Source organism: Quadrisphaera sp. INWT6 (genome assembly GCF_015390235.1).
Taxonomy (GTDB): Bacteria; Actinomycetota; Actinomycetes; order Actinomycetales; family Quadrisphaeraceae; genus Quadrisphaera.
Window position 1 is genome coordinate 461,374 of the sequence record NZ_VUOH01000002.1, and the last position, 115,343, is coordinate 576,716.

A 115,343-nucleotide genomic window follows, 5' to 3' on the forward strand; every position below is an offset into this window, starting at 1 on the left:
CATGGCAACCACGGTGTCACAGCACGTCAGTGGGCGACTGTGGAGGAGCACGTGGTTACTTCGAAGCTCAATCGTCGTAGCCCTACCTAGGGGAAAGCTGTCCGTTCTGTGGTCTGGTAGCAACCGGGGCCGGTGCGAATGACGGTGCTTAATTGATGACGGGTGGTTAGCGAGACGCCACGACGCCCGGCGGCGACCACGCTGCTCTACTTTCTGCTCGCGCCGCTTGAGTTGGACTCCCGACTGGCTCCTAGAAAGCAGAACGGGCCGGGACCCTAAGGTCCCGGCCCGTTCTGCTGTCTCCTAGTTGATCAGCTGACAGTGAAGGTGATCGAGCTGGTCCCAAGCGCCGTCCCGTAGGTGTCGACGTAGGCAGCAGCCGCCGTTGCCGAAGCAGGAGCCACGGTGATGGCCGCACCAGCCGTCGTCGCCGTCGTAACGGTCAGAGTCAGGGTGGTGTTGTTGTTCGACCAAGCCGGAGCGGTGCTGGCCAGGGTGGCACCAGTCACAGTCCAGTCGGCGTTCGCCGGGGAGGCATTCGTAACCGGCTTGTTGAAGTTGAGAGTGATGGTGGTCGTGTGTGCGCTGGACGCGGAGCTGATGCTCGGAGCGGCCGAGAACACAGTGGTCGCAAGCGACCATGTCACGACACCGTTGTTGATGCTCACCTGGACCGTGCCCGTGCGAGCGCCGGAGGAGATGCGGCCCACCATGGCGTCAAACTGCGCCAGCGTGCTCGTGGTGCCGTCGATGGTGTAAACGGTGCTGGTACCAGCACCGAAGACACTGGTCGAGTTCGACGCGTTGCTGTACGAAAGGTTCGTAGCCGAGATCTGGTTCCCGTCGGCGTCCTGGATGCTAACGGTGTGAGCCGACGAGCTACCGGCAGCGACCGTACCCGTGAGCGGCTTGCTCGTGAGGGTCAGCGTCGCGGCGGTGTTGGTCGTCACGTCGGCAGCCTGGTAGGTGACCAGATCACCCGGGTTCACAGCGGCCTGGAAGTCGGACGAGGAGGCGATGGTTCCGTCGATGACGAACCGGGTAACGCCCGAGTAGGCGACGTAACCCTGGGCGCTGTTCGTGCCCCACCAAGCGACACCGGACGAGTCGGTGCTGTTCGCCCCGACAGTCTTAGCAACGACTCCGGAGATCTTCGCCGGAGCGGAGTTCACGAGGGCGAACTTCTGCACGCCCCCCGCCTGGGAGTACGTGATCTGGTCGCCGACCGAAACCGGGCTAGCCGTGCTGCTACCCAGGTTGCCGCTACCGATGAAAGCAGCCTGTGCGACAGAAGTGCCGTCAAGGGAGTAGGTGTCGCCAGAGCCGGGCGTGACAGCCTGCGTGAAGGTAGCGCCCGCAGCCGTCTTGATGGTGAAGCTGGTCAGGACACCAGTGCTACCCGAGGTGCTGCTCATCGTGACCGCCGCGATGGTGCCGGTTGCGCTGCCGCTCGTCAGGGCGACAGTGCGGATGTGGCTGAGGTCGGCACCCGTACCCGAGACAGTCACCGTGTCACCGAGGCTCAGCGCACCCTCGAAAATGCCCTTCGAGACACTCTGCCCATCCACGGTGTAGTTGATAAACGACGTGCCGCCACTGGTGTAGTCCCAAGCCGGCGCGCCAGCGGTAGTACCCGCGAAGGGCAGGGGAGTACCCGTGATGGGCTCGACGACCGTCAGTGTGTGGGAAGAGCTAAGGGCAAACGCACCGACCAGACCGGTCATGTAGCCAGAGCTGGCGAGCGAGGTGTACGAGTAGGTCGTGTTGCCGTCAGAACCGGCCACGATCGAGACAGTGCCACCGACCTGCAGAGACGCAACAAAGGCGCCCTGCGTAGCGGAGGAACCGCTAACGACGAACTTGTCGGTGCTCTTGGTGGTGGCCTTCTTAGCGGCCGCAGTCACCGGGTCGGCGTACGAGAAGGTCGTGCTGCTACCAGACGGGATGGCCGTGACGATCATGCCGGTCGCAGCCGCGACGGACTGAGCAGCGGACTGGGCCTTGGCGACCTGGTCGTCGTTCACGGCGGCCTTGCCACCGAAGACGACGCCCTTGCCGGTCAGCTCAGCAGCGTGGTCCTTCAGGTACACGTTGGTGGCGTCCCAGCCCGCGAAGTGCAGGGTGGTCAGGGACTTGCCCAGCACCGCAGAGGCGACCAGGGAGTCAGCCCCGTTGCCGTTGGTGCCACCGACGAGGGCGGCCTGAGCCGGGTTGAAGCCCTCGGACTTCTTGGCCCAGTCAGCGACCAGGTTGGCGGTCACGGCGCGGTCGTCGCCGGCCACGCGGGTGGAGACGCCCAGGTCGGACTTGACCGAGTCGGACACGACGGCGGTGCCGCCGACGAGGATCTTGGTGTCGGCGCCGATCGCCTTGAGCTCGTCCTTGGTGTAGCCCGAGGTGGAGTCCTTCTCGGTCAGCGCGATCGCGTAGCCCTTGGCGTAGGCGACCGGGGAGACGGCGAGGGCGTCGGCGAAGGAGGTGCCCGAGGCCACGAAGACCTTGGAGGGCTGCTTGCCGGAGATCTTGGCGCCAGCCTCAGCGATGAGCTTGGCGGTCTCGTAGCGGTCCGAGCCGTTGATGCGGGTGACCTTGTAGTCGACCTTGATCGCGTCCTCGACGGACTGCGGGATGACGGTGGTGCCACCGACCAGCCAGACGTTCTTGACGCCCAGGCGCTTGATCTCGGCCTGCGTCTTGGCGTCCGCGCCCTTGTCGCTCACGTAGAGGATCGGGGCGTTGGCGACACCGGCGAGGTACGAAGCGGTGAGGCCGTCGACCGTGGCGAAGCCGTTGACGAGAACGACGTTCTCGGTCTTGCCGTCGGTCGGGAAGGCGGCCTTCGACGCGGCGATCGCGGTCTCGTAGCGGTCGTCACCGGCGATGCGGCTGTCGAACTTGAAGTTGGCGTCGGCCTGAGCGGCACCGGCGAGGGCGAGGGCGCCACCACCGAGGCAGACGGCGAGTGCGAGCGTCCCAGCAGCGGTGCGCTTCGCCATGTTGCGAGCAGACATGTGAATGTCCTCCATGGAGTGAACGGTGTGGGGACGCAGGTCCCCGGGTCGGGAGGACCCGGGGTTCCGGGCCTTCCAGATCCGCCGTCCGGCGGATCCGGACATTACGGACTGTGTTTCTTCCTCACCTCTCGGTGACGACATGGAAGAAGTTACCCGGGCCGCTGCCCCGACTGTGGGATTTCCAAACATGGCGCGTGTCGGCGTGTCGCGACAGCTCGCCAGAGCCCGCTGACCAGCGGAAACGTCAGAACAACATCTTTGTGGTTCCGGCGCGTCGTGCATCCGAGGTTCGTGCGTGAGCCCCTCGCGCCGAGCTGGTGGGCGAGCCCCCCCGTTCGGCGTAAAGGAACAGTGCCCGATCGCGACACGCCATGTCGCGCGACACGCCCCAATCGCCACCAGAAACTCTCCCGCTAACGACTGCACCACGAGTCCCAGCAGGGCGAATTCCGTACCAAAGTCGGACAAGGGCGACACGCGAAAGCCCCTGACCTGCGGCGCGCCGATTTCAGGCACCCCGCGACGCGCCGCGCAGCTGTAGCGGATCAGTCGCGCTGCGTGACAACTCGGAGGGGACTCTCAGCCCGCCGCCGTCGTCGTCACGCTCTGCAACACGCGCCGCGCCTCTGGTGCGAGCACCGACGCGCCCCCGTCAGGGAGACACGAGGTGGTCCCTGCCGGTCCGCGAGCACCTCCCCAGACCCCTGACGAGGCGCTGCGGACACAGCCTCCGGCGTTCGTGCTGGTCACGAGCTGGGCGCCCCCGGCAGACACGCCGGCCGGCCAGCCCGGCCCCTCGCGCGTGCGCGAGAGGAGGAGTACGAGCACCCCCGCGTCCGACCCGCGTCACGTCGCGCGACACCACCGCAGGCCGCGTCCGCGCAGAACGCCTCCGCGTGTGCTCGTGCGTCCACAGGCCACCGTCGCCAGGAGGACGCCGTCCGCACTCCCCCGCGATGGCCATCCGCCCCGCCTCGGCGTCGTCCTGCGACCTCGTCTCCCACCACCCCCGGCGGCAGGATGATCAGGAACACACCACCCAGCGCCCCTGGCCCCCGGCTCACGAGCAGGTCCGGGCCGCCGGGTGACCACGCCGGTGACCAGGAGGAGGGCAGTCGGATGACGCGGTCGTCCCCAGACCCGGTCGCCGCCGGTCTGCGGCGGTGGACCGGCACGACCCGCACCTCCCCCACCACCGCGACGGCACCCCGCCCGGTGCTGCTCGCCGCGGCGGGGGCTGCCGCCGCCGTCGTCCTGGGGCCGCTGCTCCCCGGCGAGGCGGGGACCGGCGCCGCGCTGCTCGCGTACCTGGCGCTGCTGCTCTGCACCGGCCTGCTGGTCCGCTGGCGCCTGCGCCGCGCGCGCCGAGCACCAGCTGTGGAGCAAGCTCGGCCTCTCGCTGTGGGTCAGCGCCGGCGCCGTCGTCGTGTACTCGGTCACGACGCTCGCGGGCGTCCCGGAGCCGGTGACCACGGCGCTGACGTGCGCGGCGATGGTCGTAACGGTGACGCTGACCTACCTCGGCATCATCCGCTGGACCCGCCCCGCGGTCGAGGGCAGCGGCCTCGACCCCGACCACGTGCTGAGCACGCTCTGCGGCGTCGTGCTGCTCACCACCGGCGCGCTGGTGGTGATGCGCCTCGGCCCCCACCCCGAGTGGGGCACCTGGGGCCCGGGGTCTCACCTGCTCGTGTCGATGGCGGGGTCCGCCGTCGCCGTGACGGCCCTGCTGGTGACCACGCGGGGCGCCCTGCGCCGCGGCGACCCGCGACCGGCGCTGATGGTCGCCGCCCTCGTGGTCTGCCTGGCCGTCAGCGCCGCGGTGCTGGCGGACGCCGTGCCCCGCATCCCGTGGGGGGCGCTGGTCCGCGCGCCGTGGCTGCTGGCGATCGCCGTCTGCGCCGCCCTCCCAGAGGTCACCCGCCCCGCTGACCGCCAGGACGTCGCGATCAGCAGCATCACCTCGTACGTCCTGGTCGCGCTGGGGCTGCCCGTCGTCGCCGTCGCCCTGGTGCAGGGGATGACGACGGTCGCCGCCCTCGCCGCACTGGCGACGGCGGGGGCCGTGGCGCGGCTACTCCTCGACGTGCGCGAGCTGCTGGCGCTGATCTCCAACCGCAGCGCGTCGCTGGTCGACGAGCTGACCGGCCTGCCCAACCGCCGCGGCACCCTCGCCGCGCTGGAGCGGGCGATCACCGCCGAGCAGCCCCTGGTGGTGGCGGTGGTGGACCTCGACCACTTCAAGGAGGTCAACGACTCCCTCGGCCACGCCGTGGGCGACGCCCTGCTCCAGGCCGCGGCCGCCAGGATCGGCAGCGTCCTGCAGCCCGGCGAGGTGGCCGGGCGCCTCGGCGGCGACGAGTTCGTGGTGGTGGCACCCGCGCCGTCACCGCGCGCGCGGGCGGCGCGCCTGGGGAGCGACCTGGCGCGCGCGCTGGGGCGTCCGGTGTCCCTGCACGGCATCTCGGTGCCGCTCGGCGCGAGCGTGGGCACCTCCACGTGGCAGACCGTGGGCAGGCCCGACGACGGCGACGGCGGCAGCCTCGAGGGCGGCGGGACCTACCCGTCGGCGTCGGAGGCAGCGGCGGACGCGGCGGGCCGGCTCCTCCGGGCCGCGGACACCGCCATGTACGACGCCAAGCGCACGGGCAGCGGCTGGGTCTCGCACGACCCGGTGCACCACGACGACCCCGCCCAGCAGCTCGCCCTCGTGGCCGACCTCCGCGCGGCGCTGGCCGCGCGCCAACTCGTGCTGCACCACCAGCCGCAGGTCTGCGCGGCCACCGGGTACCCGGCCGGGGCCGAGGCGCTGGTGCGCTGGCCGCACCCCTCGCTCGGGCTGCTCGCACCGGCGCGGTTCCTCGACCTGGCCGAGGCCCATGGCCTCATGGGCCCCCTCACCGACGAGGTGCTGCGCGCCGGCGTGGAGCAGCAGGCGGCGTGGCGCGCCCAGGGGCTGCGGGTGCGCCTGGCGCTCAACCTCCCCGCGAGCGCCCTGCACGACGTCGAGCTGCCCAGCCGCGTGCGCGCGCTGCTGGCGGAGCACGGCGTGGGGGCGGACGCCGTGGTGCTGGAGGTGACCGAGTCGGTGCTGCTGAAGGACCCGGAGCGCTCCAGCGCCGTGGTGGGCGCGCTGCGGGCGTCGGGGGTGCGGGTGAGCATCGACGACTTCGGCACCGGGTTCTCGTCGCTGGCCCGGCTGCGGAACCTCGCGGTCGACGAGCTCAAGCTCGACGCCTCCTTCACCGGCGACCTGCTGGTCGACGCCCGGGCGCGCACCATCGTGGCCAGCAGCGTGCAGCTGGCCCACGCGCTGGAGATGACGGTGGTGGCCGAGGGCGTCGAGGACGCCGAGACGCTGGAGCACCTGGTGCGGCTGGGCTGCGACGAGGTGCAGGGGTACGTGTTCGCGGCGCCGATGCCGGCCGACGAGCTGGCCGCGTGGTGGCGGGAGCGGACGTCTGTGGAGCCCCCCGCGGACGCACCCCGGTGGGTCGAGCCGGCCTCCTCGAGAGGCGTCCCGCCGGCCGTCCACAGGGGCGGCGGCGGGGCGAGCGGGTGTCGGTGGTGATCGCTAGGTTCGTACACGTGATCGATGCCGGGGTGCTGGGCGGGGCAGTGCCGACGCACCCCGTGCTGTGCGCTCCCGCGCTGATCGCCGAGGCGGCGGCGTCGCTGCTGGCGAGCAGCGGGGCGTCGCTGTCGCTCGCCGAGCTGCAGGGCGCCTACCTCGCGCTGCACCGGGCCGAGGCGGCTGTCGCAGCGGCGGCGCTGCACGTGGTGCGGATGCTCGTCGAGCACGAGCGGCCCCAGCGCCGCAAGGCGGAGAGCACGCAGACCAAGGCGTGGCTCGAGAGGGCTGCGCTGCTGGGCAGCGGAGACGCCTCCAGGCTGGTGGCCGCTGCACGGGCCACCGACCCCGACCGGGGCGCGCTCCGCGGGCTGGGTGCGGCGCTGGCGGAGGGAGAGGTGTCACGGGCCCACGTCGACGTCGCCGTGAAGCTGCTCCCGCGCGTGCCGCAGCGCGTGCTCGAGGAGCGGCGCGAGGATGTCGACGAGCACCTGACCGAGAAGGCGCGCGAGTTCTGCCCCAGCGACGCCGACACGCTCGCCAAGCACCTGCGGCGCGCACTGACCGGTGGGCCCGGCGGCCTGGACGGTGACGACTGGCCCGAGCCGCCCGCCGCGTCGTTCGAGCGCCGGCAGTGCAGCTGGCACGTCGACGCGTTCGGCATGACGCAGGTCCGCGCGTCCCTGCCCCAGGCCGAGGCGGCTCCGGTGACCGCGCTGCTGGGCGCGCTGTCAGCCCCCACCCGCCCGGACCCCGACGGGCCCGGCGCGGACGCACCCGACGAGCGCACCACCACGCAGCGCCGCGCCGACGCCTTCACCGAGGTGTTCCGCCGCGCGCAGGGCCACGACGGCGGCGCCGAGCACGAGGTGGGGCGGCTCGTGGTGGTCGCCACCGAGGCCCAGCTGGCCGACGAGCCCGGTGCGGGCGGTGCGACCACCACCCACGACGCCACCCCGCTCTCCCCCACGGCCCTGCAGCGGCACGCGTGCGACGCGGTGGTCGACAGGGTCGTGCTCGACCGCCGGGGCGCGGTCGTCCGCATGGAGTCGGTCGGTCGCCTGGCCAACCGCGCGCAGCGGCGGGCGCTGGCCGCTCGCGACGGCGGGTGCGCCTTCCCCGGGTGCGGCGCCCCGGCCACCTGGTGCGAGGCGCACCACGTCGTCTTCTGGAGCCAGGGAGGGGCCACCGAGCTCTCGAACCTGGTGCTGCTGTGCTCCCGGCACCGCACCGAGATCCACCTGGGCCACTGGACGATCACCGTGCGCGACGCCGTGCCGTGGTTCGTGCCGCCGCCCTGGGTCGACCGCGAGCGCACACCGGTGCGCAACTCGCTGCACCAGCGGATCACCGAGACGCGGTCGTTCGCCGCCGACCTGCGCCGCCCAACGCGAGGGAGCCCCGACGACGCGGATGAGGCCGCATGACACCGATCCGGCAGCGGAGCCCGGCGAGCCCGGCTGAGCCCGGCGAGCCCTGCTGCAGCATCCGGGTGCCCCAGGACCGGGCCGGGTCAAGCCCGGCGCCGCCCGCGCCGAGACCAGGAGCATGAGCCTGGACCCGTCCGCTGTGGCCGTGCACGAGCGCACCGCCGGCCCCGCCGCCGACGAGCGCTCGCTCGACCCGGCGCACTGGTGGCACGAGACCTGGGCCGCTGCCACGTCGCCCGCGATCCCGGTGGGCCGGGCGCCCCTGGGTGTGCGCAGCGCCGTGGGCGGCTCGCTGGGCTCGCTGGCCTCCCGGTCGCAGCTGCCCGCGTGGGTGCAGCGCGTCCGCGCCGCCGTGTGGCCGGACGCCTGCTCGCACGCCCGCTGACGGAGCCCGGACTGACGGTCACGAGCTGATGGCTCCGCGCTGATGGCTCCGCGCTGATGGCTCCGCGCTGATGGCTCTGCGCTGATGCCCCCGCGCTGACGAGCCGGAGGCGCACCCCGACGACAGCGGCCCGTCCCCGGGTGGGGGCGGGCCGCCGTCGTCGTCCTGCTCAGCGCGTCAGGGCATCACCGCGTCTGGGCGCGCGCCGCGTACTCGTCCGAGGTGGCAATCTGGTTGCGGAACGCCAGCCGCCCGTCGACCGCGGTGTTGTACCAGTAGTCGACCTCCTGCAGGCTCACCTGCTCGCGACCCAGCAGGTCGTAGTAGGCCGAGCGAACGCGGCGGTCGACAGCCTCACCCGAGTACCAGATCTCCCGCACCGCGGCGAGGGGGCCGACGGCCTTGGCCCGACCGGTCCAGTACTCCTCCTCGCCGGAGTTCGCGGAGTTCGACCCCTGGCGGCCCAGGATGTCGGAGTACCACTCGTCCACGGGGTTCTGGCCGGATCGGCCGGCGTACTCCGCCGACGCGAGGATGTTCTGCTCGACCCACTCCGGCTCCATGTCGGCGCGGACGCCGTTCTTCCAGTAGTCGGCGCCGCGGTCGTTCGCGGGCCTGCCGAGGTACTCCTCGTAGTAGCCGCCCACGGTGTTGTCGGCGAACTCCGCCGAGCTCTCGATCGACTCCAGGATGCGCAGGCGGGTGTCGCCGGCGTTGAGGCGGTCGGTCCAGAACTGCCGGCCCGACTGCGCCTGGGTCTGGTTCGCGGGGCGCTGCAGCACGTCGACGTACCACTGCTCCACGATCCTGTCGTTCTTGTCGCCCTCCGCCGCCTGTGCCGTCGCCGGCAGACCGACCGCGGCGAAGGCCGCCACGGCTGCGGCGGCGAGCAGCCGCCTGGTGCTCCTGGTCCTCATGACACCCACCCTGTGCTCGACGGAGCTCTGTGGAGCTGGGGCGTCACCGTCGACGCCGTGCACCGACCGTAGCCATGCGAGCGCCGCCCGTGAAGGGGGTGCGACGTCCGTGATCAGGGACGGGCCGTGGGACCACCACGGGCGGGAGGTCACGCCGGGCGAGGGGTCACCCAGAGGCGGCGCGGCGGAGGGCGCAGGCGCACCCCGGCCGCCGCAGCAGCCGCAGGGCCACCGCGAGGGCCGCGGCACCGGCGAGCAGCGAGAGCACCGCGGCGGGACCGGCCACCGCCAGGTGCCCCAGCAGCGGCACCACCGCGACGGCGCGGCCCAGGTCGGCGCCGTCGAGGGCGACGGTCCAGGGGTCGTCATGGGCGTTCGCGTCGCCGCGGGTGGTCATCGCCCGTCCCTGCGCGGTGGTGCTCGTGCTCGCGACGCGGTGCATCACCGGCCGGTCGCCGCGGTAGGGCGCCGGGGGCACGAACGCGACGACGTCGCCCACCGCCACCTCGGCCCCGCCCACCGGAGCGGTGAGCACCAGCGAGCCCGCGGGTGCGTAGGGCGTCATCGAGCCGGTGAGCACGGGGACGGCGCGCACGCCCGCCAGGTGCGCCACCACCAGGAGGGCCAGGGCGGTCAGCAGCAGCCCCGTGCGGAGCGCGGCGGCCAGGGGGTGCGCAGCGGTGCGGGCGGAGCGACGAGCGGTCATCCGAGGGTCCTGTCCTTGCCGCCCCCGAGGGGGCTGGCGGTCGCGGTGAGCGAGGTGGCGCCGACGACGGTGACGCCCCGCGTCAGGCGCAGGAACTGGCGCCCCCGGGCGGGCAGGTCCACCGACCAGCTCGCCGACGCTCCGGAGAGCACGGTCAGCGGCGGGGAGGACGCCACCGCCACGGCCCCGCCGGGGGCCGAGCAGGTGGCGGTGCCGGCCGCCCCCGTCCAGGGCACCGCGCAGCTGTGCACGCGCACCTCCGCGCCGAGGACGCCGCCGGTGGTCACCACGAGGGTGGTGCGCGCGGAGACGCTGGAGCTGCTGACGACGTCGACCAGCACCGGTCCTGCCGCGAGCGCCGGCCCGACGGCGTACGGGCTCGCCTGCGCCGCGGTCGTCGCCCCGGAGCCGGAGCCCGAGCCCGAGCCCGAGCCCGAGCCCGAGCCCGACCGGACCTCGAAGCCCACCCCCACGTCGGCGCTCCTCAGCTGGGCGGCGGGGCGGGAGGCCGCCGCGCCCCAGGCCGCGGCGGCGGGTCCCGCTCCGGCCACCGCCCCCGCGAGGGAGCCGGCGGTGGCGCCGACGAGCGCCGCCACCAGCACCAGCACGGAGGCGCGGCGCCCGGGGGTGCGGCGCCCGGGGGTGTGACGCCCGGGGGTGTGACGCCCGGGGGTGTGACGCACAGACCCCCGATGTCCGTGCGGGTCAGCCCGCGGTGCGCTCACGACCGCCGACGAGGGTCGTGCTGGCCGAGACGGTGACCGTCGCCGTGGTCCCCATCAGCGACTGCGGGGCGGTCGAGGCCAGCTCCAGCCGGTAGCGCACGTGCTGCACCCCACCGGCGGGGATGCTGCTGGTGCCGGTGGTCACGGTGCCGGTGAGGGGGCCGCTGCCCAGCGCCGTCGTCGTCCCGCCGCAGGTGCCAACGGTGGTGTCCCAGGCCACCGAGCAGGCGGAGGCGCTCACCAGCAGGCCGGCGCTCAGCGGGCCGGTGGCCGAGGCGGTCAGCGCCGTCGCGGCGGCGCCGGAGCCGCCGTTCCTGACGTCGACGTAGCGGTGCAGCCAGTCACCGGGGAGCAGGTCGGCGACGGCCACCGACAGGCGGCCGCCGCTGGCGTCGATCGCCTCCAGGGAGGTGGTGGCGGCGTCGAGGGAGGCGGTGGACGCCGAGGCCGTGGCCTGCCAGGAGGCGTACGCGCCGGTGCTCAGCAGCCCCACCCCGCCCGCGGCCACCAGCGCCGCCAGCGGCCGGCGCCAGCGGTCGCGGGTCCGGTCGAGGGTCCGGGGGCACGCCCCCCGGTGGGAGCCGCTGGGCTGGCTGCTGGGCTGGCCGGTGCGCGGGCCGCGCCGTCCGGACGGCCAGGGGTCGCGGGCGTGCCTGGGCGGGTGCGGGCCGACGTGCTGAGCTGCTGGACGGACCACGACCGACCACCCCCGGTGAGCGCGAGCGCCGCCCGAGCCCGGGCGGCTCCTCTCCCATCGGCCGGTGGCGCCCCTGCGCGCAGCACGTCGCGGGCGACCGGTCCCCCTCCCACCGGTGACGTCACCATCACCTGCCCATGACACTCCTGTCACGCCGCGTGACCAGGAAGATCCTGGTGGGCCTCGCGCGGTGGGCTCCGTCCCCGATACTGGGGGGGTGCAGACCACGGGGAGTCCTGAGGGCTCCGCGGCGCTCGCCGCCGGCCACGACCTGGCCCAGGCGCGCCTGCAGGTGGCCACCGAGGCCGCGCAGCTGGGCCTGTGGGACTGGGACCTCACCGACGACTCGCTCGTCTGGGACGCCCGCAGCCGGGTCATGTACGGCCAGACCGACATGCCCCTGACCGGCCTCGTCTCCGACATCAACCGCACCATCCACCCCGACGACCAGCCCGCCATCGGCGAGGCGCTGGCACGGGCCATCGACACCCGCGGCAACCTCGAGGCCGAGTTCCGGGTGGTGCACCCCGACGGCACCGAGCGGATCGTCTACGCCCGCGGCCAGGTGCTCGTCGACGCCGCCGGCCGCGCCGTGCGGATGCTGGGCACCAACGCCGACGTCACCGACGTGCGCAGCGCGCAGCGCCAGGCCGTGCAGGACACCGAGCGCACCGCGGCCCTGGTCGACGTGGCGCGGGCCCTGGGAGAGGCCGAGGACGAGGACGCCGTGGCCGCGGTGGTCGACGGCGCGGCCCGCTCCCTGCTCGGCGCGAACGGCGTCGCCTTCGTCATCGCCGCCGACGACCAGCTGCCCCCGCGGCGGGTGCGCGGCCGGGTGACGTTCGAGGCGCCCGCCGAGGTGGTCGCCCAGCTGGCCGACCTCCCCGTCGAGACCGCCGTCCCGGCCGTCGAGACGCTGCTGTCGGGCCGCTCCTACTTCTACGCCGACCGCGCCGCCGGCGCCGCGGAGTTCCCGGCCGGCGAGGCGCTGTGGGCGGCCGCCGGCGTCCAGGCCCTGGCCACCGTCCCGATGACCTCGCCCGACGGCGTCTTCGGCTCCCTGTCCGTCACCGTCGCCGGCCCCCGCGCCTGGCGCCCCGCCGACGAGCGCCTCGTGGAGACCTTCGCGAGCCTCGTCGCTCAGGCCCTGCGGCGGATCTGGGCGCGGGCCGCCGAGGTCTCCGCCCGGCGCAGCGCGCAGCGGTGGGCGGCGCAGCAGGGCACCCTCGTGGCGCTCGCGTCGTCCCTGGAGCTCGCGAACGACGTCGAGGAGGTGCTCGCCGTCGTCACCGGCGGCGGGGTCGGGCTGCTCGGGGCCCGCGGCACGGTGCTGACCCTGCGCGAGGGTGGGGGCCTGCGCTCGTACACGACGTCGTTCTTCGACGCGCAGGTCCGCTCGGAGGTGTCCGACCTCCCCCTCGACTTCCCCCTGCCGATGGTCGACGCCGCCACCACCGGCCGGGAGCACTTCTTCGGCGACGCCGACGACGCCGTCGCGCTCTTCCCGGAGCAGGGCGGCACCACGCGCGCCCTGTACGAGCAGGCCAACACGCGCGCGTCGGCCGCCGTGCCCCTGCGGCGCGGCGCCGACGTCATCGGCTCGCTCTCGGTGGGGCTGGACGAGCCCCACGAGTGGACCCGCCCCGAGCAGCAGCTGCTGGGGGCCTTCGCGGCGCTGACGGCGCAGGCGCTCGAGCGCATCCGCGCCCGCGACGCCGAGGAGGCCGCCAACGCCGCCGTCCGCCGCTTCTCCGAGACGCTGCAGCGCAGCCTCCTCACCAGCCCGCCCGAGCCCGCCGGCCTCGACGTGGCGGTGCGCTACGTGCCGGCCGCCGCGGAGGCCCAGGTCGGTGGCGACTGGTACGACGCCTTCCAGCTGGACGGGGGCGCCACCAGCGTCGTCGTCGGTGACGTCACCGGCCACGACCGCGAGGCCGCCGCCGCGATGGCGCAGATGCGCAACCTGCTGCGGGGCATCGCCTACTCCAGCGGCGCGCACCCCGCCCAGGTGCTCTCCCGCCTCGACGCCGCCGTCGAGGGCCTCGCCGTCGGCGCGATGGCCACGGTGCTGCTGGCGGTCGTCGAGCAGCCCGCGGAGCTCGCCGAGCGCGGGGAGCGGCTGCTGCGCTGGTCGAACGCGGGTCACCCGCCGCCGCTGCTGCTGCACGCCGACGGCACCGCGGAGTTCCTCGAGACCGAGCCCGACCTGCTGATCGGCCTGGCCGCCGGCATCCCCCGGCAGGACCACTCGCTGGTGCTGGAGCCCGGAGCTGTGCTGCTGGTCTACACCGACGGCCTGGTGGAGCGTCGCGACGCGTCGCTGGTGGAGGGCATGCAGTGGCTGGCCTCGCAGGTGCGCGAGCTGCGCCACCTGGCGCCCGGGGCCCTATGCGATGAGCTGCTCGCCCGCGTCGGCGCCGGCTCGGAGGACGACGTCGCGCTGCTGGCGCTGCGCTCGGCTCCGCCGGAGGCCTAGGCCGGGCTCAGCGCGCCGGCCGCGGGCCCGGCAGGAGCACCGGCGGTGGGCTCGCCGTCGAGCCGGGTGGTCAGCAGCAGCGGCAGGGGCAGCGCCGCCGCGGGCGCGGGACGCCCGTGCAGGTACCCCTGCGTCACGTCGCAGCCCATCGAGACCAGCGCGAGCAGCTCGTGCGGGTGCTCGACGCCCTCGGCCACGACCTTCATGTCGAGCCGGTGGGCCAGGTCGATGATCGAGCTGACCAGCACCTCGTCACCGACGGCCTGGGAGGGGCCGTCCTTGACCGAGCCGGCGACCAGCCCGAGGCCGGTGACGAAGGCCCGGTCGAGCTTGACCTCGTCGACGGGCAGGCGCCGCAGGTACGACAGCGAGGAGTAGCCGGTGCCGAAGTCGTCGATGGAGGTGCTGACCCCCATCGAGCGCAGCTCGGTAATGACGCTGGCCGCGGCCTCCGGGTCGGCCACGAGGGCGTCCTCGGTGATCTCGACGCGCAGCAGGTGCGCGGGCAGCGACCGGCGGGCGAGCATCTGGGCCACCGAGGCGACGAAGCCCGGGTGCGTCAGGCAGCGCGGGGAGACGTTGACGGCGACCGGCACGTCGTAGCCGTCCTCGAGCCACGCCCGCGCCTGGTCCAGGCCGAGCTCCAGCACCTTGTCGGTGAAGGCGTGGACGAGGTCGGTGCGCTCCAGCACGGGGATGAACTCGCTGGGGGGCATGAACCCGCGCACCGGGTGCTGCCAGCGCACCAGGGCCTCGACGCCCACCAGGCGCCCGTCGTGCGCGCCGACCTTCGGCTGGAAGTGCAGCAGCAGCTCGTCGTCGCGCTCGACGGCGATCCGCAGGTCGCGGGTGATCTCCAGGCGGGCGGTGCTGTGGTGGTCCAGCGCCGGGTCGAACTCGGTGGCGCCGCCGCCGGACTCCTTGGCCACGTACATGGCGATGTCGGCGTGGCGCAGCAGGTCCTCGGCGACGCGGGCGCGTCCGGCGGCGTCGAGCAGCTCGCCGCCGGGGTGCACCGCGACGCCCGCGGACAGGTCGAGGTCCAGGTCGACCCCGGCCACCTGCGCGCCCTCGCGCAGCTGCTGGCGCAGCAGCTCGGCGATCGCCGTCCCCGACTGGCCGTCGGCGCCCGGGAGCAGCAGCGCGAACTCGTCACCGCCGAGGCGGGCCAGCAGGCCGACCCCGTCGACCACCGACCGCATGGTGGTGGCGACGCTGCGCAGCAGCTGGTCACCGGCGGAGTGGCCGAGGGTGTCGTTGACCTCCTTGAAGCGGTTGAGGTCCATGACGACGACGGCGACCGGCATCGACTCGACGCCCTCCTCGGCGTCGTCGAGGTCGGCGCCGGGTGCCCCCAGCAGCCCGAGGGCGCCCGGGACGCCGGAGGCCGACGCGCCGGAGGGCACGAGCGCCGCCGCTCCCAGCGTGGCCAGCAGGTCGGGGCCGGTGGTCGGGTGGCGCAGCACGAGGTCGAGCCCCTCGGCGAGCCCGGTGCGGTTGGCCAAGCCCGTGAGCTCGTCGCGCCGGGTCTGGCGCTGGAGCTCGCCGACGACGGCCGCGGCCTCGGTGCGGGCGGCCTCGGCGCCCCGCCAGGCGATCATCGAGGCGGCGCAGGCCAGGCCGAACAGGAGCCCGTGCACGGCCGCCGAGTGCCAGACACCGGTGTGCTGGAGCGCCTGCTCGGTCTGCCAGCCGAACACGGCGGCGGGGACCAGCATGCCGACGACCCCGTGCTCGAGCACGACCAGGGCGATGGCGACCAGGAACGGCAGCCACGTCTCGTACAGGGCCACCAGCGGGATGAAGATGAAGAAGAGGAAGTGGGCCTCGGGGGCGCCGCCGAACAGGGCGACCGCCACGGCAGCGACCGCCATCAGGCCGCAGGCGGTGGCGCAGGAGCGCACCCGCCGCGACGTCCGGGGGCTGAGCCCGCCGAGCGGGAGGCTGGCTGCTGCGGCGACCACCGCGAGGACGGCGTAGCCGGCCCCCGCGAGCGCCGGGTCCGCGTACCAGGGGTGCTCCATCGCCGCGGTGAGCACGGCCGTCGCGGCGAGGGAGCCCCACAGCAGGAGCGTCAGCCAGCGGTGGCGCGCCTCCCAGGCGGGCTGCGGGAGGGTCGACCCGGACGGCAGCCACACGGGCTCGCGGGGGGTCGACCGGCTCACAAGATCTACATCGGCCACCGCCCTGGCCGCTTGAGAACGACTGCTGCGCACGGGGCGTCTTCCCCTCGGCAGACACCACCCGTGCGGGTGGTGTCAGGGGGTGGTGTCAGCGTGCGCTGCCCGGTGCGCCGGAGGTGCTGCGGCCAGCGGGCGACCAGCGGCCGCAGGAGGCGCCAGCAGCCTGCCCTGCGCCGCGTCGCAGCCGAGGCGGATGAGCACGGCGAGCTCCCCGGGCCACCGCCGCCCCGGTCGCGGGGGCACCGCGGTGGCGGTGCGTCGCGGCGGTCACGGAGTGCACATCGACCGCGGGCCCGCGCTCCTGAGGGCCTTGCCGCCACCACTGTCCCCAGGACGGGAGACACCCCCGACGCCACCTCGTGGGGTGGCGCCGGGGGTGTCAGCCGCGGTGCGCCGGTGTCAGCGGAGCAGGCCCCGGCGGACCGCCGTCGCGAACGAGGGCTCGAGCGGCAGGCGCGGCACCAGGGTGGCCTGCACCGCGTGGTACAGGTCGGCCTTGCCGGGCCAGACGGTGCCGATGGGACGGTTCTTCGGGTCGAGCTGGTGGTGCCACGAGCCGTTCTCGTGGTCGATGACCACGTCGGCGATGTGGTCCCACCACAGCGCGTACTGCGCGGCGTAGCCCTCGGCGCGCCCGTCCTCGACGTCCGCGGTGCGCAGCGCGAGCGCCGCCGCGACGGCCGTGGCCTCCGCGGGCACCCAGTGCATGCGGTCGCGGACCACGGGGGTGCCCGACCAGTCGGTCGTGTAGACGAAGCCGGGCGCCCCGTCGACGTCCCACCCGTCGGCCACGGCGGTGGCGAACAGCGCCTCGGAGGCCTCCAGCAGCCCCGCGGGGGGCTCCTCTCCGGCGGCGCGCGCGGCGGCCTCGGCGTGCAGCATCAGGCGGGCCCACTCCAGGCCGTGGCCGATCGTCGCGCCGTAGGGCTTGAAGGGGTCGGCCTTCTTGTCGGCGTTGTACTCGAGGTCGGCGGTCCAGGTGGCGTCGAAGTGCTCCGGGATGCGCCAGCCGTTGCCGCGGGCCCACCCGGCGACCCGGGCGAAGATCCCCAGGGCCCGGCCGCGCCACACCGCCGCCGCCGCGGGGTCACCCACGACGTCGGTGAGGACGTCGGCCGCGGCGAGCAGCGCCTCGGTGGAGTGCATCGCGCCGTTGATGCCGCGGTAGCCGTCGAGCTCGGTGAAGTCGGCGTTCCAGGTGTCGACGGGCATGCCCGCCTCCTCGTCCCAGAACCGCTGCTCGTAGACGTCCAGCGCCTGCGCGAACAGCTCGGCCGCGCCGGGGCGCCCCGCCGCCGTCGCGGTCGAGGCGGCCAGCACCACGAACGCGTGGGCGTAGGAGGCCTTGACCCCGTCCGGGGAGCCGTCCTCGTCGACCGCGGCGAACCAGCCGCCGTGCTCGTCGTCGTGCAGCACGCCGCCGGGCAGGAGGCCGGCGAGGGCCTCGTCGGCCAGGGGGCCGGCGCCGGGCACGCCCATGAGGTGGCCCAGCGCGTACACGTGCGCCATGCGCGCGGTGATCCAGCAGTGCACGCCGCGGCTGGTGTCGGGGTCGCCCTCGTCGTCGAGCCACGCCGCTCCCCCGCCCTCGGCGGGGAAGAGCTGCCCGAAGGCGAGCAGGTCGCGGCAGTGCTCGTCGAGCCACGCGCGGTGCGTGGCCTGGCCGAGCCAGCCCGGCAGCTGCTGCGCCCCGGTCGCACCGGTCACAGGGCGCTCCGGGAGAGGCGCAGGGTCACGATCTGGAAGGGCCGCAGGGCCAGCTCGGTCGTCGAGGACACGGCGCCATCCTGTCCCGGTGCCTGCGCCACGAGGGCGCGGGGCTCCTCGACGGCGCGCTCCAGGAGGTCGACCTCGGTGACCGCGCCGTGCGCGAACCCGGCGACGACGCGGGCCGCGGCCCGGCCGCCGAGGGCCTCGTACAGGCGGACCACGACGTCGCCGCTGCGGTCCTCGGCCATCTTCACGGCCTCCACGACGACGCCGGTCGAGGGCGCGCCGTCGGCGTTGAGGACCTCGACGACGGGGGCGAGCTCGCGGGTGGCGCTGCCGGCGGAGGTGGCCACCTCGCGCACCGGCAGGTTCATCCGGTAGCCCTCGCGGACGGCGTCGGCGACGTCGGCCCCCACGACGAGACCGACGCGCAGGCGGTGCGCGCCCTGGTCGGCGTCGGGGTCGGGGTAGACCGGCGCGCGCAGCAGCGACATGCGGACCGTGGTGGTGGTGCCGCCGTCCTCGCGGGTCGCGCGGCCGATGTCGTGGCCGTAGGTGGAGTCGTTGACCACGGCGGTGCCGTAGCCGGCCTCGGCCACGTGCACCCAGCGGTGCGCGCAGGTCTCGAAGCGGGCGGCGTCCCAGCTGGTGTTGGTGTGCGTCGCGCGCATCACGTGGCCGAACTGGATCTCGCTGGCGGCGCGGTCGGCGTGCACGTCGACGGGCCAGGCGAGCTTCAGCATCTTCTGGCGCTCGTGCCAGTCGACGTCGAGCTCGACGCCGACGGTGCGGCTGCCGGCCTCGAGCACGAGCAGCTGGGTGAGGCTGCTGGAGCCGAAGCTGCGGGTGACGCGCACCGCGGCGCGGCCCCCGCCAGTGGCCGCGCCCTCGACGAGCTCGACCGAGCCCGCCTCGAGCAGCTCCGTGGTGTGGCGCTGGTAGTGGACGTCCACGTCCCAGGCGTCCCACTGGGTGGGGGTGTCGCGGTGCAGGGTGAGCAGCGCGCCGCGGGCCCCGGGGGCCAGGACCTCGCGGCCCGCCCCGCCGGCCGCGGTGAGGTCGCGGACCGAGGACAGCGTGCCCTCGGCGTCGACCACCACGCGGACCAGCCCGTTGTCGAGCACGATCCCCTCGGCGGTGCGCTCGGCGGTTACCGGCGCGGCGCCCTGGGCGCCGGCACCGGCGGCCACGACCGCGGCGCCGAGCGCCGGGGCCCCGCCGCGGGTGTGCGGCGCGGCGTTGAAGCGCAGCACCTGCGAGCCCGACCCGTCGGCCTGCGCCGCGGCGCCGTGCGCACCGGCGGTGACCTCGGCGGGGGTGGTGCCGGCCAGCGCCGCGACCGCCTCGGCGACCACGACCTCCAGCTCGACGGCGATGCGCTCGTAGTTCGCCTCGGCCTCGCGGTGCACCCACGCGATGGAGGTGCCCGGGAGGATGTCGTGGAACTGCTGCAGCAGCACGGTGCGCCAGATGCGCTCGAGCTGCTCGTACGGGTAGGCGTAGGCGCCACCGGTCTGCACCGCGGCGGCGGTCGCCCAGAGCTCGGCCTCGCGCAGCAGGTGCTCGCTGCGGCGGTTGCCGCGCTTGGTGCGCGCCTGCGAGGTGTACGTGCCGCGGTGGAACTCGAGGTACATCTCCCCGCTCCACACCGGGGGCTGGGGGTACTCGGCCTCGGCGTCTGCGAAGAACTCGTGCGGGTGGCCGAGCTCGACGCGCGGGGAGCCCTCCAGGCTCCGGGTGCGCGCCGTGGTCTCGATCATCTCGCGGGTGGGGCCGCCACCGCCGTCGCCGTAGCCGAACAGCAGCAGCGAGGTGTTGGCGCGGCCCTTCTCGGCGTACTGCCGCTCGGCGCGGGCCAGGTCCTCCGCCGACACCTCGGAGTTGTAGTTGTCGGCCGGCGGGAAGTGCGTGTACACGCGGGACCCGTCGATGCCCTCCCACCAGAAGGTGTGGTGGGGGATGCGGTTGGTCTCGTTCCAGCTCGGCTTCTGGGTGAGGAAGTACCGGGCCCCGGCCAGGCGCGCGATCTGCGGCATCGCGGCGGTGTAGCCGAAGGAGTCGGGCAGCCACACGTCGGCCGGCTCGACGCCGAACTCCTCGGAGAAGAACCGCTTGCCGGCCACGAACTGGCGGGCCAGGGCCTCGCCGCCGGGCAGGTTGGTGTCGGACTCGACCCACATGCCGCCCACCGGCACGAACCGGCCCTCGGCGACGCGCTTCTTGATCCGCTCGAACAGCTCGGGCTGGTGCTCCTTCACCCACGCGTACTGCTGCGCGGAGGAGCAGGCGAAGGTGAAGTCGTCGTGCTCGTCCATGAGGCTGAGCACGTTGGAGAAGGTGCGGGTGCACTTGCGCGCGGTCTCGCGCGTCGGCCACAGCCACGCCGAGTCGATGTGCGCGTGGCCCACGGCCACGGTGCGGTGCGCGGTCGCGTCGGCCTGGGCGGCCAGCGCCGGGGCCAGCGCGGCGCGGCCCGCGGCGGCGGTGCCGGACACGTCGTCCGGGTCCACCGCGTCGACCATGTCCTCCAGCGCGCGCAGCACGCTCGCGCGGCGGCTCGTGGCCTGCGGCAGCTGCTCCAGCAGCCCGCGCAGCACGGCGACGTCGCGGGTGAGGTCGTACACGTCGAGGTCCAGCTCGACGACGTCGGCCGCGCGCATCCGGTAGACCGGGTCGCTGCCGGCGCCCTCCCTGGTGCCGAGCTGCGTCGGCTCGAAGTACCAGTCGTGCCCGCCGGACGCGCCCGAGACGTCGGGGTTGGAGGAGGCCTCGAGCAGCACGTCGATCGCGTCGGCGCCCCCCACCTGCGCCAGCGGCAGGTAGCGGTTGCGCGGGTGCAGGCCCTTCACCACGGAGCCGTCGGGGCGGTACGCCGTGGCCTCGCACTGGAAGCCGGGCTGCACCGCGAGGTAGCCCAGGTCGACGTCGACCTCCACGCGCACACGGGGGTCCTCGCCGAAGCCGGCCGGCACCGCGCCGGTCAGGCGGAACCAGGTGGTCCCCCACGGCGGGCCCCACGGCGTGCCGTTCGGGCCGATGGCGAACGGGGCGAAGTCCTGGGCCGCGGCGTGCGCGAAGGGCACCGGCTCACCCGGTGCCTCCCAGCGGGTCACCGACAGCGGGTGGCGACGGCGGTGGAGGGCGGGGACGAGGCGCTCGCGGACGAAGCGCTCGACCCGCATCTCCACCAGGTGGGAGTCGTCGTGCACGGTGAGGGCCTTCCTGTGGCTGCGGGGAGGAGTGGGGCGCGCACGGCCGGCAGGGGCGCTGCCGGCCGTGCGCGGCGGGTGGGGCGGTGGGGCTGAGCGTCCGGCGCCTCGGGGGCTCCGAGGGCGCCGGGGCTCCGCGTCAGCCCTTCACACCGCCGGCGAGGGCGAAGCCGCCCGAGACGCGCTGGACGAGGAGGTACAGCGCCAGCACGGGGAGCGTGTAGATCAGGGAGAACGCCGCGAGCTGGCCGTAGGCCACCGCGCCGTTGACGCCGAAGAAGTTGTAGATGCTCACCGCGGCGGGCTGCTTGTCGGGGTCGAGCAGCAGCACGAAGGGCACGAAGAAGTTCCCCCACGTCTGCGTGAACACGAAGATGAAGACCACCGCCAGGCCCGGGCGCATCAGCGGGACCACCACGCGGGCCAGCGCCTGCATGGCGCTCGCGCCGTCGACCCAGGCCGCCTCCTCCAGGGAGATCGGCACGCTGTCGACGAAGTTCTTCATCATCCAGATCGCCATGGGCAGGCTCGTGGCGGCGAGGAAGAAGATCGCGCCGGGCACGTTGTCGAGCAGGCCCAGCGAGACGAACAGGGCGTACACCGGCACCATCACCGCGGTGATCGGCAGGCAGCTCGCGAACAGCACGGTGTAGAGGAACGACTTGTTCCACCGCATCTGGTAGCGGCTCAGCGGGTACGCCGCGAGCGTCGCGACGGCCACCGTCAGCAGGGCCGTGCCGCCCGAGAGCAGCACCGAGTTCCACAGCGGGCGGAACGTGAGGTCCGGCGTGAGCACGGTGGTGAAGTTGTCCAGCGTCAGCGACTCGGGGATGCCGATCGCGACGGTGGCCGACGGGTCGACCGCGGCCAGCAGCAGCCAGGCCAGCGGCACGAAGAACACGACGCCGACGAGCACCAGCGAGGCGCTGGCGGCGGTGGCGGTGCCGCGCTTCTTCGGGGACGCCATCTGCAGCGGCGGCCGGCGGCGCTTGGCGACCACCGGGACGGGCGGCTGCGGCGCGGCGGGCGCGACGGGGACGGTGGCGCTCATGGTCAGTCGACCTCCGGCTTCAGCACGCGGACGTACAGGACGGCGAACAGCGCACCCACCGCGAGGGTCACGACGGCGATGGCGGTGCCGTAGCCGATCTGGGCGAGCTTGAACGCCTCCTGGAAGGCCAGGACGGGCAGCGTGGTGCTGCGGTTGCCCGGGCCGCCGGACGTCATCACGAAGATCAGCGTGAACGTGCCGAGCGTCTGCAGCGTGGTCAGCATCATGTTGGTGGAGATGGCGCGGCGCACCATCGGCAGCGTGATGCGGAAGAAGCGCTGGAGGGCGGTGGCGCCGTCGATCTGGGCGGCCTCGCCGATCTCCGGCGGCACCTCGGCGAGGGCGGCGTTGAACACCAGCATCGAGAACGCGGTGCCGCGCCACACGTTGGCCAGGATCACCGCGAGCATCGGGGTGTCGATCAGCCAGCTGGCCGGGGCCAGCCCGACGGCCTCGAGGCCGGCGTTCAGGGTGCCGTCGCTGGCGAAGAACGCGTACAGCGCGAACGCCGCCACGATCTCCGGCATCACCCACGCGCCGACGACCAGGGCGCCGACGACGTTGGCGACCGGCTTGGGCGCGTGGTTCTGCACCACCGCCAGGAACATGCCCAGCACGTTCTGGCCGACGACCGCGGACAGGCCGACGAACAGCAGCGTCAGCCAGGCGGCGTGCCAGAAGTCGCCGCTGGTGAGCAGCCGGGTGTAGTTGTCGATCCCGACGAACTCGGGGTTCGCCGCCCGGTACCCGGACAGCGCCGCGTTGGTCAGCGACCCGTACAGGGCGTAGCCGATGGGGCCGGCGAGGAAGACGCCCATGAGGGCGATCGCCGGCGTCAGCGGCAGGAGGCGGCCCGCGGTGCGAGCCGCCTCCTTCGCCGTGCCCCGGGGGCGGGTGTCGGGCACCCGCCCCCGGGAGGTCGAGCCGTCGAGCTCGAGCGTGGCCATGGTCAGCTCGCGGCCTGGACGTTGTCCGGGCCGACGATGCCCTCGAGGGCCTCGTCGTAGGTCTTCGCAGCCTCGGCGGGCGTGGCGCTGCCGGTGACGACCGACTCCACCGCGACCTGGATGTTGCTGGAGATCTGCGAGTAGTCCGGCGTGGCCGGGCGGAAGTGCGTGACCGGCACCAGCGAGGAGAAGAACTCGAAGGAGGGGTTGTAGCTCAGGTACTCCGGGTCCGTGGCGACGTCCTTGCGGACGGCGATCTGGCTGGCCTCGGTGCCGTACTTGAGGGCGTTCTCCTTGCTCAGCGCGGTGCTGACGAAGTCGAACGCGGCCTGCTTGTCAGCGGCGTGCTGGCCCACGGAGAGCAGCCAGCCACCGGACATGGAGGTGGAGCCGGGGGCCTGCCCGGTCTGCGTCGGCATGGGGACCATGCCCATGGTCTGCTGCCACTCGGGCCAGGCGTTGTCGCCGCTGAGCCACTGGCCCGGCAGCCAGGAGCCGTCGATCGCGATGGCGATCTTGCCCTGCGGGATGAGGGTGGTGCTGACCTGGCTGCCCAGGGTGGAGTCGAGCGCGAGGTCCTGGCTCGGACCGAGGCCCTCGGAGAACACCGACTGGTAGAAGCCCAGGGAGTCGGAGAAGCCCTTGGTGCCGGTCTCCCACTTCTTGCTGCTCGTGTCGTACAGCTCGTCGTCGGTGCCGTACATCAGCATCTCGAAGCCCTGCATGGAGGTGGCCTCGCCGGACGCCTTCGAGCCGTAGATGTTCAGCGGCGTGACGTCGGGGACCTGCGCCTTGATGGTGCGGGCGGCGGCGAGGACGTCGTCCCAGGTCTTCGGCTGCCAGTCGGTGGGCAGGCCGGCCTGCTGGAACAGGGTCTTGTTGTAGTAGAGGGCGCGGGTGTCCGTGCCGAGGCTCACGCCGTAGGTCTTGCCGTCGTCGCCGAGGCCGGCCTGCTTGGCCGTGTCGTCGAACTGGCTCCAGTCGGACCAGCCGGAGAGCTGGTCGTCCAGGGGGGCCAGGTAGCCGGCGGCGGCGTCGGAGCGCACCTGGAAGCTGTCCTCGTAGATGACGTCGGGAGCGGTGTCCTCCGACTTGTTCATCAGGGCCAGCTTGGTGAAGTACTGGTCGGCCTCGGACTCGACGGGCTTGAGCTCGACGGTCATGCCCGGGTTGGCGGCCTCGTACTCGGACTTCGCCTTGGTGAGGACGTCGTCGAGCTGCGTGAAGCTCGCGGTCTTCTGGTAGACCACGGAGATCGTCTTGGCGTCGTCACCGCCCTCGGAACCGCCGGACGAGCCGCAGCCCGCCAGGGACAGGGTGACGGCTGCTGCTGCTGCGATGCCCGCGAAGCGCGTGCGCTGCATGGGGTGGCCCCTTCGCTCACTCGACGAGTCTCCGGCGACTCGTACTGGGGAGTTTCTACATCAAATGGAGATACCGGTGTCAAGAGCGCCTTGCGCGTCGTGACCCGTTCGTGATCGTCGCCCGCGGTGCACCACCCCTGAACGACCGCCGCGCCGGGAGGTGCCCCCGCTCGGCAGACGGCCCGGTGGAGCTCGACGACCGGACGGCCAGACGCCCGGACGGCCGGACGGCCGGACGGCCGGACCCAGTCTGCGCCGGGACCCCGAGGGCCGTGGCCGCTCCCCGCCTCCCGGGCCGCCTGCCACTCCCCCAGGTGACCGCGGTCACCTGGAGCCCGGGGCTCCTGGGCCGATGACGCGCCACCTGACCGCGGTCACCTGGAGAGCCGGCGCCCTGGGCCGATGGCACGCCACCTGACCGCGGTCACCCCCAGGGCCGGAGCAGCGCTGACCGCGGTCACCTGGAGACCCGGCACCCTGGGCCGATGGCACGCCACCTGACCGCGGTCAGCCCACGGCGTCAGGCCGCCACGGCCTCCCCCAGCTGAGCGCGCAGCGCGGCCAGCACGGCGCCCCGCGAGACCGTGTCCGCCCAGGTGAACCGCACGACCACGAACCCCAGCCCCTGCACGAGGTTCTGGCGACGCCGGTCCCAGACGAAGACGTCCTCGTCCTCGTCGCTGTCGCCCTCGCCGTGGAACCGCCGCCCGTCAGCCTCCCCGAGGAGCGGGCGGTCAGCGTCGACGCGCAGGGGCACGGGCACGCCCAGCGACTGCGAGAGCTGGCGCCAGTCGAAGGCCAGGTCGGCCGTCGCCACCGTGCGTCCCCACCTGTCCACGACGGGGCGCTGCAGCTCGACGGGCCGGACCCCGCCGTCCAGGCACCGGCGCCGGACGCGGCTCTCCAGGGGCGACTCGGGCTCCGGGGCCGCGTCCGCCCACACGGCGGCAGCGACGGGGTGCCCCGCCCGCCGCTGCGCCGCCTCCCCGGCGCGCAGCAGCTCCGCGCGGGAGACGGCGCCCGTGTGCAGGGCCGAGTCGAGCACCGCCTGCGCCTGCAGGCGGTCGAGCTGCGGAACGAGGTCCGTCAGCGTGCGCCCGGGGCTCGTGACCCTCAGCCCGTCGAGGTCGACGACGTCGTCCGGCCGGAAGGTCGCCCGGTGCGGGTGGAGCTGCGGCCGGGCGAGCGCCTTGGCCGCCCTCGAGACGTGCACCACCCCCGCTCGCGGTGCGCCGTGGATCCCCAGCAGCGCGGCGGCCGTGTGGTGCGACACCGCGGACCCCGGGACCAGCAGGGTGCCTGCGCGCGCCCACGACCGGCGCCGCTCCCGCTCGGTGCGCTCGGGCTCCACCAGGTACGTGCCGCGCACGAGGGGCACCCACACCTCGGACCGCACCAGGGTGCGGAGGAGCGCCTCCGAGACGCCCGCCTCCTCGACCTGGCGCGTGGTCAGCACGCCGTCCTGACCGGCCGCGAGGGCGGAGACGGCGCGCAGCGAGGTGGGGCGGTCGGGCACCCGCCGAGCGTGTCTCCCGTCGAGCGGGGGTCGCGTCCTCCGCCGGGGTCCTGTGGACGACGGGGCCCCGGCCGCTCCCTATGGGCGGAGCGCTGCCGGGGCTGACCGCGGTCACCTGGAGACCGGGCGCTCTGGGCCGATGGCACGCCACCTGACCGCGGTCACCTGGCGCACTGACCGCGGTCACCGGGCGCACTGACCGCGGTCACCGGGCGCACTGACCGCGGTCACCTGGCGCACTGACCGCGGTCACCTGGAGACCGCGCGTCCTGGGGCGGTGGCACGCCACCTGACCGCGGTCACCCGGGGGTCCGGAGCAGCGGGGCCCCCGGTCACCCGGGGGCCCCTGGCCCGCAGCAGTGGTGACCGCGGGTCAGTGCTGGAGCAGCAGGGTGGCCGAGCGGGGGCTGAAGGCGTCCTCCAGGACCAGGCAGCCCGCTCCGACCGCGGCGACGTCCTCGCCGACGCGCGTGCCGCGGACCTCCACGGGGTGGATCGCGCTGGCCACGGCCGCCGCCTGCACCAGCGGGGGCACCACGCGCAGGAAGGTCGGCTCCAGCGACGACCACACCGGCCCGCAGAAGACGACCTGCTCGACGTCCAGCATGTCCACCAGCCCCGTCGCCGCCTCGGCCGTGCGCCGGGCGAGGTCGTCCAGGATCCCCGCGGCGCGCTCGTCACCCGCGGCGGCCGCGGCGCAGACGTCGGCGAACGCACCGGCCACGGACGCACCGTGCTCGTCGGGGCCGTCGTCGGTGCCGGCGTCGAGGTCCCACCGGCCCACGCCGAGCCGCTCGGCCTCGCGCACCAGGTGCAGCGGGGCGCTCGTGTCGCCCAGGTGCCAGGCCAGCACCTCCTCCCCCGGGCCGCGCCGCCCGGAGACCACGAGGCCGCCGACCTCCCCGGCGTTGCCGGAGGCTCCCCGGTGCACCTCTCCCCCGAGCACGATCCCGACGCCCACGCCGGTGCCCAGGTAGAGGACGACGGCGCTGCCGGTGCCCCCCACGCCGCCGGCCCACACCTCGGCGACGGCCGCGGCGACGACGTCCTTGTCGAGCACCACGGGCAGCCCCGTGGCGGTGGCCAGCAGGTCGCGCACGGCCACCCGGTCCCACCCGGGCAGGTTCGGGGGGTGCACCACGGCGCCGGCCGCGGCGTCCACGGGTCCGGGCACGGCGACCCCGAGGCCCACCACCCGCTCGCGATCGACCCCGGAGGCCTCGACCAGCGCGTCGACGTCGCGGGCGACGTCGGCGAGCACCTGTCCCGGCCCCGCGCCCGGCCGCAGCGGGTGTCCGCTGCGCGCCACCACCCGGCCCAGCAGGTCGAGGACGACGACGGTCACGGCGGCGGGGTCGAGGTGGACGCCGATGGCGTACCGGCCCTGCGCGTCCAGGCGCAGCAGGGTGCGGGGCTTGCCCGGCCCGCCGCCCTGCTTGCCGGCCTCGACGACGAGACCGGTGTCGAGCAGGCGGCGGCAGATGTTGGAGACCGTCTGCGCCGACAGGCCCGTGAGGCCCGCGAGCTCGACGCGGCTCAGCCCCTCGGGGTGGCTGCGGATGGCCTCGAGCACCACGACCTGGTTGTAGTCGCCGACGCGCGGCAGGTTGGACCCGCGGCGCACTCCGGTCGCCGCTGGCCGCTCCTGCACCGCGTCAGGGTGCCACGCCGCGGGCCGGGGCGGCGGACGCGCTGGTCCGAACGCCAGCGGGGGCGGGCCCGGTCGCCGTACCGTCGGGGGGTGCGCGCCGTCGAGGACACCTGGGTGGTCGTGCCCCTCTACAACGAGGCGGCCGTGGTCGGCGAGGTGGTCACCGGCCTGCGGCGGTCCTTCGCCCACGTGGTCTGCGTCGACGACGCCAGCCGCGACGGCTCCGGCGACGCCGCGGCCCGCGCGGGGGCCGTGGTGGTGCGCCACCCCGTCAACCTCGGGCAGGGCGCCGCGCTGCAGACCGGCGTCGACTGGGCGCTGTCGCAGCCCGGCACCCGCTTCGTGGTGACCTTCGACGCCGACGGCCAGCACCAGGTGGCTGACGCCCTGGCCATGGTGGAGCGCCTGCGCTCCGGCGAGGCCGACGTCGTCATCGGCTCGCGCTTCCTCGACGGGCGCACCCGCGTCAGCCCGCTCAAGCGGGCGGTGCTGCGGGCCGCCGTCGTCCACACGAACGCGACGACCGGGGTGCGCATGACCGACGCGCACAACGGGCTCCGGGCGATGACGCGCGAGGTGGCCGCCTCCCTCGACATCACCCAGAACCGGATGGCGCACGCCAGCGAGATCGTCGAGCAGATCGGCCGCGGCGGATGGCGCTGGGTGGAGCACCCCGTCGAGGTCCTGTACACGGACTACTCCGTGGCCAAGGGCCAGTCGGTGCTGAACTCGGTCAACATCGTCACCGAGCTCATCTTCAAGTGACGCGGCGCGCGCTGCGCCTTCCGGGCGCGGTCGTTGCTCTGCGTCTCGGTTTGCAGCACGCTGGGTGAGGTCTTCGGGCACGATGGCGAGGTGGAGAGCGTGCTGATCAAGGTCCTGCTCATGGCGGGCATCGGCGTCGTGGCGCTGCTCTTCGTCCGCGGCCACAGCACCGCGCGCCACCAGGCGGTGCGCCGCGTCATGGTCGTCGCCTTCGCCGGCCTCGCGACCGCCTCGCTGCTGTTCCCGCAGACGTGGCAGTCGGCCGCCGAGCTGCTGGGCGTCGGCCGCGGCACCGACCTGCTGCTCTACGCGACGATCCTCGTGGTGCTGGGCTTCATGGTCACGTCCTACCTCCGCACCCGCGACCTCCAGCGGCAGGTCACCGTGCTGAGCCGCCGCCTGGCCCTCGACGAGGCCGCCGCCGCCCAGCACCAGGCGGCCCAGGCCGCGCTCGCCGCCCAGGCCGCTGCGGCGCCCGTCGTCGCGCAGGCCCCCGTCGCGCCGGTGGCGCAGGTGCCCCCGACGCCGGTCGTCGTCGACGAGGGCCCCGTCTTCGCCGCACTCCCGGCCCCCCGTCCCGGCCGCTGGACCTGACGCCTCCCACCTCCCGTGGTCAGGGGCTCCGTGCGCACCACCTCGGCCGTGGCGCCGGTGGGGGTCCGCGCCCGTCGCGGCTAGCGTCGGAGACGTGGCGCACCGCAACGACCCCGCCGTCATCGCCCGCCTGCTGACCACCCCCGGCCGCTGGGCCGTGGTGGGCCTGTCGCAGAACACCGCCCGTGCCGCGCACCGGGTGGCGGCCGGGCTGCAGCAGATGGGCCACCCGATCGTCCCGGTGCACCCCCGCGCCGAGGAGGTCCACGGCGCCCGCGGGTACCGCACGCTGGCCGAGGTGCCCGGCCGCGTCGACGTCGTCGACGTCTTCGTCAACAGCCGGCGGGCGGGCGAGGTCGTCGACCAGGCGATCGCCGTCGGCGCCGGTGCCGTGTGGCTGCAGCTCGGGGTGGTCGACGAGGAGGCCGCCGCCCGCGCCCGCGACGCCGGCCTCGACGTCGTCATGGACACGTGCCCGCTCATCGAGGTGGCGCACCTGCGGGCCTGAGCCCCGCTGAGCCCCGCTGAGCCCCGCTGAGCCCCGTTGAGCCCTGCTGAGCCCTGCTGAGCAGTCGCTGAGCATCCGGACCGGCCGCGCCGAAACACCGGCCCGCGCCGCCTCCGCGCGCCTACTCTCGCCAGGTGGCTGACGAACCGCGCTGGGGTCCCTCGACGACCTACCGGTCGTCTCCGTCGCTGCGCCGCGGCGCTCCGGGCCAGCGGGGTCCCTCCGAGTCCGCGCGCCCCTCGCGCACCCAGCAGCAGCGCGGCCAGCGCGCCTACCGCGAGGAGGCCCCTCCGCCGCGGCGTCCCGCGCAGCGTCCTGGGCAGCGCACCGGGCAGCCCCCGCGCCGCCCGGCGGGTCGTCCCGCAGGTCCCCCGCCGAGGACGGCGCGCCGCCGCCGGCCGGTGCGCACCGTGGTCGTCCTGCTGCTGATCGCCCTGGTCGGGTATCCGCTGGCGCTCGGCGCCGTGGCGTACACGTCGGTGCAGCGCATCGGTGAGCTGCCGGCCTCGTCCGTGGCCGCGACGCCCGGCCAGACGATCCTGCTGGTGGGCTCCGACAGCCGCGAGGGCCTGACCCGCGACCAGATGGTGGAGCTCTCCACCGGCACCGACGTGGAGGGCAAGCGCACCGACACGATCATGCTGCTGCACCGCCCCAGCGGCGGCGGCCCGACCGTGCTGCTGAGCCTGCCGCGCGACAGCTACGTCGCCATCCCCGGCCACGGCGAGAACAAGATCAACGCCGCGTACGCCTTCGGTGGGCCGCAGCTGCTGGTCGAGACCGTCGAGGGCGCCACCGGCATCCACGTCGACGGGTACGTCGAGACGGGGCTGGGCGGCTTCGCCAACCTGGTCGACGCCGTGGGCGGCGTCGAGATGTGCCCGGAGAAGGCCATCAAGGACCCCAAGGCCGGCCTCGACATCCAGGCCGGGTGCCAGACCATGGGCGGCGCCACAGCCCTCGGGTACGCCCGCACCCGCGACTTCGACCTCAACGGCGACCTGGGCCGCGCCCAGCGCCAGCGCGCCATCATCGGCGCGGTCGCCAAGGAGGCGGCCTCCCCCGCGGTGCTGCTCAACCCGTTCCGCGCCTTCCCGCTGGCCTCCGCCGGCGGCTCGGCGCTGTCCGTGGACGACGGGTTCGGCCCCGCCGACCTCTTCGGGTTCGTCCAGGGGGTCCGCGCGGTGGCCGGCGGCGGGGCGGTGTCCCTGAACGTGCCGATCGCGAGCACCACCCGGCGCACCAAGGCAGGGCTCGTCGTCGACTGGGACGAGACCAAGGCCCAGGCCGTGTTCCAGGCCATCAAGGACGACGACACCTCCGCCGTCGCGGCGTACGCCGCGGCGGAGGCGACCGGCTCGGCGTCGTCCGCCACCTCCTGACCGTTCCGCTGCCGACGCTTCCGCTCCCCCCGGGTGACCGCGGTCACCTGGCGAGCTGACCGGGGTCACCTGGCGGTGCCTCGGTCCAGGACGCCCCCTCGCTGGGTGACCGCGGTCAGTCGGGGAGCTGACCGCGGTCACCTGGCGGTGCCTCGGCCCGGGACGCCCCCTGGCGAGCTGACCGCGGTCACCTGGCGGTGCCTCGGTCCAGGACGCCCCCGCGCCGAGTGACCGCGGTCAGTCGAGGGGCCGCGGTCACCGGCGAGCCGCGGTCACCCGGCGAGCCGGGGCCCCCAGGGGTCGGCCCCCGCACGACGAGGGGCCCCGCCGGCAGTCACCGGCGGGGCCCCTCGTGGACGGTGTCGTCTCAGGAGGTCTTGATGTCGCCGTTGAGGCCCTTGGGGTAGAAGCCGCCGGAGCTGATGCCGGTGCCGCCCTGCAGGTAGACGATGTTGAGGACCTGCTGCGGGGAGCGGCCGAAGGCGATGCCGTCCGCGTCGGTCGGCACGATGTTGGCGGTGGAGCCGCCGTCGGGGGTGAGGCCCTGGTCGAGGTCACCGGCGCCGTCGACGGCGTCGCGGACGTCGGAGATCTTCTGGGCGATGCCCTGGACGTCGGTGCCGAGCTCGAACAGCGCCGAGCGGACGATGCCCGCGTGGTACGCCTCGACCGAGAGGATGCCGGCGGCGGCCTCGAGGTAGGTCTTGTTGGAGATCAGCGGGGCGGCGCCCTTGTAGGCGGTGACGCCGACGTCCTCGAAGATGAACGCGCCGAGCAGGAAGTTGGTGTCGTTCGCGAACGGGTCGAAGGTCTCGCCCTGCTTGATGACGCCGGCGGCCACCGCGGCGGCGGAGAACGACTCGCGCAGGTTGATCTGCGGGCGGGAGACCTTGGCGCTGCCGAGCGCGGAGCGGAGGAACGCGACGTGCGCGAGCTCGTCCTTGGCGATCTCCTCGGCGTACTGGCGCACGGCGCGGCTCTTGAAGAGCACCTTGCGGCCGCCGGTGACGCCGCCCATGGTGCCGGTCCCGTCCGCCATGGACTGCGTGAGGCCGTGGCCGAAGGCGGCGTAGGAGTAGTACTCCGCCTCGAGGTACTCGAGGTTGAGGGCGAAGTTCAGGACGGTCGCGTCGCTGGGGCCGTCAGCCGCCTGCGCCGCGCCCGCGAGAGCGGTGCCGGCGACGCCCGCGCCCAGGGCGCCGAGGCCCAGCAGGCCCGCCCCGCGCAGCATCGCGCGGCGGTCGTGCGCCGTCTCGGAGCTCCTGCTGATCATGTCGTGGACCAGTGCCTTGCCGAACATGGTGTCCTCGTCTCGGGCTGGGGTGTCGTGTGGTCTGGGGGGCCGGGGGGGCTGGTGCAGCACAGGGGCGAGCCCGGCCGGGGCGGGTGCTCCGGGTCCCGCGCCGTCAGCGCGGGACCCGGAGCACCCGGCGCGTCACTGAGCGGCGCCGGTGGCCTGCTCGGCGGCCTTGTCCGAGACGGCGCTCTTGCCGCCGAACACGTAGCCCGGGCCGGTGAAGTCGACGGCGTGCTTCTTGAGGTAGTTCGCCGTGGCGGCGCCGATGTCGTCCGGCGTCGCCGTGTAGAGGATCGGGATGCCGTGGTACCCGGCGAGCGCCGAGGCCGACAGGGCGTCGACGGCGTTGAGGTTGGCCCCGCCCACCAGCGCCGCACCGGCGTAGGTGAAGTTGGCGGTCGCCACCGAGTCCTCGGCGACGGCCACGGCCGTGCCCTGGCGGTCGTCGCCGGCGACGCGGTTGGACGCGCTGAGCGCCTTGTAGGTGTCGTCGGAGACGACGGCCTTGCCGCCGATGACCGTGCGGTAGCCCACGCCCAGCTCGTCGAGCGCGCGCTTGGTGGCGTCCGGCACGTGACCGGCCTCGGTCAGCAGGATGGGCGTGTTGTTGGCCCACGCCTGCGGGCCGACCGTCACGGCGTCGGCGAGCGAGGTGCCCGACGTGATGTAGACGCGCTCGGGGGCGAACTCGCCGGCGGTCGCGACGGCGGCGGCCGTGGCGTAGCGGTCGTCGCCGCCGAAGCGCTTGACCGTGTAGTCGACAGCGATCGCCTTCTCCTGGTCCTTGGAGATGACGGCCTCGCCGCCGACCAGCCAGACGCGCTTGGCGCCGAGGCGCTTGATCTCGTCACGGGTGGCCTGCGGGGCGCCGTCCGTGTCGGTGTAGAGGATCGGCGCGTTCTTGAGGCCGGCGAGGTACGACGCCGAGAGGCCGTCGACCGTGCGGGAGAGGTTGACGAGGACGACGTCCTCGCTGCCGCCGCCCGGGTACAGGGCCTTCGACGACTCGACGGCCGTCTCGACGCGGGTGGCGCCGCCGGTGCGCTGGTCGAACTTCACACCGGTCGCGGCCGAGGCGCTGGTGGCGCCGAGGCCGGCCACCGCGACGGCGGCGAGCAGGGTGACGGCGGCGGCGCGGGTGCGCCGGCGCGGGGTGGAGCTGGTCACGGGTGCCTCCTGGGCGGGTTCTGCTGGAGCTGGGGGCTGACGGGGACGACGACGAGCGGGCTGCTCAGGTGGTGGTCAGGCGCGCGTCGTCGTTGTTGGTGCCGTCGGGGAAGAACCCGCCCTTGGTGACGCCGGACGCCGGGTTCAGGTAGGCGATGTTGTGGACCTGCTGCGGGGTGCGGCTGTACGCGATGGCGTCCTTGTCGGCCGGCACGAGGTTCGCGCGGTAGGCCTTCGGGTTGCCGGCGAGCACGCCCTGGTCGATGTCGTCCTTGCCGTCGAGGGAGTCGCGGGCGTCGGAGATCTTGTTGGCGATGACGGAGACGTCGATGCCCAGGTTGTAGATCGAGCGGCGCACGAGGCCCGCGTGGTACGCCTCGACGGCGAGGATGCCGGCGGCCGCGCCCAGGTAGTCCTTGGAGGAGATGAGCGGGGCGCCGCCCTTGTACGCGGTGACGCCCAGGTCCTCGAAGATGAACGCGCCGAGCAGGAAGCTCGTCTCGTCCTTGAAGGGGTCGAACGACTCGGTGGCCCCGACGACGCCCGCGGCGCGCGCGGCGGCGGTGAAGGCGTCCGTGAAGTTGATCTTCGGGCGGGCCACGGCGGCGGCGCCCAGCGCGCCGCGCAGGAACTTCACGTGCGCCAGCTCGTCGGCGGCGATCTCCTTGGCGTACTTCGCCACGGTGCTGCCGGCCTTGAAGGGGACCTGCGAGCCGCCGGTGACGCCGCCGAGGGCCTTGGTGCCCGTGGTCAGGTTGTCGGGCAGGCCCGAGCCCGTGGTGGCGCGCAGGTAGTACTCGGCCTCCAGGTACTCCAGGTTCAGCGCGAAGTTGAGGATCGCGCCGTCGGAGATGGGGGCGTCCGCGGCGCTGGCGGCGCCGGCGCTGGTGGAGATCGCCGCGGCGGCACCCACCGTGCCGAGACCGGCGAGGCCGGCGGCGCGGAGGAAGTTGCGGCGGTCGGTGGCGTTCTCAGCGCTCCGGCTGATCATGTCGACGACGAGGGGCTTCCCGAACACGGTGCCTTCTTCCTGCTGTGCAGGCTGCACGAGACGGCTCCGCCGTCGACGCTGACCTGGACGCTGAGCGGCGTCCGCGTCGGTGGTCGCGGCGCCCTTCCCAGAGGGACGCCGATGACGCTAGGCAGGGAGCAAGGTCATCTCGGGGACGCGCACCCGGCGTGTCGCGTGCGACCGACCCCCTTTCGGGAGACGGCCGCCCAGCCCGCGCGAAGCGCCCATGACCTGCAGCGACAGCACCCAGAACACCCGCGTTCGTCGCCGGCGCCGCCCCGGACTGCCCTCAGCCGCCTGCTGCGCGGGAGACAGCGGGGGGATGCGCAGAGCGACAGCCCGCTCAGCCCTCGCGACGAGCGCGGAGCGCGGCGCCCTTGGCGTACGCGACGTCGCGCAGCTCGCCCTGGAACGCCGTCATCGCCGCCCGCAGGCGCTCCGCGAGGGGCCCCTCGCCGGCCGCGAGGGTGCGCACCGCGAGCAGCCCCGCGTTGCGCGCCCCGCCGATGCTCACGGTGGCCACCGGCACCCCGGCCGGCATCTGCACGATGGACAGCAGCGAGTCCATCCCGTCGAGGTGCTTCAGCGGCACCGGCACCCCGATGACGGGCAGCGGCGTCACCGCGGCGAGCATCCCCGGGAGGTGGGCGGCTCCCCCGGCGCCCGCGATGATGACGCGCAGGCCCCGCCCGGCGGCCTCGGAGCCGTAGGCGACCATCTCGGCCGGCATCCGGTGCGCGGAGACGACGTCGACCTCGTGGGCGACGTCGAACTCGGCCAGCGCCTCCGAGGCGGCCCGCATCACCGGCCAGTCGGAGTCGGACCCCATGACGACGCCCACCAGCGGCTGCTCACCCGTGCTCATGGGCGCCCACCCTGCCAGGCCCCTCCCGGGCGCCTCCCCCGCAGGTCAGCCGTCGATGGTGCCGGTGATGTAGTCCGCCGCGTGGCGCGCCCGCGCGCGCACCTCGTCGAGGTCGTCGCCCCAGGCCGTGACGTGGCCGATCTTGCGCCCGGGGCGGACGGCCTTGCCGTAGAGGTGCACCTTGACGGCCGGGTCGTGCGCCATCACGTGCAGGTGGGCGCGGAAGAGGTCGGGGTACTGGCCGCCGAGGGCGTTGGCCATCACCGTCCAGCGCGCGCGGGGGGTGGTGTCGCCGAGCGGCAGGTCGAGCACGGCCCGCAGGTGCTGCTCGAACTGCGAGGTCGTGGAGCCCTCGATGGTCCAGTGGCCGCTGTTGTGGGGGCGCATGGCCAGCTCGTTGACGAGCACCCGCGGGGCCCCGTCGTCGTCGCCGGGCACCTCGAACAGCTCGACCGCCATCACGCCGGTCACCCCGAGCTCGCCGGCGATCCGCAGCGCCAGCGACGTGGCCTGGGCGGCGAGGTCCTCGTCGAGGTCGGGCGCCGGGGCGATGACCTCGACGCACACGCCGCTGACCTGCACCGTCTCCACCACGGGCCACGCGGCGGCCTGGCCCATCGGCGAGCGGGCGACCATGACGGCCAGCTCGCGGGTGAAGCCCACGCGCTCCTCGGCGAGCAGGCCCGGGCCCTCGCCGCCGCCGTCCCCGGCACCGGCACCGGCACCGGCAGCCGCGCGCTCGAGCCACTCCGCGGCCTCGGCCGCCGAGCCGACCACGAGCACGCCCTTGCCGTCGTAGCCGCCGCGCGGGGTCTTCAGCACCACCGGCCACCCGACCTCCGCGCCGAAGGCCTCCAGCTCGGCGGCGGTGCGCACGTGCGCCCACCGCGGGCCCGGGACGCCCATCGCACCGAGGCGGCGGCGCAGCAGCAGCTTGTCCTGGGCGTGCTCGAGGGCGTCGGGACCGGGACGCACCGCGACGCCGCGGGCCTCCAGCGCGCGCAGCAGGTCGGTGGGGACCTGCTCGTGGTCGAGGGTCACCACGGCCGCGCCGTCGGCGACCCGCGCCAGGGCGTCGGCGTCGTCGGCCTCACCCAGGACGACGTCGGAGACCACCTGCGCGGCGGACTCGTCGGGGTCGGTGGCGAGCACCCGCAGCCGGGCGCCGAGGGCGACGGCGGGCGGGGCCGTCATCCGCGCGAGCTGCCCGCCGCCGATGACGGCGACGACGGGGAAGGTCGTCTCCTGCGCGGGCGGCGCCGCGCGGAGCGCGTCCTGCGCCCCGTCGTGCTGGTGGTCCTGCTGGTGGTCCTGCTCGTTCCGGGGGCCGCTCACGGGCCCGAAGGGTACGGCGGCGCGGCCCGCGGCGGCGCACCGGGAGCGGGGGCACCCGCCTCGGGGGGCGCCTACGGTGTGGGGGTGGAGCTCTGGCGGCGCGGCCGCGCGGTGGCGGCGCGGCTGTGGCACCGGCACCGCCGCGAGCTCGGGGCCTTCGGCGTGGTGGGCGGCGTCGCCTTCGTCGTCGACGTCGGCCTCTTCAACCTGCTGCGCTTCGGCGGCGACGGCCTGCTGGCCGACCAGCCCCTCACGGCCAAGGTGGTCTCGGCCTCGGTGGCCACGGTGTGCGCGTGGGCGGGCAACCGGTGGTGGACGTTCCGGCACCGCAACCGGCCGCACGCCGTGCGCGAGCTGCTGCTGTTCGTCGGCATGAACGCCGTCGCGCTGCTCATCGGGCTCGCCGTGCTCGCCACCAGCCACTACGTGCTCGGGCTGCGGGGACCGGTGGCCGACAACGCCGCCAACCTCGTGGGCATCGCCCTCGGGACGGCGTTCCGCTACGTCGCCTACCGGCTGTGGGTGTTCCGGCGGCCGCGCGGCGCCGACGCGCAGGGGCCGCGGCCCCGCCCCGTCGGCGTCTGACGCGTCGGGAGGGGCGGCTCAGCCCGCGGCGCGCAGGAACACCGCGAACGTCGCGGGCCTCTCGCGCAGCAGCTCCAGGCGGCCCCCCTCGGCGACGACGAGGTCGCGCGCCAGCGGCAGCCCCAGGCCGGTGCTGTCGGCCCCGCTGACGCTGCGCTCGAACACCCGGGTGCCCAGCTCGGGCGGCACCCCGGGCCCGCCGTCGGAGACCTCGACCACCACCCACTCGCCGTGCCGGACGCGGACCCGCGTGGTGCCGCCGCCGTGCACGAGGCTGTTCTCCAGCAGCGTGGCGAGCGCCTGGGCGAGGGGTCCCGCCGAGGCGAGGACCCGCACGCCGTCGGAGGACCCTGCCCCCGGCCCCCCGTGCTCGAGCACGAGCTGGCGGCGCGCCCGCGCGTAGGCGGGCGCCCACTCGGCGTGCTGCTGGGCGAGCACCGCGGCGAGCTCGAGCGGCTCCCCCGCCGCACGGGACGTGACGCGCGGGCGGTGGAGCAGGTCGTCGACGACGCCCGCGAGGCGCTCCACCTGCTCGAGCGCCACCCGCGCCTCGGCGGCGACGGCGGGCTCGGTGGTGGTGGCGAGCACCTCCTCCAGGCGCATGGACAGCGCGGTGAGGGGCGTGCGCAGCTGGTGGCTGGCGTCGGAGGCGAACTGCCGCTCCGCGGCGAGGCGGGCCTGCAGCTCGCGGGCGCTGCGCACCAGCGCCTGCGCCACGGAGTCGACCTCCTCCACGCCCGACGGCGGGGGCGTGGTGGGCACCTGGCCCGAGCCGAGCCGCTCGGCGCGCTCGGCGAGGTCCTCCAGGGGCCGCACCAGGCGGCGGCCCTGCACCAGGCCGACGGCGGACCCGGCGGCGACGGCCCCGGCGGCGAGGCCCACGACCAGCACCACCAGCTGGACGTCGGCGGCGAGCAGGGCGGAGCGGCTGGCCACCACCCGCACCGCCAGGCCGTCGGCGGTGCCGGCGCTCCCGGCCACGTCGGAGCCCCCGGTGGCCGGGCCCGCGGTGACGACCCCGCCATCGGGCAGCTCGACCCGCACCGACGCGGGCCAGCGCTCGTCGCGCTGGGTGTGCTCCTCTAGCAGCGCGGCGTCGACGGGACCGCCCACGGCGAGGCGGGCGCTGACGGCCGCGAGGACCGCGTCGGCGCGGACCTGCACGCTGGTGCGGGCCTGCTCGGTCTGCAGCACGACCCGGCGGCCCCCAGCGGCAGCCCCAGCAGGACGACGGCGAGGATGACCGCCGTCATCGTGGCGGCCTGGACCCGGCGGTTCACCCCAGCGCCCCGTCAGCCGTCGTCGAGCCGTCGTCGACCGCGGTCAGCCGCGCTCGAAGCGGAACCCGACGCCCCGCACGGTGGTGATGAAGCGGGGGTCGCCGACGTCGTCGCCGAGCTTGCGGCGCAGCCACGACACGTGCATGTCGAGGGTCTTGGTGGAGCCGAACCACTCCGAGCCCCACACCTCCTCCATGATCGCGGCGCGGGGCACCACGTTGCCGGCCTCGCGGACCAGCACCCGGAGCAGGTCGAACTCCTTGGCGGCGAGCACCAGCTCGACGCCGCTGCCGTCGTCGCCCCCCTGCTCCTCGCCCCCGGTGCGCAGCCAGGCGCGCCGGGACGACGGATCCAGGCGCACCCCACCGGCCTGCAGCACCACGCCGGCCTCGCCGCGGCGCAGCAGGGCCCGCACCCGGGCGAGCAGCTCGGCCACGCGGAACGGCTTGGTCACGTAGTCGTCGGCGCCGGCGTCGAGCCCGACGACGAGGTCGACCTCGTCGGCGCGGGCGGTGAGCACCAGCACCGGGATGCCCAGGCCGTCGGCCCGCAGGCGCCGCGCGACGTCGAGGCCGTCGACGTCGGGCAGGCCGAGGTCGAGGACGACGAGGTCGACGCCCTGGCGCGCGGACTCCAGGGCCCCGGCGCCGTCGGAGCGGACGTCGACGTCGTACCCCTCGCGCACCAGGGCGCGGGCCAGGGGCTCGACGATGGCCGGGTCGTCCTCCACGAGCAGCACGCGCCTCACGCCGCCACCCTAGGGACCGGGACCGACCGGCACGTCGCCCGACGGGTGCGGACCACCCGCCGGGCCCCAGGGCCACCAGCGCGACCAGCGCCCTCAGCGCCCTCAGCGCACGTGCACGACGTCGCCGGCGCCCACGGCGGTGACGCCACCGCCCCCGCCGCCCGCGTCGCTCCCCCGCACGAGCAGCCGCCCGTCGTCGTCGAGGCCCTCGGCGGTGCCGCGGAGCACGCCGCCGCCGGGGAGCGCCACCGAGACCTCCCGGCCCAGCGTCGAGCAGACCTCCGCGGTGCGGGCCGCCAGCCCGCTGCGCTGCGCCGAGCCGCCGGCGCCCTCGAACCTGCCGACCTCACCGAGCAGCGCGCGCACGAGCGCCCGCACCAGCACGTCGCGGTCGGTGGTGGCGGCCCCCTCCAGGCGCAGCGACGTCGCGCCGTCCAAGCCCCCGGCGTCGAGCTCCTCGCGGCGGGTGGTGGTGTTCACGCCCACCCCGACCACGACGCCCGCGGGGGCCGCGGTCCCCGCGGCGGGCGGCAGCACCTCCACCAGCAGCCCGCACGCCTTGCGCCCCTCGACGAGCACGTCGTTCGGCCACTTCAGCTCCGCGGGCAGGCCGGCGAGGTCGCGCAGCACCCCCGTGACGGCGACGCCGGCGAGCAGCGGCAGCCAGCTCCAGGTGCTCGGCGGGGCGGTGGGCCGCAGCAGCAGCGACAGCGCCACCCCCGACCGCGGCGGCGCCTCCCAGGTGCGGCCGAGCCGGCCCCTGCCGGCCACCTGGGAGTCGGTGGTGAGCAGCGCCGGGGCCGGCCAGCCGTCGGGGTCGGCCGCGGCGCGCCGGACCAGCTCGGCGTTGGTCGACCCCACCTCGGGCAGCACCTCCAGGCGCGCCAGCGGGCCGGCGGGCGCCAGCAGCGCGCTCCGCAGGGACGCCACCGCCAGCGGCGGCCTGTCGAGGTCGGTCCAGGGGCCGGGCTCGGGGCTCATCGCCCCATCCTCGCCCCGCTCCTCGCTCCGGCGCGGACCGGCGCGGACCGGCGGGGAGGAGCCGAGCCCGCCCGGTGCTCCTCCGGCCGCCCGCGGGGCCGCGGCTCCTCCCCGCGCGCACACCGGCCCCGCGGCACCTAGCGTCACGGACGTGCCCACCGCCGCGCAGCTGACCGACCCCGTCGCCGAGCACGGGGAGGGCCCCGTCTGGGACGCCGACGGCGGCCGCCTGCTCGCCGTCGACCTGGAGCAGGGCGACCTGCTGGTCGTCAGCCCCGGTGGGGAGGTCGCGAAGCACCACGTCGGTGACGCCCTCGCCTGCCTGCGCCCGCGCGCCGGCGGCGGCTGGGCGGTGGCGGCCCGGCGGCGCTTCGCGCTCTTCGACAGCGTCGACGCCCTCCTCGCCGGCCGCGAGGAGCCCCGCATGCTCACCCCGCTGTGGGACGACGAGCGCCTGCGCTTCAACGAGGGCGCGTGCGACCCGTGGGGCCGCTTCTGGTGCGGCTCGATGGCGTACGCCGGCAACGACCTGTCCGGGCAGGCGGTCGGGGTGGTGTGGCGCCTGGACGTCGACGGGTCCGCCCGCGCCGTCCTCGACGGCCTGACCGTGTCCAACGGGCTGCAGTGGGCGCCGGGGGCGCAGCGCGCGCACTTCGTGGACACCGAGACCGGCCGCGTCGACCTGCTGCACGTCTCCGAGACCGGCGAGGTGCTGGACCGCGAGCCGTGGGTCGACGTCGTCGCCACCACCTCCGACGTGGCGGGCACGTGGGCGCCCGGGGGCAGGGGCGCCCCGACGGCCTCGTGCTCGACGCCGAGGGCGGCACCTGGGTGGCGCTGAACGGGGCCGGCGCCGTGGCCCGCTACGACGTCGACGGCCGCCTCACCGAGGTGGTCGAGGTGCCGGTGCCGGGGGTCACCGCCTGCACGCTCGGCGGCACCGGCGACGGCGACGACGGCACCCGCGGCGGGGCGGTGCTCTACGCCACCACCTCGACGCAGGGGATCGACCTGGACGCCCACCCGTCCTCCGGCGCGGTGTTCTCGCTCCCGGTCGACGTCTGCGCGCTCCCGCCGCTCCCGTTCGGCGGCTGAGGGCGAGTGGCTACCCTCGCCCGGTGACCAGCACCCCCGAGGGCCGTGACCTGCGCACCACCGCGGGGAAGCTCGCCGAGGCCAGGGCCCGCCGCGAGGCCACCCTCGCCCCCGGCAGCGCCCGCGCCGTCGAGCGCCAGCACGCCAAGGGCAAGCGCACGGCCCGCGAGCGCCTGGAGGCGCTGCTCGACGAGGACAGCTTCGTCGAGGTCGGCGCCCACTCCCGTGCGCTGTTCTCCGACCCCGCCACGGGCCGGACCGAGCGCCCGCCGACGGACGGCGTGGTCGCCGGGCACGGGACGGTCGACGGGCGCCCCGTCGTCGTCTACTCCCAGGACTTCACCGTCTCGGGCGGGTCGCTCGGCGAGGTGCACGCCTCGAAGATCGTCAAGGTGATGGACCACGCGCTGCGCGTGGGCTGCCCGGTCATCGGCATCAACGACTCCGGCGGCGCGCGCATCCAGGAGGGCGTCTCCTCCCTCGCGGGCTACGGCGACATCTTCCTGCGCAACGTGCGCGGCTCGGGCGTGGTGCCGCAGGTGTCGCTGATCATGGGCCCGTGCGCCGGCGGAGCGGTGTACTCCCCCGCCATCACCGACGTCGTGGTGATGGTCGAGGCGACGTCCCACATGTTCGTCACCGGACCCGACGTCATCCGCACGGTCACCGGCGAGGACGTCGCCATGGAGGAGCTCGGCGGCGCGCACACGCACAACGCCGTCTCGGGCGTCGCCCACCACATGGCGCCCAGCGAGGACGACGCCATCACCTGGGTGAAGGACTGGCTGGCGCACCTGCCCAGCAACAACCTGTCCGAGCCGCCGGTGCTCGCCCCGCACGACGACGCCGACCCGCTCGTCGTCAATGACGCCGACCGCGAGCTCGACTCCCTGGTCCCCGACTCCGCGAACCAGCCGTACGACGTGCACGAGGTGATCGCGCACGTCCTCGACGACGGCGAGCTGCTCGAGGTGCAGGACCTGTACGCCCCCAACGTGGTGGTCGGCTTCGGCCGCGTGGAGGGGCACAGCGTCGGCGTCGTCGCCAACCAGCCGGCGCGCCTGGCGGGCACCCTCGACATCGACGCCTCCGAGAAGGCGGCGCGGTTCGTGCGGCTGTGCGACGCGTTCGGCGTCCCGGTGCTGACGCTCGTCGACACCCCCGGCTTCTTGCCCGGCACCGAGCAGGAGTGGAACGGCATCATCCGCCGCGGCGCCAAGCTGCTGTACGCCTACGCCGAGGCCACGGTCCCGAAGATCACCGTGATCACGCGCAAGGCCTTCGGCGGCGCGTACATCGTCATGGGGTCCAAGCACCTGGGCGCCGACGTGAACCTCGCCTGGCCCACCGCCCAGATCGCCGTGATGGGGGCCCAGGGCGCCGTCGAGATCGTGAACCGCCGCGAGCTCGCCGCCGTCGCCGCTGACGGGGGCGACGTGCCCGCCGCCCGCGCCGCGCTCGTCGAGGAGTACGAGGAGCGCCTGGCCAACCCGTACGTGGCTGCGGAGCGCGGGTACGTCGACGACGTCATCGACCCCTCGACCACCCGCGCCCACGTGGTGCGCGCGCTGCGGTCGCTGCGCACCAAGCGCGAGCAGCTGCCCGCCAAGAAGCACGGGAACATCCCGCTGTGAGCGAGGCTGCGGGCACCGCGGGGACCCCGGAGGACGACGTCGTCCGGATCGTCGCCGGCGGGCCCACCGAGGAGGAGGTCGTGGCCCTCGTGGCGGCTCTCGCGGCCGCGGCGTCGGTGCGCGGCAGCGCGGTGGCGCCCGAGCCGGAGCCCGACGCCTGGTCGGACCGGTCGGCCCTGCTCCGGGTGCCCCGGACCCCCGGTCCCGGCGCCTGGCGCGCTGCGGCCTGGCGGCGCTGACCCCCACCTGGCGTCACAGGATCCGGGAACCTCCTGCTCCGCCTCGCGACGGCGGAGCTCCGGGCCAGATCAGGCCCCGTCCTGACCCTGGACCCCGCCGTCGCGGCGAGGGGACCCAGACGGCGCGCAGCGGTCCGGCGCGCCTCGCCGTGGACGCCGGAGCGGTGCCACGGGAGGATCCCGAGGTGCCCCGCACCGCCCGCGTCCGCGGCCTGACCGCCGTCGTCCTCGCCCTGCTCGCCGTCCTGTGGACGGGGGGCCCGGCGCTCGCCGAGCCCCCGCAGCAGCTCAGCAGCGCCCTGACCGACACAGCCGGCGTGCTCGACGAGACCGCCACGCAGCAGCAGCTGGAGGCCCTGCGCGACGCCGCGGGCATCGACCTCTTCGTCGTCTTCGTCGACTCCTTCGACGGGACCGAGGGGCCGGACTGGGCGCGGGAGACGGCGCAGGCCTCGGGCCTGTCGGGCAGCGACGTGCTGCTGGCCGTGGCCGTCGACGACCGCGACTACGGGTACCAGGGCTTCAACGGCGGCGCGGTCAGCGAGGGGCAGCTCGACGCCGTGATGGAGGGCGACGTGCGCGCCCAGCTGGCCGACAGCGACTGGAACGGTGCGGTGACCGCCGCCGTGAACGGGCTGGGCCGCGCCGCCGGTGGCAGCGGCTCCAGCGGCTCGGACGACGGCTCCAGCGGCTCCGGCGGCTCCGGCGACGGGTCGGGGAGCTCGGGGGGCGTCTCGTGGGGCCTCGTCGTCGTCGGGGTGGTGCTGGTGCTCGGCGTCGGCCTGCTCGTGCTGGGGCTCCTGTCGAGCTCGGCCCGCCGGCGCCGCCGCGCGGGCCTCGCCGGGGGCGCGCCCGGTGCTCCCGGAGGGCAGGCGCCCCAGGAGCCCCTGGAGGAGCTGGAGCGCCGCGCCGCGGCCGCGCTGGTCGCCGCTGACGACGCCGTCGACGGCTCCGACGCCGAGCTGGGCTTCGCCGCCGCGGAGTTCGGTGACCAGGCCACCGCGCCCTTCGCGGCCGCGGTGGCGCGCGCCCGGCAGGAGCTGGCGCAGGCCTTCGCGGTGCAGCGCCGCCTCGCCGACGCGACCTCGCAGAGCCCCGACGGCCGGCCCCTGCCCGAGGCGGAGCGCCGGGCCCTGCTGGAGCAGCAGCTCGCCCACGCGCAGGCCGCCGACGCCGCGCTCGACGAGCAGGCCGAGGCCTTCGAGCAGCTGCGCGACCTGCAGCGCCGCCTGCCCGAGGTGCTGCCCGCCCTGGAGGCCGAGCGCCAGGCCCTCGCCGACCGGCTGCCCGCGGCGCGCCAGCGGCTGGTCGAGCTGCACTCCCGCTACGCCCCGGCGGCGCTGAGCAGCGTCGACGGTGACGACGAGCAGGCAGCGCGGCTGCTCGACCTGGCCGCGCAGCGCCTCGCCGACGCGCGCGAGGGCCTGGCCGCGAGCACGGACGCCGCGGCGGGCGCACCGGCCCCGCTGGGGACCACCGGCTCCGCGGGCGAGGCGGCGGTGGCCGCGCAGGCCGTGCGCGACGCCCTGCGGCAGGCCGCCGAGCTGCTCGACGCCGTCGACGAGGTCGGGGCCGACCTGCAGCGGTCCACCGAGGCGCTGCCCCGCGCGCTCACCGAGCTCGACGCCGACCTCGCCGAGGCCCGCGCCGTGCTGGACGCCGGCGGGCGCGGTCCTGCCGGGAGCGCGGGCGGGGGCCGCGAGGAGCTCGCCGGTGCGGTCGGCCGCGCCCAGTCCGCCGCCGCGGCGGCCCGCGGCGACGGCGGGGAGGACGGCTCCCGCGACCCGCAGACCGCGCTGCGGCGGGTGCACGACGCCGACGCCGCCCTCGACGCCGCGCTCGCCGGTGCCCGCGAGCAGGGGCAGCGGGTGGCGCGGGCCAGGGCGCAGCTGGAGCAGGCGCTGCCGGCGGCGCGGGCCGAGGTGAAGGCCGCGCGCTCCTTCCTCAAGACCCGCCGCGGCGCGGTCGGCGGGTCCGCGCGGGCGCTGCTCGCCAGTGCCGTGGAGCAGCTGGACGACGCCGAGCAGCACGCCGAGACCGACCCGGTGCGCGCCCTCGCGGCGGCGCAGCAGGCCGACCGCCTCGCCGAGCGCGCCCAGCGCGAGGCCGACGACGACCTCGACTCCTGGAACGGCTGGAACGGCGGCAGCCGGTCGGGCCGCGGCTACGGCAGCAGCGGCTCCTTCGAGGGCGCGGTGATCGGCGGCATCCTCGGGGGGATCCTCTCCGGCGGGGGCGGCTCGCGCGGTGGCGGGTTCGGGGGCAGCGGCGGCTTCGGAGGCGGGGGCTTCGGCGGAGGCGGCGGGTTCGGGGGCGGTGGCGGCTTCGGCGGAGGGGGCGGCTTCGGCGGTGGCGGCTCCTTCGGCGGGGGTGGAAGGTTCTGACCGTGGCTCCCGACGACGCCGTCCTGCCCCTGCTCGCCCCCGGAGCCGAGCTCGAGCACCTGGTGGGTGGCTGCACCTGGTCGGAGGGCCCGGTGTGGCTGCCCGACGAGGGTCCCGCCGGCCGGCCGGCGCGCGGCGTGGTGCGCTGGAGCGACATCCCCGGTGACCGGGTGATGTTCTACGAGCCCGCCACCGGGGCGAGCGGGGTGCACCGCACGGGGGTGGAGTTCCTCAACGGGCGCACCCGCGCCCCGGGGGGCGGCGTGGTCCAGTGCTCCCACGGCCGGCGGCGCGTCGAGGTGGAGCGACCCTCCTCCGACGGCGCGGGGCCCGTGGTGGAGGCGCTCGTCGACAGCGTCGAGACCCCGGAGGGCCCGCGGCGGCTGAAACAGCCCCAACGACGTCGTCGTCGACGCCGCCGGCTCGGTGTGGTTCACCGACCCCACCTACGGGCTGTTCCAGCCCGGGGAGGGCCACCCGGGCGAGCGCGAGTACGGCGGCTGCCACGTCTTCCGCCTCGACCCCGACGGGGTGCTGGAGGCGGTGGCCACGGACCTCGAGCAGCCCAACGGGCTCGCGCTCTCCCCCGACGGCGCGGTCCTGTACGTCTCCGACACCAGCGTCATCTCCGACCGCGCCGGTGACGGCAACCACCACGTGCGGCGCTTCGCCGTCGTCACCGGTGACGACGGGCGTCGCCGCCTGACCGGCGGGGAGGTGCTCCACGTCTGCGAGCGCGGCGTCGTCGACGGGTTCAGGGTCGACGACGCCGGCCGCCTGTGGTGCTCCAGCGAGGACGCCGTGCTGGTGCTCTCCCCCGAGGGCGAGCTGCTGGGGCGCGTCCCGGTGCCGGAGGTCGTCGCGAACGTCTGCTTCGGCCCGGACAACGCGCACGGCGGGCAGGACCTCTACGTCGCGGCGTCGACGTCGCTGTACCGGATCGCCACCCGGGTGCGGGGCGCCGAGCCCCGCTGACCCGGGTGGCGGTCCCAGACCGCCGGTGGGCCGTCAGGAGCGCGCGCCCGTCAGGAGCGCATCCCCTCCAGGAGGCCCATCACCTGCTCGCGCAGCTGCTGGGAGGTGGCCGACAGGCCGCGGACCTGCTCGCCGGTGGCGGCGGCGCCGCCGTCGACGGCGGTGCTCATCTCGTCGATGACGGCGCTCATCGCCGAGATCGTCTCCACCACGCGGGTGATGACGTCGACGGCGGAGCCGCTGGCCTGGCGCACCGCCTCGACCTGGGCGGTCACCTGCTCGGTGGCGCGGCCGGTCTGGTCGGCGAGGTCCTTGACCTCCGAGGCCACCACCGAGAAGCCCTTGCCCGCGGCGCCGGCGCGCGCCGCCTCGATGGTGGCGTTGAGGGCCAGCAGCCGGGTCTGGGAGGCGATGGTGTCGATGACCGCGACGACGTCGCGGATCTTGTCGGACGACTGCGCCAGCGCCTGCATGGTGCGGCGGGCGGCGTCGGCCTCGTCGGCGGCGTGCTTCGCCGAGGCCGTGGCCTGCGACGCGGCGGCGCTCAGCACCGTCGTGGCCTCCCCCACCGCGTGGGTGGTGGACACCGCGGACGCCTCGAACTCGTCGGCGAGCACCTGGCGGGCGTCGCCGGCGCGGGCGACGTCCTCGGCGGCGCTGCGCACGGCGCCGCCGCCGGCGTTGATGGTGACGGCCGCGGTGCGGAAGGAGCCGGGCATGCCCCGCAGCAGGAAGCGGCGGTGGAAGCGGCCCTGCGCGGCGGCGGTGAGCGACGCGCTCGACTCGCGGACGAACGCGTCGGTGACGTCGAAGGCGTTGTTGGCCTCGTCGCGCAGCGCCACGAGGTCGGTGCGGTGGGCCGAGGCCTCGACGCCGGCGACCGGGCGGACGCGGGCCTCGAGGTCTCCGGAGGCGATGGCGCGGCAGGTGCGGCGCAGCTCGGAGACGAGCTCGCGGTGCACGGCCAGCTCGGCCTCGGCGGTCGCGGCGGCGGAGCGCTTGCTGAACGGGCTCATCGTGCGCCCACCTCCTGGGGCTCCAGGGACCAGACGAACTCGTCGTAGGAGCCGGCGCTCCGGGCGACCATCTGCGCCAGGAGCTCCGCACCGGCGGCGGTGGCCGCCCGGGCGCCGGAGTGGCGCGCCTCCTCCGCGAGGACCTCCGCGTAGACCGGCTTGATGCGGGCCAGCGCCTCGGGGTGCGGACGGCGGCGGTTGGAGTGGTACCCGACCACGGCGCCGTGCGCGTCGAAGGACGGCGTGACGTGCGCGAGCACCCAGTAGTGGGCGCCGTCGGCGGCGAGGTTCACCACGTAGGCGAACAGCTCCTGCTTGCTCTGCACCGTGTCCCACAGCAGCTTGAAGACGGCGCGGGGCATCTCCGGGTGCCGGATCAGGTTGTGCGGCTGCCCGATCACCTGGTCCTCGGTGAAGGCGCCGATGCGGAGGAAGGACTCGTTGGCGTAGGTGATGCGGCCCTGCAGGTCCGTCTTGCTCACGATGAGCTCGTCGGGACCGAGGTGCCGCTCCACACCCGTGGGTCGGGAGGTCATGCACCCGTGATCGGTGCCTCGGGTGATCGACTTGAGCGTCACCCGCGGGTGTCGCCCCCGGCCCCGTTCCGCCCGGTGGCGCCCGGTGGCGCCCGGTGGCGCCCGGCAGCGGCGCTCGGCCATGCTGGGAGCGCAGGTCAGCAGGCGCCCGCCCGGTGGTGGCGCGGCGCGCAGCACGGAGAGCAGGAGCACCGATGGCGCAGCAGTCGCTGCTGGGACGGGTCAGCCAGCTGGTCAGGGCCAACCTCAACGCCCTGATCGACCAGGCCGAGGACCCGCAGAAGATGCTCGACCAGATGGTCCGCGACTACACGCAGGCCATCCGCGAGGCCGAGGCGTCGGTGGCGCAGACCATCGGCGACCTGCGCCTCATGGAGGACGACCACGCCGAGGCCGTCGCCACCGCGAAGGAGTGGGGCGGCAAGGCCCAGGCGGCCTCGCGCAAGGCCGACCAGCTGCGCGGCGAGGGGAACGGCACCGAGGCCGACAGGTTCGACCACCTGGCGCGCATCGCGCTGCAGCGCCAGATCGACGCCGAGGGGCAGGCGAAGGGCTTCGAGCCGCAGATCGCCTCGCGCACCGAGGTGGTCGACAAGCTGAAGACCGGCCTGGAGGGCATGCGCCGCAAGCTCGAGGAGCTCAAGGGCAAGCGCGACGAGCTGGTCGCCCGCTCCCGCATGGCCGCGGCGCAGTCGCAGGTGCACGACGCCGTGAAGGCCGTCGACCTCATGGACCCGACCAGCGAGGTCTCGCGCTTCGAGGAGAAGGTCCGCCGCGAGGAGGCGCGCGTGCGGGGCCAGGAGGAGCTCGCGGCCTCCAGCCTGGACGCGCAGTTCGAGGCCCTCGAGGCCGACTCCGACCAGACCGAGGTCGAGCTGCGCCTGGCCGCCCTCAAGGGCGGCACCTCCACCGACTGACCCCCTCGACGTGCGCAGCCAGGCGCTCAGCTGCGGTTCCCGACCCCCTCGGAACCGCAGCCGAGCGCCTGGTTGCTGTTCGGACCCACCTCCGAACCGCAGCCGAGCGCCTGGTTGCTGTTCGGACCCACCCGGGAACCGCAGCCGAGCGCTCGGCTGCGGTTCGCGAGGGGCGCGGGTCAGGAGGCGGGCTCGACGACCGCCGTGTCGGGGCCCTGGTCGCCGCAGGACACCTGCCGCGCCGCGGCCACCTGAGCCCCCTCGGGGTTGATGCCCTGCAGCTCCGCGGGCGAGTCGGTGGGGCCGTTGCGCGCCTGCCGGCCGCCGTCGGACAGGTCGATGCGGGTGCGCTGGATCCCCGGCAGGTCGCCCTCGGCGTCGCCGCCCACCACCAGCAGGCCGTAGAGCGCGAGGTCGCTGCCGCCCTGGGACGTCGGCACGCACGCGACGCCGCTGCCGTACCCGGTGAACCCCAGGTCGAAGGCGTACTGCTGCCCCTGGGCGTTGGCCGAGGCCACCAGCTGGCACGCGCCCTGCCCGGAGCCCGTGACGACGGCGTACAGCGGCACCTGCCGCCCGTCGCTCAGCAGCACGATGCTCGTCGAGCCGTCGAGGGCCTGCCCGACCGCCGTCGTCCCCTGCGGCGACGCCGAGGTGTACGTGGTCGAGAAGACCGCCCCCGACGCCGTCCTCACCCCGAGCCGCCGCTCCAGCGCTCCGCTGCCCGTGGTGGAGTCGGCGAGCCAGAGCTCGTCGGCGCGCCCGTCGTGGTCGAGGTCCGCCGTGGCGGCGGTCGCGGCGCCGCTGGGCACCTCCTGCCCCGTGGGCGCGCACCCGCCCGACGAGCCCGCTGAGGACGACGCCGTGCCCGTCGCGCCGCTCGCGGTGCTCGTCGAGGTGCTGGGCGCCGCCGACGTCGCCGTCGACAGGCTCGGGGCGGTCGAGGCGGCGTCTGCGGCGGTGCCCCCGGCCCCGCACCCGGCGAGCAGCAGCGCCGTGGCGACGAGGGCGGTGGGCGGCAGGACGGCGCGGGTGCGCCGGGGGGAGGTCAGCACCCCTCCGTCGTACACCCACCGGCCCACCCCGTCACGCGCTGGGAACTCGCTGGACGCCCCGCGGGCGCACCCGCGGGGCGGGGCTCCTAGCGTGGGTCCGGTGAGCAGCACCACCCCCCGCACCCCGTCCGCCGTCGACGCGCTGGCCGACCGGCACCTGGAGGGAGCGGCCGCCCTCGACCCCGACCTGCGGGTGCACCTCGGCCTCCCCGGCCGCACCGACGAGCCCACCGACCGCTCCCCCGAGGGCGCCGCCGCCCGCGCCGAGCACGACCGGCGCACCCTGGCCGAGCTCGACGCGCTGCTCGCCGGCGCCTCCCCGACGGGCGGGCGCACGGGCACCGAGCTCGACGACACCGACGCCACCACCGCGGCCGCGATGCGCGACCGCCTCGGCCTGCAGGTGGCCGTGCACGAGGCCGGGCTCGACGTCGGCGACCTCGCCGTCCTCGCGAGCCCGGTGCAGTCGGTGCAGGAGGTCTTCGACCTCATGGACACGGCCACCGCCGACGACTGGGCCGCCATCGCCTCGCGCCTGTCGCGCACCGACGAGGCGCTCGCCGGGTACACGGCCTCGCTGCGCGCCGCGGTCGCCGCGGGCAGGCCCCCCGCGCGCCGGCAGGTCGACGCCTGCCTGGAGCAGATCGCGGGCTTCACGAGCGACGACGGGCCGTTCGCGCGCCTCGTCGCCGGCGCGCGCCCCGACGGCGCGGCCCCCTCCCCCGCTCTCGCCGCCGACCTCGCTCGCGGGGCCGCCGCCGCGCGGGAGGCGTACGACGCCCTCGCCGTCGTCCTGCGCGACGAGCTCGCCCCCGCGGCCCGCACCACCGACGCGGTCGGCCGCGACGACTACGCCCTGCTGAGCCGCCACCACGTGGGCGCCGCCCTCGACCTGGAGGAGGCCTACGCCTGGGGGCTGGAGGAGGTGGCCCGCCTGGAGGCGGAGATGACCGCCACCGCGCAGCGGATCACGCCCGGGGCCAGCACCCGCGAGGTCATCGCCCAGCTCGAGGCCGACCCGGACCGCCAGGTGGTGGGCACCGACGCGCTGCGGTCGTGGATGCAGGAGCTCTCCGACAGCGCCGTCGAGGCGCTCGCCGGCACCCACTTCGACATCCCGGACCCGGTGCGCCGCCTGGAGTGCCGCATCGCGCCGAGCTCGTCGGGCGTCATCTACTACACCGGGCCCAGCGAGGACTTCTCCCGCCCGGGCCGCATGTGGTGGTCGGTGCCGCCGGGCGTGGAGCGCTTCGGCACCTGGCGCGAGCGCACCACCGTCTTCCACGAGGGCGTGCCCGGCCACCACCTGCAGATCGGCCAGACGCTGTACCGCTCCGCCTCGCTGAACCGCTGGCGCCGCATGCTCTGCTTCACCTCCGGGCACGCCGAGGGGTGGGCCCTGTACGCCGAGCGCCTCATGTCCGACCTCGGCTGGCTGGAGGACCCGGCAGACCACCTCGGCATGCTCGACGGGTCGCTGTTCCGGGCCGCGCGCGTCGTCGTCGACATCGGCCTGCACCTCGGCCTGCAGGCCCCCGCGGAGGTCGCCACCTCACCCGGCGCTGCGTGGGACGCCGACGCCGTGTGGCGCTACCTGCGCCAGCACACCTTCCAGGCCGAGGAGTTCCTGCGCTTCGAGCACCTGCGCTACCTGGGCTGGCCGGGGCAGGCGCCGTCGTACAAGCTCGGCGAGCGCGTGTGGCTGGGCCTGCGCGAGGACGCCCGGGCCCGCGCCGCCGCCGACGGCACCCCGTTCGACCTGGTGGCGTGGCACCGCCGCGCCCTCGACGTCGGGTCGGTGCCGCTCGACGTGCTGCGCGGGGCGCTCGCCCGCTGAGGGCGGCGCGGCGGGCGGTCAGGACCCCGCGGGCGGGTCAGCGGACGGTGTCGGCGAGCCCCGCACCGGGGTTCGCCGCGAGCCAGCTCGCGACGTCGTCGGTGCGCACGGCCTCCCACAGCTGCGCACCGGCGGCGGCGTCGAGGTAGACCACCGAGGCGCCGTCCTCGTCACCGGTCGCCGGGTCCGCGAGCGGCGCCTGGAGGAAGGTGACGTCGTCGGCGCGCAGGGCGCGGTACGAGACCGCGAGCTGCACCAGCTGCGCCTCGCCGAGGCCGTCGTCGGTCTGGACCGACGCGGCCAGCTGGCGGACCACGCCCGCGGCCCTCAGGGGGTCGCCGGCGACGTCCTGCTGGGTGACCCCGGTGATGACCGAGCGCATCCAGTTCTGCTGGCGGCGCTGGCGGTCGAAGTCGCCGCCGGGCAGCGTCTTGCGCTGGCGCACGTACTCCAGCGCCTGCTCGCCGTCCATCCGCTGGCACCCTGCCTCGACCGTGCCGATGCCGTCGGTGGTGGTCTGCGGCACGCAGATGTCGGACCCCGCCGAGGGCGTCGGTGACGCGGGCGAAGCCGTCGAAGTCGATGGCGGCCACGTGGTCGATCCGCACGCCGGTGAGCTGCTCGACCGTCTGCACCGCGAGCGCCGCGCCGCCGTAGCTGAACGCCGCGTTGATCTTCGTGGTGCCGTAGCCCGGCACCGGCACCCACGAGTCGCGCGGGAGGGAGACGACCTGGGCCGTCCTCCCGTCCGCCGACAGGTGGGCGACCACCAGCACGTCGCTGCGCTGCCCGCCGGCCCGCCAGTCGAGGGAGGCGGTGCCGCCGTCCTCGGCCGCGGCGCTCTCGGCGCGGCTGTCGGACCCGATGACCAGGATGTTCATCGCCTCGCCCGCCGCGGGGTCGGCGGTGGCGCGAGCGGTGGCGGGGATCTCCTCGAAGGGGTCGCCGAGGTGGCCGACGGAGGGGGCCGCGGACCACAGGGCGGCGGCGGCCGCCACGAGAGCGACGACGACGACGGCCGCCAGACCCAGCACGAGGCGGCTCCGGTCCCGCCGTCGGGGAGAGCCACCGCCCGGTGGCCCTCCTCCGGGCCCCTCGGGCGGGGCACCCGGAGGTGCACCGGCGGGGCGGTCGGGCGCCAGCAGCGCGGAGACCCCGGGGTCCCCCTGCTCGACGATGGCCACGCGGTCTCCCAGGTCAGCCGCACACGAGGGCGGCTGCCCACGGTCACCGGCGACGGTAGGAACGCTGCGCGACCGAGGAACAGCCACGACCACCGGCCATCACCCCGACGGCGGCTCGTTCCCGTCCCCGTCCGGAGCAGCCGGTGGCGCCGGTCCCTCCTTCGGCTGCGGTGGGTGGTGATGCGGATCCGTGACCCGTCGGGGGAACACCTCCACCTGGGCGGGCGCTGAACGCTGGGTGCGCAGGGTCGGGGAGGTCGACGAGCCGGGGTGGTCCCTCACCCGCAGGCTCCACGTCGACCTCCTGCGCACCGCGAGCGACCGCTGTCGGTGACCGACGGCCCCGCGAGGCCGCACCGGCCCACCCCGTCGCCCGACCCGAAGGCTCCCCGTGACCTCCTCCGCCGCACCTGACGCGCCCGCGCGTCCGCGCTCGTCGTCCCCCCTCTCCCGCCTGAGGCGCATCCCGTTCGGGGCGCAGGTGATCGCCGGCCTCGTGCTGGGCGTCGTCCTCGGCCTGGTGGCCCGCGAGATGGGGCCCGTCGTCGACGGCGCCCCCGACAACTGGCTCGTCACCACCCTCGACACCGTCGGCTCCACGTTCGTCACCCTGCTGGTGGCCCTCGTGCCGCCGCTGGTGCTGCTGGCCGTCATCACCTCGATCGCCAACCTGCGCCAGGTGGCCGGTGCGGCGCGCCTGGCCGGCCAGACGCTGCTGTGGTTCGCCATCACCGCCGCGGTCTCGGTGGCGATCGGCCTGACCATCGGCCTGCTCACCGACCCGGGCACCCGCTCCGGCGTCTCGGCTGACGCCGCCTCGGAGCCCAGCCGCACCGGCTCCTGGCTCGACTTCCTCCAGGGGATCGTGCCGAGCAACTGGCTGGGCCTCGGCGCCAGCACCTCGACGACGCTGACCGCAGCGGGCGACACCACGACGGCCACCTCGACGACGGGGCTCAGCTTCAACGTGCTGCAGCTGATCGTCATCGCGATCGCCGTCGGCATCGCCGCCCTGAAGACCGGTGACCGCGCCGAGCCGTTCCTGGCGTTCGCCCGCAGCGCGCTCGCCGTCGTCCAGACGGTGCTGTGGTGGGTCATCCGCCTCGCGCCGCTCGGCACCGTCGGTCTGCTCGGCCGCGCCGTCGCCACCTACGGGTGGGACGCGCTCTCGCCGCTGGGCGTCTTCGTGGTCGACGTCTACGTCGGCCTCGCGCTGGTGCTCTTCGTGCTCTACCCGGTGCTGCTGAAGGCCCACGGCCTCGGCGTGCGCCGCTTCTTCGCGGGCGCCTGGCCGGCGATCTCGCTGGCGTTCGTCTCGCGCTCCTCGGTGGGCACCATGCCCGTGACCGAGCGGGTCACCGAGCGCAACCTCGGCGTGCCCCGCGCGTACACCTCGTTCGCCGTGCCGCTGGGCGCCACCACGAAGATGGACGGCTGCGCCGCGATCTACCCGGCCATCGCCGCGATCTTCGTGGCGGGGTTCTTCGGCGTCGACCTGAGCTGGACCGACTACCTGCTCATCGCCTTCGTGTCCGTGGTCGGCTCCGCCGCGACGGCGGGCCTCACCGGCGCCACCGTGATGCTCACGCTGACCCTGTCGACGCTGGGCCTGCCGCTGGCGGGCGTGGGCCTGCTGCTGGCGATCGACCCGATCCTCGACATGGGCCGCACCGCGGTGAACGTCGCGGGCCAGGCGCTCGTGCCGACGATCGTGGCGAAGCGCGAGGGCATCCTCGACCGCGAGCGCTACGACGGCCGCACGCTGCCGACGTTCCTGTCCGAGGGCGAGGAGCGCGCCGCGGCCCAGCAGGCGGAGTCCGGCCAGGACGACGCCCTCGTCGGTTCCGGGGCTCCCTCCCGACCGTGACCGTGGTCTCCCGCCACGCCGCGGCGTGACGCCGGACGGGCAGAGGTCCACCTCGCACCCCGTGAACGGGGTCTGGGTGGACCTCTGCCCGTCGGGCGTCACGTCGTCCACGGCGCCCGGGACACTGACGGCCATGAGCACCACCCCCGAGACCAGCACCGACGTCGTCTTCCGGCCCGCGCCGCCGACCGCCCCCGAGGCGGCGGCTGCGCGGGCCTCGTTCGCCGCAGACGTCTCCGCCGCCATGGGCGTCACCTGGCAGCTCGCCGAGGACGCCGACGCCGACCTGGCGGGCCCCGACGGCGCGTTCTGGCTGGCCCGTCGCGCCGGAGACCGCGACGGCGAGGTGCTCGGCTGCGTCGGCGCCCGCGCGGTGGCCCTCGCCGACGGCCCGGCCGTCGAGGTGAAGCGCCTGTGGGTCTCCGCCGAGGCCCGCGGCCTGGGGCTGGGCGCGCGCCTGCTCGACGTCGTCGAGCGGTGGGCGCGCGACCGCGGCGCGACCCGCCTGGTGCTCGACACCCGCGGCGAGCTCGAGGCGGCCACCCGGCTCTACCGGCGGACCGGCTGGGTCGAGGTCGCGCCGTACAACGACAACGCCGACGCCCAGCTCTGGTTCTCCAAGCCCCTCGGCTAGCGTCGCCGCACGTGACCGCTGCCACGACCGCTCCCGTGCGCCTCCTGCTGGCCTCCGCCTCCCCCGCCCGCGCCGCCACGCTGCGCGCCGCCGGCGTGGAGCCCCTGGTCCTGGTCTCCGGGGTCGACGAGCCCGCCGTCGTCGAGCGCTACGGCGTGACCGACCCCGAGGACGTCGCCCTGGTGCTCGCCAAGGCCAAGGCCGAGGACGTCGCCGCGCGCTGGGAGGACGCCGACGGCGCCCCCGACGACGGCGTGCTGGTGGTGGGCTGCGACTCCGTGCTGGAGCTCGACGGCGAGGTCTTCGGCAAGCCCGCGAGCGCCGAGCAGGCCGTCGAGCGGTGGAAGGCGATGCGCGGCCGCTCCGGCGTGCTCCACACGGGCCACTGGGTCATCGACGCCCGCGAGGGCGAGGACGGCCCCGTCACCGGCGCGACCCTCGGTGCCGTGGCGTCGACCACGGTGCACTTCGCGAAGGTGTCCGACGCCGAGGTCGAGGCGTACGTCGCCACCGGCGAGCCGCTGGCGGTGGCCGGGGCGTTCACCCTCGACGGGCTGGGCGGGGCGTTCGTGTCCGGCGTGGAGGGCGACCCGCACACCGTCGTCGGCATCGGGCTGCCGCTGCTGCGCGAGCTGCTGGCGGAGGTCGGCGTCGCCTGGACCGACCTCTGGACGCCCCGCGCCTGAGCCCCCCCCGCCCCGCAGCCAGGCGCTCGGCTGCGGTTCCCGCACCCCCGCGAACCGCAGCCAGGCGCTCGGCTGCGGTTCCTGCACCCCCACGAACCGCAGCCGGGCGCTCGGTTGCGGGAGGGCTGGCGGGGTAGGGCGGAGCCATGGCAGAGACCACCAGCACCCCGTCGTCCTCGGGCAGCGGCCTGAAGATCGGCTACAAGCTCGCCGCCGAGGCGTTCGACCCGAAGGAGGTCGTCCGCCAGGCGGTGGCCGCCGAGCGGGCCGGCTTCGACTTCGTCGAGGTGAGCGACCACTTCCACCCCTGGGTCGAGGCGCAGGGGCACTCCGGCTTCGCCTTCGCGATGCTCGCGAACGCGGCGGCCAAGACCGAGCGCATCGGGCTCGTCACGGGTGTGACGTGCCCGTCGTACCGGTACCACCCGGCCGTCGTCGCCCAGGCGGCGGCGACGCTGCAGATCCTCTCCGACGGGCGCTTCACCCTGGGCGTCGGCGCCGGTGAGCGGCTCAACGAGCACGTGATCGGCGAGCCGGCGTTCCGCGGGGTGCACGAGCGCCACGAGCGGTTCCGGGAGTCCCTCGAGATCATCCGTCTGCTCTGGTCGGGCGGGTACCACTCCTACTCCGGCAAGCACCTGCAGCTGGAGGACGCGCGGGTCTTCGACCTGCCCGAGCAGCTGCCGGTCATCGCCGTGGCGGGCTCCGGGCCGGCGTCGGCCAAGCTCGCCGCGGACCTCGGCGACGGCCTGTTCGGCACCGAGCCCGACGCCGGCTTCGTCTCGGCGTGGAAGGGCGACGGCGGCAGCGGCCCCGTCTACGGCGAGGTGCCCCTGGCGTGGGCGCCCACCGAGGACGCCGCGGTCGACGCCGTGCTCGAGAAGAGCGCCTGGGCGCTGACGGGCTGGAAGGTCATGGCCGAGCTGCCCAACCCGGTGAACTTCGAGGCCGCCGCGGGCTTCGTGACCCGCGACGACGTGCTGGGGCAGTTCGCCTGCGGCCCGGACCTCGCGAGGCACGTCGCGAACGGGCAGCAGTTCGTCGACGCCGGCTACGACCACCTGGTCACCCAGAACGCCGGTCCGGACCCCGACGGGTTCCTGGAGTTCGCCTCCTCGGAGCTCATCCCCGCGTGGCGGAAGCTGACGCCGTCGTCGTCGTCCTGACCTCGTGACGCACCTCGGGACCGCGCCCTCCACGGAGAGCGCGGTCCCGACGTGGTCCTGGGGCGCACCCTCCGCGGAGGGTGCGCTCCAGGGGGGTCACGGGGTGGGCATGCCGCCGGTGATCGAGAGGGTCGAGCCGGTGGTGTAGCTGGAGTCGTTCGACGCCAGGTGCACGTACGCCGCGCCGTACTCGGCGGGCTGGCCGGGGCGGCCCAGCGGGGTCTGCTCGCCGAACGTCGGCAGCGCCTCCTCCGGCTGGCCGCCGGCGGGCTGCAGCGGCGTCCAGACCGGCCCGGGGGCGACGGCGTTGACGCGGATGCCCTTCGGGGCGACCTGCGCGGCCAGGCCCTTGGTGAAGTTGTTGATGGCGGCCTTGGTGCTGGCGTAGTCGACCAGCGTCGGCGACGGCTGGAACGCCTGCACCGACGTGGTGTTGATGATCGACGAGCCCGCGGGCAGGTGCGGCAGCGCGGCCTTCGTGATCCAGAACATCGCGTAGACGTTGGTCTTGTAGGTGTCGTCGAGCTGCTGCGTGGTGATGTCGAGCAGCGACTCCCGCGCCTGCTGCTTGCCCGCGTTGTTGACGAGCACGTCGATGCCGCCGAACGCCTCCACGGTCTTCTCCACCAGGGAGGTGCACAGCGCCTCGTCCTTGATGTCGCCGGGCAGCGCGAGGGCCTTCACCCCGGCGGCCTCGATCAGGGCGATCACCTCGGCGGCGTCGGTCTCCTCCTCGGGCAGGTAGGAGATGGCGACGTCGGCGCCCTCGCGGGCGAAGGCGATGGCGGCGGCGCGGCCGATGCCGCTGTCACCGCCGGTCACCAGCGCGCGGCGCCCGGTCAGCTTGCCACTGCCCCGGTAGCTCTCCTCGCCGTGGTCGGGCTTCGGGTCCATGCCCCACGCCTGGCCCGGACCGGGCTGCGCGCCCTGGTCGAACTCGGGGACGGGGTACTGGGTGGTCGGGTCGACGAGCTCAGGGGTTCCAGTCACCCCGACCTCCTACCCAGCCCCCGTCCTTCCAAGCGGCGCGGCCCGGAGCGTCAGCCGAACAGCTGGCTGGCGCGGGCGACGGTCTGCCACACGCCGTAGCCGAGCCCCCCGCCCACGAGGACCCACAGCACCACGGCCGCCGCCTTCGCGGCCCCCTGCGACGCCTCGCTCATCGGTTCCCCACCCCTTCACGACGGTCCTGCCCGGCGGAGGCCGACGACGCCGGCCCGCCCGCCACCGGCTCCTGGAACTTCGGGTCGACGGGCCTCACCAGCGCGTTCGCGACGAAGCCCACCGCCAGCACGCCGACCATGACGAGCAGCGGCAGCTGGTACAGCGAGGCTCCGCTCGCCCCGGAGGCGCGGCGGGCGTCGACCAGGCTGTTGATGATGAGCGGCCCGGCGACCCCGGCCGCCGACCAGGCGGTGAGCAGCCGGCCGTGGATGGCGCCCACCTGCAGGCCGCCGAACATGTCCTTGAGGTAGGCCGGGATGGTGGCGAAGCCACCGCCGTAGAAGCTCAGGATGATGCCGGTGAGGATGACGAAGACCGCCACCGACGACGTCCCCAGCAGCACGACGCCGAGGTAGGCGACCAGCCCGACGCCGAGGTAGACCATGTAGATCCGCTTGCGGCCGATGACGTCGGACGTCGACGACCACACGAACCGGCCCGCCATGTTGCACAGCGACAGGACGCCGACGAAGCCCGCGGCGGCCGCGGCGTCGATCTGGGAGAAGAACTCCTGGACCATCGGCGCGGCCTGCTCGAGGATCCCGATGCCCGCGGTGACGTTGGTGAACAGCACCACCCACAGCAGCCAGAACTGCGGCGTGCGGATCGCGTTCCTCGCGGTGGTGTCGGCGGTCGCCCGCATGCCGCCCGCCTGCTGCTGCGGCGGGGTCCAGCCGGCGGGGCGCCAGTCCTTGGCGGGGACGCGCACCACCCAGGCTCCGAGCAGCATCAGCACCAGGTAGGCGCACGCGAGCGTGATCATCGTGGGCGCGATGGCGTTCTCGGGGGCGTCGGCGTAGGTGCCCAGCAGCCGGTTGGTCAGCGGCGAGGCGATCAGCGCGCCGCCGCCGAAGCCCATGATCGCCAGACCGGTGGCCAGGCCCGGGCGGTCGGGGAACCACTTGATCAGCGTGGAGACCGGGGAGATGTACCCCAGGCCCAGCCCGATGCCGCCGACCACGCCGTAGCCGAGGTACACCACCCACAGCTGCCCCAGCGCGACACCGGCGGAGGCGATGAACAGGCCGCCGCAGAAGAACAGCGCCGAGGCGACCATCGTCTTGCGGGGCCCGTTGCGCTCCACCCAGGTGCCGCCGAACGCGGCCGCCAGGCCGAGCATGACGATGGCGATCGAGAAGATCACCGCGATGGGCGTGCCCTCGGTGCCGAAGTGCTCCTGCAGCGGGGTCTTGAAGACGCTGAACGCGTACACCTGCCCGATCGACAGGTGCACCGCGAGCGCGGCGGGCGGGATCAGCCAGCGGCTGTAGCCGGGTGGGGCGACGGTGCGCTCGCGGTCGAGGAAGCTCCCCCGCCTCGCGGTGGCCGGCCTGCTCGAGGCTGCCTGTGACGACATCGGACTCCTGCTCCGTCGCAGTGGCCCGAGCAGTGCTCCTGCCGGGCTCCGGGCCGCGCCGTGGCTGGACGCGCCCCCGGGCAGCGTGCCTCCCGCGCGGTGGGCACACCACCCGAGCGCACCCCGAGCAGCGGCGACCGGGTGAGGCGCCGCGCGCGGCGGATAGGCTGCTCGGCCGGGACGGCCCTGCGGGGCCTCCGGAGCGGAGGACCAGCCAGTGGGAAGCGAGTCGGGCGTGGGCAGCGACAGGCGCGGCGCGAGCCGCTCCAGGGGCACCGGGAGCACCGGGGCCGGCAGGCCCGTCACGAAGGTGCTGGTGGCGAACCGCGGTGAGATCGCGGTGCGCGTCATCCGCGCCTGCAAGGACGCCGGCATCGGCTCCGTCGCGGTGTACGCCGAGCCCGACCGGCACGCGCTGCACGTCGAGCTCGCCGACGAGGCGCACGCCCTCGGCGGCACGACGTCGGCCGAGTCGTACCTGCGCGCCGACCTCCTGCTGGAGGTCGCGGCCCGGTCCGGCGCGGACGCCGTGCACCCCGGGTACGGCTTCCTCTCGGAGGACTCGGGCTTCGCCCGCGCCGTCGTCGACGCCGGCCTCACCTGGATCGGTCCGCCGCCGTCGGCGATCGAGGCCCTGGGCGACAAGGTCTCCGCCCGCGAGATCGCCGAGAAGGTCGGTGCACCGCTGGTCGCCGGCACCCCCGGTCCGGTCTCCGGCGTGGCGGAGGTGCTCGACTTCGTCGACGCGCACGGCCTGCCGGTGGCCATCAAGGCCGCCTACGGCGGCGGGGGCCGCGGCCTCAAGGTCGCCCGGAACCGCGAGGAGGTCGGCGAGCTGTACGAGTCGGCCGTCCGCGAGGCGGTCGCGGCCTTCGGGCGCGGCGAGTGCTTCGTGGAGCGCTACCTCGACAAGCCCCGCCACGTCGAGACCCAGTGCCTCGCCGACGAGCACGGTGGCGTCGTCGTCGTGTCCACCCGCGACTGCTCGCTGCAGCGCCGCCACCAGAAGCTCGTGGAGGAGGCGCCCGCGCCGTTCCTCACCGACGAGCAGGAGCGCTCGATGCGCGAGGCGTCGAAGGCGATCCTGCGCGAGGCCGGGTACGTCGGCGCCGGCACCTGCGAGTTCCTCGTGGGGGCCGACGGGTCCGTCTCCTTCCTCGAGGTGAACACCCGCCTGCAGGTCGAGCACCCCGTGACCGAGGAGGTCGCCGGCGTCGACCTCGTGCGCGAGCAGTTCCGCCTCGCCGCCGGTGAGCCCCTCGGGTACGACGAGGTGCCCGTGCGCGGCCACAGCTTCGAGTTCCGCATCAACGGCGAGGACCCGGGCCGCGGCTTCCTGCCCGCCCCCGGCACGGTCACCCGCTTCGAGGCGCCGTCGGGCCCCGGCGTCCGCGTCGACTCCGGCGTCCGCAGCGGCGACGTGGTCTCGGGGAGCTTCGACTCGATGCTCGCCAAGCTGGTCGTCACCGGCGCCACCCGCGAGCAGGCGCTGCAGCGGGCGCGCCGCGCGCTGGCCGAGATGGTCGTCGAGGGCATGCCGACCGTGCTGCCGTTCCACCGCCTGGTGGTCGACGACCCGGCCTTCACCGCCGCCGACGGCTTCGCGGTGCACACCCGCTGGATCGAGACCGAGTGGGCCGGCTCGGCCGCCCCCTGGTCGGGCCCGGCCGCCGACGCGCCGCACCCCGACGACGCCGAGCGCTCCACCGTCGTGGTCGAGGTCGCCGGCAAGCGCCTCGAGGTCACCCTGCCGGGATGGGTCATGGAGGCCGGCGCGCAGGTCGGCGGCGCGGTGCAGTCCGCGCGCCGCCAGCCCAAGCGCCCCCGCAACGCCGCGGCCGCGGCGAAGGCCGCCGGCGGCGACGCCCTGGTCGCCCCCATGCAGGGCACGCTGGTCAAGGTGGCCGTCGCCGAGGGCGACACCGTGGTGGCCGGAGACCTCGTCGTCGTCCTCGAGGCGATGAAGATGGAGCAGCCGCTGACGGCCCACAAGGACGGCGTGGTCACCGGTCTGAAGGCCGACGTCGGCGCGACGCTGACGACCGGCGCGGTGATCTGCACGATCGCCGACGCCAACGCCACCCCCGCCGCCAGCTCCTGACCCGCCGGGGGACGGCCCTGGAGGCGGGGACGGCCTCAGGCGATCTCGGGGCTGGCGTGCAGGCGGCGCGCCGCCTCCGCCACGGAGCCCGACAGCGACGGGTAGACCGTGAAGGCGTGCGCCACCTGGTCGACGGTCAGGCCGTGCTCGACCGCGAGCGCCACCGGGAAGATCAGCTCCGACGCGCGCGGGGCGCAGACGACGCCGCCCAGCACGCGGCCGGACCCGGTGGAGGCGAAGAGCTTCACGAAGCCGTCGCGGATGCCCAGCATCTTGGCGCGGGCGTTGCCGGCCAGCGGGAGCATCAGCACCTCGCCGTCGACCTCGCCGGACTCCACCTGCTCCTGCGTCCAGCCGACGGTGGCGATCTCGGGCGCGGTGAAGATGTTCGCGGAGACCTTGCGCAGCCGCAGCGGGCTCACGGCGTCGCCGAGGGCGTGCCACATGGCGGTGCGCCCCTGCATGGCGGCCACGGACGCGAGCGGCAGCACCCCGGTGCAGTCACCGGCGGCGTAGACGCCGCGCGCGGAGGTCCGCGAGACCCGGTCGACCTGGACGTGCCCGCTCCCGGAGAGCTCGACGCCGGCCTCCTCGAGCCCGATCCCGACGGTGTTGGGCACCGACCCGACGGCCATGAGGCAGTGGGAGCCGCGCACCTCGCGCCCGTCCTCGAGGGTCACCACCACCCCGTCGCCCTCGCGCCGCGCGGCCTTCGCCCGCGAGCGCCCCATGAGCTCCATGCCGCGGCGGCGGAAGACGTCCTCGATGACCTCGGCGGCGTCGCCGTCCTGCCCCGGCAGCACGCGGTCGCGGCTGGAGACGAGGACGACGTCGGAGCCGAGCGCGTCGTAGGCGCTGGCGAACTCGGCGCCCGTCACGCCCGACCCGACGACGACGAGCCGCTCGGGGATGCTCTCCAGCTGGTAGAGCTGCTTCCAGGTGAGGATCCGCTCGCCGTCGGGCCTGGCGGAGTCCATCTCGCGCGGCGAGGAGCCGGTGGAGACCAGGGTGATGTCGGCGTCGAGGACCTCGCTGCCGCCGCCGGCCAGCTCCGCGACCACGCGCTCGGTGCCGTCCAGGCGGCCGCTGCCGCGCAGCACGCGCACCCCCTCGGCGTCGAGGCGGCGGGCGATGTCGGCGGACTGCGCCTCCGCGAGCTTGCGCACGCGGGCGTTGACCCGGGCCAGGTCGACCGTGATGGGCTCCGCGGTCTCCGGGTCTCCGTCGCTGCCGGGGAACCGCAGCCCGAGGGCCTCGGCCTCCGAGGCCTGGTTCATGACCTCGGCGACGGAGATGAGCGTCTTGGAGGGGACCACGTCGGTGAGGACGGTGGAGCCGCCCATCCCGGCGCGCTCGACCACGGTGACCTGCGCCCCGAGCTGCGCGGCGACCAGGGCCGCCTCGTAGCCCCCCGGGCCACCCCCGACGACGACGACCTTCGGCTTGCGTCCCAGCACGTCCCTGATCCTCCCACCCCGGCGCGCCCGGGAGGGCCGGTGCCCGGGGCGCCCGGACCCGCAGCCGGTCCCGGGCCCCGTCGAGGGCCGCGGCGGCCGGGGCGGCCCGTGGCGGGGGTCCTCCACGACGTCGTCGCCGCTACCCTCGGCGCTCATGGCGCTGTACGCGGCGTACGCCAGCAACCTGCACCCGGACCGGATGGCCACCCGGGCCCCCCACTCGCCCCTGGAGGCGACGGGGTGGCTGCGCGGGTGGCGCCTGACGTTCGGCGGTGAGGAGCGCGGCTGGGACGGCGCGCTGGCCACGGTCGTGGAGGTGCCCGAGCAGGTCGACCCGGCCCACCCCGAGGTGCCCCCGGCGCAGGTGTTCGTGGCCGTGTACGACCTCACGGACTCCGACGCCGAGGAGCTCGACCGGTGGGAGGGCGCTGACCTGGGGCTCTACACCAGGGTCAAGGTGCGCGTCGACACGCTCGAGGGCGAGCTGCTGGCGTGGACCTACGTGCTCGACGACTACGAGGGCGGCATGCCGAGCGCCTTCTACCTGGGGATGCTCGCCGACGCCGCCGAGGCGGCCGGCGCCCCCGACGACTACGTCGCCGAGCTGCGCGCGCGCCCCTGCCGCTCCGTCGGCTGACGCGCCCGTCCAGCCGCCCACCAGCGGGGCCGCAGTACGGTGCCGAGCGTGATGGACCCCTTCGACAGCGCAGCGGCGGCCGGCCCGGACCACTCCAACAACCCGGCCTTCGACCACGCCGACCCCAGCACGGACCCCTTCGACATCGCCGCCGCCGCGGCGCGGGCGATCGCCGAGCGCACCGGGGTCGCCCGCCACGACACCGCGCTGGTGCTCGGCTCGGGCTGGCAGGTCACCGCCGACCTGCTCGGGGCGACGACGGCGGAGGTGCCGGTCACCGACCTGCCGGGCTTCGCGCCCGCGGCCGCCCTCGGGCACGTCGGCACGGTGCGCTCGGTCAGCGTCACGGACGACGCCGGCGCCGAGCGCCACGCCCTGGTGTTCCTCTCCCGCACCCACCTGTACGAGGGCCGCGGGGTCCGCCCGGTCGTCCACGCGGTGCGGACCGCCGCGGCGGCGGGCTGCTCGACGCTCGTGCTCACCAACGGCTGCGGCGGCATCGACCCCGCCCGCGGCCCGGGCACCCCGGTGCTGATCAGCGACCACATCAACCTCACGGCGACCTCGCCGCTGGAGGGCCCCACCTTCGTCGACCTCACCGACCTGTACTCCCCGCGCCTGCGCGACCTCGCCCGCGCGGTGCAGCCCGACCTCACCGAGGGCGTGTACGTGCAGTTCCCCGGCCCGCACTACGAGACCCCGGCCGAGGTCCGCATGGCCGGGCGCATCGGCGGTGACCTGGTCGGGATGTCCACGGCGCTCGAGGCGATCGCCGCCCGCCAGGCGGGCCTGGAGGTGCTGGGCATCTCCCTGGTCACCAACCTCGCCGCGGGGGTGAGCCCGACCCCGCTCGACCCGCAGGAGGTCGTCGACGCCGGCCGCGCGGCCGGCCCCCGCATCGGGGCGCTGCTGGCGCAGGTGGTGCGCCGGGTGCTCTCCCAGGACGCCGCGTGACGGCCCCCGCCGCCCCGTCCGCGGCGCTGCGCGGCCGCGCCCTCGCCTGGGCGGAAGGCGACGTCGACGACGACGACGCCGCGGCCCTGCGGGCGCTCGTCGAGCGCGCCGCCGGCGGGGACGCCGCCGCGACCTCCGAGCTGGCCGACGCCCTCGACGGCGACCTCGAGTTCGGCACCGCCGGGCTCCGCGGGGCCCTCGGCCCGGGCAGCCACCGCATGAACCGCGCCGTCGTCGTGCGCGCGGCCGCCGGCCTGGCGGCGCACCTCCTCGACGTCGCCGCGCCGTCCGACCCCGAGGCCGGCCCCCCGGTGTGCGTCATCGGGTACGACGCGCGGCACGGGTCGCCCGCCTTCGCCCGCGACACGGCGGCGGTCGTGGCGGCCGCGGGGGTGCGGGCGCTGCTGCTGCCCCGGCCGCTGCCGACCCCGGTGCTGGCCTTCGCGGTGCGCCACCTCGACGCCGACGCCGGCGTCATGGTCACCGCCAGCCACAACCCGCCGCAGGACAACGGCTACAAGGTCTACCTCGGCGGGCGGTGCACGCCCGCGGACGCCGCCGGTGGTGAGGACCCGGGCCGCGGGGCGCAGATCGTGCCACCGGCCGACGCGCTGATCGCCGCGGCCATCGCCGTGCAGCCCCCCGCGCGCGAGGTGCCCCGCGCCGGGCGCGGCTGGGCGGTGCTCGGCGGCGACGTGCTCGAGGCCTACCTCCGGGAGGTCTCGGCGCTGCCCGGCCCGCCGCCCGCCGACCGGCGGCGCGCCCGGCTGCGCGTCGTCCTGACGCCGGTCCACGGCGTGGGCGGCGCCGTCGCGGTGGAGGCGCTGCGCCGCGCGGGCGCCACGGACGTCGCGGTCGTGCCCGAGCAGGCCGACCCCGACCCGGCCTTCCCGACCACCGCGTTCCCCAACCCCGAGGAGCCCGGCGTCCTCGACCTGGCCCTCGCGCTGGCGCGGCGCCGCGACGCGCACCTCGTCGTCGCCGTCGACCCCGACGCCGACCGCTGCGCCGTCGCCGTGCCCGACCCCGCCGCCGACGGCGGCTGGCGCGCGCTCAGCGGCGACGAGCTGGGGGCGGTGCTCGGCGAGCACGTCGCCTCCGGCGGGCTGCGCCCCCCGGGCGGGCGGCAGCCCCGCAGCGCCGTGCTCGCGTGCTCGCTGGTCTCCTCCAGCCTGCTGGGGCGCATCGCCGAGGCCCACGGGCTGGGGCACGCCGAGACCCTGACGGGCTTCAAGTGGATCTCCCGGGCGCCGCGCCTGGTCTTCGGCTACGAGGAGGCCATCGGCTACTGCGTGGCCCCCGAGGTGGTGCGCGACAAGGACGGGATCTCGACGGCCGTGGTGGTCGCCGCGCTCGCCGCCGACCTCGCCGCGCGGGGACGCACCCTGCTCGACGTCCTCGACGACCTCGCCGTGCGGCACGGCGTGCACGCCACCGGTCAGGTGTCGGTGCGCGTCGACGACCTCTCCCTCATCTCCGACGCGATGGCGCGGCTGCGCGCGCAGCCGCCCGCGGAGCTGGCGGGGCGGGCCGTGGAGCGGGTCGACGACCTCTCGGAGGGGTCGGTGGCCACCACCGGCGTCCCCGCGACCGACGGGCTGCGCTGGGTGCTGGCCGGCGGGGGCCGCGTGGTGGTCAGGCCGAGCGGCACCGAGCCGAAGCTGAAGTGCTACCTGGAGGTCGTGGAACCGGTCACCGCCGAGGCCGAGCTGGGCGCGGCCCGAGCTCGCGCCGGCCGGGCGCTCGAGGCGCTCGACGCGGCCGTGCGGGCGGTCCTGGGCCTCTGACGCCGCCGCGGCCCCCGGCATCCGGGTGGTCCGCGGCGCGGCGGGTCCAGTCCGCCGGCGCCCTGCCGAAGGTGCGGGCAGCAGGGAGTGCAGCGAGGGCGGGGGGTCCGGTGGTGGTGGGCGAGCGGTCGGCGCGCCACGAGCCGTCCCCGTCCCCCGGGACGGCCGGGCGGGCCGGGCGGGCCGGACCGGTCGGGCTGCTCCGGCTGCTCCGGCTGCTCCGGCTCGTCGAGGTGCCCGCGACGGTGCTGGCCTACGCCGCGGCGACCACGGGGCTCGCCCTGCTCGCCGGCGCCCTGGGGCACGACGTCGAACCGGTGCCCCCAGCCCTCGTCGGCGGCGCGCTGGGCGTCGTGGCCGCCCGTCCCGTCCGCCTGTTCCTGGAGGACCGCCTGTCCACGGGCAGGGCCGGCGCGGCTCCCGCGGTCGTCGCGCTGGTGCTCGTCACCTGGCTGCTGGTGCTGCTCGGCCTGAGCGTCCTCGTCCCGGCCGTGAGCTCCTCGGTGGTGTCGCACTCGGTGCGGACCGACCCGACGAGGCGGCGGGTCGTCGAGTGCACGGTGCTGCTCGCAGCGGTCTCGGCGGCCTCGTGGGGCGCTGAGCTGGCGGGCTGGACCGACGGCGTCGTCCCCGCCGGGACCAGCGTGCTGCTCGGGGCCGCGCTGCTGGTGCTCACCCTGCCGTCCCTCGTGAACACCGCGCAGATGGCCCGACGCGAGCGGGCCGCGGCCGACGCGCTGGACGCCGAGCGCCGCCGCCGCGTACGGGAGCTCGAGCACGCGGCGCTCCACGACCACCTGACGGGTCTCACCGGCCGCCGGGGCCTGGCGGACGCCGTGGCGGGGGCGGCCGCCGCGGCGGCGGAACGCTCCCCATCGGCCGTGGTCTTCGTGGACCTCGACGGCTTCAAGGAGGTCAACGACTCCCTGGGCCACGCCGCCGGTGACGAGCTGCTCGTGGTGGTCGCCCGGCGCCTCGCGGCCGCGGTGCGCCCCGGTGACGTGGTCGCCCGCGCCGGGGGCGACGAGTTCGTCGTCGTGCTCTCGGACCTGCACGACGCGCGCGAGGCCGAGCAGACGGCCCAGCGCCTGCAGACGGCGGTGTCCGCCGAGGTGTCCCTGGCGGGTGGGCGCACCGCCCGCGTGGGGGCGAGCACCGGCGTGGCGGTGGCCACCGAGCCGTGCACCGGCGAGGAGCTGCTGGCCCGGGCCGACGCCGCCATGTACCAGCAGAAGCGCGACCGCCGGGCCCGGTCCGCCCAGCCCTGAGACGCCCAGCCCTGAGACGCCCAGCCCTGGGGCGCCCAGCCCTGGGGCGCCCGGACGCGGCCCCTCCGGACCGCCCCCGGGCGGGGGCGGTCAGCCGCGCGGCAGGCCGTCCAGCACCGCGGCCGTCCCCGACAGGCCCAGCCGCGTGGCGCCCGCGTCCAGGAGGGCCACCGCGGCCTCGGCGGTGCGGATGCCGCCGGAGGCCTTGATGCCGAGGCGCCCGCCGACGGTGGCGTGCATGACCTCGACGGCGTGCGTGCTCGCGCCACCCGAGGGGTGGAAGCCGGTGGAGGTCTTCACGAAGTCGGCGCCCGCCTCCTCGGCGGCGCGGCACACCGCGACGAGCACGTCGTCGGGCAGCGCGGCGCTCTCGACGATCACCTTGAGCACCCCACCGGCACCCGCGGCGGCGGGGACCGCAGCGCGCACCGCGGCGATGTCGGCGCGGACGGCGTCGACGTCACCGGACAGGGCGGTGCCCACGTCGATGACCATGTCGACCTCGTCGGCGCCGGCGGCCACCGCGGCCGCGGCCTCGGCGGCCTTCACCGCGCTGGCGTGCTTGCCGGACGGGAAGCCGCAGACGGTCGCGACGACGAGGCCCTCGGTCGCGCCCGCGCCCGCGGTGCGGTCCAGCGGCAGGAACGACGGCGAGACGCAGACCGCCAGCACGCCCAGCGAGCGGGCGTCGGCCAGCAGGGCGGCGACGTCGGCCGGGGTGGCCTCCGGCTTCAGCAGGGTGTGGTCGACGAGGCGGGCGACGCGCTCCGCGGTCCAGGTCTGGGTGCTCACCTCCCGATCCTCGCAGCCCGGCTCCCCGCCTCAGTCCTCCCCCGGGCTGCGGCCCCGGCGTCGCGAGACCACCACCAGCACCGCCGACGTCACCACCGCCCACGCCACGAGCACCAGCACCGGCTCCAGGTGCTGGGAGCCGGGGAAGTACGCCGCCGAGCGCAGCGCCGAGACGGTCGACCCGGTGGGCAGCACCCGCGAGAGCGCACTGAACGGCTCCGGCAGCAGCGCCGGCGCCACCGCGCCGCCGGAGGAGGTGTTGCCGAGCACCACGAACAGCAGCCAGGTCGGCAGGATCGACCACCGGCCCACGAGGAGGGCCGCCGTCCCGGCGAACGCCGACGCGGTGGCCATCTGCAGGGTGAGCAGCCCCCACGCCTCCCACAGGACCACGGGCACGCCGAGCCCCTTCGCGGTGGCTGCGAGCACCAGCCCGCCGAGCACCGACAGGCCGCCGGTGGAAGGCCAGCCAGTCGCGCAGGGGCAGGGGCTTCGCGTTGGCCCGGAGCTGGAACGTGGTGACGAAGCCGAGGATGGTCGAGCCCAGCACCAGGTAGAAGACGGCCAGGCCCGACGGGTCGCTGCTGGGCAGGGGGTGCAGGTCGCTGACGGCCCAGCGCTGCCCCGAGGAGTCGCTGACCCGCAGCGCCGCCGTCGTCAGCACCCGGGCCACGGAGCTGCCCGACGCGCTGGATAGCTCCAGCTGCGGCACGCCGTCCACGAGGTCGACGACGGCGTACGCGCGCTGCTCGGCGACGGCCTCGCGGGCGGCGTCGACGTCGGCGGCCGGGTGCACCACCAGCCCCTGCTGCAGCGCGGCCTGCAGCTGGTCGACGGGCCCGCCGTCGGCGTCCGCCCCCGAGCCGGCGACGACGGCCACGTCGACGGCGCGCGCCGAGGGACGGCCCAGGGCGTCGACGTAGGAGGTGACGAACAGCGCCGCCATGGCCAGGGCGACGCAGACGATCGTGGTGGCCCGGCGGTAGGGCGGGTGGCGCAGGAGGACCCGGGAGGCGCCCAGGGCGCGCGAGGCCCGGCCTGCGGCTCGCTGCGCCGGCCTCCCCGCTGGCTGGTCCGCCGCCTGCCGGGCCGGCTCCCGGTTGTCGGACACCCGCGAACAGTAGGGAGGATGGGGCATGGCCACCTCCCCGACGCAGCCCTCGACAGGGTCCGGTCTCGACCTCGCCCACGTCGACGCCGCCGTGCGCCCCCAGGACGACCTGTTCGGCCACGTCAACGGCTCCTGGCTCGCCGCGCACGAGATCCCGGCCGACCGCTCCTCCGACGGCGCCTTCCGGGCGCTGTTCGACGCCGCCGAGGAGCAGGTGCGCGCCATCGTCGAGGAGGCCGCCGCGAGCGCCCCGACCGCCACCACCGGCGAGGCCGCCGGCGGGTCCCTGGGCCAGGTGGGGCGCGCCTACCGGGCGTTCATGGACGTCGAGCGCGTGGAGGCCCTGGGGGCGTCACCGCTGGAGCCGCTGCTGGCCGAGGTCGCCGCCGTCGCCGACCGCTCGGCGCTGGCCGCCCTCGTGGGCCGCTACCAGCGCGAGGGCCTGGTGGCGCTGGTGGCGGCGTACGTCTCCCCCGACGCCAAGGACTCCTCCCGCTACGTCGTCTACGCCGAGCAGGCCGGGCTCGGCCTCCCGGACGAGGCGTACTACCGGCTCGACGAGCACGCCGAGGTGCGCGCGAAGTACGTCGAGCACCTCGACAGGCTGTGCGCGCTGGCGGGGCTGGAGCCCCTGGGAGCGACCGTCCTCGACCTCGAGACAGCGCTGGCCGGCGTCAGCTGGGACCGGGTCTCGCGCCGCGACGCGCACAAGACGTACACGCTCAAGACCTGGGCCGAGCTGGTGGCGAGCGCCCCCGGGCTCGACTGGGAGGCGTGGCGGGCGGCGCTGCTCGACCTCGACGTCGAGGGCGGGCAGCCGGCCAGCCGCCTGCCCGGCGTCAGCGCCGACGCGCTGGCCGAGGTGGTCGTGCGCCAGCCGTCGTTCGTGACCGGCGCCGCCGCGCTCGTGGCGGAGCGGCCCATGGAGCAGTGGAGGGCCTGGCTCTCGGTGCGCCTGGTGCGCGGCCTCGCCCCGTACCTCTCGTCCGACCTCGTCGAGGAGCAGTTCGACTTCTCCGGGCGCACGCTCTCGGGCACGCCGCAGCTGCGCGAGCGCTGGCGCCGCGGCGTCTCGTTCGTGGAGGGGACCCTCGGCGAGGCCGTGGGCCAGCTGTACGTGGAGCGGCACTTCCCGCCGCGCTCGAAGGTCCGCATGGTCGAGCTGGTCGAGAACCTCGTCGAGGCGTACCGGCAGTCGATCTCGACGCTGGACTGGATGAGCCCGGAGACCCGGGAGAAGGCCCTGGCCAAGCTCGCGGCCTTCACCCCCAAGATCGGCTACCCCGACCGCTGGAAGGACTACTCCTCCCTCGTGGTCGACGGCGAGGACCTCGTCGGCACCGTGCGGCGCACCGGGGAGTGGGAGACCGCCTTCGAGCTGGCCAAGATCGGGCAGCCGATCGACAGGTCGGAGTGGCTGATGACGCCCCAGACCGTCAACGCGTACTACCACCCGGTGATGAACGAGATCGTCTTCCCCGCGGCGATCCTGCAGCCGCCGTTCTTCGACGCCGACGCCGACGACGCCGCCAACTACGGCGGCATCGGCGCGGTGATCGGCCACGAGATCGGCCACGGCTTCGACGACCAGGGCTCCAAGTACGACGGCTCCGGCAACCTCGTCGACTGGTGGACGCCGTCCGACCGCGAGGAGTTCGAGCGCCGCGCGGCCGCGCTCGTCGCCCAGTACGCGGCGCTGTCGCCGCGCGAGGCACCGGACGCGCACGTCAACGGCGAGCTGACCGTGGGCGAGAACATCGGCGACCTCGGCGGCCTGACCATCGCGCTCAAGGCCTACCGGATCGCGCTGGAGCAGGCGGGCCTGCAGGACGGGCCCGAGCTCGACGGGTTCACCGCCACCCAGCGCGTGCTCATCGGGTGGGCGCAGGTGTGGCGCACCAAGACCCGCGAGGCCGAGGTGCGCCGGCGGCTCGCCATCGACCCGCACTCCCCCGCCGACCTGCGCTGCAACGCCGTGGTCACCAACCTCGACGCCTTCCACGAGGCGTTCGGCGTGGTCGAGGGCGACGCCCTCTTCACCCCGCTCGAGCAGCGGGTGCGCATCTGGTGAGCTCCCCCCACCAGCAGCTGCTCCACCTGCTCGCGCGCTACGGCCACGGCGGACCGCAGGACCCGGGGCTCGACGACCGCGGGGTACCAGCAGCTGCTGGGCGCCGACGGTGACGACCTCGAGGCGCTGTGCGCCCTGGCCGACGCCGTCCGCGGGAACCAGCCGGGGGGTGGCGAGCTGACCTTCGTGGTCAACCGCAACCTCACGACGGCGGTGGTGGCCGGGCCTCCCGGCTCGCGCGAGGCCGAGCTGCGCGACGCCCTGGTCGACGAGGCGGTCGCGCTGGGCGCCACCGAGCTGTGCGTGCAGGGCCCGCTCCCGCCGTCGTCGTCAGGCACCCGGGGGCGCGACGACGGCTACCTCGACCTGGTGCGGGCGCTGCACGAGCGCGCCCCGCAGCTGCACCTGCACGCGTTCCGACCCACGGAGGTCGCCGACGCCGCGGCGCGCTCGGGACGCACGCCGCGGGAGTGGCTCACCGCCGCCCGCGAGGCCGGGCTGGGCTCGGTCCCGGGCACAGGCGCGCGAGTGCTCAACGACGCGCTCCGTCCGGCGCTCGCACCGCCCGGCCAGCCCGACCTCACCTCGCAGGAGTGGGTCGACCTCGTCAGCACCGCCCACGAGGTGGGCCTGCCATCGACGGCCACGCTCGTCTACGGCCACCTGGAGACGCCGGCGCAGCAGGTGGCGCACCTGCGGCGGCTGCAGGAGGTGCAGCGGCGCACGGCGGGCTTCACCGAGCTCATCCTCATGCCGTGGGTGCCGGCGCTGACCGCTCCCCTGCCCGACCCGCTGCCGGCTGGCCTGCCGCGCAGCGCGCCCGGTCCCGCGGCGCGTGAGACGCGGGCGCTGCACGCCGTGGCGCGCCTGCTGATGGCCGCTGGCGGGGCGGGGAGCGTGCCGCACGTGCAGGTGGCCTGGACCAAGCTCGGCGGCGGCACGACCCCGCTGGTCGAGCAGGTGCTGCGCGGCGGCGCCGACGACCTCGGCGGTCTGCTCCTCGACGGCGCCCTGCGCCCCGACGCCGGCGCCGAGGCGGGCCTGCAGCTGGTGGCCGCCGACGTCGTCGCCGTGGCGTCGCGCCTGGGGCGGACACCGCGGCAGCGGACCACGACGTACGCCGACGTCCCCCCGGAGCGCCGCCTCCCCCTCCCCCTCCCGTGATCATGGGATCCACGCACACTCCTGACCGTGATCATGGGCTTCCCGAACACCTCAGCGTCGACGTCGCCGTCATCGGCGCCGGGGTCGCCGGCCTGGCCGCGGCCATCAAGCTGCGCCGCCGCGCCCGGGAGACCTTCGTGGTGCTGGAGCGGGGCGACGACGTCGGCGGCACCTGGCGCGACAACACCTACCCCGGTGTCGCCTGCGACGTGCCCGCACCGCTGTACGCCTACACGTTCCGCCCGCAGCCGGCCTGGACCCACCGCTACGCCCGCGGCGCCCAGGTGCAGGACTACCTGCGGACCAGCGCCCGCGAGGAGGGCCTGGAGCCCCACCTGCGGCTGCGCACCGACGTCCTCGACGCCACGTGGGACGACGACGCCGGGCGCTGGCGCGTCACCGCCGCGACCCCCGACGGCGAGCTGCGGGTGACCGCGCGGGTGCTGGTCACCGCCGTCGGGCGCCTCGCCGAGCCGCGGGACCCCGACGTCGCGGGGCTCGACGGCTTCGACGGGCCCGTCGTCCACACCGCCCGCTGGGACCACGACCTCGACCTGAGGGGCCTGCGCGTCGGCGTCGTCGGGACGGGCGCGTCGGCGGTGCAGGTGGTGCCGCAGCTGGCGGGGGTCGCGGAGCAGGTGGTGGTGTTCCAGCGGAGCGCGCCCTGGGTGGTCCCCCGTCGTGACGCCGAGGTGCCGCCCGCGGAGCGCTCCGCGCTGGAGCGCGACCCGGCCGCCGTCGTCGCGCTGCGCAGCGAGCTGCTCGCCGAGCTCGACAGCGGCATCGCCGCCCGGCGTCGTGAGAGGCCCGCGCTCGACGCGCTGCGCGCCCGGGCGCTGGCGCACCTCGCCTCGCAGGTGCCCGAGGGTCCGCTGCGCCGCGCGCTGACCCCCGCCTACGAGGTGGGGTGCAAGCGCGTCCTCCTCTCCGACGACTTCTACCCCGCGCTGCTGCGCGACGACGTGGCGCTGGAGCCGACCGCCCTCGACCGCCTGGAGGGGCCCCGCGGGCGCACGGCGGTCGCGCGGTCCGGGCAGCGGCACGGGCTCGACGCCCTGGTGCTGGCCACGGGCTTCACCACCACGCGCCCGCCGATCGCCGAGCGGCTCCACGGCCGTGGTGGCCGCTCGCTGGCGCAGCGCTGGGCCGGAGGCATGGGGGCGTACGCGTCGACGGCGGTGCCGGGCTTCCCCGCCCTGTTCCTGCTCGGCGGGCCGCACGCGGTGCTGGGGCACTCCTCGGCGGTCGACCTCCTGGAGGCGCAGGTCGACCACGTGCTGGGAGCGCTCGACCACCTGGCTCGCGCCGGAGCGGGGGCCGCGCCGCTGGAGGTCAGCGACGACGCCGAGGCGGCGTACCTGCGTGACGTCGACGCGATGGCCGCGGGCACCGTCTGGGAGGACGGCGGCTGCACCAGCTGGTACCGCGACGACCGCAACGGACGCCTGGCGCTGCTGTGGCCGGCGTCGGTGGCGGAGTTCCGGGCCCGCAACGCCTCGTTCGACCCCGCCCCCTACGGCGCCGCCAGCTGACCCCTCAGGCGGCGGGACGGCGCGGGGCCGCGCCCACCGGGCGGCGACCCTGCACGGCGAGCCCGTCGGGGCCCATCAGCGCGGTGACCGCGGGCGCGACCTCCGGGTCGAGCCAGGTGGCGGCGTCGAGGGCGTGCTCGGGCTGCAGCGCCAGGCGCTCGCGCAGCTCGAACCCCGACGCCGCGGACCACCGGGCGAGGTCGTCGAGGTGCGGCCACGGGCGCTCGGGGTTGACGTGGTCGGGGGTGAGGGGGCTGACGCCGCCCCAGTCGTCCACCCCGGCGCGCAGCAGCAGCGCCAGCTCCGTCCCGTCGTCGTCGGTGGCGGAGAGGTTCGGCGGCGCCTGGATGCGCAGGCCCGGCCCCAGCAGCAGCCGCGAGACGGCGAGCGCGGCGGCGTACTCCTGCAGCGCGAGGTCCGGCTCGCCCCGCATCGCGGTGCGGGGCTTGGCGCGGAAGTTCTGCACGATCACCTCGCGGACGTGCCCGTGGCGGCGCGCGGTGTCCGCGAGCGCCAGCAGCGAGTCGACCCTGTCGGCCGGGGTCTCCCCGATGCCGAGCAGCACGCCGGTGGTGAAGGGGACGACGGCGGCGCCGGCGTCCTCCAGCACCTGCAGCCTGACGGCGGGGTCCTTGTCCGGGCTGCCGAAGTGCGCCGCGCCCCGGCGCTCGAAGAGCTCGCGGCTGGTGGTCTCGAGCATCATGCCCATCGACGCCGCGACCGGGCGGAGGTCGGCCAGCTCGTCGGCCGTCATCACGCCGGGGTTGAGGTGCGGGAGCATCCCCGTCTCCTCGCGCACCCGCACGGCCAGGTGGCGCACGTAGGCGAGCGTGGAGGCGAAGCCGTGGGCGTCCAGCCACTGCTGCGCCTCCGGCCAGCGGGCCTCGGGCCGGTCGCCGAGGGTGAAGAGCGCCTCCTTGCACTCCAGCGCCGCGCCGTCGCGGGTCAGGGCGAGCACCTCGTCCTCGGTCATGAACGGGGCGCGGCCGGCGCGCGCGAGCTGGAGCGGGGTGTCGACGAAGGTGCAGTAGTGGCACCGGTCGCGGCACAGCGTGGTGATCGGGACGAACACCTTGCGCGAGTACGTCACCACGCCGGGCCGCCCCGCGGCGGCCAGGCCGGCGTCGCGCACCGCCGAGGCGAGGCGCAGCAGCCTGTCGAGGGGGTCGCCGTCGCGCAGGCCGCGGGCCGCGAGCAGCGCCTCGGCCTGGTCGGGCTCGAGGTGCTCCCCTGCCTCAGCGGTGCGCAGCGCGGCCTCGACGGCGCGCTCGCTCGGCGGCAGCGTCGGAGCGGGGAGGGTGGTGCTCACCTCATGAGGCTAGGTCGGCCGCGCGCGTCACCCCCGCGCGGGGACCTCCTGGAGGATCCACGCGTTGCTGTCCGGGTCGGTGAAGAAGGCGAACCGGCCCCAGGCCATCTCGTCGACCCCGGTGCACTCGACGCCGCGCGCCAGGAGGTCGGCTCGGGCGGCGTCGACGTCGGGCACGACAGCCTGCAGCCCCTTCTGGTCTCCCGGGCGCAGCGGCGTGATGCCCGTGCCGAAGGCGATGGAGCAGCCGGAGCCGGGCGGGGTCACCTGGACGAAGCGGAGCTCGTCGCTGACGCGGACGTCGTGGTCGCACCCCCAGCCGAGCACCTCGGCGTAGAAGCGCTTGGCGGCGTCGACGTCGGAGACGCCGACCATGACCAGCTCGAGGCTGGTGCGCAGGGTGCTGGTGGCCGGGGTCTCCATCGGGTCACCCGAGACGAGGGTGGACCGGGGGGCCGTCTGGACGTCGTCGTCGCTCATGCCTCCGCAGCGTGGCACCGCCCACCGACACCCCGGAACCCCTCACCCCTCGTGATCATGGGCGTCCGCCACCCCGGGGTGGCGGACGCCCACTGGCACCACGGTCGGAGGGGGGGTGGGGTCAGTCGGCCCAGCCGGGGAGCACGACGTGCTCCAGCAGCGCCATGCGCTCGTCCTGCGGCACGAAGGCGGCGTCGAGGGAGTCGAGGGTGACCTGGCGGAAGTCGTCCCAGCCCCAGCCCGCCTCCTCGGCGAGCAGCACCATCTCGTCGGTGAGGGTGGTGCCGGTCCAGAGCCGGTCGTCGCTCGACAGCGTGATGGTGAAGCCCAGGTCGCGCAGCGCCGTGACCTGGTGCTGCGCGATGGACTCCGAGGTGCCCGTCTGGGTGTTGGAGCGCGGGCAGACCTCGAGCGGCACCTGGCGGTCGCGCACGTAGGCGGCCGTGCGCCCGAAGCGGGGCAGGGCGCTGCCGTCGGCGCCGACGGTGACGTCCTCGAGGATGCGCACGCCGTGGCCGAGGCGCGCCGCCCCGAGCCCGAGCGCCTGCGCCACCGACTCGGGCCCGACGGCCTCGCCGGCGTGCACGGTGAAGGGGAACAGCTCCTCGCGCAGCAGCGTGAAGGCCTCCGCGTGGTCGGTGGCGGGGAAGCCGATCTCCGGGCCGGCGATGTCGAAGCCGACCACCCCGGCGTCGCGCCGCGACAGCGCGGCCCGGGCGGCCTCGAGCGACCTGTCGGCCTGGCGCATCGCGCACACGATCGCGCCCACGCGGATCGGTCGGCCCGCGTCGGCGGACTCCGCCGCCCCCGCGTGCAGCCCGGCCAGCACGGCGTCGACGACCTCCTCGATGCTCAGGCCACCCGCCGTCGACAGCTCGGGGGCGAACCGGCTCTCCACGAGCACCACGCCGTCGGCGGCGAGGTCGAGGACGCTCTCGCGCGCCACCCGCTCCAGCGCGTGCGGGGTCTGCAGCACGGCGCCGGTGTGCGAGAACGGCTCCAGGAAGCTGACCAGGGAGCCGGAGTCGGCCTGGCGCTGCACCCAGGCGGCGAGGGCCTCGGGCGTGCTCTCGGGCAGCTCGTGGCCGATCTCGTCGGCCAGCTCCAGCAGGGTCGAGGCGCGCATGCCGCCGTCGAGGTGGTCGTGCAGCACGACCTTCGGGGCCCGGGCCAGGCGCTCACGCAGCTCAGTCATGGCGCCAGGCTAGGCCGGGCCCCCGACGGGGCCCGGCCCAGGTGGCGGCTCAGCCGATGCGGCCGAGGACGACGTCGGGCGCGGTCGCGGCGGTGCTGGCGCCCGCGGCGACGTCCCACCCGCCCTCGAGCGCGGCCAGCGCCCGCTCGAAGCGCTCAGGGGTGTCGGTGTGCAGCACCGCGAGCACGTCACCGGAGCGCACGGCGTCACCGGGCTTGGCGCGCAGCTCGACGCCGGCCGCGGCCTGCACCTGCTCCCCCGCGCGGGCGCGCCCGGCGCCCAGGCGCCACGCCGCCAGGCCCACGGCCATGGCGTCGAGGCGGGTCAGCACGCCGTCGGCCCCCGCACGCACCTCGTGGGTGTGCTCCGCGACCGGCAGCGCCGCGTCGGGGTCACCGCCCTGGGCCGCGACCATCCGCCGCCACACGTCCATGGCGCGGCCGTCGGCGAGGGCCTCGGCCGGGTCGACGTCACCGCGGCCCGCAGCCGCGAGCATCTCCCGGGCGAGCGCCAGGGTGAGGTCGACGACGTCGCGCGGACCGCCCCCGGCGAGCACCTCGACGCTCTCGCGGACCTCCAGGGCGTTGCCGGCGGTGAGGCCCAGCGGCGTCGACATCTCCGTCAGCAGCGCCACCGTGCGCACGCCGGCGTCGGTGCCGAGGTCGACCATGGTGCGCGCCAGCTCCTCGGCGTCGGCACGGGTCTTCATGAACGCGCCGGTGCCGACCTTGACGTCGAGCACGAGCGCACCGGTGCCCTCGGCGATCTTCTTGCTCATGATGGAGCTCGCGATCAGCGGGATCGCCTCGACGGTGCCCGTGACGTCGCGCAGGGCGTAGAGCTTCTTGTCCGCCGGGGCCAGGCCGGAGCCCGCGGCGCAGACGACGGCCCCGACGTCCTCGAGCTGGGCGAGCATCTCGTCGTTGGAGAGCGCCGCCCGCCACCCGGGGATCGCCTCGAGCTTGTCCAGCGTGCCGCCGGTGTGGCCGAGCCCGCGGCCCGACAGCTGGGGCACCGCGACGCCGCACGCCGCGACGAGCGGGGCGAGGGGCAGGGTGGTCTTGTCGCCGACCCCGCCGGTGGAGTGCTTGTCGGCGGTGGGGCGGCTCAGGCCGGAGAAGTCGAGGCGCTCACCGCTGGCGATCATCGCTGCGGTCCAGCGGGAGATCTCGCGGCGGTCCATCCCGTTGAGCAGGACCGCCATGGCCAGCGCGCTCATCTGCTCGTCGGCCACCGCTCCGCGCGTGAAGGCATCGACCACCCAGTCGATCTGCGAGTCGGTCAGCTCGTGGCGGTCGCGCTTGGCGGCGATGACCTCGACGGCGTCGTGCGGCTCGGTCGCGGGGGTGGTCTGGCTCACCCGCTCACCCTGCCACTGGGGACCCCGCCGTTCGCAGCCAGGCGCTCGGCTGCTGTTCCCGACCCCCACCGGACCGCATCCAGGCGCTCGGCTGCGGTTCCCGACCCCACCGGACCGCAGCCAGGCGCTCGGCTGCGGTTCCCGACCCCCACCGGACCGCATCCAGGCGCTCGGCTGCGGTTCCCGACCCCCACCGGACCGCATCCAGGCGCTCGGCTGCGGTTCCGAGGGCGTCAGCCGCGCTCGAGCTCCTCGGGGCCGAAGCCCTGCGGCAGCACCTCGGCCATGGTCAGGACGCCCTCCGGCGTCGAGACCAGCAGCGAGCGCCCGCCGTGCTCGTAGAGCAGCTGCCGGCAGCGTCCGCACGGCATGATCTGCCGCGCGTCGTCGCCGCCGACGCACGCGAACGCCACCAGGCGCCCGCCGCCGCCGGACACCAGCGACGACACCAGGCCGCACTCGGCGCACAGCGTCACGCCGTACCCGGCGTTCTCGACGTTGCAGCCGGTGACCACGCGCCCGTCGTCGACGAGCGCGGCGGCGCCCACGTGGAAGTTCGAGTACGGGGCGTACGCCCGCTGCTGCACCTCGCGGGCAGCGGCCAGCAGGCCGTCCCAGTCGACGTCGTGCCCGGCCACCTGCTCAGAGCTCATCGGGGGTCCTCACTGCTTGACGTAGGGCTCGCCGTCGGCGGCCGGGGCGCGCACGCGCCCCACCAGTCCGGCGACGGCGAACACGGTGGCGAGGTACGGGGCCATCAGCAGGAACTGCGAGGGCACCGGGGTGGCGATCGAGGCCAGGATGTCCTGGAGGTTGGTCGCGACGCCGAACAGCAGGGCCGCCACCAGGGCGCCGATGGGCGTGTACCGGCCGAAGATCATGGCCGCCAGGGCGATGTAGCCCTTGCCGGCGCTCATCTCCTCGCCGAAGGCCAGGCCGACGCCCAGGGTGAGCATCGCCCCGCCCAGTCCGGCCAGCGCCCCCGACAGCACGACGTTGATGAACCGCGTGCGGTTCACGTCGATGCCGACGGTGTCGGCGGCCTTGGGGTGCTCGCCAACGGCGCGCACCCGCAGGCCCCAGCGGGTCCGGAAGAGCGCCACGTGCACGACGGCGACCAGCGCGTACGTGATGTAGACGATGATCGACTGGTTGAAGAGCACCGGGCCGAGCAGCGGGATGTCCGACAGCAGGGGCACCGCCACCGGGAGCAGCCCCGGCGGGGAGTTCAGCGACGGGTTGCCCGACAGCAGGGTGGTGAACAGGTAGTTGGTCAGGCCGATCACCAGCACGTTCAGCACGACGCCGACGATGATCTGGTTGACCACGTACCGGATGGCGAACAGCGCGAGCAGCAGGCCCACCGCAGCACCGGCCAGCGGCGCGGCGACCAGCCCGGCGTAGGCGCTGCCGGTGGCGCTGGCCACGACCGCGGCGCCGAAGGCCCCCGCGAGCAGCTGGCCCTCGATGGCGATGTTGACGACGCCGGCGCGCTCGGACACGACGCCGCCGAGGGCCCCCAGGACGATCGGCACGGACAGCACCAGGCCGCCGGCGAGCAGGCCCACCAGGCTGATGGTCTGGCCGGCGACCACCCAGACCAGGAAGCCCGCCAGCCAGGCGGCGGCGAAGACCGCGGGCGCCCAGACGCCGGCGCGGCGGCCGGCCCGGCGCTCGCGCTCGACCCACAGGGTGACCCCGAGGCAGACGAGCACCACCAGCCAGCCGAAGGCCGCTCCCGGCAGGGGCAGCTCGGGCAGCTGGACGGCGTCGTTGCCACCGGAGAGCCGGAACCGCGACGAGCCGTCCGGGGCGTTGAGCGCGAAGAGCACCAGCGCCAGCGCCGTCAGCACCGCGTAGGTGATGGCGGTGCGGGGGCTGAGCCGGTCGGCGGGGGCCGCCGGCCCGTCGCCGGCCGCGGGGGCTCCCGCGGGGCCGCCGGAGGCGGGCACGGGGGCGGTGGTGGGGGTGGTCATGCGGCGGCGCTCCTGGTCGTGGTCGCGGCCGCGCGTCGGCGCGGCTGCAGCCGGAAGACGGTGCGCACCAGCGGCGGTGCCGCGATGAGCAGCACGATCACCGACTGGACGACGAGGACGATGTCGATCGGGGTGCTCGTGGAGGCCTGCATCAGCACGCCCCCGGCCCGCAGCGCGCCGAAGAGCAGCCCGGCCAGGACCACCCCCAGCGGCTTGGAGCGGCCCAGCAGCGCCACGGTGATGGCGTCGAAGCCGATCTGCCCGGCGATGCCGCCGCTGAGCGAGCGCTCCGTGCCCAGCAGCTGCACCGCGCCGGCGAGGCCGGCGAGGGCGCCCGAGGCGAGCATCACGCCGACGAAGGCCCAGGAGACGGACATGCCCGCGGTGCGGGCGGCGGCCGGGTTGGCCCCCACCGCGCGCCAGCTGAAGCCGACCGTGCTGCGCTCCAGGAGCCACCAGACCAGCGCCGCGGCCACCAGCACCAGGAGGAAGCCCAGGTGCAGCCGGAAGCTGGGGCCGAGCAGCAGCGGGAAGGCGGCCGAGTCGGCCACCGGCGGGCTGATGGGGTTGGAGGACCCCTCGCGCTGGAAGCCCGGCGTGGTCAGCGCGTAGGCCAGCAGGTACACCGCGACGTAGTTGAGCATGATCGTGACGATCACCTCGTGGGCGCCGGTGCGGGCCCGCAGCAGGCCGACGATCCCGCCCCACAGCGCGCCGCCGACCACGCCGGCCAGCACCGCCAGGGGCAGGTGCACCACCAGGGGCAGGTCGAGGCGGAAGCCGACGAGGCCGGCGAGCATCGCGCCGACGATCAGCTGGCCCTGGGCGCCGATGTTGAACAGCCCGGCGCGGAACGCGAGCGCCACGGCGAGACCGGCCGCGATCAGCGGGCTGGCGACGACGAGCGTCTCGGTGATGGGCCGGAACGCCGCCGTGGTGCTGCGGGCCTGCGGGTCGAAGACCGCGCCCCGCAGCATCGCCCCGTAGGCGTCGGTCGCGGCGGTCCAGCCGGCGCTCAGCGCGTCCTGCGGGCGGGCGAAGAAGTAGCCGGAGGCGTCGCGGGTGGCCTGGTCGGTGACGGCGATCAGGAGCCCGCCGAGGACGAAGGCCGACAGGACCGCGAGCACCAAGACCAGCCAGGTGCTCTGGCGGGCGTCGGAGAGCCACGCGGCCGCACGGCCCGGGGCGTCGGGGCTGGTGGTCGAGGAGGGAGCCGGGGCTCCCGACGACCCGGGCGCGCCGGGCGAGCCGCCCGGGGGCACCTGCGGGCCGGGGGTGGGGGTGCTCATCGCGCCGTCCCGTCCGTGTCTGCGGGGGTGTCCGCGGGGGTGTGTGCGGGGGTGCTGGCCGTGGAGGTGGCGGGGGCGTCGGCGGCGTCGTCCGCGGCGGCCTCCACCTCGCTGGGGTTGCGCGCCGCCTGCTCGGCGGCCTCCGCGGCGGGCACGCCCGCCATCATCAGGCCGAGCACGTCGCGGAGGTTCGCGCCCTCACCGGCGCCGCCGGTCGCGCCGGCGCGCTCACCGGGGACGACGCCCACGACCCGCCCGCGGTACATGACCGCGATGCGGTCGGCCAGGGCCAGCACCTCGTCGAGCTCGGTGGAGACGATGAGCACCGGGGTGCCGGCGTCGCGCTCGGCGATGATCCGCGAGTGCACGAACTCGATGGAGCCGACGTCGAGGCCGCGGGTGGGCTGGGAGGCGATGAACAGCTGCAGCGGGCGCGACAGCTCGCGCGCCAGCACCACCTTCTGCTGGTTGCCGCCCGAGAGGGTGCCGGCGGCGACGGCCGGACCCGACGCGCGGACGTCGTACTCCCCCACCAGGCGGGTGGCGTTGCTGCGCAGGGCGCGGCGGTCCATCGCGGGGCCCTTGGCGAACGGCCGCTGGGTGTGCCGGTCGAGCACCAGGTTCTCCTCGATGGAGAAGCTGCCGACCAGCCCGTCGTGGGTGCGGTCCTCGGGGACGAAGCCCACGCCGGCGTCGAGCACCGCGCGGGTCGAGAAGCCCACCAGCTCCTGCCCCACGAGGCGGACCGACCCGCTCACGTCGGGCTGCAGCCCGACGATCGCCTCGGTCAGCTCGGTCTGGCCGTTGCCCTGGACCCCGGCGACGGCGAGCACCTCGCCGCGGGCGATGTCGAGGTCGACGCCGTCGACGACGCGGGCGCCGGTGGCGTCGCGGACCACGAGGTCGCGCACCTGCACCGTGACCTCACCCGGCGTCGCGGGCGCGCGCTCGACGCCCAGGCTCACGCTGCGACCGACCATGAGCGCCGCGAGCTCGTTCTCGGCGGCGGTCGGGTCGGCCGAGCCGACGATCTTCCCGCGGCGCACGATGGTGATCCGGTCGGCGATGGCCCGGACCTCACGCAGCTTGTGCGTGATGAAGACGATGGAGGTCCCCGCCGCGGTGAGCTGGCGCATGATCGCGATCAGCTCGTCGGTCTCCTGCGGGGTGAGCACCGCGGTGGGCTCGTCGAGGATGAGCACCTTCGCGTCGCGCACCAGGGCCTTGAGGATCTCGACGCGCTGCTGGACGCCGACGGGCAGGTCCTCCACCCGGGCGTCGGGGTCGACGGCGAGGCCGTAGCGGTCGGACAGCTCGCGCACCCGGCGGCGGGCGGTGGCGAGGTCGAGCAGGCCGCCCTTGACCGGCTCGTTGCCCAGCACCACGTTCTCGGCGACGGTGAAGACCGGGACGAGCATGAAGTGCTGGTGGACCATGCCGATGCCCGCGGCCATCGCGTCACCGGGGCCCGAGAGCTCCACGGGCCGGCCGTCGACGACGATCTGGCCCTCGTCGGGGCGGTACAGCCCGTACAGGACGTTCATCAGGGTGCTCTTGCCGGCGCCGTTCTCGCCGAGCAGGCAGTGCACCTCGCCCGGGGCGACGACGAGGTCGATCGCGTCGTTGGCGACCAGCGAGCCGAAGCGCTTGGTGATGCCCTTGAGTGCGAGCTCCACGCCCGCACCTCCTTCCGTTCCTGGGCCGGTCCGGCTGGTCGCCGGCTGCTCGTCCGGCAGGTCGTGCCACACGGCCAGGGCCCCCGGGACGGTACCCGGGGGGCCCTGGCCGCCCTGACCGCGCGGGGCGCGGTCAGGAGGAGGTCACGGGGTCGACTGCGACTGCACCGTGATGGTGCCGTCGACGACGTCCTGCTGGAGCTTGCTCACGCCGTCCTTGACGGCCTGCGGGACGTTCGCGTCGTTGTCGTGGAACGGGGCCAGGCTCACGCCGCCGTTCTCCAGGGTGCCGACGTAGGGCTCCGAGGAGAAGCTGCCGTCGACCTCGCTCTTCACGGCGTCCTGCACCGAGGCGCCGATCTCCTTGACCACCGAGGTGAGGATCAGCGGGCGGTCGCTCTCCTTGACGGTGTTGTAGCCGTCGGAGTCGACCCAGACGACCTTGACGTCGCCGCCGGCCGCGTTGGCGGCGTTCGCGGCGGCCAGGGTGCCGTTCCCGACGGGGCCGGCGACCGGGAGGATGATGTCGGCGCCCTGCTGGATGAAGTTCTGCGTGGTGTTCTGCCCGGCGCCGATGTCGTCGAAGTTGCCGGTGAACGAGCCCTGCTGCGTGGCCTTGTCCCAGCCGAGGAGCTTGACGCTCGTGCCGTTGTCCTCGTTGTACTTGGCGACGCCGTCGGCGAAGCCGTCCATGAAGATCGTCACGGACGGGATCTGGATGCCGCCGTAGGTGGCGACGGTGCCGGTCTTGGAGGTGCCCGCGGCGACGTAGCCGGCCAGGTAGGAGGCCTGCGCGGTGTCGAACAGCAGCGGCTTGACGTTGGAGCGGGCCGGCTCGACGGTCGAGTCGATCAGCGCGAACTGGGTGTCCGGGTTGGCGTCGGCGGCGCTGCCGGTGGCGTCGGCGAGCAGGAAGCCGACGGCGACCACCAGGTTGCAGTTCTGCTGGACCAGCGCGGCGATGTTCGGCGCGAAGTCGGCCTCGGAGCTCGACTGCGTCGTCTGCTCCTGGATGCCGAGCTCGGCGACGGCCGCGTCGAGGCCCTCCTTGCCGGACTGGTTGAACGACTGGTCGTCGAAGCCACCCGCGTCGGAGACCATGCAGGCCTTGACGTCGGAGGCCGCGCTCGTGCCGGACCCGCTGCCGGCGCCCGTGGAGGCCTCGGGGGCCTCGCCGCAGCCGGCGGCCAGGAGGGCCACGGCCCCGACGGCGGCCAGGGTGCCGAGCTTCTTCTTCACAGGTGCTCCTCCAGGGGGCGGTCGTCGCAGCTGCGCCCCGGGGCCGCGGTCGCGGCGCCCGTCAGGGCGGGCCGGGAGGTCGTCCCTGACCCGTCCGGGCGTGCTCGCCAGACCCTAGGACGACTCCCGCTCGGCGGACGAGACCCCCCGGCCGGATCGCAACCGTTCCGTGATGGGCGGTTCGTCCGGTCGGGCGGGGCCGGGCGGGGGTCAGGCCGGGTCGAGCGGCAGGCGCAGGCCCGCCAGCGAGGCGGCGGCCAGCAGGCGCGCCCCGACGGCGACGGCGCGCTCGTCGGCCTGGAAGTCGCCGCGGTGGAGGTCGTGGGTGGCCCCGCCCGGCGTGCGCGTCCCGAGCCGGGCCATGGCCCCCGCCACGTGCTGCAGGTACCAGGCGAAGTCCTCCCCGCCCAGGCTCTGGTCGGTGGGGACGGCGGAGCCGGCGCCCAGCTCCTCCTCGGCGGCGCCCTGGAGCAGGCCGGCGCTGACCGCCTCGTTCACCACGGGCGGCACCCCGCGCTTGAGGTCGACCTCGACGTCGACGCCGTAGGGCGCCACGACCTCGCGGACCACCTCGGCGAGCAGGTCGCCGGCGTCCTTCCAGGCGTCCTGGCGCACGCAGCGCAGCGTGCCCTCGGCCACCCCGAGGCGCGGGATGGCGTTGGCGGCGCCGCCGGCGTTGACGCGGCCCCACACCAGGCTGACGCCGGCGCGCGGGTCGAGCCGGCGCGACAGGACGGCGGGCACCTCGGTGACCACCTTGGCGAGGGCGAAGACCAGGTCGGCGGTCAGGTGCGGTCGCGAGGTGTGGCCGCCGGGACCGTGCAGCTCCACCCGCACCTGGTCGAACGCGGACGTGATGGCTCCGACGCGCAGCCCCACGCGGCCGACGTCGGTGTGGGGGTCGCAGTGCACCGCGAGCACGCGCTCGACGTCGTCCAGCGCACCGGCGGCGATGACGCCCAGCGCCCCGCCGGGCGTGACCTCCTCGGCGGGCTGGAACAGCAGGCGGACGCGCCCGGGCAGCCTGCCGGCGCGGTCGAGGTCGGCCAGGACGAGGCCCGCGCCCAGCACCACGGTGGTGTGGACGTCGTGCCCGCAGGCGTGGGCGACGCCCGGCACCGTGGAGCACCAGGGGCTGGAGGTCTCGTCGGCCAGGGGCAGCGCGTCGAGGTCGGCGCGCAGCGCCACGGTCCGGGGACCGGTGCCCACGTCGCACACGAGGCCCGTGCCCGGCAGCAGCCGCGGCTCCAGGCCGGCGGCGCGCAGCGCCTCGGCGACCTTCGCGGTGGTCCGGTGCTCGGAGTGCGCCGTCTCGGGGTGGGCGTGCACGTCGCGCCGGAACGCGACGAGCTCCTCCAGGCGCGGGGCGAGGAGGTCGGTCAGCGTGGGCGGGCCGGCGGGCCCGTCGGGGCCGCGGCGGGGGCGCAGGGTCACTTCAGCGTCACAGCAGGTCGTCGCGGCCGCGCTCGCGCCACGCGCCGACCACCTGCTTCACGCCCTGGGCGTGCTGGCGGGTGGTGACCAGCAGGGCGTCGGGGGTGTCGACGACGACGGCGTCGGGCAGGCCGAGCACCGCCACGGTCCGCCCGGTGCCGGCGACCACGACGCCGCTGGCGCCGTCCTCCCCCAGCACCAGGGACGGGTCGCCGAGCACGGCCAGGCCGTCGGAGGCGCCGGGGAGCAGGGTGGCGAGGGAGTCCCAGTCACCGACGTCGTCCCACCCGAAGGCGCCGGGCACGACGGCCACACCACCCGCGGCGGCCACCGGCTCGGCGATGGCGTGGTCGATCGCGATCTTCACCAGGCCGGGCCAGACGGCGTCGAGCACCTCGTCGCGCCGGGGGGTGTCCCACGACGCGGCGATGTCGCGCAGGCCCTCGGCCAGGGCGGGCAGCTGCGCGGCGAGGTGGTCGAGCAGGACGCCGGCGCCGACCACGAACATGCCCGCGTTCCACCGGTGCCGGCCGCCCGCGAGGTAGGCGGCGGCGGTCTCGGCGTCGGGCTTCTCGACGAACTCGGCCACGCGGACGGCGTCGGGGGCGCCCTCGACCACCAGCGGCTCCGCGCCGCGCACGTAGCCGAACTGCGTGGCGGGCCCGGTGGGGGTGATGCCGATGGTGACGACCTCGCCGGTGCGCGCCGTCGCCACGGCCTGGCGCACGGCGTCGCCGAAGGCGGCGTCGTCGGTGATGACGTGGTCGGCGGCGAAGGAGCCGAGCACCGCCCGGGCGCCCTCGCGCCGCTCCAGCACCGCCGCGGCCAGGCCGATGGCGGCCATCGAGTCGCGCGGGGAGGGCTCCAGCAGCAGGTTCTCGCCGCGCAGGCCCGGCAGCGCCTCGCGGACGGCGGCCGCGTGGGAGCGACCGGTCACGAGCAGGACGCGGTCGTCGCCGGCCAGCGGGACGAGGCGGTCCCAGGTGGCCTGCAGCAGCGAGCGGCCGCTGCCGGTGAGGTCGTGGAGGAACTTGGGGGCGCCGGCCCGCGACAGGGGCCACAGCCTCGTGCCGGCACCGCCCGCGGGGACGACGGCGGCGAAGCCCTCGATGCGGGACGCGGTCCGGCCGCCGGCAGCAGTCATGCGCGCCAGCCTGGCACAGGGGACTGTCGCGTTCGTCACGCACGGGCACGTCCGGACCAGCGCCGTCGTGCCCCGGCGATAGGCTCCCAGGGACGCCGCAGTCCGGTCACAGCCCGAGCGAGGCGCCCGCTGGTCCACCCGACCGCGAAGATCGACGAGGGAAGGCGCACCCGTGGCACGAACGCTGCCCGCACTGCCCACCGTGTCCGGCCCGACCGGCACGCTCTACCGCGGCCGCGAGGGCATGTGGTCCTGGGTGGGCCACCGCATCACCGGCGTCCTGATCTTCGTCTTCCTGCTGGTGCACGTGCTCGACACGGCGCTCGTCACCGTCTCGCCGCAGGCGTACGACGCGGTGATCGCCAGCTACAAGAACCCGGTCGTCGGCCTGGGCGAGGCCGGCCTCGTGGCCGCCGTCCTGTTCCACGCCTTCAACGGCATCCGGATCATGCTGGTCGACTTCTGGTCCAAGGGGCCGCGCTACCACCGCCAGCTGTTCTGGGGCGTGCTGGCCGTGTGGCTGGTGCTGTTCGTGCCGTTCCTGGTGCGGCACCTGTCGATCATCTTCTCCCCCGTCGAGCACTGAGAGAGGCCGCGATGACCGCCGTCCAGTCCACGCCGGGCCCCGCCCAGGCGATCGACGCCCCGCGCTCGCCGTACCGGCGCAGCAAGCCCACCCGCACCAACTTCGAGCTCTACGCCTGGCTCTTCATGCGCATGAGCGGCGTGCTGCTCGTGGTGCTCGTGCTGGGCCACCTCTTCGTGAACCTGGTGCTCGGCGACGGCATCCACCAGGTCGACTTCGCCTTCGTCGCCGGCAAGTGGGCCTCGCCGTTCTGGAAGGTCTGGGACCTGTCGATGCTGTGGCTGGCGATGCTGCACGGCACCAACGGCGTCCGGACGATCATCAACGACTACGCCGAGCGCAACGGCACGCGCTTCTGGCTCAAGATGGCGCTCTACGTCGCGTTCACGCTGACGGTCGTGCTCGGCACCCTGGTGATCTTCACCTTCGACCCGTGCCCGGTCGGCGCCGACATCGACGCCTCCGCGCTCCCCAGCTTCTGCCCCGCCCGCTGACCCGACCCCCGAGGAGGACCCCCCATGGCTGAGGTCCAGTTCCACAGCTACGACGTGGTCATCGTCGGCGCCGGTGGCGCCGGCATGCGCGCCGCGCTCGAGGCGGGGCAGCGCACCCGCACCGCGGTGCTCACCAAGCTGTACCCCACGCGCTCCCACACCGGCGCGGCGCAGGGCGGCATGTGCGCCGCCCTCGCCAACGTCGAGGAGGACAACTGGGAGTGGCACACCTTCGACACCGTCAAGGGCGGCGACTACCTCGTCGACCAGGACGCCGCCGAGGTGATGTGCAAGGAGGCCATCGACGCCGTCCTCGACCTCGAGAAGATGGGGCTGCCGTTCAACCGCACCCCCGAGGGCCGCATCGACCAGCGCCGCTTCGGCGGGCACACCCGCAACCACGGCGAGGCCGCCGTGCGCCGCTCCTGCTACGCGGCCGACCGCACCGGCCACATGATCCTGCAGACCCTCTACCAGCAGTGCGTCAAGCACGAGGTGGAGTTCTTCAACGAGTTCTACGTGCTCGACCTGCTGCTCACCGAGGTCGACGGCGTCCGCACGACGGCGGGCGTCGTGGCCTACGAGCTGGCCACCGGCACGATCCACGTCTTCCGCGCCAAGTCCGTGGTCCTCGCGACCGGCGGCGCCGGCAAGGTCTACAAGACGACGTCCAACGCCCACACCCTCACCGGTGACGGCATGGGCATCGCCTACCGGCGCGGCCTGCCCCTGGAGGACATGGAGTTCTTCCAGTTCCACCCGACGGGCCTGGCCGGCCTCGGCATCCTGCTGAGCGAGGCCGCCCGCGGCGAGGGCGGCATCCTGCGCAACGGCGAGGGCGAGCGCTTCATGGAGCGCTACGCCCCCACCATCAAGGACCTCGCCCCCCGCGACATCGTGGCCCGCTCCATGGCCAACGAGGTCCGCGAGGGCCGCGGCGCCGGTCCCCACAAGGACTACGTGCTGCTCGACCTGACGCACCTGGAGCCGGCGCACATCGACGCCAAGCTCCCGGACATCACCGAGTTCGCCCGCACCTACCTGGGCGTCGAGCCCTACACCGAGCCGGTGCCGGTCTACCCGACCGCGCACTACGCCATGGGCGGCGTGCCCACCGACGTCACCTCGCAGGTGCTCGCCGACAACGACACCGCCGTCCCCGGCCTGTTCGCCGCGGGCGAGGTGGCCTGCGTCTCGGTGCACGGATCCAACCGCCTGGGCACCAACTCCCTGCTCGACATCAACGTCTTCGGCAAGCGCGCCGGCCTGGCGGCGGCCAAGCACGCCCTCGCCACGGAGGTCTTCGCCGACCTGCCGGAGAGCCCCGAGACCGACGTCGTCGCGATGGTCGAGGGCCTGCGCAGCTCCACCGGCACCGAGCGCGTGGCGGCGATCCGCCGCGACCTGCAGGAGACGATGGACGCGAACGCGCAGGTCTTCCGCACGGAGACCACGCTGAAGCAGGCCCTGGCCGACATCGACGCGCTGCGCGAGCGGTACGCCCGGGTCGGCGTGCAGGACAAGGGCCAGCGGTACAACACCGACCTGCTCGAGGCGATCGAGGTCGGGTTCCTCCTGGAGCTCGCCACGGTCATCTGCGCCGGTGCGCTCCACCGCACCGAGAGCCGCGGCGGGCACTTCCGCGAGGACTACCCCAACCGCGACGACGCCAACCACATGCGCCACACGATGGCGTACCGCGCGGTCGACGAGAACGGCCACGAGGGCGTGCGGCTGGACACCAAGCCGGTCGTCATCACCCGCTACCAGCCGATGGAACGGAAGTACTGAGCGCCATGGCTCGCGAGACCGACGCCACCCCGGAGAGCACCGCCGGGGCGATCCCCAGCTTCGACGTCACCGTGCGGATCCGCCGGTACGACCCGGAGCAGGACGAGGCTCCCCACTGGGAGGACTACAAGGTCTCGGTGCACGGCACCGACCGCCTCCTCGACGCGCTGCACATGATCAAGTGGGAGCAGGACGGGTCGCTGACCTTCCGCCGCTCCTGCGCGCACGGGGTCTGCGGCTCCGACGCCATGCGCATCAACGGCCGCAACCGCCTCGCGTGCAAGGCGCTGCTGAAGGACCTCGACCCGAGCAAGCCGATCACCGTCGAGCCCATCAAGGGCCTGCCGGTCGAGAAGGACCTCGTCGTCGACATGGAGCCCTTCTTCCAGTCGTACCGCGAGGTCATGCCGTTCCTCATCACGTCCGGGCACGAGCCGACGAAGGAGCGCCTGCAGTCGGCCCACGACCGCGAGCGCTTCGACGACACCACCAAGTGCATCCTGTGCGCCGCGTGCACGTCGAGCTGCCCGGTGTTCTGGACCGACGGGCAGTACTTCGGCCCGGCCGCGATCGTCAACGCGCACCGGTTCATCTTCGACAGCCGCGACGAGGGCGCTGACCTGCGCCTGGAGGTCCTCAACGACCGCGAGGGCGTGTGGCGCTGCCGCACCACCTTCAACTGCTCCGAGGCCTGCCCCCGCGGCATCCAGGTGACCAAGGCGATCGCCGAGGTGAAGCAGGCGCTGCTGACCCGCAAGGTCTGACGCCCCGCCCAGCAGGGCACCACGACAGGGCCGCGCCCTCCGCTCGCCGGAGGTCGCGGCCCTTCGTCGTCCTCCCCCTCACCGCAGCCGAGCGCCTGGTTGCGGTTATAGCCCCCGGTGGACCGCAGCCGAGCGCCTGGTTGCGGTTGCCAGGGGCGGTCAGAGGGGGCCGAGGTGCTCGGCCAGGAAGCGCACCACGGCGGCGTTCAGCGCCCGCCGCGACTCCGCGCGCCGGTACTCGTGGCCCTCCCCCGCCAGCTCGAGGTACTCCACGGGCGGGGTCGTGTCGTCGACCTCGGCGCGGGCGCGCAGCGCCGCCACCACCTGGTGGGCCTCGCCCAGGGGCACGTTGGTGTCGAGCTCGCCGTGCACCACGAGGAGCGGGGCGTCGACGTCGTCCACTGCGCGCAGCGGGGAGAGCTCCTCGAGGAGGGCGCGGTCGCGCTCGGGGTGGCCGTACTTGGTCACCGCCACGGCGCCGATCCACGGCTCGGTGTCGCGGTAGAAGGTGGTGAGGTCGCTCATCCCGCAGATGTCCACGCCGGCGGCGAAGGCCCCCGGCGAGAACGCCAGCGACGCCAGCGACGCGTACCCGCCGTAGGAGCGTCCCGTGACCGCGACCCGCCCGGGGGCGGCGACGCCGGTCTCGACGAGGTGGTCGGCGGCGGCGAGGACGTCGGCGAAGGCGTCCCAGCGCTTCTCGACGTCGTCGGCGTGCACGAACTCCCGCCCGAAGCCCGAGGAGCCGCGGATGTTGGGGGCCAGGACGGCGACGCCGGCGGCGGCGAGGGCCTGGTGGTACGGGTTGAAGGTGGGGCGCTCCTGGGCCTCGGGACCGCCGTGCAGCCACAGCGCCGCAGCCCCCCCAGACGCGGCGCCGGCCGCAGGACCTCCAGCCCGGTACAGCCACCCCGTCAGCGGCAGCCCGTCGCGGCCGGTGAAGCGCACCAGCTCGGGCTCGACCAGCTGGTCCGAGGGCAGCTGGGGCGCCTGGGTGATCCTCGACCACGCGCCGGTGGGCACGTCGACGTGCCACAGCTCCCGCGGACGGGTGGGTCCCTCGAGGCCGAGCACCACCGAGGAGCCGTCGCGGGAGAGCACCGGGTCGGCCGCGACCTGGCCGGGCAGGCCGGTGATCGGGGTCCGCTCGTGCGTGGCGGTGTCGAAGAGCTCCAGCTCGCTGCGGCCCGCGGCGTTCCAGACGAGCAGCAGCAGCCGTCCGGCGTCGTCGGCGTCGAGGGCCTCGAGCTCGGCGTCGTCGCGCACGGCCAGCGCCCGCGGCTCGCCCTTCCACCCGTGCGGGCCGAGCGGCATGCCGATGAGCTGTCGGCGGGCGAGGCCCACGTCGGAGGCGAGGTAGACCCACAGCGGGCCGGAGTCGCCCTCGGGGGCGGGGCGGAGCAGGGCGCCGTCGGTGGAGCCGGTGGCACCGGGCTGCAGCAGCAGGGCGGAGGTGTCGTCGAGCCTGTCGACGACGACGCAGAACTGGCGCCCGCGCTCGCCGTCCTTGAGCACGATGAAGCGCTCCTCGAGCGACACGTCGAGGACGGTGGTGTTCTCCCCCTCGGCGAGGGGGTCGAGGCGGCCGGTGGCGGGCTCGGCGAGGTAGGAGCGGGTGGGCTCACCCGGCCCCGAGGGCGGCAGGGTGACCACGAGGCGGTGGCCGCTGCGGGTCCACGGCCCGAGGACGGCGTGCACGCCCTCCCCGGGGCGCAGGCCGTTGCCTCCGGCGATGCGGCGGGCGTCGGTGCCGTCGGAGCGCACGACCCACACCTCGGTGCGGACGCCGCCGTCGGTGGCGACCTCGACGCCCAGCCAGCGGCTGTCGGCGGCCCAGGTGACGTGGACGACGGGGTCGGGGGTGCCCAGGTCGAGGCGGCGGGCGCGGGGCAGGGGCGCCCCGGCGGGCAGCCCGGTGACCACGTCCTGCACCCACACCTGCGGCGTGCCGGAGCGGTCGGAGACGAAGGCGACGCGCTGCGCGTCGGGGGTCATCACCGGCCCCCAGCTGCCCCAGGCGCCGACGAGCACGTCGGACAGGGCGACGGCGCGCTCGACGGCGCCGGTGGTGGTGGTGCCGGTGCGGCTGGTGCTGGTGGTGGTGGGATCGGACGGGGCGGTGGTGGTCACGCCGGGGTCTCCTTCGGGGCGTCGCCGACGACGATCCACGTGTCCTTCGCGCCGCCGCCGCGCGAGGAGTTCACCACCACCGACCCGGCGGGCGCCACGCGGGTCAGGGCGAGGTCGGCCACGCGCGCGTCGTCGCGCCCGTCGCCCACCACGTGCGCGAAGACGCGCAGGTCGACGTGGCGCGGCACGAGCGCGCCGCCCACCAGCGCGGGCAGCGACGACAGCTGCACCAGCTCCTGCGCCACCCAGCGCTCGGGGTGCGCGCCGATCTCGGCGCGCCGGGCGGCGACCTGGCCGGCGTCGGCGGTGGGGCCGATGAGCACCCCGGCGCCGCCGTGGCCGTCGACCGGCTTGGTGACCAGCTCGCCCACGCGCTCCAGGACGGCGCGCCGCTCTCCCTCGTCGGCGACCAGGTAGGTGGGCACCTGCTCCAGCAGGGGCCGCTCCCCCAGGTAGTACGAGATGAGCTCGGGGACCGCGCGGTAGACGGCCTTGTCGTCGGCGACCCCGTTGCCGGGGGCGTTGGCCAGCACGACGGCGCCCGCGGCCGCGGCGTCGAGGAGCTCGGCGCCGACGGGCCGGCCGTCGGAGGCGCGGACCTCGGCCAGGGGGCCGTCGAGGCGCAGGTAGAGCACGCCGACCTGCTCGGGCCGCCCCGTGCGGGTGCCCCCCACGAGCGGCGCCCCCTCGGCGGAGGCGCCGGTGGCCACCACGCGCCCGTCGACGACGGCGAGGTCGTCGGCCCCGACCAGCAGCAGGCCCGCACCGCTGGCCAGGCCCTGGTGCTCGAACCAGGCCCCGCTGGCGGGTCCGCTCGACAGCAGCGCCGCCCGGGTCCCGGGCCGCGCGCCGGCGAGCAGCGTCGCCCGCAGCCGCTCGTAGTAGGCGGCGGGCGCGGCGAGGCCGTCGGGGCGCGGAGCCTCCGGCAGCACGTCGTCGAGGAGCTCCCGGGCGGCGCAGGCGTAGGCCGCGCCGCTGGGGTCGCGCAGGTTGTCCTCCAGGACCCGCCAGCCGCCGTCCTCCCCGCGGACCACGTCGAAGCCGACCACCGCGGCGCGCACCGCCGACGCCGGCAGCCGCAGCCCCTCCTCGCGCCACCCGGGCGCTCCCACGACGGCCTCGCGGGGCAGCACCCCGTCGGCCAGCACGCGCTGCTCGCCGTAGACGTCGCGCAGGAACCGCTCCAGGGCCACGGCGCGCTGCTCCAGGCCCGCGCGCAGCTCGGCCCACTCGTGGCGGCCCAGGACGCGCGGCACCAGGTCGACGCCGAACGGGCGCACCTCGCCCCCGACCCGGAACCCGAGCTGGGCGCGCTCCGCCCACGCGTCGCGGGCCTGCTCGCGCTGGCGCAGCGCGTCGGGCCCGAGCGCCCGGACGGCCTCCAGCACGCCCCGGTACTGCGGGCGGACCTGCGCCGACGGCGCCACGGCCTCGTCACCGGCGCGCACCGCGTAGCCCGAGAGCACCGGACCGGTCTGCGGCACCCCGCCGGCGGGGCCGTGGGTCTCGGCGACCACCAGGCGGACCACGTCGTCGAGCTGGCCGGTCTCCGCGAACGCCGCCCGCTGGCGGTCGGCGGAGTTGCCGCGGACCAGGGCGCGCTCGGCGAGCTCGCGCACCTGCTCGGCGTCGCCCAGATCCGCCAGCACCGGCTGCAGGCGGTCCACGAGGGCGCGGACCACCTCGGCGGCGGGCAGGGGCCGGGGGTGCTCGGAGGGGTCGAGCAGGCGGCCGCGCAGCCCGCCGCGGGCGGCTTGCCACAGGGCCGCGCGGTGCAGCGGCGCGGGCCGGTCGCGCCGGGGCTCACCGCGCTCGACGGCGATCTCGGCCTCGCGGACCAGGGCCCGGAACAGCCCCGCGATGAGCACGGCGTCGTCGACGAGCGGGCAGGCGTCGCACACCCGCAGCTCCAGGGTGGGGGCGTGCGCGGAGGGCCTGACGTCGAAGTACGCCATCTTCGCGTCGGCGATGACCCCGGAGCCGATGAGGTCGGCCAGGAGCGCGTCGTACTCGGCCGCCGAGCCCATCGGGCCGGTGGCGCCCGCGGTGGGCCAGCGCTGCCAGATCGTGGTGCGGATGCTGGAGTAGCCGGTGTCGTGCCCGTTCCAGTACGGCGAGCTGGCGCTGAGCGCGAGCATCACCGGCAGGTCGGGGGCCACCCGCTGGGCGATGTCGACGGCGAGGTCGCGGTCGGCGACGCCCACGTGCACCTGCGTGCCGCAGATGAGCTGCTCGTCGACCAGCAGCCGGTACTGCTCCTGCATCCGGCCGTACCGGCCGGTGGCGGTCAGCTCGAAGTCGGGCGACGCCGAGCGGGGCGCCGTGCCCACGGCGGCGACGCCGAGCCCCTCCTTCGCGGCGACGGCCACCACCTGGGCGCGCAGCCGCAGCAGCTCCGCCCGCAGCCCGTCGAGCGTCTCGACGACGGCGGTGTTGGTCTCCACCGTGGTGCGCTGGATCTCCGCGGAGTACCCCTCGCGCGGGAGCCGGGAGAGCACCTGGGGCGCGCGGGCGGACAGCTGCCACGTCGTCGTGTCGATGAGGTGCAGCTCCTCCTCGGCACCGAGCGTGAGCGCAGAGGCCATGGCCGCGACCCTAGTGGCGGCTCGGGCCGCCCGGTCGGGTCGAGCGGCGGGTCGGGCGGGCGGGTCGAGCGACGGGTCAGCCGCGGCCGCGGACCGCGTCGCGGACGGCCCCGACGCCGCTGCGCACCCCACCGGCCACGAGGTGGACGACCGCGAGGGACGCCGCGCCGAGGACGACGCCGGCGGCCACCTGCACGCGGTCGGCCGCGCGCTCGCCGTAGGAGGGCTGGCGGTGCGGGGCCCACGCCTTGGCGAGGGTCGCCTCGGCGGCGGGGCCGACCGCCGGGCCGAGCACGGGCTCGCCCTCGGTGGCGGTGAGGTGGGCCGCGACGACGGGGTCGGTGGCCGCCCAGGCCGCGGTGGTGAGCACGACGCGGAACACGATGTTGAGCCACACCAGCAGACCGGCGATGACGCCGGCCGTCGCGAAGAGCGGGTTGCTCGTCCCGGTGAGGAAGCCGAGGCCGAGCCCGGCGAGGACCTTCAGCACCCCGAAGAGCGCAGCGCCCAGCAGGGCGGCGCTGCGCAGGTGGCCCCAGGGGATGTCGAGGCGGCCGAGCACCTTGAGCAGCACCACGAAGATGGCGGTGTCGGCGACGAACACGATGCCGATGCCCAGGACCCGGACGACGGCGTTCGTGAACCCGCCCTCGTCGAGGCCCACGAGCGCCAGGAGCCACGGCGCCGCGGCGTTCACGGTGATCGACGCGACCGCCGAGGTCAGCACGGCCGCGCCGAGCGTGATGAGGCCGACGGCGTCGCGCAGGCGCTGCGCCACGACGCCGTGCTGGTCCGGCGGCACGCCGAACATCGCCCGCACCCCCTCGCGCAGGGCCCCCATCCAGCCGGTGCCCGCGAGCACCGCCACCACGAGGCTGACGATCCCCGTGGTCGACAGGGCGTTCGTGTCCAGCAGCGACTCCGGCTCGATGCCGCCCTCGCCGATGAGACCGGGCACGTAGCCGTTGATGGTGCTCACCACGGTGTCGAGCAGCGTCCGGTTGCTCGCCAGCACCCGGCCGAACACCGCGAACAGCAGCACGAGGATCGCCGAGAGCGAGAACAGCGCCACGTAGGCGAGCCCGCCCGCGAGGATCTGCCCGCGCTCCAGGCCGTAGTGCCTCAGCGCCCGGCCCAGGTGGCTGGCCTGGTAGCGCTGCCACAGGCCCACCACAGCGCTCACGCGGCGCCTCGCTGCGGGGCCGCCGGTCGGTGGTGCGTCGCGATCACGCCTGCGATGGTCGCGCAGGCGGGCGTCGCCCGCGCGCCCAGCCGCTCGGTCAGCCGCCGAGGGGGAACCCGTCGGACGCGCGCCACACGCCGTCGCGGCCGTGGGTGAACAGCCCCACCTCGGTGACGTCGAAGGTCGCCTCGTAGCCGGCGAGCTCGGTCTCGGCGCGGTCGAGGGCGGCCTCGTCGAGCAGCTGCGCGACGGTCACGTGCGGGTGGAACGGGAACCGGCGCTGGGTGCCCAGCACGCCGGCGCGCACGTCGTCCTCCAGCTGCGCGCACTCCTGCCCGCCGCTGGCCAGGCGCACGTAGACCACCGGCGAGACGGGCCGGAAGCTGCCCGTGCCCCGCAGCCGGATGGTGAAGGGGGCCGACGCCGCCGTGGTGCGCCGGAGGTGGTCGACCACCTGGTCCATCGCGCCGGTCGGCACCGCCGTGGGCGGCACGAGGGTGACGTGCGCGGGGACCGTGGCGCCCAGCGGGTCGCCGAAGGCCGTGCGCCAGCCCTCCAGCTCGGCGGCCCAGGGCTGCGGCACCGCGATGGCGACGCCGATGAGCGTCTCGCCCGCGGCCGGCAGCACCGGCATGACGCCCGTCATCGCCGCCGCCTGGGCGGCGACCGACGGCGGCGTCGCGGGGTGCGCCAGACCGCGCCCGCCGCTCACCGGCGCCTCAGCGCGCGGCGGGCAGCACGCCCACCCGGTCGAAGGCCCGCGCCAGGACGACGGAGGCGCGCTCGCGGGCGCGCTCGGCACCGCGGGCGAGGATCCTGTCGAGCTCGGCCGGGTCGTCGAGGAGCTCCAGCGCGCGGGTGCGCACCGGCTCCAGGGCCGCGACGACGACGTCGGCCACCTCCACCTTCAGGTGCCCGTAGCCCTGCCCGGCGAACCGGGCCTCCAGCTCGGGCACGCTCTGGCCCGACAGGGCCGAGTGGATGGTCAGCAGGTTGGAGACGCCCGGCTTCTCGGCCGGGTCGAAGCGGACCTCGGTGCCGGTGTCGGTGACCGCCGAGCGGATCTTCTTGGCGGTCTTCTTCGGGTCGTCGAGCAGCTCGATGATCCCGTTCGGCGACGACGCGCTCTTGCTCATCTTGGCCGTGGGGTTCTGCAGGTCGGTGATCTTGGCGGTCTCGCGCACGATGTGGACCTCGGGCACCACGAACGTGTCGCCGTAGCGGGTGTTGAAGCGCTGGGCGAGGTCGCGGGTGAGCTCCAGGTGCTGGCGCTGGTCCTCGCCGACCGGCACCCGCGCGGCGTCGTGGACGAGGATGTCGGCCGCCTGGAGCACGGGGTAGGCGAACAGGCCCACGTTCTGCTGGTCGGCGCCGACCTTGGCCGACTTGTCCTTGAACTGCGTCATGCGGCTGGCCTCGCCGAAGCCGGTGAGGCAGTTCAGCAGCCACGCCAGCTGGGCGTGCTCGGGCGCGTGGCTCTGCACGAAGAGCGTGGAGCGCTCCGGGTCGATGCCGGCGGCGAGGTACTGCGCCGCGGTCACCCGGGTGCGCTGGCGCAGCGCGGCCGGGTCGGGCGAGACGGTCAGGGCGTGGAGGTCGACGACGCAGAAGGTGGCGTCGAACTCGTCCTGCATGGCGACCCAGCTGACCAGCGCACCCAGGTAGTTCCCGAGGTGGAGCGAGTCGGCGGTCGGCTGCATGCCGGAGAACAGGCGGGCTGGCACGCGACCAGTCAACCACCAGCGGCCGCTCCACCAGCGCGAGGACGCCGCCCGACGACCTCGGACGGGTGGCGCAGCAGACGGGAGGGCCCCGCGGCCCCTAGCCTTCGGAGGTGCTCGCGAGGCAGCGCCAGGAGCGGATCCTGGAGGAGGTGCGCTCCCACGGGGGCGTGCGCGTCAGCGACCTGGTGAGCGCCCTGGGCGTGTCGGAGATGACCGTCCGCCGCGACATCACCATCCTGGCCGGCCAGGGCCTGGTGGCCCGGGTGCACGGCGGGGCGACGGCGCCGTCGGCCCGCGCGGAGGAGCCGGGGTTCACCGCCAAGCAGCTGATGGCCCCCGACGAGAAGGAGGCCATCGCCCGCGCCGCGGCGGCGCTGGTCGCCCCCGGGGCCTCGGTCGCCGTGTCCGCCGGGACCACCACGCACGCGGTCGCCGCCGCGCTGGCGGAGGTGCCCGGCCTGACGGTGGTCACCAACTCGCTGCCGGTGGCCCAGGCGCTGCACGAGGCGTGGTCGCAGCGGCCCGGCGGCGGTTCGGTGGTGCTGACCGGCGGGGAGCGGACCCCGTCGGACGCCCTGGTGGGCCCGGTGGCCGTGGCGGCGCTGCGGTCCCTGCACGTCGACGTGCTGCTGCTGGGCGTCCACGGGGTCGACGAGCACGCCGGTCTGACCACCCCGAACCTCGCCGAGGGCGAGACCAACCGCGCGCTGGTGGCGGCCGCGCGCCACGTCGTCGTCCTGGCCGACTCCTCCAAGTGGGGGGTGGTCGGCCTGGCGAGCATCGCCGACCTCGAGGCCGTCGACGTGCTCGTCACCGACGGCGGGCTGCCGGCGGCGGCCCGGGAGGTGCTGGCAGCGCGGGTGGGGCGGCTCGTGGTCGCCGGTGACGAGGTGCCGACGCCCCTGTCCTGACGATAACCACCAGAACCCACCAACAACCCACCAAAAAAACACACGAACGAACACTTCCGAACGCGACCGCGCACCGGTAGCGTTCGGACCCCGGGCGGCAGCGCTGCCAGGACCCGGACCGCAGCGGTGGAGGGGTGCACGTGTCAGAGGTCTTGTCCGGGAGCTCGTCGAGGGGCTCGTCGGGGGTGCGCCGCACCGAGCGCGCGATGGCCGACGGGCGGCCGATCTTCTACTTCGACGACACCGAGCCGTACCTCTCGGGCACCGCCGTCCGCGAGGCCGTCGACACCCGCGACCTGCCCGCCGTCGCCACCACCTCCACCATGCGGTGGGACGTGCTCACCGGTGAGTGGGTCGCCCACGCCGCCCACCGCCAGGACCGCACCTTCATGCCCCCCGCGGACCTGTGCCCCCTGTGCCCGGCGCGGCCCGGCAAGGAGCCCGGCGAGGTCCCCGAGACCGACTTCGACGTCGTCGTCTTCGCCAACCGGTTCCCCTCCTACGCGGGCGCGGGGACGGACCTGGCCTCCCAGCCGGAGTCGCTGGTGGACGGCGAGGCCCTCTGGCCGGTGCGCCCCGCCGTCGGTCGGTGCGAGGTGGTCTGCTTCACCGCCGACCACTCCGCCACGTTCGCCTCCCTGCCCGTCTCGCGCGTGCGGACGGTCGTGGAGGCGTGGGCCGACAGGACCGCCGAGCTGTCGTCGCTGGCCGGGGTCCGCGAGGGCGGCGAGGTCTTCGTCTTCGAGAACCGCGGCAAGGAGATCGGGGTGACGCTGCAGCACCCCCACGGGCAGATCTACGCCTACCCCGCCCCCACCCCGCGGACCTCCCAGCTGCTCGTGCAGGCGCAGCGCCACCGCGCAGCGCACGGCACGAGCCTGCTGGCCGACGTCCTGGCGGCCGAGCAGCGCGCGGGCACCCGCGTGGTGCTCCGGGGCGAGCACTGGACGGCGTACGTGCCGGCCGCCGCGCGCTGGCCCGTCGAGTTCCACCTGGCCCCGCACCGCGACGTGCCCGACCTGGCGGCGCTGAGCACCGACGAGCGCGACGAGCTCGCCGTCGTCTACTCGGAGATGCTGGGGCGGCTCGACAGGTACTTCGACGGCGTCGACGCGCTCCCCTACATCTCCGGCTGGCACCAGGCGCCGCTCGGCGCCGACCGCGAGCTCGGGCGGCTGCACCTGCAGGCGTTCTCCGTGCTGCGCCAGCCGGGCAAGCTGAAGTACCTCGCCGGCTCGGAGTCCGGGGTCGGCGCCTGGATCAACGACACGACGCCGGAGCGCATCGCCGACCGGCTGCGGGAGGTGGCTTCGTGACCACGGGAACCCAGCCGACGACGTCGGGGACCCCGACCTGGCTCGAGGCCGCACCGGCCCCCGCCGCCGCCGACGCAGCGGTGGCGCTGTTCGCCGGCCACTGGGAGGGCCAGGCCGACGGCGTGTGGTCCGCCCCCGGGCGCGTGAACCTCATCGGCGAGCACCTCGACTACAACGGCGGCCCGGTGCTGCCGCTGGCGCTGCCGCACAGCACGGTGGCCGCGGTGCGCGCCCGCACGGACGGCCTGGTCCGGGTGGTGTCCGCTGCTGACCTGGGTGGAGAGCCGTCGGTGTGGCAGGGCCACCTGTCCGACGTCGGCCCCGGCGCGCCGGAGGGGTGGGCCGCCTACGTCGCGGGCGTCCTGTGGGCCCTGGCGCAGGCCGGCCACGAGGTCGGCGGGGTGGACGCCGCGGTGGTCTCCACCGTGCCGCTGGGGGCGGGGCTCTCGAGCTCGGCGGCCCTGGAGTGCGTGGTGGCCCTCGCCGTCGCCGACCTCGGCGCGATGGGAGAGACGTCGTCGGACGCGTTCCGCGCCGAGCTGGCCGCGGCGTGCGTGCGCGCCGAGAACGAGGTCGCCCGCGCGTCCACCGGCGGCATGGACCAGGCGGCGTCGCTGCGGTCGACGGCGGAGCACGCGCTGTGGCTCGACAGCGCCACCGGCGCGGTGACGCAGGTGCCGCTCCCGCTGGCCGAGCACGGGCGTGCGCTGCTGGTGATGGACACCCGCGCCCCGCACCGCCACGCCGACGGCGAGTACGGCTCGCGGCGCGCGGCGTCGGAGCGCGCGGCGTCGCTGCTCGGCTACGGGCTGCTGGCGGAGGCGGTCACCGAGGCCGGGGGGACGGCCGACGGCGCCGAGGCGGTGCTCACCCGGCTGCGCTCTGCGGCGGAGGCCGCCGGGGAGGCGCCGGACCGCGTCGAGGAGCTGGTGCGCCGCACCCGCCACGTCATCACCGAGACGGCGCGCGTGCACCAGGTGGTGTCGCTGCTGACGTCCGCGGCGGAGGGCAGCTGCGTCGGCGTCAGCGGTGTGGGCGCGGTGGCCTGCATCGACGACGTCGGCCCGGTGCTCTCGGCGTCGCACGCGTCCATGCGCGACGACTACGAGATCTCCTGCCCCGAGCTCGACGTGGTCTGCTCGGCCGCCGAGGCGGCCGGCGCGCTGGGGGCCCGGATGACGGGCGGCGGCTTCGGCGGCTCGGCGGTGGCGCTCGTGCGCTCCGGCACCGAGGAGGCCGTGGCCGCGGCGGTGCGCGCGGCGGCGCTGGAGGCCGGGCACCCCGAGCCCGCGTTCCTGCGGGCCCTGGCCTCGCCCGGGGCGTCCCGCCTGCGCTGACCCCCTCTCTCCTCGCAGCCGAGCGCTCGGTCGCGGTTCGGGCCCCCTCCGGAACCGCAACCAGGCGCCTCGCCGCGGTTCGCCCACAGGGAGCCCTGGGTGCAGCTCCGTCCACAGGACGGTGACCGGTGCCCGCTCGGCGGGGGCACGCGCACCAGCGTGGGGCCATGCCGCGCCGTCGTCCCTGGCCCGAGGAGCTGCCCCTGGTCTTCAGGGGCTCCCACCTGGTGGAGCAGGGGGTCCTCACCCCGGCCCAGCTGCGCGACCGGAGGCTCAGGCGCCTCTTCGTCGACGTCTACGCCCCTCGGCACGTCCCGCACGACCACCTCCTCGACTGCCGCGGCGCGGCGCTGGTGCTGCCGGCGACCGCTCGCGTGACCGGGCGCTCGCTCGCGACGCTGAGGGGCGTCCCGCTCCTTCGCGGTGGTGACGAGGTCGAGGTGGCCGTCCCGCAGGCGGAGCGCCGCGCCGGCCCCCGCGGAGTGCTCGTCCGCGGCGTCAGCCGGGGTCCGCTGGGGTCGGGGACGTGGCGCGGGGTGCCGGTGGTGGCGCCGCAGCGGATGGCCTTCGACCTCGCCGCCCGCCATCCGCTCGAGGTCGGCGTCGGGCACCTCGACGCTGTGGCCAGGGCGCGGCTCATCGACGTCGACGCGTTCCAGCGGTCGCTGCTCGACCAGCACGACGACGGCGTGGTGCTGGCACGGGAGGCGGCCGCGCTGGTCGACCCGCGCGCTGCCTCCCAGCCGGAGTCGGCGGTGCGGGTGCGGCTGCTGCGAGGCGGGTACGAGGTCGTGCCGCAGTTCGAGGTCCGCGCCGGTGGGAGGTTCGTGGCTCGCGTGGACCTCGCCATCGTCGAGCTGAGGATCGCGGTCGAGTACGAGGGGCGCTGGCACGGCGTCCTCGAGGGCCAGCTAGGGCGTGTCTGACGGATCTCGCCGAGTGAGGTCCCGCAGCCAGATCCGCAGCGCCGCCACCGCCACCGTCCCGGCGAAGATGTACCCCCGCTTGTCGGTACGCATCGCGAACGCCCGGTTGTCCTTGAGCTTGGCGAACGTCCGCTCCACGACGTTGCGGCCCTTGTAGGCCTCCGCGTCGAAGGCGTACGGACGACCCCCGCGCGACCCGCGCTTGCGCCGGTGACCGGCCTGGTCATCTGGCACCGGGATCGTCGCGGTGATGTGACGACGGCGCAGGTCAGCGCGCACTGGACGACTGGAGTAGGCCTTGTCACCCATCACCCGGTCCGGTCGGGTGCGCGGGCGCCCGCACCCGCTTCGAGGGATGCGAAGCCGGCCCATCAGGACCGGGTAGGCCAACGTGTCCCCGCGCTGGCCGGGGCTGACCGCGCACACCAGGGGACGGCAGCGGGCGTCGGCGAGCAGGTGCACCTTGCTGCTCAGGCCACCGCGGGACCGCCCCAGGCCCTCTCGCTCACGGCTGGCCTGGCGCCTGGCGGCTTCCGGGTCGAGGTGTCCGGTGTTGACCCCCCGAACGCCCCCGTTCCCGGGGGCTGGGTGGGACCTGCGCGGCCAGGCGCTCGGGCGGCACGTCGCGTGGTGGTTCACCTCTGGCGCCGGCGGCGTCGTGGTGAGCGCGCATGATCGAGGAGTCGATGGACACCACCCACTCACCCTCCTGCGCAGTGAGGTTCAGGTCGCACTCGGTGCGCAGCGCGTCCAGGACCTTCTCCCATGTGCCGTCAGCTGACCAGCGTCGATGGCGGTCGTAGACGGAGTCGACAACGCTGCCAGGGACCGTAGGCCGCCGGTAGGTCTCGCCATGGTGAGCCGGTGCGGACCCGCCAGATGACCCCGTCGATGACGGGCCGGTGGTCGGCCCAGCGGCCGCCGCGGCGTGGGGTGCGGTCGGGTAGCAGCGGTTCGAGCAGGTGCCACTGGGCGTCGGGGAGGTCGTGGCGGTCAGCTGCCATGTGGGGGTAGTACCCCGAACGCAGCGTGATCGCTCAGACACGCCCTAGGCAAGGACCGCCTGCGCCTCGACGCGCTCCGGGAGGCGGGGTGGCTCGTCGTCCACGTCACCGCGGAGCTGCTGCGGCAGCCCGGGGCGGTGGAGGACGCCGTCCGGCGGGCCGTCGCCCAGCGCGCTGCCGGTTGACGGCCCCCGACCGCAGCCGAGCGCCCGGCTGCGGTTCCCGGAGCCTCCCGGACCGCAGCCAAGCGCCTGGTTGCCGTTCGGGTGGGGCCCGGAACCGCAAGCAGGCGCTCGGCTGCGCAGAGGAGGTGGCTCAGAGGCGGAAGGTGGCGACCGCCTGCCGCAGGTCGGCGGCCGTGCGCGAGAGCTCGTCGGCGGTGGTCGCCGTGGCCTCGGCGCTGGCGGTCGACTGCGCTGCGGCGGTGGCGACGCCCGCGATGCCGCTGCTGATCTCCTGCGTGCCGGCGGAGACGTCCGTGACCGAGCGGACCATCTCCGCCGTCGTCGCCGACTGCTCCTCCACCGCCGAGGCGACCGTCGCCTGCAGCGCGTCGATGCGGGAGATGACCTCGCTGATCTGCTCGATCGCGCTGCGCGCCCCGGCGGCGTCGGCCTGGGCGGTCTGCACCCGGGACACGATCTGGTCGGTGGCCTGCGCGGTCTGGCGCGCCAGCTCCTTGACCTCACCGGCGACGACGGCGAAGCCCTTGCCGGCCTCCCCGGCGCGCGCGGCCTCGATGGTGGCGTTCAGGGCCAGCAGGTTCGTCTGCTCGGCGATCGAGGTGATCAGCTTCACGACGTCGCCGATCTCGCGCGAGGAGGCGCCCAGGCGCTCCACGGTGGCGGCAGCGGCCTCAGCGGTCGACACCGCGTCGGCGGCGGTGGCGGACGCGGACGCCGTGGAGGAGGCGATCTCCCCGATCGCGGAGGTCATCTCCCCGCCGGCGGCGGCGATGGTCGCCATCGAGGCGGAGATCTCCTCGGAGGCCGCCGCCACGATCTGGGTCTGCTGGGCGGACTGGCCGACCCCGGACGTCAGCTGCGCCGAGACCTCGCTCAGCCGCTCGGACGAGCCGGCCACCGCGCCGGCGCGGTCGGTGATGGTGCGGACCACGCCCGCGAGCTGGTCGAGGGAGGCGTCGGTGGCCGCGGCCAGGGCGCCGATCTCGTCCTTGCGGGAGATGCCGGTGCGCTGGTCGAGGCGCCCCGCGGCCAGGCCGGTGACCACCTCGAGCACCCGGGAGAGCGGACGTCCGATGCTGCGCGAGAGCGCGACGACGAGCAGCACCGACAGGACGACCGCCACGAGCGAGCCGACGAGGACCACCCAGGTGGCGCGCTGCGCCACGGCGGTCCCGGCCGCCTCCTCGGCGGCGGCGTCGGTGACCTCGGTGGTCACCAGCTCCTGCACCAGCTGGCCGACGAACGCGACCAGCGCCGTCTGCGCGTCGCGGGCGCGGGTGACGCCCTGCAGGTCACCGGCCTGCGCGGCCGTGGTGATGTCGGGGCGGACGACGGTCCACGCGTCGAGGAGGTGCCCGGTGGTGGCGACGTCCTGGGGGTGCGCGGCCGGGCCGGCGGCCTGGTAGGCCTTCCAGGCGTCGGCGAGGGCGTCGCTGCTGGCTGTCACGTCGTCGAGCGCCAGGTCCACGCCCCCGGGCTTCGTCGCGGCCTGCGCCACCGCCACGTGCAGCGACGCGAGGTCGCGCGAGAGGGCGACCTGGTCGGCGTAGACGCGGTCGATGGCCGTCAGCGCGCCGACGTTGCCGGAGGCGACGGCGTGCAGGCGCTGCTGGCCCTGCCGCAGCTCCACCACGGACAGGGTCCCCAGGGCGAGCATGAGCACGCAGACGACGCTGAAGGCGGCGAAGAGGCGCGTGCTGATCCGGAGGTCGGCGAGCCGGGCGGTCATGGCGCTCCTCGAGCGGGCGGCGGTGGCGGTCACGCCCCTCCATCGGTCGCCCGGGCAACGGACCTGAGCCCTCAGGCCCTACCGGCGGCTCTCCGGGAAGAGCAGGTCCACGAACCGCTGGGCCACCGGCTGCGGCTCGTGGTTGGCCAGCCCCGGCCGCTCGTTGGCCTCGATGACCACGTGCTCGGGCCCCTCGACGTCGGGGACGAGCAGGTCCAGGCCGGTCACGGGGATGCCCAGCACCCGGCTGGCCCGGCGCGCGGCCTCGGCGACCACTGGGTGCAGGCGGTCGGTGACGTCCTCGATGGTGCCGCCCGTGTGCAGGTTGGCGGTGCGGCGCACGGCGAGCACCTCGCCGCGGGGCAGCACGTCGTCGAGCCCGTACCCGGCGGCGGCGACCACGGCCTCGGTGGTCGCGTCGAGCGGCACCGTGCTCTCGCCCCCGGTGGCCTGGGCGCGGCGCCGCGAGTGGCGCTCCACGAGCTCCCTGACGGTGTCGCGGCCGGTGCCCACCACCTGGGCGGGTCGGCGCACGGCGGCGGCGACCACCTCGTGGTCGATGACGACGACGCGCAGGTCGTCACCGGCGACGCGCTCCTCGACCAGGACGTCGGGGCAGAACGCGGCCGCCTCGGCGACGGCGGCGACCAGCGCGTCGTCGTCGGTGACGCCCACCGTGATGCCGCGGCCCTGCTCGCCGCGGGCGGGCTTGACCACGACGTCGCCCACCTCGGCGAGCAGCGCCCGGGCCGCCGCCAGGGAGCCGGAGCCGTCAGCCCCGTCGGAGCCGTCGGAGCCGGGGCCCACCTCGGCCGACCGCGGGACCGCGAGGCCCGCGGCCGACAGCAGCCGCGCGGTGGTGCGCTTGTCGTCGCAGCGGCTCATCGCGACGGCGCTCGTCAGCTCCGACAGCGACTCGCGGGTGAGCACGCTGCGGCCCCCGGAGGAGATCCGCAGCTCCCCCGACGGCGCGTCGGTGACCTCCACGCGCAGACCGCGGCGCAGGGCCTCGTCGGCGATGATCCGCGCGTACGGGTTGACGGCGTCGAGGCCCTCGGGGGCCGGCGAGAACAGCGGCCGGTTGATGGGGTTCTTGCGCTTCACGCACACCTCGGGCACCCGCGTGAACCCGAGCTTGGCGTACAGGCCCATGGCGCCGGTGTTGGAGTGCAGCACCGACAGGTCCACGCAGGTGCGGCCGCGCGCGGCGTAGCGCTCCACCAGGCGCCGCACCAGTGCCTCCCCCGTGCCGGGCGGCGCGGCCTGCGGGTCGACGGCGAGGCACCACAGGCTCGCGGCGCCGTCGGGGTCTCCGAGGGCGAGCACGTGGTCGACCCCGGTGACCGTGCCCACGACGCGCCGCTGGCCCTCCGGCGCGCGGGCGTCCTCGGCCACGAGGTGGGTGAACGTGCGGGTGCGCTGGTTGGCCCACATGACGTCGACGTCGGCGCTGACCATCTTCGCCAGCCCGTAGATGCGGTTGACCGCCTCGAGGTCGGCCCGCGAGCGCACGGTGCGGACCTCGACGTCGGGCACGGCGTCGCGGCGCTGGCGGTAGGTGTGCAGCGGCAGCCGGTAGGTGTACGAGGGGTCGACGAAGAGCTCGTGGGGCGAGGTGCCGACGAGCACCTGCGGGTCGGGCACGTAGCAGGCGATGTCGCGGGTGCCGGTGGCCTCGTCGCGCAGGGCGTCGACGATGCTGCGCGGGTCGCCGAAGGTGTTGCCGAAGACCAGCCGCCCCCACCCCATGTCGAGGACGACGTCGCGCTCGCGCCCGTGGTGCGGGGGCTGGTGGCGGCGCGGGGCGCGGGGCGCGGGGTGGCGGCGCAGCCCGGCCACCGGGCGCCTGCGGTCGGACATCAGCGCACCCCGTGCGTCTGCAGCCAGAGCTCCAGCAGGCCCAGCTGCCACAGCCGGTTGCCCTTCAGCGGGGTGAGCTGGCCGTTGGGGTCGTCGACCAGGGCGGTGACCGCCGCGGGGCTGAACAGGCCGCGGTGACGCGCCGCGTCGCTGGTGAGCGCGTCGCGGACGAGGTCGAGCACGCCGCCCTCGAGGTGCGTCAGGGCCGGCACCGGGAAGTACCCCTTGGGCCTGTCGATGACCTCGGTCGGGATGGTGCGCCGGCCGATCGCCTTGAGCACCCCCTTGCCGCCGTCGGCGAGCTTCAGCTCGGGCGGCACCTGCGCGGCGAGGGCCACCAGGTCGTGGTCGAGGAAGGGCACGCGGGCCTCCAGGCCCCAGGCCATGGAGGTGTTGTCGACGCGCTTGACCGGGTCGTCGACGAGCATGACCTCGGTGTCGAGGCGCAGGGCCGCGTCGACGGCGGTGGCGGCGCCCGGGCGGCCCAGGTGCGCGGCCACGAAGGCGCGGGAGGCGTCGGGGCCGCCCTCGGCGAGCATCCCCTCCAGGACCCCCGGCGAGACCAGCCACGACATCCCGCCCGGTCCGTCGGGGCCGCGGTCGAAGAAGGCGCGGGCGTAGCGGTCGGTGGCCGCGGCGACGTCGGGGCCGCCGCCCGGTGCGCCGGGGACGTCGGCCATCGGCGGGTACCAGTGGTAGCCGGCGAACACCTCGTCGGCGCCCTGCCCGGACTGCACCACGCGGATCTCCTTCGCGACCTGCTCGCAGAGCAGGTCGAAGGCCACGACGTCGTGGCTGACCATCGGCTCGCTCATGGCGCCGACGGCGTGGGGCAGGGCGTCGACCAGGGTCGGGGCGTCGACGGCGATCTTGTGGTGGTCGGTCGCGTAGTGCGCGGCGATGACGTCGGAGTACTGGAACTCGTCGCCCTCGCGGCCGCCCGCGGCGTCGAAGCCGATGGAGAACGTCGCCAGGCCGGTCTGCCCCTCCTCGGCGAGGAGGCCGACGATGAGGGAGGAGTCGAGCCCTCCCGACAGCAGGACGCCGACGGGCACGTCGGCCACGAGCCGGCGGCGCACGGCGGTGCGCAGGGCGTCCTCGACGGCGTCCTCCCAGTCGCGGGCGCTCCAGCCGGCCTTCGCGGGGTCGCGCTCGTAGCTCGGCTGCCAGTACACGCGGTCGGTGGGCGCGGCGGAGCCGCTGCGGGTCTCGTACACCCGGACCGTCGCCGGGGGCAGCTTGCGCACGCCGCGCAGCACCGTGCGCGGCGCCGGCACCACGGCGTGCCAGCTCAGGTAGTGGTGCAGCGCCACCGGGTCGACCGAGGTGTCGAGGTCGCCCGCGGCCACCAGCGCCGGCAGCGACGAGGCGAAGCGCACCCGGCCGGGGGTCTCCGCGACGTACAGCGGCTTGATGCCGAGCCGGTCGCGGGCCATGACCACGCGGCCGCTGCCGACCTCGTGCAGGACGACGGCGAACATGCCGACGAGGTGGTCGACGACGTCGGCGCCCCACTCGCGGTAGCCCTTGAGGATCACCTCGGTGTCGGACGTCGACCAGAACCGGTGGCCCCGGGCGGTCAGCTCGGCGCGGAGCTCGTGGTGGTTGTAGATGCAGCCGTTGAACACGGCGACGAGCTGGTCCGCTCCCTCGCCGTCGACCATCGGCTGGGCGCCGGCGTCGGACAGGTCGATGATCGCCAGGCGCCGGTGCGCGAGGGCCACCGGGCCGCGGGCCCACTCCCCCGACCCGTCGGGGCCGCGGGGCGCCAGCACCTCCGACATGCACCGGACGGCGGCGGCGTCGGCCGGGGTCGAGTCGAACCTGAGCTCACCGGAGAGTCCGCACACCCCGGCCACCCAACCGCGAGGCCGCCCGCCCCGCCAGCGGGTCGGGCGACATCCGACCGCCCCGTGAGGGGGTCACGAGCGGCGCCCGGAGGGCCTCAGCGGTCGAGGTGGTACCAGGCGACGCGCTGACCAGCGCCGCAGCGCACGTCCCACGCGGAGGTGAGCATGTCGAGCAGCTGCTGGCTGTGCCCGGCGATGGCGGGGGCCACCTCGCCGGGCCGGCGGTCGGAGGCGGTGGTGACCGTCAGCTGGACGCGGCGCCGGCCGAGGGAGAGCTCGACGTCGAGGTCCTCGCCGGAGCCGTGGCGCACGCCGTCGGTGGCGAGCTCGGAGGCCAGCAGGACCGCCGCGTCGATGAGGGACCTGTCGGTGACGTCGTGGTCCGACAGCGCGTCGTCGACCAGGAGGCGCACGTGGCCGACCGAGGCGGGGACCCTGGCCATCCGCAGGCGCGCCACCGTGGCCCCCCCGGTCAGCAGGGAGACCGGGGCGATGCCGTCGTCGGCGGCCTCTGGCATGCGGGAACGGTAGACCCGCCCGCCGCCTCCTGCGCGGTGATCATCGAGCCGGGTGGGCGCGGCGCCGACGTCGTCGTCCACCTCAGCCGCCGTAGGTGACGACGACGGGCGCGTGGTCGCTGAAGCGCTCCGCGTACGTGGCGGCGCGGTCGACCACCGCCGTGCTCGCGAGCGCCGCCAGGCCCGGGGTGGCCCACTGGCTGTCGATCCTCCAGCCGGTGTCGCGGTCGAAGGCCTGTCCCCGCCAGCTCCACCAGGAGTAGGGGCCGTCGACGTCGCCCGCGAGCGCCCGGGGGACGTCGACCCAGCCCTGGGCGGCCCAGGCGTCGAGGTGGGCGCGCTCCTCGGGCAGGAAGCCCGCCTTCTTGAGGTTGCCCTTCCAGTTCCTGATGTCGCGCTCGGTGTGGGCGATGTTCAGGTCGCCGACCACGAGGGCCTGGGGGCCGCCGTCGGCGGCGGTCTGCACCAGCTGCGCCATCCGCGCGGTGACGGCGTCGAGGAAGGCCATCTTGTCGTCCTGCTTGGGCGTCCCGGCCTCGCCCGAGTGGACGTAGGTGCTCACGACCGTGACGGCTCCGCCCGGGACCTCGGCCCGCACGTCGAGCTCGACCCACCGGCCCGCCCCGTCGAAGCGGGGGTCGACCGTGGTGCGCGGCTCCCCCGCGACGTCGAGCCTGGTGGCCACGGCCACGCCGGCGCGCCCCTTGGAGCCGGCGTCGGTGGGCTCGACGTGGGCGACGTGCCACCCGCCGCCGAGGGCCTCCTCCAGGAGGGCGACGAGCGTCGCGTCGTCGGCGCGGACCTCCTGCAGGCAGAGCACGTCGGGGCGGCGCTCCTGCAGCCAGGCGGGCATGCCGCGGCGCACGGCGGCGCGGATGCCGTTGGTGTTGACGGTCGCGATCACGAGCGGAGCCACCCCGGCATCGTGCCGGGGCGGCTCCGGGGCGTCGCGCCCGGCCCCGCCGGTCGCGATCACGAGGTCTGCGGGGATCAGCTCTCGTTGCCGGCGGGCACGTCACCGCGCCAGGAGCCGGTCTGCCCGCCGCGCTCCTCGATGAACGCCTTGAACTTCTTCAGGTCGGCCTTCACCTGGTGGTCGTCGACGCCGAGCGCGGCACCGGCCTTCTCCACCAGGCCCTGCGGCGCCCAGTCCATCTGCACGGTCACGCGCGTCTGCGCGTCACCGAGGCGGTGGAAGGTGACGACGCCGGCGTGGGTGGGACCGTCGTCGTCGGTCGACTTCCACGCCACCCGCTCGTCGGGGTGCTGCTCGGTGACGACGGTGTCGAACTCCCGCTCCACGCCGCCGACCTTCGTGGTCCAGTGCGAGTGGGTGTCGTCGACCTGGCGGATGGACTCCACGCCGCCCATGAACTGGGGGAAGGTCTCGAACTGGGTCCACTGGTCGTACGCGGTGCGGACGGGGACGTCGACGTCGATGCTCTCGGTCACGGTGGTCATGAGCACCGCGTACCCGCGTCCGCGCGCTCCACACCCCTCCCGCGGGGCCTCCGCAGGACCCGCACGCGCACTCCTCGCGATCTGCGCCGGGAGGTCACCCCGTTCCGGTTCACTGGCCGCATGGCCGGACGACGCGCGCTGCGCCCCGAGGACCGCCCGACCCGCGCCGACCGCCCGACCCGCGCCGACCGCGGCGCGACCCGGCGCCGCAGGCCCGCGCTGGTGGCCGGGGGCGTCGTCGTCGTCCTGCTGGTGGCGGCGGGAGCCTCCGCGGCGGGCTGGCAGTGGCGCGAGGGCGAGCTCGACGACGGTGCGCGGCGCGCCGCGGAGGCGCTGGCGGCGGGGATGGCCGCCGGCGACCTGACCGGGGTGCGCCTCGTGGGCGACGGCGCCGCCGACGCACCGGCCGCGTACACCGAGGTGCTCTCGGGCCTCGACGGGCTGCGCCCGGAGGTGTCGGTGACCTCGGTGGAGCGCGACGGCGCGGCGGCCACGGCGCAGCTCGCGGTGCGCTGGCCGGTGGGCACCGCACCCGAGGGGTGGTCGTACGCCACGAGCGCGTCGCTGTCCGAGGCCGGCGGGGGCGGGTGGACCGACACGTCCACCTGGACCGGGCGCACGCCCTGGGGCGCCGGGTACGCGCCGTCCGTCGTCGAGCCGTCGCTGGCCGCGGGCGAGCGGCTGGCCGTGCAGCGCACCGCGGCCGAGCGCGGGCAGGTGCTCGGCGGTGACGGGAGCGCGATCGTCGCCGACGCGCCTGTGGTGGAGGTCGGGGTGCAGCCCCGCCGGGCCACCGACCCCGCGGGCCTGGCCGCCCAGCTGGCCGACCTGCTCGACGTCGACGGCGCGGCGCTGGTCTCGCGCGTGGCGTCGGCGTCGCCGGACGCGTTCGTGCCGGTCATCACGCTGCGCCAGGCCGACTACGACGCCCTCAGCGCCCAGCTGCAGCCGCTGCCGGGCACGGTGTTCCGCACCTCGACGCTGCCGCTGGCGCCCACGCCCGCCTTCGCGCGGGCGCTGCTGGGGCGGGTGGGCAGCGCCACGCAGGAGGTCGTCGACGCGAGCGGCGGGCGCGTGGTCTCCGGTGACACCACGGGCCTGTCGGGTCTGCAGCGCACCTACGACGAGCGGCTCGCCGGCACGCCCGGGACGACCGTGCAGGCGGTCGCCGCCGAGGGTGCCGAGGGTGCTGGCGGCGCGGCGCGGGACCTGTTCACCTCCGAGCCGGTGGCCGGCCAGGACGTGCAGCTGACCCTCGACGCGCGCGTGCAGCAGGCCGCCGACGCCGCGCTCGCGACCGCCACCAGCAAGGACGCCCAGCCCGCCGCGGCCCTCGTGGCCGTCGACGTCACCACCGGCGCGGTGCTCGCCGTCGCCAACACCCCCAGCTCGGGCACGGACCGGGCGCTGGTCGGGCAGTACCCGCCCGGGTCGACGTTCAAGGCGGTCACCACGACGGCGCTGCTCGCCGCGGGCCTGTCCCCCGACGACACCGTCCCCTGCCCCGCGACCGCCGTCGTCGACGGCCGCAGCTTCCGCAACTTCGAGGGCGGCGCGCTGGGCCAGGTGCCGTTCCGCACCGACTTCGCGCAGTCGTGCAACACGGCCTTCGTGGGCCTGTCGGACCGCCTGTCACCCACGGGCCTGACGGAGGCGGCGGCCGCCGTGGGCATCGGGGGCGGCTGGGACGCCGGGCTCGGCGTGGAGGCCTTCACCGGTGACGTGCCGTCCGACGAGGGCGCCGTCGACCGCGCCGCCGCGTCCATCGGGCAGGGCACGGTGCTCGCGAGCCCGCTGGCGATGGCGGTCGCGACGTCGACGATCGCGCGCGGCAGCTGGGTGGAGCCCTCGCTCGTGCTCGACCCGCAGCCGCAGTCGGCGGGGACCACCGGCACCGCGGGCGGACCGCCGCAGCCCGACGCCGCGCGCCTGTCCGTGGTGCGCGACCTCATGCGCGAGGTCGCGGTGCGCGGCACCGCGAGCGCCCTCGCCGACGTGCCGGGCGCCCCGGTCCACGCCAAGACGGGCACGGCGGAGTTCGGCTCGGGAGACCCGCTGCCGACGCACGCGTGGACGATCGGGTTCCAGGGCGACGTGGCGTTCGCGGTGCTGGTGGAGAACGGCACGTCGGGCGGGACGACGGCGGTCCCGGTGGCCGAGGCCTTCCTCCGCGGCCTCGCCTGACCCCTCCCCTCCCCGTGGTCATGGGCCTCCGGAGCACTTCCGCCCCGTGATCATGGACGCCCGGAGCACCCCCGCGCCGGAGAGGCGGGAGCGCGCCGCCCGGGGCAGGGTGGTGGCCGTGAAGATCGCCGTCGCAGGAGCCCACGGGCAGGTCGCCCGCCGCCTCGTCCGCCAGCTGGTGGCCGGAGGTGACGAGGTGGTCGGCCTCGTCCGCAACCCCGACCACGTCGCCGACGTGGAGGCCGACGGCGCGCGCGCCGCCGTCGTCGACCTGGAGTCCGCCGGCGTCGAGGAGGTCGCGGCCGCGCTGGAGGGTGCGACCGCCGTCGTCTTCGCCGCGGGCGCCGGAGCCGGCAGCGGCACCGAGCGCAAGGACACCGTCGACAGGGCGGCCGCGGTGCTCCTGGCCGACGCGGCGCAGGCCGCGGGGGCGGGCCGGTACGTGCTGGTGAGCTCCACCGGGGTCGACTCGGTGCGCGACGGGGCCACCCCCGACGGCGTCGACGAGGTCTTCGTCGCCTACCTGCGGGCGAAGCTGGCCGCCGAGGACGAGCTGCTCGCGCGCGCCGCCCGCGGCGCCTTCGAGCTGGCGGTGCTGCGGCCCGGCGCCCTCACCGACTCCCCCGGCACCGGCCGCGTGGCCCTGGAGCGCTCGCTGCCGCGCGGGGAGGTCTCCCGCGACGACGTCGCTGCCGTCCTCGTCGCGCTGCTGCGCGCCACCGACCTGCCGGCGGGCGAGGAGGGCCTGGTGCTCGAGCTGGTCGGCGGTGACGAGCCGGTCGACGCCGCCGTCTCGCGCGCCCTGGTGCCCGCCCCCGCCGCCTGACCCACCCGCAGGTCGGGGTCGCGCCGGCAGCGGGGGTGCCGTCGCCGCGCCGCAGGGGCAGGGTGGAGGGCGATGCTCCTGACACCCAGCGCAGCCAGCTCGCTCACGGCGACACCGCCCCCGACC

Annotated in this window: 93 protein-coding genes and 3 pseudogenes (2 of these 96 only partly in view); 40 read left to right on the forward strand and 56 right to left on the reverse strand. The window is 75.4% G+C overall.

Features of this window, described 5'->3' with window-relative positions; genetic code table 11:
• Both F1641_RS07055 and F1641_RS07060 read right to left on the reverse strand, forming a co-directional pair.
• Positions 1-3: the 5' end (the start) of a DUF6919 domain-containing protein gene (locus F1641_RS07055; RefSeq protein WP_194903977.1), read on the reverse strand. 549 nt of this gene lie to the left of the window's left edge; 3 of the gene's 552 nt are visible here — the first part of the coding sequence; it begins with the start codon at positions 1-3; the stop codon falls past the left edge of the window.
• A gap of 308 nt (positions 4-311) precedes the next feature.
• The gene (locus F1641_RS07060) at positions 312-3,026 is read right to left on the reverse strand and encodes a cell wall-binding repeat-containing protein (protein ID WP_194903978.1); all 2,715 of its coding nucleotides are present in this window, start codon (positions 3,024-3,026) and stop codon (positions 312-314) included.
• 1,492 nt (positions 3,027-4,518) lie between these two features.
• On the opposite strand from F1641_RS07060, the gene F1641_RS07065 reads away from it, so the two are divergent.
• From F1641_RS07065 to F1641_RS07075, 3 genes are all read left to right on the forward strand, one after another.
• The gene (locus tag F1641_RS07065; RefSeq protein WP_194903980.1) at positions 4,519-6,585 is read left to right on the forward strand and encodes a bifunctional diguanylate cyclase/phosphodiesterase; all 2,067 of its coding nucleotides are present in this window, start codon (positions 4,519-4,521) and stop codon (positions 6,583-6,585) included.
• A gap of 17 nt (positions 6,586-6,602) precedes the next feature.
• A complete protein-coding gene (locus F1641_RS07070) occupies positions 6,603-8,012 on the forward strand; it encodes an HNH endonuclease signature motif containing protein (RefSeq protein WP_194903983.1) in 1,410 nt (469 codons plus the stop codon).
• Between the two features lie 121 nt (positions 8,013-8,133).
• Positions 8,134-8,400: a hypothetical protein gene (locus F1641_RS07075; protein ID WP_194903985.1), complete on the forward strand. Its 267-nt coding sequence runs from the start codon at positions 8,134-8,136 to the stop codon at positions 8,398-8,400.
• A 185-nt stretch (positions 8,401-8,585) separates the two neighbouring features.
• On the opposite strand, the gene F1641_RS07080 is transcribed toward F1641_RS07075, so the two are convergent.
• The 4 genes from F1641_RS07080 to F1641_RS07095 form a co-directional block, all read right to left on the reverse strand.
• A complete protein-coding gene (locus F1641_RS07080; protein ID WP_194903986.1) occupies positions 8,586-9,317 on the reverse strand; it encodes a hypothetical protein in 732 nt (243 codons plus the stop codon).
• Positions 9,318-9,483: 166 nt separating this feature from the next.
• Positions 9,484-10,023 carry a signal peptidase I gene (locus tag F1641_RS07085; protein WP_194903988.1) on the reverse strand — a complete coding sequence of 180 codons (540 nt, stop codon included), beginning with the start codon at positions 10,021-10,023 and terminating at the stop codon, positions 9,484-9,486.
• Positions 10,020-10,706: a hypothetical protein gene (locus F1641_RS07090; protein ID WP_194903990.1), complete on the reverse strand. Its 687-nt coding sequence runs from the start codon at positions 10,704-10,706 to the stop codon at positions 10,020-10,022. The genes F1641_RS07085 and F1641_RS07090 overlap by 4 nt, the downstream gene beginning before the upstream one ends.
• 22 nt (positions 10,707-10,728) lie before the next feature.
• On the reverse strand, positions 10,729-11,445 hold the full coding sequence (locus tag F1641_RS07095; protein WP_194903992.1) for a hypothetical protein: 717 nt from the start codon (positions 11,443-11,445) through the stop codon (positions 10,729-10,731).
• Positions 11,446-11,662: 217 nt separating this feature from the next.
• Between F1641_RS07095 and F1641_RS07100 the strand changes: the two genes are divergently transcribed.
• Positions 11,663-13,921, forward strand: a complete 2,259-nt coding sequence (locus F1641_RS07100) for a SpoIIE family protein phosphatase (RefSeq protein WP_194903993.1) — start codon at positions 11,663-11,665, stop codon at positions 13,919-13,921.
• On the opposite strand, the gene F1641_RS23005 is transcribed toward F1641_RS07100, so the two are convergent.
• The 8 genes from F1641_RS23005 to F1641_RS07140 form a co-directional block, all read right to left on the reverse strand.
• Positions 13,918-16,086 (reverse strand): bifunctional diguanylate cyclase/phosphodiesterase, encoded by a 2,169-nt coding sequence (locus F1641_RS23005; protein WP_194903995.1) that lies wholly within the window; start codon positions 16,084-16,086, stop codon positions 13,918-13,920. The two genes, F1641_RS07100 and F1641_RS23005, sit on opposite strands and share 4 nt — an antisense overlap.
• Positions 16,087-16,503: 417 nt before the next feature.
• Positions 16,504-17,811 carry an AGE family epimerase/isomerase gene (locus F1641_RS07110; protein ID WP_206690721.1) on the reverse strand — a complete coding sequence of 436 codons (1,308 nt, stop codon included), beginning with the start codon at positions 17,809-17,811 and terminating at the stop codon, positions 16,504-16,506.
• Positions 17,808-21,023 (reverse strand): glycoside hydrolase family 38 C-terminal domain-containing protein, encoded by a 3,216-nt coding sequence (locus tag F1641_RS07115; protein ID WP_194903996.1) that lies wholly within the window; start codon positions 21,021-21,023, stop codon positions 17,808-17,810. The genes F1641_RS07110 and F1641_RS07115 overlap by 4 nt, the downstream gene beginning before the upstream one ends.
• Positions 21,024-21,162: 139 nt before the next feature.
• Positions 21,163-21,990: a carbohydrate ABC transporter permease gene (locus F1641_RS07120; RefSeq protein ID WP_194904924.1), complete on the reverse strand. Its 828-nt coding sequence runs from the start codon at positions 21,988-21,990 to the stop codon at positions 21,163-21,165.
• 86 nt (positions 21,991-22,076) lie between these two features.
• Complete coding sequence (locus F1641_RS07125; protein WP_194903998.1) at positions 22,077-23,021, reverse strand: carbohydrate ABC transporter permease; 945 nt, start codon at positions 23,019-23,021, stop codon at positions 22,077-22,079.
• 2 nt (positions 23,022-23,023) lie between these two features.
• The gene (locus F1641_RS07130; protein WP_194904000.1) at positions 23,024-24,385 is read right to left on the reverse strand and encodes an extracellular solute-binding protein; all 1,362 of its coding nucleotides are present in this window, start codon (positions 24,383-24,385) and stop codon (positions 23,024-23,026) included.
• Between the two features lie 520 nt (positions 24,386-24,905).
• On the reverse strand, positions 24,906-25,901 hold the full coding sequence (locus tag F1641_RS07135) for a type IV toxin-antitoxin system AbiEi family antitoxin domain-containing protein (RefSeq protein ID WP_194904002.1): 996 nt from the start codon (positions 25,899-25,901) through the stop codon (positions 24,906-24,908).
• Between the two features lie 373 nt (positions 25,902-26,274).
• Positions 26,275-27,552 carry an ROK family transcriptional regulator gene (locus F1641_RS07140; RefSeq protein ID WP_309225441.1) on the reverse strand — a complete coding sequence of 426 codons (1,278 nt, stop codon included), beginning with the start codon at positions 27,550-27,552 and terminating at the stop codon, positions 26,275-26,277.
• Between the two features lie 90 nt (positions 27,553-27,642).
• Here F1641_RS07140 and F1641_RS07145 point away from each other — a divergent pair, with 90 nt between their 5' ends.
• From F1641_RS07145 to F1641_RS23010, 4 genes are all read left to right on the forward strand, one after another.
• Complete coding sequence (locus F1641_RS07145; protein WP_194904004.1) at positions 27,643-28,317, forward strand: glycosyltransferase family 2 protein; 675 nt, start codon at positions 27,643-27,645, stop codon at positions 28,315-28,317.
• Between the two features lie 90 nt (positions 28,318-28,407).
• The gene (locus tag F1641_RS07150) at positions 28,408-28,911 is read left to right on the forward strand and encodes a DUF2304 domain-containing protein (protein ID WP_206690727.1); all 504 of its coding nucleotides are present in this window, start codon (positions 28,408-28,410) and stop codon (positions 28,909-28,911) included.
• A gap of 94 nt (positions 28,912-29,005) precedes the next feature.
• The gene (locus tag F1641_RS07155) at positions 29,006-29,419 is read left to right on the forward strand and encodes a CoA-binding protein (protein WP_194904006.1); all 414 of its coding nucleotides are present in this window, start codon (positions 29,006-29,008) and stop codon (positions 29,417-29,419) included.
• A 134-nt stretch (positions 29,420-29,553) separates the two neighbouring features.
• A complete protein-coding gene (locus F1641_RS23010) occupies positions 29,554-30,801 on the forward strand; it encodes an LCP family protein (RefSeq protein WP_206690729.1) in 1,248 nt (415 codons plus the stop codon).
• A 367-nt stretch (positions 30,802-31,168) separates the two neighbouring features.
• Here the strand turns inward: F1641_RS23010 and F1641_RS07165 are convergent, their stop codons facing one another.
• The 5 genes from F1641_RS07165 to F1641_RS07185 all read right to left on the reverse strand — a co-directional run bounded on the left by F1641_RS07165 (position 31,169) and on the right by F1641_RS07185 (position 36,477).
• Positions 31,169-32,101 (reverse strand): ferritin-like domain-containing protein, encoded by a 933-nt coding sequence (locus F1641_RS07165; RefSeq protein ID WP_194904009.1) that lies wholly within the window; start codon positions 32,099-32,101, stop codon positions 31,169-31,171.
• A 135-nt stretch (positions 32,102-32,236) separates the two neighbouring features.
• Complete coding sequence (locus F1641_RS07170; protein WP_194904011.1) at positions 32,237-33,265, reverse strand: cell wall-binding repeat-containing protein; 1,029 nt, start codon at positions 33,263-33,265, stop codon at positions 32,237-32,239.
• A gap of 64 nt (positions 33,266-33,329) precedes the next feature.
• Positions 33,330-34,283 (reverse strand): ferritin-like domain-containing protein, encoded by a 954-nt coding sequence (locus F1641_RS07175; protein ID WP_309225442.1) that lies wholly within the window; start codon positions 34,281-34,283, stop codon positions 33,330-33,332.
• Between the two features lie 337 nt (positions 34,284-34,620).
• Positions 34,621-35,142 carry a 5-(carboxyamino)imidazole ribonucleotide mutase gene (gene purE / locus F1641_RS07180; protein WP_194904013.1) on the reverse strand — a complete coding sequence of 174 codons (522 nt, stop codon included), beginning with the start codon at positions 35,140-35,142 and terminating at the stop codon, positions 34,621-34,623.
• A 45-nt stretch (positions 35,143-35,187) separates the two neighbouring features.
• Positions 35,188-36,477, reverse strand: coding sequence for a 5-(carboxyamino)imidazole ribonucleotide synthase (locus tag F1641_RS07185; protein WP_194904015.1), 1,290 nt, complete (start codon positions 36,475-36,477; stop codon positions 35,188-35,190).
• Positions 36,478-36,561: 84 nt separating this feature from the next.
• Here F1641_RS07185 and F1641_RS07190 point away from each other — a divergent pair, with 84 nt between their 5' ends.
• Positions 36,562-37,062 carry a GtrA family protein gene (locus tag F1641_RS07190; protein WP_194904016.1) on the forward strand — a complete coding sequence of 167 codons (501 nt, stop codon included), beginning with the start codon at positions 36,562-36,564 and terminating at the stop codon, positions 37,060-37,062.
• Positions 37,063-37,080: 18 nt separating this feature from the next.
• On the opposite strand, the gene F1641_RS07195 is transcribed toward F1641_RS07190, so the two are convergent.
• From F1641_RS07195 to F1641_RS07205, 3 genes are all read right to left on the reverse strand, one after another.
• The gene (locus tag F1641_RS07195) at positions 37,081-38,256 is read right to left on the reverse strand and encodes an ATP-binding protein (protein ID WP_194904018.1); all 1,176 of its coding nucleotides are present in this window, start codon (positions 38,254-38,256) and stop codon (positions 37,081-37,083) included.
• A gap of 129 nt (positions 38,257-38,385) precedes the next feature.
• Entirely contained in the window at positions 38,386-39,090 is a 705-nt protein-coding gene (locus F1641_RS07200; protein ID WP_194904020.1) for a response regulator transcription factor, read from the reverse strand.
• 102 nt (positions 39,091-39,192) lie between these two features.
• A complete protein-coding gene (locus tag F1641_RS07205; protein WP_194904022.1) occupies positions 39,193-40,071 on the reverse strand; it encodes a biotin--[acetyl-CoA-carboxylase] ligase in 879 nt (292 codons plus the stop codon).
• A gap of 151 nt (positions 40,072-40,222) precedes the next feature.
• Here F1641_RS07205 and F1641_RS07210 point away from each other — a divergent pair, with 151 nt between their 5' ends.
• The 6 genes from F1641_RS07210 (at position 40,223) to F1641_RS19765 (ending at position 46,398) form a co-directional block, all read left to right on the forward strand.
• On the forward strand, positions 40,223-40,912 hold the full coding sequence (locus F1641_RS07210) for an SMP-30/gluconolactonase/LRE family protein (RefSeq protein ID WP_206690732.1): 690 nt from the start codon (positions 40,223-40,225) through the stop codon (positions 40,910-40,912).
• Positions 40,876-41,166: an SMP-30/gluconolactonase/LRE family protein gene (locus F1641_RS19760; RefSeq protein WP_309225443.1), complete on the forward strand. Its 291-nt coding sequence runs from the start codon at positions 40,876-40,878 to the stop codon at positions 41,164-41,166. Before F1641_RS07210 ends, F1641_RS19760 begins: the two co-directional genes overlap by 37 nt.
• A gap of 23 nt (positions 41,167-41,189) precedes the next feature.
• A complete protein-coding gene (locus F1641_RS07215) occupies positions 41,190-42,800 on the forward strand; it encodes an acyl-CoA carboxylase subunit beta (RefSeq protein WP_194904024.1) in 1,611 nt (536 codons plus the stop codon).
• Positions 42,797-43,039 (forward strand): acyl-CoA carboxylase epsilon subunit, encoded by a 243-nt coding sequence (locus F1641_RS07220; RefSeq protein ID WP_194904026.1) that lies wholly within the window; start codon positions 42,797-42,799, stop codon positions 43,037-43,039. Before F1641_RS07215 ends, F1641_RS07220 begins: the two co-directional genes overlap by 4 nt.
• Before the next feature lie 185 nt (positions 43,040-43,224).
• A complete protein-coding gene (locus F1641_RS07225) occupies positions 43,225-45,423 on the forward strand; it encodes a TPM domain-containing protein (RefSeq protein WP_194904028.1) in 2,199 nt (732 codons plus the stop codon).
• A gap of 426 nt (positions 45,424-45,849) precedes the next feature.
• On the forward strand, positions 45,850-46,398 hold the full coding sequence (locus F1641_RS19765; protein ID WP_309225444.1) for an SMP-30/gluconolactonase/LRE family protein: 549 nt from the start codon (positions 45,850-45,852) through the stop codon (positions 46,396-46,398).
• A 50-nt stretch (positions 46,399-46,448) separates the two neighbouring features.
• Here the strand turns inward: F1641_RS19765 and F1641_RS07235 are convergent, their stop codons facing one another.
• Both F1641_RS07235 and F1641_RS07240 read right to left on the reverse strand, forming a co-directional pair.
• Entirely contained in the window at positions 46,449-47,414 is a 966-nt protein-coding gene (locus F1641_RS07235) for a methyl-accepting chemotaxis protein (protein WP_194904031.1), read from the reverse strand.
• A complete protein-coding gene (locus F1641_RS07240; RefSeq protein WP_194904032.1) occupies positions 47,411-47,950 on the reverse strand; it encodes a PAS domain-containing protein in 540 nt (179 codons plus the stop codon). The genes F1641_RS07235 and F1641_RS07240 overlap by 4 nt, the downstream gene beginning before the upstream one ends.
• Positions 47,951-48,144: 194 nt before the next feature.
• Between F1641_RS07240 and F1641_RS07245 the strand changes: the two genes are divergently transcribed.
• Positions 48,145-48,867, forward strand: a complete 723-nt coding sequence (locus tag F1641_RS07245) for a PspA/IM30 family protein (RefSeq protein ID WP_194904034.1) — start codon at positions 48,145-48,147, stop codon at positions 48,865-48,867.
• A 179-nt stretch (positions 48,868-49,046) separates the two neighbouring features.
• Here the strand turns inward: F1641_RS07245 and F1641_RS21120 are convergent, their stop codons facing one another.
• Positions 49,047-49,922 carry a hypothetical protein gene (locus F1641_RS21120; protein WP_194904036.1) on the reverse strand — a complete coding sequence of 292 codons (876 nt, stop codon included), beginning with the start codon at positions 49,920-49,922 and terminating at the stop codon, positions 49,047-49,049.
• Positions 49,923-50,022: 100 nt separating this feature from the next.
• Between F1641_RS21120 and F1641_RS07255 the strand changes: the two genes are divergently transcribed.
• Positions 50,023-51,759 carry a DUF885 domain-containing protein gene (locus F1641_RS07255; RefSeq protein ID WP_194904038.1) on the forward strand — a complete coding sequence of 579 codons (1,737 nt, stop codon included), beginning with the start codon at positions 50,023-50,025 and terminating at the stop codon, positions 51,757-51,759.
• A gap of 37 nt (positions 51,760-51,796) precedes the next feature.
• On the opposite strand, the gene F1641_RS21125 is transcribed toward F1641_RS07255, so the two are convergent.
• Together F1641_RS21125 and F1641_RS23770 are read right to left on the reverse strand one after the other, a co-directional pair.
• Complete coding sequence (locus F1641_RS21125) at positions 51,797-52,231, reverse strand: LCP family protein (protein WP_375541471.1); 435 nt, start codon at positions 52,229-52,231, stop codon at positions 51,797-51,799.
• Positions 52,232-52,256: 25 nt separating this feature from the next.
• A pseudogene (locus F1641_RS23770) lies at positions 52,257-52,640 on the reverse strand (LCP family protein); the annotation flags it as partial.
• Between the two features lie 694 nt (positions 52,641-53,334).
• On the opposite strand from F1641_RS23770, the gene F1641_RS07270 reads away from it, so the two are divergent.
• From F1641_RS07270 to F1641_RS07285, 4 genes are all read left to right on the forward strand, one after another.
• Complete coding sequence (locus F1641_RS07270) at positions 53,335-54,810, forward strand: dicarboxylate/amino acid:cation symporter (RefSeq protein WP_194904044.1); 1,476 nt, start codon at positions 53,335-53,337, stop codon at positions 54,808-54,810.
• 133 nt (positions 54,811-54,943) lie between these two features.
• Positions 54,944-55,444 carry a GNAT family N-acetyltransferase gene (locus tag F1641_RS07275; protein WP_194904046.1) on the forward strand — a complete coding sequence of 167 codons (501 nt, stop codon included), beginning with the start codon at positions 54,944-54,946 and terminating at the stop codon, positions 55,442-55,444.
• 11 nt (positions 55,445-55,455) lie between these two features.
• Entirely contained in the window at positions 55,456-56,130 is a 675-nt protein-coding gene (locus F1641_RS07280) for a nucleoside triphosphate pyrophosphatase (RefSeq protein WP_194904047.1), read from the forward strand.
• A 188-nt stretch (positions 56,131-56,318) separates the two neighbouring features.
• Entirely contained in the window at positions 56,319-57,296 is a 978-nt protein-coding gene (locus F1641_RS07285) for a TIGR03557 family F420-dependent LLM class oxidoreductase (protein WP_194904934.1), read from the forward strand.
• A 96-nt stretch (positions 57,297-57,392) separates the two neighbouring features.
• Here the strand turns inward: F1641_RS07285 and F1641_RS07290 are convergent, their stop codons facing one another.
• Genes F1641_RS07290 through F1641_RS07295 form a run of 3 tightly spaced genes read right to left on the reverse strand, consistent with a single transcriptional unit; the run spans position 57,393 to position 59,877 of the window.
• Positions 57,393-58,286: an SDR family oxidoreductase gene (locus tag F1641_RS07290; protein WP_309225446.1), complete on the reverse strand. Its 894-nt coding sequence runs from the start codon at positions 58,284-58,286 to the stop codon at positions 57,393-57,395.
• Positions 58,287-58,336: 50 nt separating this feature from the next.
• Positions 58,337-58,459 carry a hypothetical protein gene (locus tag F1641_RS21130; RefSeq protein WP_255514200.1) on the reverse strand — a complete coding sequence of 41 codons (123 nt, stop codon included), beginning with the start codon at positions 58,457-58,459 and terminating at the stop codon, positions 58,337-58,339.
• The gene (locus F1641_RS07295) at positions 58,456-59,877 is read right to left on the reverse strand and encodes an OFA family MFS transporter (protein ID WP_194904049.1); all 1,422 of its coding nucleotides are present in this window, start codon (positions 59,875-59,877) and stop codon (positions 58,456-58,458) included. The genes F1641_RS21130 and F1641_RS07295 overlap by 4 nt, the downstream gene beginning before the upstream one ends.
• A 310-nt stretch (positions 59,878-60,187) precedes the next feature.
• Between F1641_RS07295 and F1641_RS07300 the strand changes: the two genes are divergently transcribed.
• A complete protein-coding gene (locus F1641_RS07300; RefSeq protein ID WP_375541472.1) occupies positions 60,188-61,978 on the forward strand; it encodes a biotin carboxylase N-terminal domain-containing protein in 1,791 nt (596 codons plus the stop codon).
• A 35-nt stretch (positions 61,979-62,013) separates the two neighbouring features.
• Here the strand turns inward: F1641_RS07300 and F1641_RS07305 are convergent, their stop codons facing one another.
• Positions 62,014-63,435: an NAD(P)H-quinone dehydrogenase gene (locus F1641_RS07305; protein ID WP_309225448.1), complete on the reverse strand. Its 1,422-nt coding sequence runs from the start codon at positions 63,433-63,435 to the stop codon at positions 62,014-62,016.
• A gap of 154 nt (positions 63,436-63,589) precedes the next feature.
• Between F1641_RS07305 and F1641_RS07310 the strand changes: the two genes are divergently transcribed.
• The 4 genes from F1641_RS07310 to F1641_RS23015 all read left to right on the forward strand — a co-directional run bounded on the left by F1641_RS07310 (position 63,590) and on the right by F1641_RS23015 (position 68,081).
• The gene (locus F1641_RS07310) at positions 63,590-64,072 is read left to right on the forward strand and encodes a gamma-glutamylcyclotransferase (RefSeq protein ID WP_194904053.1); all 483 of its coding nucleotides are present in this window, start codon (positions 63,590-63,592) and stop codon (positions 64,070-64,072) included.
• Positions 64,073-64,123: 51 nt separating this feature from the next.
• Positions 64,124-65,026: a purine-nucleoside phosphorylase gene (locus tag F1641_RS07315; protein ID WP_194904937.1), complete on the forward strand. Its 903-nt coding sequence runs from the start codon at positions 64,124-64,126 to the stop codon at positions 65,024-65,026.
• Complete coding sequence (locus F1641_RS07320) at positions 65,023-66,813, forward strand: phospho-sugar mutase (protein WP_309225450.1); 1,791 nt, start codon at positions 65,023-65,025, stop codon at positions 66,811-66,813. The genes F1641_RS07315 and F1641_RS07320 overlap by 4 nt, the downstream gene beginning before the upstream one ends.
• Before the next feature lie 113 nt (positions 66,814-66,926).
• Positions 66,927-68,081, forward strand: coding sequence for a GGDEF domain-containing protein (locus tag F1641_RS23015; protein ID WP_309225451.1), 1,155 nt, complete (start codon positions 66,927-66,929; stop codon positions 68,079-68,081).
• 90 nt (positions 68,082-68,171) lie between these two features.
• On the opposite strand, the gene deoC is transcribed toward F1641_RS23015, so the two are convergent.
• Together deoC and F1641_RS07335 are read right to left on the reverse strand one after the other, a co-directional pair.
• Positions 68,172-68,873 (reverse strand): deoxyribose-phosphate aldolase, encoded by a 702-nt coding sequence (deoC, locus tag F1641_RS07330; protein WP_194904055.1) that lies wholly within the window; start codon positions 68,871-68,873, stop codon positions 68,172-68,174.
• Between the two features lie 30 nt (positions 68,874-68,903).
• Positions 68,904-69,302 carry a hypothetical protein gene (locus tag F1641_RS07335; protein WP_194904057.1) on the reverse strand — a complete coding sequence of 133 codons (399 nt, stop codon included), beginning with the start codon at positions 69,300-69,302 and terminating at the stop codon, positions 68,904-68,906.
• Between the two features lie 707 nt (positions 69,303-70,009).
• Between F1641_RS07335 and F1641_RS07340 the strand changes: the two genes are divergently transcribed.
• From F1641_RS07340 to F1641_RS07350, 3 genes are all read left to right on the forward strand, one after another.
• Positions 70,010-72,055 carry a M13 family metallopeptidase gene (locus tag F1641_RS07340; RefSeq protein WP_194904059.1) on the forward strand — a complete coding sequence of 682 codons (2,046 nt, stop codon included), beginning with the start codon at positions 70,010-70,012 and terminating at the stop codon, positions 72,053-72,055.
• Positions 72,056-72,241: 186 nt separating this feature from the next.
• Entirely contained in the window at positions 72,242-73,219 is a 978-nt protein-coding gene (locus tag F1641_RS07345) for an FO synthase (RefSeq protein WP_206690742.1), read from the forward strand.
• Positions 73,220-73,221: 2 nt separating this feature from the next.
• Positions 73,222-74,751 carry an NAD(P)/FAD-dependent oxidoreductase gene (locus tag F1641_RS07350; protein WP_194904061.1) on the forward strand — a complete coding sequence of 510 codons (1,530 nt, stop codon included), beginning with the start codon at positions 73,222-73,224 and terminating at the stop codon, positions 74,749-74,751.
• A gap of 13 nt (positions 74,752-74,764) precedes the next feature.
• Here the strand turns inward: F1641_RS07350 and cofG are convergent.
• The 11 genes and pseudogenes from cofG to F1641_RS07405 form a co-directional block, all read right to left on the reverse strand.
• Positions 74,765-76,060 (reverse strand): annotated as a pseudogene (cofG, locus tag F1641_RS07355) (7,8-didemethyl-8-hydroxy-5-deazariboflavin synthase CofG); the annotation flags it as partial.
• Positions 76,061-76,087: 27 nt separating this feature from the next.
• Positions 76,088-76,540, reverse strand: coding sequence for a VOC family protein (locus F1641_RS07360; protein ID WP_255514201.1), 453 nt, complete (start codon positions 76,538-76,540; stop codon positions 76,088-76,090).
• 121 nt (positions 76,541-76,661) lie between these two features.
• Positions 76,662-77,735 carry an adenosine deaminase gene (locus tag F1641_RS07365; protein ID WP_194904065.1) on the reverse strand — a complete coding sequence of 358 codons (1,074 nt, stop codon included), beginning with the start codon at positions 77,733-77,735 and terminating at the stop codon, positions 76,662-76,664.
• 49 nt (positions 77,736-77,784) lie between these two features.
• Positions 77,785-79,095 (reverse strand): thymidine phosphorylase, encoded by a 1,311-nt coding sequence (locus tag F1641_RS07370; protein WP_194904067.1) that lies wholly within the window; start codon positions 79,093-79,095, stop codon positions 77,785-77,787.
• A gap of 233 nt (positions 79,096-79,328) precedes the next feature.
• A complete protein-coding gene (locus tag F1641_RS07375) occupies positions 79,329-79,748 on the reverse strand; it encodes a cytidine deaminase (RefSeq protein WP_194904069.1) in 420 nt (139 codons plus the stop codon).
• Between the two features lie 9 nt (positions 79,749-79,757).
• A complete protein-coding gene (locus tag F1641_RS07380) occupies positions 79,758-81,071 on the reverse strand; it encodes an ABC transporter permease (RefSeq protein ID WP_194904071.1) in 1,314 nt (437 codons plus the stop codon).
• The gene (locus F1641_RS07385; RefSeq protein WP_194904073.1) at positions 81,068-82,360 is read right to left on the reverse strand and encodes an ABC transporter permease; all 1,293 of its coding nucleotides are present in this window, start codon (positions 82,358-82,360) and stop codon (positions 81,068-81,070) included. The genes F1641_RS07380 and F1641_RS07385 overlap by 4 nt, the downstream gene beginning before the upstream one ends.
• Entirely contained in the window at positions 82,357-84,036 is a 1,680-nt protein-coding gene (locus F1641_RS07390; protein WP_194904074.1) for an ABC transporter ATP-binding protein, read from the reverse strand. Before F1641_RS07390 ends, F1641_RS07385 begins: the two co-directional genes overlap by 4 nt.
• A gap of 144 nt (positions 84,037-84,180) precedes the next feature.
• The gene (locus tag F1641_RS07395) at positions 84,181-85,275 is read right to left on the reverse strand and encodes a BMP family protein (protein WP_194904075.1); all 1,095 of its coding nucleotides are present in this window, start codon (positions 85,273-85,275) and stop codon (positions 84,181-84,183) included.
• Between the two features lie 210 nt (positions 85,276-85,485).
• Entirely contained in the window at positions 85,486-86,709 is a 1,224-nt protein-coding gene (locus tag F1641_RS07400; protein WP_309225452.1) for an amidohydrolase, read from the reverse strand.
• A gap of 7 nt (positions 86,710-86,716) precedes the next feature.
• Positions 86,717-87,853: a mannose-1-phosphate guanylyltransferase gene (locus tag F1641_RS07405; RefSeq protein ID WP_194904076.1), complete on the reverse strand. Its 1,137-nt coding sequence runs from the start codon at positions 87,851-87,853 to the stop codon at positions 86,717-86,719.
• Positions 87,854-88,046: 193 nt separating this feature from the next.
• Here F1641_RS07405 and sdhC point away from each other — a divergent pair, with 193 nt between their 5' ends.
• The 4 genes from sdhC to F1641_RS07425 are packed head-to-tail and all read left to right on the forward strand — an operon-like array spanning position 88,047 to position 91,488.
• Positions 88,047-88,439 carry a succinate dehydrogenase, cytochrome b556 subunit gene (gene sdhC, locus F1641_RS07410; protein ID WP_194904943.1) on the forward strand — a complete coding sequence of 131 codons (393 nt, stop codon included), beginning with the start codon at positions 88,047-88,049 and terminating at the stop codon, positions 88,437-88,439.
• 11 nt (positions 88,440-88,450) lie between these two features.
• Entirely contained in the window at positions 88,451-88,933 is a 483-nt protein-coding gene (locus F1641_RS07415; RefSeq protein WP_194904078.1) for a succinate dehydrogenase hydrophobic membrane anchor subunit, read from the forward strand.
• 24 nt (positions 88,934-88,957) lie between these two features.
• A complete protein-coding gene (gene sdhA, locus F1641_RS07420) occupies positions 88,958-90,724 on the forward strand; it encodes a succinate dehydrogenase flavoprotein subunit (RefSeq protein ID WP_194904080.1) in 1,767 nt (588 codons plus the stop codon).
• 5 nt (positions 90,725-90,729) lie between these two features.
• Entirely contained in the window at positions 90,730-91,488 is a 759-nt protein-coding gene (locus F1641_RS07425) for a succinate dehydrogenase iron-sulfur subunit (RefSeq protein ID WP_194904083.1), read from the forward strand.
• Positions 91,489-91,647: 159 nt separating this feature from the next.
• Here the strand turns inward: F1641_RS07425 and F1641_RS07430 are convergent, their stop codons facing one another.
• The 5 genes from F1641_RS07430 to trpS form a co-directional block, all read right to left on the reverse strand.
• Positions 91,648-93,618: a prolyl oligopeptidase family serine peptidase gene (locus F1641_RS07430; protein WP_309225454.1), complete on the reverse strand. Its 1,971-nt coding sequence runs from the start codon at positions 93,616-93,618 to the stop codon at positions 91,648-91,650.
• Complete coding sequence (locus tag F1641_RS07435; protein ID WP_194904085.1) at positions 93,615-96,203, reverse strand: carboxylate--amine ligase/circularly permuted type 2 ATP-grasp protein; 2,589 nt, start codon at positions 96,201-96,203, stop codon at positions 93,615-93,617. The genes F1641_RS07430 and F1641_RS07435 overlap by 4 nt, the downstream gene beginning before the upstream one ends.
• Positions 96,204-96,279: 76 nt before the next feature.
• On the reverse strand, positions 96,280-97,386 hold the full coding sequence (locus tag F1641_RS07440; protein WP_194904087.1) for a YihY/virulence factor BrkB family protein: 1,107 nt from the start codon (positions 97,384-97,386) through the stop codon (positions 96,280-96,282).
• Positions 97,387-97,483: 97 nt separating this feature from the next.
• Positions 97,484-98,098: a 2'-5' RNA ligase family protein gene (locus F1641_RS07445; RefSeq protein ID WP_309225455.1), complete on the reverse strand. Its 615-nt coding sequence runs from the start codon at positions 98,096-98,098 to the stop codon at positions 97,484-97,486.
• A gap of 7 nt (positions 98,099-98,105) precedes the next feature.
• Complete coding sequence (trpS, locus tag F1641_RS07450) at positions 98,106-99,110, reverse strand: tryptophan--tRNA ligase (RefSeq protein WP_194904089.1); 1,005 nt, start codon at positions 99,108-99,110, stop codon at positions 98,106-98,108.
• Positions 99,111-99,220: 110 nt separating this feature from the next.
• On the opposite strand from trpS, the gene F1641_RS07455 reads away from it, so the two are divergent.
• The 4 genes from F1641_RS07455 to F1641_RS07470 all read left to right on the forward strand — a co-directional run bounded on the left by F1641_RS07455 (position 99,221) and on the right by F1641_RS07470 (position 103,600).
• The gene (locus F1641_RS07455) at positions 99,221-100,021 is read left to right on the forward strand and encodes a DeoR/GlpR family DNA-binding transcription regulator (protein ID WP_194904091.1); all 801 of its coding nucleotides are present in this window, start codon (positions 99,221-99,223) and stop codon (positions 100,019-100,021) included.
• A gap of 206 nt (positions 100,022-100,227) precedes the next feature.
• Entirely contained in the window at positions 100,228-101,337 is a 1,110-nt protein-coding gene (gene galT / locus F1641_RS07460) for a galactose-1-phosphate uridylyltransferase (RefSeq protein WP_194904949.1), read from the forward strand.
• The gene (galK, locus tag F1641_RS07465; RefSeq protein WP_206690746.1) at positions 101,334-102,674 is read left to right on the forward strand and encodes a galactokinase; all 1,341 of its coding nucleotides are present in this window, start codon (positions 101,334-101,336) and stop codon (positions 102,672-102,674) included. The genes galT and galK overlap by 4 nt, the downstream gene beginning before the upstream one ends.
• A 167-nt stretch (positions 102,675-102,841) precedes the next feature.
• Positions 102,842-103,600, forward strand: coding sequence for a hypothetical protein (locus F1641_RS07470; protein ID WP_194904093.1), 759 nt, complete (start codon positions 102,842-102,844; stop codon positions 103,598-103,600).
• On the opposite strand, the pseudogene F1641_RS07475 reads toward F1641_RS07470, so the two are convergent.
• The 7 genes and pseudogenes from F1641_RS07475 to F1641_RS07505 form a co-directional block, all read right to left on the reverse strand.
• Positions 103,586-104,604: pseudogene (locus F1641_RS07475) on the reverse strand (IS5 family transposase). The gene F1641_RS07470 and the pseudogene F1641_RS07475 overlap by 15 nt on opposite strands.
• A gap of 315 nt (positions 104,605-104,919) precedes the next feature.
• Positions 104,920-106,551, reverse strand: a complete 1,632-nt coding sequence (locus tag F1641_RS07480; RefSeq protein ID WP_309225457.1) for a methyl-accepting chemotaxis protein — start codon at positions 106,549-106,551, stop codon at positions 104,920-104,922.
• Positions 106,552-106,596: 45 nt separating this feature from the next.
• Positions 106,597-108,378 carry an N-acetylglutaminylglutamine synthetase gene (gene ngg, locus F1641_RS07485; RefSeq protein WP_194904095.1) on the reverse strand — a complete coding sequence of 594 codons (1,782 nt, stop codon included), beginning with the start codon at positions 108,376-108,378 and terminating at the stop codon, positions 106,597-106,599.
• Positions 108,378-110,228 carry an N-acetylglutaminylglutamine amidotransferase gene (locus F1641_RS07490; RefSeq protein WP_194904097.1) on the reverse strand — a complete coding sequence of 617 codons (1,851 nt, stop codon included), beginning with the start codon at positions 110,226-110,228 and terminating at the stop codon, positions 108,378-108,380. The genes ngg and F1641_RS07490 overlap by 1 nt, the downstream gene beginning before the upstream one ends.
• 95 nt (positions 110,229-110,323) lie before the next feature.
• Positions 110,324-110,746 carry a hypothetical protein gene (locus F1641_RS07495; protein WP_194904099.1) on the reverse strand — a complete coding sequence of 141 codons (423 nt, stop codon included), beginning with the start codon at positions 110,744-110,746 and terminating at the stop codon, positions 110,324-110,326.
• Positions 110,747-110,828: 82 nt separating this feature from the next.
• Positions 110,829-111,599, reverse strand: coding sequence for an exodeoxyribonuclease III (locus tag F1641_RS07500; protein ID WP_375541473.1), 771 nt, complete (start codon positions 111,597-111,599; stop codon positions 110,829-110,831).
• Positions 111,600-111,736: 137 nt separating this feature from the next.
• Entirely contained in the window at positions 111,737-112,207 is a 471-nt protein-coding gene (locus F1641_RS07505; protein WP_194904102.1) for an SRPBCC family protein, read from the reverse strand.
• 120 nt (positions 112,208-112,327) lie between these two features.
• Here F1641_RS07505 and F1641_RS07510 point away from each other — a divergent pair, with 120 nt between their 5' ends.
• From F1641_RS07510 to F1641_RS07520, 3 genes are all read left to right on the forward strand, one after another.
• Complete coding sequence (locus F1641_RS07510) at positions 112,328-114,391, forward strand: penicillin-binding transpeptidase domain-containing protein (protein ID WP_194904105.1); 2,064 nt, start codon at positions 112,328-112,330, stop codon at positions 114,389-114,391.
• 118 nt (positions 114,392-114,509) lie between these two features.
• Complete coding sequence (locus tag F1641_RS07515) at positions 114,510-115,217, forward strand: NAD(P)H-binding protein (protein WP_194904107.1); 708 nt, start codon at positions 114,510-114,512, stop codon at positions 115,215-115,217.
• 72 nt (positions 115,218-115,289) lie between these two features.
• Positions 115,290-115,343: the 5' portion of a TldD/PmbA family protein gene (locus F1641_RS07520; RefSeq protein WP_194904109.1), read on the forward strand. 1,500 nt of this gene lie beyond the right edge of the window; 54 of the gene's 1,554 nt are visible here — the first part of the coding sequence; it begins with the start codon at positions 115,290-115,292; its stop codon lies beyond the right edge, outside the window.

Bases quoted from the DNA above. Each gene is read 5' to 3' on its own strand.
- F1641_RS07205 (WP_194904022.1), bottom strand. From the start codon at position 40,071: ATGAGCCCCGAGCCCGGCCCCTGGACCGACCTCGACAGGCCGCCGCTG.
- F1641_RS07085 (WP_194903988.1), bottom strand. From the start codon at position 10,023: ATGACCGCTCGTCGCTCCGCCCGCACCGCTGCGCACCCCCTGGCCGCC.
- F1641_RS07385 (WP_194904073.1), bottom strand. From the start codon at position 82,360: ATGAGCACCCCCACCCCCGGCCCGCAGGTGCCCCCGGGCGGCTCGCCC.
- F1641_RS07245 (WP_194904034.1), top strand. From the start codon at position 48,145: ATGGCGCAGCAGTCGCTGCTGGGACGGGTCAGCCAGCTGGTCAGGGCC.
- F1641_RS07315 (WP_194904937.1), top strand. From the start codon at position 64,124: ATGGACCCCTTCGACAGCGCAGCGGCGGCCGGCCCGGACCACTCCAAC.
- F1641_RS07340 (WP_194904059.1), top strand. From the start codon at position 70,010: ATGGCCACCTCCCCGACGCAGCCCTCGACAGGGTCCGGTCTCGACCTC.
- F1641_RS07505 (WP_194904102.1), bottom strand. From the start codon at position 112,207: ATGACCACCGTGACCGAGAGCATCGACGTCGACGTCCCCGTCCGCACC.
- F1641_RS07310 (WP_194904053.1), top strand. From the start codon at position 63,590: ATGGCGCTGTACGCGGCGTACGCCAGCAACCTGCACCCGGACCGGATG.
- F1641_RS07125 (WP_194903998.1), bottom strand. From the start codon at position 23,021: ATGGCCACGCTCGAGCTCGACGGCTCGACCTCCCGGGGGCGGGTGCCC.
- galT (WP_194904949.1), top strand. From the start codon at position 100,228: ATGGCCGACGGGCGGCCGATCTTCTACTTCGACGACACCGAGCCGTAC.
- F1641_RS07295 (WP_194904049.1), bottom strand. From the start codon at position 59,877: ATGTCGTCACAGGCAGCCTCGAGCAGGCCGGCCACCGCGAGGCGGGGG.
- F1641_RS21130 (WP_255514200.1), bottom strand. From the start codon at position 58,459: ATGAGCGAGGCGTCGCAGGGGGCCGCGAAGGCGGCGGCCGTGGTGCTG.
- F1641_RS07495 (WP_194904099.1), bottom strand. From the start codon at position 110,746: ATGCCAGAGGCCGCCGACGACGGCATCGCCCCGGTCTCCCTGCTGACC.
- F1641_RS07425 (WP_194904083.1), top strand. From the start codon at position 90,730: ATGGCTCGCGAGACCGACGCCACCCCGGAGAGCACCGCCGGGGCGATC.
- F1641_RS07405 (WP_194904076.1), bottom strand. From the start codon at position 87,853: ATGACTGCTGCCGGCGGCCGGACCGCGTCCCGCATCGAGGGCTTCGCC.
- sdhA (WP_194904080.1), top strand. From the start codon at position 88,958: ATGGCTGAGGTCCAGTTCCACAGCTACGACGTGGTCATCGTCGGCGCC.
- F1641_RS07240 (WP_194904032.1), bottom strand. From the start codon at position 47,950: ATGACCTCCCGACCCACGGGTGTGGAGCGGCACCTCGGTCCCGACGAG.
- F1641_RS07510 (WP_194904105.1), top strand. From the start codon at position 112,328: ATGGCCGGACGACGCGCGCTGCGCCCCGAGGACCGCCCGACCCGCGCC.
- F1641_RS07415 (WP_194904078.1), top strand. From the start codon at position 88,451: ATGACCGCCGTCCAGTCCACGCCGGGCCCCGCCCAGGCGATCGACGCC.
- F1641_RS07470 (WP_194904093.1), top strand. From the start codon at position 102,842: ATGCCGCGCCGTCGTCCCTGGCCCGAGGAGCTGCCCCTGGTCTTCAGG.
- F1641_RS07500 (WP_375541473.1), bottom strand. From the start codon at position 111,599: ATGCCCGCCTGGCTGCAGGAGCGCCGCCCCGACGTGCTCTGCCTGCAG.
- F1641_RS07075 (WP_194903985.1), top strand. From the start codon at position 8,134: ATGAGCCTGGACCCGTCCGCTGTGGCCGTGCACGAGCGCACCGCCGGC.
- F1641_RS07275 (WP_194904046.1), top strand. From the start codon at position 54,944: ATGAGCACCACCCCCGAGACCAGCACCGACGTCGTCTTCCGGCCCGCG.
- F1641_RS07235 (WP_194904031.1), bottom strand. From the start codon at position 47,414: ATGAGCCCGTTCAGCAAGCGCTCCGCCGCCGCGACCGCCGAGGCCGAG.
- F1641_RS21125 (WP_375541471.1), bottom strand. From the start codon at position 52,231: ATGGACGGCGAGCAGGCGCTGGAGTACGTGCGCCAGCGCAAGACGCTG.
- F1641_RS07165 (WP_194904009.1), bottom strand. From the start codon at position 32,101: ATGTTCGGCAAGGCACTGGTCCACGACATGATCAGCAGGAGCTCCGAG.
- F1641_RS07120 (WP_194904924.1), bottom strand. From the start codon at position 21,990: ATGGCGTCCCCGAAGAAGCGCGGCACCGCCACCGCCGCCAGCGCCTCG.
- purE (WP_194904013.1), bottom strand. From the start codon at position 35,142: ATGAGCACGGGTGAGCAGCCGCTGGTGGGCGTCGTCATGGGGTCCGAC.
- F1641_RS07435 (WP_194904085.1), bottom strand. From the start codon at position 96,203: ATGGCCTCTGCGCTCACGCTCGGTGCCGAGGAGGAGCTGCACCTCATC.
- F1641_RS07350 (WP_194904061.1), top strand. From the start codon at position 73,222: ATGGGATCCACGCACACTCCTGACCGTGATCATGGGCTTCCCGAACAC.
- F1641_RS07375 (WP_194904069.1), bottom strand. From the start codon at position 79,748: ATGAGCTCTGAGCAGGTGGCCGGGCACGACGTCGACTGGGACGGCCTG.
- F1641_RS07060 (WP_194903978.1), bottom strand. From the start codon at position 3,026: ATGGAGGACATTCACATGTCTGCTCGCAACATGGCGAAGCGCACCGCT.
- F1641_RS07360 (WP_255514201.1), bottom strand. From the start codon at position 76,540: ATGAGCGACGACGACGTCCAGACGGCCCCCCGGTCCACCCTCGTCTCG.
- F1641_RS07130 (WP_194904000.1), bottom strand. From the start codon at position 24,385: ATGCAGCGCACGCGCTTCGCGGGCATCGCAGCAGCAGCAGCCGTCACC.
- ngg (WP_194904095.1), bottom strand. From the start codon at position 108,378: ATGTCCGACCGCAGGCGCCCGGTGGCCGGGCTGCGCCGCCACCCCGCG.
- F1641_RS07365 (WP_194904065.1), bottom strand. From the start codon at position 77,735: ATGACTGAGCTGCGTGAGCGCCTGGCCCGGGCCCCGAAGGTCGTGCTG.
- F1641_RS07080 (WP_194903986.1), bottom strand. From the start codon at position 9,317: ATGAGGACCAGGAGCACCAGGCGGCTGCTCGCCGCCGCAGCCGTGGCG.
- F1641_RS07380 (WP_194904071.1), bottom strand. From the start codon at position 81,071: ATGACCACCCCCACCACCGCCCCCGTGCCCGCCTCCGGCGGCCCCGCG.